Origin of the sequence: Pandoraea sp. (assembly GCF_004297875.1) — a bacterium.
Lineage (GTDB): Bacteria > Pseudomonadota > Gammaproteobacteria > Burkholderiales > Burkholderiaceae > Pandoraea.
The window spans coordinates 56,316-167,687 of sequence record NZ_SCSK01000038.1; the positions used below are offsets into that span (position 1 = coordinate 56,316).

Sequence of the window (111,372 nt, forward strand, 5' to 3'; positions counted from 1 at the left end):
TTTTTGACCTGCGCGATTTTTCGCGCAAAATCAGCAGTCCGCCACCGGATTGCCCCCCGCAAACGCGCCATGACGAATTTTCGTTTTGCCAACCCGAGCCAGGACACAGCCGCCGTGCTGTCGCTGCCGGCTCGCGCGCGCGCATCGGGCAGTACCCTCTCGCTATCCCTCCTACTAGACCTACCGATCGGCTGCCGGGCCTAGTGTCGCGTGGCAGTCCGCCAGCCGGTCGCCACACACACATTTCCTGAGTCTAGTCGTCGGAGGTTTCCATGTTGCAAGACCCTTCAACCAAGTATCGCCCCTTCATTCCGTTCGCCCGTGATTTCGCCGAGCGCACCTGGCCGAGCCGCCGCATCGAGGCGCCGCCGATCTGGATGAGCACTGATTTGCGCGACGGTAATCAGTCGCTGATCGAACCGATGAACGCCGAGCGCAAGCTGCGGTTTTTCGAGCAACTGGTGGCGGTCGGCCTCAAGGAAATCGAGGTTGCGTTTCCGTCGGCCTCGCAAACCGACTTCGATTTCGTACGCAAACTGATCACGGAAAACCGGATTCCCGAGGACGTTACGATCGAGGTGCTCACGCAGTCGCGCGAGGAACTGATTCGCCGCACCGTCGACTCGCTGGCGGGCGCGCGGCGCGCCATCGTGCATCTGTATAACGCGATTTCGCCGGCCTGGCGCGAAGTCGTGTTCGGCATGACGCGCGCCGAGGTGATCGAGATTGCGGTAACGGGCACGCGACTGGTCAAGGAGCTGACCGACGCGCGGCCGGAAACCGAATGGGTGTTTCAGTACTCGCCGGAAACCTTCAGCACCGCCGAGCTCGATTTCGCGCTGGAGATCTGCAATGCCGTCTCGGACGTGTGGGGTCCGACGCCCGAGCGCAAAATGATCTTCAATCTGCCGAGCACCGTCGAGTGCAGCACGCCGAATGTCTATGCCGACCAGATCGAATGGATGCACCGCCGTCTGGCGCGACGCGACGCGGTGATTCTCAGCGTGCACCCGCATAACGATCGCGGCACCGGCGTGGCCGCGGCCGAGCTGGCCGTGATGGCCGGCGCCGATCGTGTCGAAGGCTGCCTGTTCGGCAATGGCGAGCGCACCGGCAACGTCGATCTGGTGACGCTGGCGCTCAATCTCTACACGCAGGGCATCTCGCCCGGCCTGGATTTCTCCGACATCGACGAAGTGCGTCGCTGTGTCGAGTATTGCAATCAATTGCCGGTCCACCCGCGCCATCCATACGGCGGCGACCTGGTCTTCACGGCTTTTTCCGGTTCGCACCAGGACGCTATCAAAAAGGGTTTCGCGGCGCAACGGCCCGATGCGATCTGGGCCGTGCCCTACCTGCCGATCGACCCGGCCGACCTGGGGCGCAGCTATGACGCGGTGATCCGCGTCAACAGCCAGTCGGGCAAGGGCGGCGTCGCCTATCTGCTCGAACAGGAACACGGCCTGGTGCTGCCGCGACGTTTGCAGATCGAATTCAGCCGCACCGTGCAGCGCGTGACCGACGAGACCGGCGAGGAAGTCACGGCCGCCGACGTCTATCGCCTGTTCTCCGACGAGTATCTGGAACAGCAGTCGCCATGGCACTTGCGCCGGCACCGCACTGGCCACGCGCCGGGCTCCGAGCGCACGCAGGTCGAGGCGGAACTGTCGTATCAAGGGCAGCCGCACCAATGCGCCGGACACGCCGACGGCACGCTGGCCGCGTTTGTCGCCGCGCTGCAATTGCCGATCCGCGTGATGGACTATCACGAGCATGCAATCGGCAGCGGCGCGGACTCGGCCGCCGCGTGTTATGTCGAACTGCGGCTGGGCGACTCGGCCACGGGCTTTGGCGTCGGCGTCGATCGCGATATCGTCACTGCCTCATTCAAGGCGGTACTCAGCGCGGTCAATCGTCACATCCGGGCCGGTCACGCGGACACGCCGCATCCGGCGGCGGCCCAGCAAGAGGGCGTCGCGCAGCACTGACCTCACGCGGGGTCGCGCTGATTTCCTGACGCGCTGGTAACATGGCAACGCCTTCATGCGCGGCGCCCCGGTTTTCCTTGACCTCTTGGGACCGGGGGCTGGCGCATGGGGTGATATGCCGCGCCAACCGGTACTTGCAGGCGTCGGAAAAAGAGCTTGCCCAACGTGTCGCCCTTGATGGACAGGACCATGCAGGACCTCAAACTATGCGAACTGATCGGCGCGCTGAGTCATGCGCTGGACATGACCGAAGGCCAGCCCAAGGGCCATTGCGTGCGCTGCACCTGGATCGGCATGGCGGTGGCGCGGGATCTGGGGCTCGATGCCGAGCAGCAATGGGAGCTCTATTACACGGCGATGCTCAAGGACCTGGGTTGTAGCAGCAATGCGGCACGCATCTGCGAGCTGTATCTCACTGATGACCTGAGCTTCAAGCGCGATTTCAAGCTCGTGGGCAATTCCCTGCCGCAAGTGGTGCGGTTCGTGCTGACCCACACGGGCCTGAGGGCCGGTTTGGCGGAGCGGTTTCGCGCCACGCTCGAGATCTTCCAGCATGGCGGGGAAATCGCCCGCGAACTGATTCAAACCCGCTGCCAGCGCGGCGCCGATATTGCCCGCAAGCTTCGCTTCGGCGAGGCCGTAGCGCAAGGCGTGCACGCGCTGGATGAACACTGGGACGGCAGCGGCAAACCCGACGGCCTCAAGGGCGAGGCCATTCCGCTCTACGCGCGCATCGCGCTGCTGGCACAAGTCGTCGATGTGTTTCATGCGGACGGCGGGCCGCAAGCAGCTTTGACCGAACTCCGGCGGCACAGCGGGCAGTGGTTCGACCCGGCACTGGTGGCGTCTTTCGAACGGGTTGCCGCGCGCGAGGAGTTCTGGACGCAATTGCGCGCCGACGATCTGGCCGAGGCGGTGTATGCGCTCGAGCCGGCGAGCCACGTCGTGCCGCTGGACGACGATTACCTCGACGAAATCGCCGCGGCGTTCGGCCAGATCATCGACGCGAAAAGTCCTTACACGGCCGGGCATAGTGCCCGCGTCGCACTTTATACCGATCTGCTCGCCGAACAATTAGGCCTGTCGCAGGCGCGCCGGCGCTGGCTGCGGCGTGGCGCGTTGCTGCACGATATGGGCAAGCTGGGCGTGAGCAATACGGTGCTCGACAAGCCCGGCAAGCTCGACGCGGCCGAGTGGGACGCGGTGCGGCAGCACGCCGCTTACACGGAGGCGATCCTGGGCGGCATCGCGCCGTTCGCCGAACTGGCGCGCGTGGCCGGCGCTCATCACGAAAAGCTCGACGGCACCGGCTATCCGCGCGGCCTGACGGCGCCCGATATCGCGCTGGAGACGCGCATCATCACCACCGCCGACATCTTCGACGCGATCTCCGCTGATCGGCCGTACCGCGCCGCGGTGCCGGTGCCGCAAACGCTAAAGATCATGGAGGATATCGTCGGCAGCGCGCTCGATCGCCGTTGCATGGATGCCTTGCGCGTGGCGGTCGAGCGAGTCGAGACCGGGCTCGACCCGGCCGAGGAGACGGCGCAGGCAGTACTGGCCTGACCCGGCAAGGCCGCCGCGCGAGTGTCCGGCAAGATCTGGCTGGTGGCGCGTCGACGATTGCAGGGCCGTTGCGCCGCGCATGCATTAAGGATACCGAATGAGCTATTTGCCCGATAACCGGCCGCATGCGCGGTTCGATCCAGCCGGCATTCGCCTGTTGGAAGAGTGCGCGTTCAACGCGTGGCCGGCCCGACAGACGATATTCTGCGACGGCTGGCTGCTGCGGTTTAACGCCGGTTACACCAGGCGAGCCAATTCGGCGAACGCGTGGTGCCCGACCGGCTCGATGGCCGGCATCATCGGCGCGGCCGAGGCGTTCTACGCGCGGCATGCGCTGCCGACGGTTTTCCGTCTATCGCCGCTGGCCGGCGACGAGGCCGACGCGGCGCTGGCCGCTGCCGGCTATCGGCAGATCGACCCGACGCTGGTGATGACGATGCCGCTGGCGCACGAAACCCGATCCGATGACGCGGTGACGCTCCAACTCGCGCCTGAGGCAGCCTGGTGTGCGGGTTTTGCGCGGGCCAATGCGATAGCGCCCGCCGTGCGGGCCACGCATGACGATATGCTGGCGGCCATTGCCATGCCAAAAGTATTCGCCGCGCTTTGGCAGGATGGCGCACCGATCGCCTATGGGCTGGCGGTGGCCGAGCGCGGCTGGGTGGGGCTGTTCGACATTCTGGTCGTGCCCGAAGCGCGCGGCCGCGGAGCGGGGCGCCGGATCACCGCCGCCTTGCTGGATTGGGGCCGGCGCCAAGGCGCCACGCACGCCTATCTGCAGGTAATCGCCGCCAACACGCCGGCCGTAGCGCTCTATCAGCGGCTTGGGTTTCATCGGGCATACGGTTATCACTATCGCGTAAAGGCGACCTAAGGGGCTTGATTTAGTTGCTCAAGGCAAATAAAATTTTGCCTTGAGCAACTTAAGGAGACGCCCATGTCTGTGCCGTTCGACGATCGACTCAAGGAGCGGGCCGAAATCGTCCGCCGTTTCAACCGTTTCTATACGCGCCAGATCGGTGTACTCCACGAGCATTTGCTCGAGAGCGAGTTTTCGCTCACCGAAGTGCGCATTCTGTACGAACTGGCGCATCGGCCAGGGCTGACCAGCACCGACCTGTGCCGCGAACTCGGGCTGAACGCCGGCTATGTGAGCCGGGTCATCAGCGGCTTCGAAAAGCGCGGTCTGCTCGAGAAAACACGTTCGGTGGCCGACGCTCGCGTGGCGCAATTGCAGCTCACCGATGCAGGGCGGACCACCTTCGAGCCGCTGAATCTGGCCTCGCGCCGGGAGGTGATGGCCATGCTCGAGCGCCTTTCGCTGCCGGAGCAACAGCAATTGATCGAGGCGATGCGGCAAATCGAGACGTTGCTCGGCGCGCGCGCGCCCGGCTACATACTGCGCGACCCGCGTCCCGGCGACATGGGCTGGATCGTCCATCGGCACGGCGCGCTGTACGCGCAGGAGTATGGCTGGAATGCGGAGTTCGAGGCGCTGGTGGCGGAGATCGTCGCCCAATTCGTGCGCGAGTTCGATGCGCGCGCCGAGCACTGCTGGGTCGCCGAGAAAGACGGGCAGGTGGTCGGTTCAGTGTTCGTGGTCCGGCAGGACGAGCATACTGCCAAGCTGCGTCTGCTCTACGTCGAACCGAGCGCGCGCGGGCTGGGCATCGGCAAGCGACTGGTGGAAGAATGCCTGCATTTTGCCAGGCTTGCCGGTTATCGAAAAATGGTGCTGTGGACCAACAGCGTGCTCAGTGAAGCGCGCCATATCTACGAAAAAGCCGGGTTCTCCATGGTCGAAGCGCAGCCGCATCATAGCTTCGGCAAGGACCTGGTAGGCGAGATCTGGGCGCGCGAGCTGTGAACGACACCTCCGCGGCCACGGCGGCGGCTGCCCTTACCGGGATACTGGTCGGCGCGGCGATGGTCGCCACGCGCGCCGTGGCGCACGACGTGGCGCCGGTCACGCTGGCGTTCCTGCGTTATCTGATCGGGTTGGGTGTGCTGGCGCTGCCGGTATTGCAGGCCAGCCGATCGCGCCGCGGTGCCCGGTTCGCGCCAAAAGACATAGGGGCGATTGCCGGACTCGGCGTGCTGCAGTTCGCCCTGCTGATCGTGCTGCTCAACTACGCGCTGCAGACCTTGCCCGCGGCCACGTGCGCGTTGATCTTCTCGACCATGCCGCTCGTGACGATGTGTTTGGCGATCGCGCTCGGCCGTGAGGTCTTCAGCCTTGGGCGGGCGATCGGCCTGCTGCTGGCCGTGTCGGGCGTGGCGCTGCTGCTCGGTTTTCCGGCGCCGCATTTCGGCGCCGATGGCCCAGACGGCGCAAGCCACTGGGCCGCACTCGCCGCCCTGGTGGGCGCCACCGTGACCGGCGCGGCCTGCAGCCTGCTTTACCGGCCCTACTTGCAACGCTATGCGGCCCTGCCGACCAGCGCGCTGGCGATGTTTGCCTCGGTCGTGTTTCTGGCCGGCTTGTGCGCGGCCACGGGGCAATCCATGTTTCCCATGCTGACGACTTTTCAATGGAGCAATGTCGGCTTTATCGGCCTGTCGAGCGGCATCGGCTATTTTTGCTGGCTGTGGGCGCTGGGCAAGCTCGATGCCAGCCGCGTGGTGGCGTTCCAGGCGCTGGGGCCTGTGACCGCCGCCGCGATCCAGCTCGTGCTGGCCCGCCAGTGGCCGTCGTGGTCGCTGTGCCTGTCGATCGCGCTGGTCGCGACCGGCCTGAATATCGCCCTGCGCGAGCGGCGCGCGCGCCGCGCGGCGCCTGGCCTGGGGTAGGCACCGCGCGTTGGCCAGGCGCTCATGATGAAGCCTGGCCGGGTATGCCGATCCCGGTTGCTACAGGCAATGCAGGGATTTGAGCGTGCTGGAGACGGCGTCGTCCCAGCCGGTATGCGGCTCTTCGCCCAGCATTTGCACGAGCGCCGCATTGTCCATGCGCAACGGCTGCTGCCACAGGTAACGCATCTCGCGGATTTCGCGCAACAGCGTCGAGAATGGCGCCAGCAGCGGCAGCAACCGCCAGGGGAAGCCGCGTACCGGAAGGTCGGCCCGGCCGGATGCGCGGCGCACCGCGCCGATCATGGCGGTGCCGTCGGCGTCCCAGTGGCCACGCATGTGATAGACCGCGAAATCGGGCAGGCGCTCGCTCTGCCCGATGAGCCGAAGCATGGTTTCGGCTACGTCCGGCACATACGCCCATTGATGGCCGATGCCCGCTTGGCCCGGATAGGTCATGGCGCGCAGCGGCTTGCCGGGTTTGACCAGGCCGCCGGCAAACCAGTTGCTGGCCGCGCCCGGACCAAAAAAGTCGCCTGCCCGCACGACCAGGGTGCGCACGCCGTCGGCTGCGGCGATTCGCAGGCGCCGCTCGAGTTCGGCGCGGATCTGGCCCTTGCGGGTGCGGGGGCGTTGCGGTGAACTCTCCGACAGGATGGGAAAGGCGTCCGGGCCGAAGTTATAGACCGTGCCCGGCAGCACGATGCGCGCGCTGCTGACGCGGGCCGCGGCAATGCTGCTGTCGATCATCGGCAGGACCAGCTTGTCCCAGTCGCGGTAGCCGGGCGGATTGACCGCATGCACGATCAGCGCCGCGCCCTCGGCGGCGGCCGTGACGTCGGCACGCCGCATGGCGTCGCCTGGCCGCCACTCGAAGCGCGCGTCACGTTGCGCCAGCGTGTCGGGGCGGCGATGCAGGGCGCGCACTTGCCAGCCCCGCGTCGCCAAACGGCGAGCCACCTCGCCGCCAATACCGCCGGTGGCGCCCAATACCAATGCGATGCGTTGCTGCGTCATGATGATTTCCTGAAGTTCCATGGCAAGCATTCTTGCGTAAAATCCGGTTAAATGAAATTGTCTATTCTGATAGATAAGCTATACATATTTGTATGAATGCAAATGAACCGAACTGGACGTTGTACCGCACGCTGCTTGGCGTTTTTCGTGCCGGCTCGCTCTCCGGCGCGGCCCGCTCGCTGGGTTTGACGCAGCCTACCGTCGGGCGCCATTTGGACGCGCTGGAGCAGGCGCTGGGCTTTGCGCTGTTCGTGCGTACCCAGCAGGGCTTGAGTCCGACCGAGGCAGCGCTCGCGCTAAGGCCTTATGCCGAGGCGCTCGAATCGACCAGTGCCGCGCTGTTGCGCGTGGCTTCCAGCCAGGGCGAGGGTGGCGGCGTGCGCGGCACGGTGCGCATTACCGCCAGCGAGGTGATCAGTGCCGAGGTGTTGCCCCCGATCCTGGCTGAGCTGCACGCGCAGTATCCCGATCTGTCGATCGAGCTGGCGCCGTCGAATCGTCTTGAGGACCTGCTGCGACGCGAGGCCGATATCGCCGTGCGGATGCAGCGGCCGAGCCAGGAGGCGCTGATAGCTCGGCACATCGGGCCGATCGAGCTGGGCTTGTATGGGCATCGCCGCTATCTGGCGCGGCGCGGCACGCCTGCCAGCGTCACGGCGCTGGGCGCGCACGCAATCATCGGCTACGACAAGCAGACGCCCTTTCTGCGTGGGATGAGAGCCCGCCTGCCCGCGCTCAAGCATGTTCGCTTCGCGCTGCGTACCGACAGCGACCTGAGCGCACTGGCGGCGTTGCGCGCCGGCTTTGGACTTGGTTTTTGTCAGGTTGGACTGGCGCGCGACAACGCCGACCTGATCCGCCTGTTCCCTAAACAGATCGCGCCGCGGCTCGACACGTGGCTGGCCATGCACGAGGATCTGCGCGACAGTCCGGGCTGCCGCGCCACGTTCGCGGCACTCGCCGACGGCTTGCTGCGCTATGTGACAAGCGGACGCGGCTGAGCCGGGCGCGGCCTGCACGCTTGGGCATCCGACGGTATCATGGCGGCGGGCCATGAATCCTCTCTTGCTGTTACCCCCTCGCTCAAGGAACCGATCATGCAATATCGTAAATTCGGCGGCACTGGTCTGACCGTGTCGCGCCTGTGCCTCGGCACGATGACATTCGGATTGCAAACCGAAGAAGCGGCTTCGCACGCGATTCTCGACAAGGCCGCCGATGCCGGCGTCAATTTTATCGACACCGCCGACGTCTATCCGCTTGGCGGCACCGAGCAGCTCGCCGGGCGCACCGAGGAAATCGTCGGCAATTGGCTCAAGGGCAAGCGCGAGCGTTTCATTCTCGCGACCAAGGCGGTCGGCAAGGTCGGCCCCTCGTCGTGGGACCAGGGCGCCTCGCGCAAGCATCTGCTCGACGCGATCGATGCGTCGCTGCGCCGGCTCGGCACCGATTATGTCGATTTGTATCAACTGCATTCGGATGATACGCAAACGCCGCTCGATGAGACGCTTGAAGCGCTCGATACGATCGTGCGGCAGGGCAAGGCGCGCTATATCGGGGTGTCGAATTTTCTTGCCTATCGGCTGGCACGCGCGCTGGGCCGCGCCGATGTGCTGCGCGTGGCGCGTTTTGTGTCGGTGCAGCCGCGCTACAACCTGCTGTTTCGCCAGATCGAGCGCGAACTGCTGCCGCTCGCGCAGGAGGAGCAGCTTGCCGTGATTCCGTACAACCCGCTCGCGGGCGGTCTTCTCACCGGCAAGCATCGGCACGACGTGGCGCCCACCGAAGGACGCTTTACGGCGACGGTCGGCAAGGCCGGCGAAATGTACACGCAGCGCTACTGGCACGAACGCGAGTTTCACACCATCGAGAAGCTCAAGGAAATTGCCGCGCAAGCGGGCAAGCCGCTGACTCAGACCGCGCTGGCCTGGGTCCTGGCCAACCCGGCGGTCACCTCGGCGATCATCGGCGCGAGCCGCGCCGAGCAATTGACCGACACGTTGGCCGCGGCAGACCTGACGCTCGACGCCGATCTGAAGGCGAAGCTCGATGAGGTGTCGATGGAATATCGCTGGGGCGACGCGGCGCGCTAGTCGGCTATTTTCCCGCGCAGCGCCTTGACCTGGCCGCGCTGGCGCTTGCCTTCGAGCCGGCGGATTTTCGAGCCAAGCGTCGGGCGAGTAGGCCGGCGCCGGCGCGGTGGCGTCGCCACTTCCTGCACCAACTCGTGCAGGCGGCGCACCGCGTCCTGGCGGTTCAATTCCTGGCTGCGATGTTGTTGCGCCTTGATGATCACCACGCCATCGCGAGTGATGCGCTGGTCAGGCAGACGCAGCAGCCGGTCCTTGATCGGCTCGGGCAGGGACGAGGCGCGAATATCGAAGCGCAGATGCACGGCGCTCGAAACCTTGTTCACATTTTGGCCGCCCGCGCCTTGCGCGCGGATTGCCGTGATCTCGATTTCGTGGGCAGGAATGGTAATGGGCTCAAGCATGGCCCTAGCATAACAATTTTGGCGGGCGCCGTTGGGATTGCCGCGCCCTTGCGTGCAGTGTCGTACCGTCTGGTGCCGTCTCGCCTGCCTCGCCCCGCGCCGGGGACGACGGCCCCGGCTGCGGTCGCGGGCTCAGGCGGCCAGCGCCTGGGGCGCCGCGTCCTGTTGCTCGCCACCGAGCACGTCGAGCAGCTCGGCCAACAGGCGATCGAGTTCGCCCGTCATGAGCGCGACGTCGGCATCGAAGCGCTCGTCGTCGTTCTGCGCGGTCGGGTCCTCGGCTTCCTTGATCACGTCGAGCGGCGCGACGCGTTTGATGGTCAGCGACGGCGTCAGCACGAACGAGATGCGGTCGGCCCAGGTCAGCGCCAGCCGCACGCATTGCTTGCCTGCCTCGATATGGCGCCGCACTTCAGCATCGTCGAGCGTCTGACCGACGTAGCGCACCGTCGCGTTGCCGTCGCCGCTGGCGCGCAGCTCGGCGTCCTGGTCGATGGTGAAATTGCCCGGTACCTCGCCAGCGATCAGCCAGCCGGTCATGGCCGCGACCGGCGAGTGGGCCACGCTCACATTGGCCAGCGGCAACTGGTCGACGGATTTGATCAACAGACTGCGCACGTCGTCGGCGACTGCTTGCGAGGCGGCGTCGATGACCAGCCAGCCATTGGCCACGTCGATCCACACGCGCGTATCGCGCCGGATGCTGAAGGCGCGCGGCAGCAACTCGTCCGTGACTTGTTCCTTGAGTTCACGCATTTGCTTGCGCCCGGGCTTGAAGCCCTGCTGCTCCTCGAGCTCCTGCGCGCGCGCCTTGGTCACCTGATTGATGACGGAGGCCGGCAGCAGTTTCTTTTCGGCACGAAACGTCAGCAGCATTTGCCGGTTGCGCGCATAAACGAGCGCGCCATTATCACGCGGTGAGGCCCAGCCTTGACTTTGCATCACGATGCTGCTGCCGGGCTCGAACGCATGCGGCGCCAGCCATTGTTCCAACTGCTCGGGCGTGACGTTCCACGGGGCTGGCAAACGATGAATCTGGAGATTTTTGAACCACATAGGAAAGAGATATGGGCGAGGGCAAAGCAACCCATTCTATACGATGGATTGTTGCGCGGGTCGGACATTCGCCGCGGGCATTTTTGCCGCCCGGCGATATTTGGGCGAACCGATGACTGACGGGCGTGTCTGCTCGGAGGTAAGATTGGCGACACGAGGCAGTCGATAGATCCGACAGCGCGTTTGCCGTAGCGCGACGCGATCATCCCCCCCGGAGAGTGACAATGCATACAGACGCTGCACGACCTTGGCTCGAATCACGCTTGATGCGCCGCCGCGCCGCGAGAGGGCGGCGATGATCCGCCCGCCGCGTCATACCCGTATCGGCCTGGCCCTGGGCGGCGGCGCCGCCCGAGGCTGGGCCCATATTGGCGCGATCCGCGCCTTGCACGACGCGGGCGTGAAGCCCGATGTGGTGTGCGGCACGTCGATCGGCGCGCTGATCGGCGCGGTGTATGCCAATGGCGAACTCGACTGGCTCGAGCAGTGGGCGTCGCGCCTGACATGGCAGACCGTGGTGCGGCTGCTCGACTTGCGTATTTCCGGCGGGTTTCTCGGCGGCAAGAAAGTCATCCGTCTGTTCGAGGATCAATTCGAAGGCCGAACCATCGATCAGTTGAACATGCCATACGCGGCCGTGGCCACCGAGCTCGACTCGGGCCGCGAGATCTGGTTGCAGGAGGGCAGCATCGTCGATGCGGTGCGCGCATCGATCGCGATTCCGGGCATTTTCACGCCGGTCTGGCACGACGGTATCTGGCTGGTCGACGGTAGCCTGTCGAACCCGGTGCCGGTCTCGACAGCCCGTGCGATGCGCGCGGATTGCATCATTGCCGTCGACCTGAACAACGACATCCTCAACGGTCGGGACTTCGGCGGCGCGGTGCCCGACAGCCTCAACCCCGATGGCGCGTCTCAGTCGGGAGCGCGCGTGCCGGCCTTGGCAACGAGCCTGCGCCGCAACGGCAAGCCATGGCCGAGCTGGCTGGCGCCGGATCGCAGCCGCGTGAGCGACGACGTGCATACCCCGCCGGCGCCGAGCGCGCGCATGCCGTCGATGTTCAGTTCGATCGCGCAAAGCATCGATATCATGCAGGTGCGCATCACGCGTAGCCGCCTGGCGGGCGAGCCGGCCGATATCCTGATCCAGCCTCGCCTGGGCGGCCTGGGGATCTTCGATTTTCATCGTGCCGAACCGACCATCGCCGAAGGTTATGCGGCGGTCGAGCGCATGATGCCGGCCATTCGCGCCCGCCTGGGCTTGACCTGAGTACGCTGGACGTCGGGCGGGTCACAGGACATTTCGCATCGATGCCACGAGTGGATATGACTGCAGCGGCGCTGTCTTTCGTCACGTCGCGAATGAGGGTCTCATGGATGCAAACACTGCACTGACGTCGCTTTGGTCAATGGCCGGCGGCGAGCCCGATGCGCTCGACATGCTGTGTCTTGCCGATCTGGCAAGATCGTTGCCGTCGGTGTTCCGGGTGGATGTGATCGCCGCGGCGAGCATCGGGTTGCAGGCGTTGGCCGCCGCGCAGATCTGGCGACAGCGCACCGGCCGCCCCCAGCGGGTCGAAGTGAGTGGCCGGCGCGCGCTGGCAATGTTCCGCAGCGAGCGCTACTTGACAGTTGACGGCCGGCCGCCTCCGGAACTGCGCTCGCCGATCACCGGATACTTCGAGGCGGTCGATGGTCGCTGGATTCAGCTGCACGCCAATTTTCCGCACCATCTCGCCGGCATTTTGCGCGTGCTGCAGTGTGACGGCGACCGCGCGTCGGTCGCTCGCGCGATCGCGCGCTGGCAGGCCGCCGAGCTCGACCAGCGCCTGGCCGACGCAGGACTGTGCGCGGCGCTGGTTCGCACGCCCGACGAGTGGCAGGCACACCCTCAGGCCGCGGCGATTGCTTCATTGCCGCTGTTTGAAATCATCCGCATCGGCGACGCGCTACCGGAATCGATCGGGCGAGGCGTGGCCGCGCGGCGACCCCTGAGCGGCGTGCGCATGCTCGACCTGTCGCGTGTCATTGCCGCGCCGGTGGCAGGGCGTACTTTTGCCCAGCACGGCGCGCAGGTGCTGGCGATTGGCGCCGCGCATCTGCCGAATCTGCTGCCGCTGGTGATCGATAACGGGCGGGGCAAGCGCAGCGCGCATCTCGACTTGCGGACGCCGCGCGAACGTGAGGTCTTGCTGAATTTGGTAAAGGAGGCCGATGTTTTTCTGCAGGCCTACCGGCCAAGTGCGCTGGCCGCGTTTGGCCTGTCGCCGGAGGCGCTATGTGCGCTTCGCCCCGGACTGGTGCAGGTGACGCTATCGGCCTATGGTCATCTCGGGCCGTGGGCGCAACGGCGCGGCTTCGACAGTCTGGTGCAGTCGGCCACCGGTATCGCATGGCAGGAGGGGCAGGCAGCCGGACTGGCGGGGCCCGGCAGATTGCCGTGCCAGGCGCTTGATCATGCGACGGGATTTCTGGCGGCGTTCGGCGCCATGATGGCCCTGCGGCGGCGCGAGCAGGAGGGCGGCAGCTGGTTGGTGCGCGTGTCGCTCGCGCAGACCGGGCGCTGGCTGCAGTCGCTCGGCTTATTGGCGAACGGACTTGCCGCTTCAGAGCTTGGCGAAGATGAGGTAACGCCGTGGCTGCAGACGATCGACTCGCCGTTTGGCCGCGTGTGCGCGGTGGCGCCGGTCGAGCAGATGTCGCTGACGCCGCCCCATTTCGACATGCCGCCGGTGCCACTGGGCACGCACCCGCCCGCGTGGCTCGATGCCAGCGAGCCTTGAATGATTGCCCGCTAGCGGCGTGCTTCGGTCATGATGCGGATGGCCAGGCCAGCCAGCACCGTGCCCATCAGCCAGCGCTGTGCAACGAGCCAGAGCGGGCGCCCGGCCAGGAACACGGCGATCGAGCCGGCCATCATCGATGCGATGGCATTGACCGTGACGCTGCACAGGATCTGCGTGAAGCCCAGTGCCAGCGACTGCACCAGTACGCTACCGTGGCTGGGGTCAATGAATTGCGGCAGCAACGACAGATACAGGATCGCGATTTTCGGGTTGAACAGGCTGGTGACGAAGCCCATCATGAAAAGCTTGCGCGGGCGGTCCTGCGGCAGGTCGCGCACCTGGAAAGGCGATTTGCCGCCGGGCTTGAGCGCCTGCCAGGCGAGGTACAGCAAATAGAGCGCACCGCCGTAGCGCAGGGCGTCGTAAGCGAAGGGGACGGCCATGAGCAGCGCGGTGATGCCGAATGCCGCGCACAGCAGGTAGATCACGAAGCCGAGCGCGACGCCGGCCAGCGACACCAGGCCTGCCTTCGGCCCCTGGCAGATCGAGCGCGAGATGAGATAGATCATGTTGGGCCCGGGCGTCAACGCCATGCCCAGGGCCACGAGCCCGAAAGCGATCAGGTGGGACAGTGTCGGCATCGCATATCTCCAGGGAGGGTAGGTCTCGGGAAGCCTTCAGGCGCATGATTCAATGGCCGTCGTATTCTCGGCGGCGGGATACGCTTCGCCGAGTTGCGCCAATCACGCGAAGTCTCGATTATTCCATGGCGTACCCGAAGGCTCCCGGAACAGTTGCGAACAAACCGCCGGGCCAGTTTCCGCACGACTACCATGCCAGTTGCCGCCGGGCCAACAATCGCGAGTGGGTACCGAGTCGTTGGCGAGGCTTGGTTTTGCTTTGGGGCCGATCTACACTGCGGAAATTGCGTCCGATGCGGGCGATCCAAGATTCCGACGATGGGGCTCAAGCCGCCCCAATTCCGCTGCGCGTCGGATTCGCTCCTGCGGTGCGTCAGGAAAGCGGGCAGGCTACCGCCGATTCATCCACTGATCGATCTGTGCAATGCCGTCTCGATCGCCTTTGCCGCGCCGATCGCTGTATTCGATGCGAGTCGCGTCGACGGCGACCTCGAGGCGCGGCACGCCCAGGGCAATGAAGCTTACGCCGCATCCTCTGGAGAGCCGGAATATCCCGATCCCGGTGAAGTGATTTTCGCGGATTGCGCCGGCCGTGCGCACGCGCGCCGCTGGACACACCGGCAAAGTGCTCGATCGGCCGTGCGCCACGACACCGTGGCGGTGCTGATCGTCGCCGAAGGTGTGCTCGCCAGCGCGGGGAGCGACGTGCTGCAAGTTATTGCCGCCGCGCGCGAAGGATCGGACGAACCCGGCTGGCAGACACGCAAAAACGCGATCCTGAGCCAGGCGTGGCCGACATTCGAATTTTGAAGAAACGGGGCCGCCGAGGGCAGGGGCCGCGATGGCGGCACCCCGCGAGGCGTTATTGCGCGATGCCGAGCTTGAGGCGCGCCATCGTATTGACTGGCTCGCTGTCGGCGAGGACGAAACCCTTGTCGACCAGCATGCGCGTCATGTATTGCTTGTTGTAGAGAAACGCCATGACCACCTGCCAGATCAGGAACGTGAAAATCGTAAAGAAAAAATGAATGGCCGCAATGCCGACTTCGCCGCGAAACAGCGGCACCCACCAGCCGAAGAACAGATATGTCCAACTGAAACCAAAATATCCCTTTTTCACCATCCCCGATTGCGGATGCCTGATAATCACCGCGGTTGCCATTTATTCTCCCAAGCGTGCGTTATTGGTCGGTAAAACTGCCCGATGCACTATAAGCATGCGCGCTCTCTGCGTCAATGGATCAGGCGATGAGCTGAGCGCTCGCCAGGGCACGGCTATTCGAACAGCATGATGAATACGTTAGCGGACCTTGGCCGGTTGCGGCTGTTCGTGGCCGGTCAAATTCTCCACCGCCAGCACGATCCCTGCCGCCACGCCGCACAATGCGACTGCGATCGCCAACCGCTTGAGCCAGGATTTGCGCCTCCTGCGCCGGGCTCGGTCATGCGAATCGTGAAACTCGCCGAGGCCACCGGCACGCAATTTGTCCCAATCCATCATTCTCTTGCTTCCCGGAAATACTCCATGATCGAAATAGTAGCGGCAATGGATGTAAGAAGAAAGCATGCTTTCAATGGGCATGATTTCTTACGCAGCGGGTCGGGACGGTTTGCCGCGGCGGATGGCCGATTCGGTGATATTGCGCGATAACACCGCACCGACGAATTCGGATCGGCACCCAACGTGGCGCCGGCCGTCTCCAGTAGCCAAAGAAAGCGTCCGTGCGAAGCAGGCCGGCGCTACCTGCCCGGACATGGCGCTCGTGGAGTGGCCTTCGTCAAAGCATTGAATGGTGTTCCGCGAGGCCGGCAGGCCACTTGATGAACGTCAGCAGCCAAAGTCCGACCAAGTTCAGAAGCAGAATCAGCGCCACAACCGACCGCAACGGCGACAGGCAGATGCGCGTCAGAATCCTGCCGATCGGGTAGAGCGGCATCAGCACCATGATTCGGCTAAAGAATCCGTTGGCGGCTGCCGATAAAGAAGTAGTCGTGAAATTCGCAAGCCGGAACCGCGACGACATACCTCGAGCCTTCGGTGACGATCATCATCGATCGTCTGCGCGACTCATTTTTCCTTTAAACCATGGGGTGCGCGTTAGCCGGTTCCGGATAGCGCGCCTTGTCCTATCCCCACCTTTGTGAGCAACGAAATGAATGCGCCATTAGAAATCGTAGCGTTTGGTAAAAACGACATTGAAAACACGCTCGGCAGAATGAGCGATGCCCAACTCAATGATTTGTCGTTCGGTGCAGTCGAGGTTGACGCAACCGGCAAAATACTCAAGTACAACGCGACCGAAGGCGCTATCACCGGCCGCGATCCCAAAGCCATGATTGGCAAGAATTTTTTTCGCGATGTCGCACCATGCACCAACCGGGCCGCATTCAAGGGACTGTTCGACGCCGGTGTCCGGGACGGGAATCTAAATACCTTGTTTGAGTACGTGTTTGACCACCAGATGAAGCCGACCAAGGTCAAGGTTCATATGAAGAAGGCAATTTCCACGGACTCATACTGGATTTTTGTCAAGCGAGTCTGACTGTGTCGGGTGACGTACGCTGCGCCGATGCGGTGGGTGATTGGTTCGCGGTGCCCGGCTTGCTTGCGCGCTTCGTCGAGGATCTGGTTCATGACGAATTGCAGCAACTCAGGCCGGCTGGCGGCACGGTGGCATTGCGCCCGTGGGCTACCGATTTGCGCGTCGATGAAGGTGGGCTGGAGCTTGACTCTCTGGAGCGGCTTGCTATTGCAGGCGCGCTCGCGCAAGCGCTGCACTTACACGAGAGCGGTATCGAGGATTTGCTGCTGGCGCGCCGCCATTTTGGCGAGTGGATCGACGTCTGCCGGCTGGGTCTGGCGCACTTCAGCGCCCGGCTGACTTTTAGGACATCGGGCAGCGCGGGAACGCCGAAGCCATGCACTCATGCGCTCATCGACCTGCATGAGGAAGTCGCGCATCTGGGCACGCTGCTTGCCGATACGCGCCGCGTGGTCTGCGCGGTTCCGGCGCATCATATTTACGGGTTCCTGTTTACCGTCCTGTTGCCTGCGCGTCTGGGCGTATCCGTCGTCGACGCGCGACTCGTCGCTCCACAGGCGCTGCCGCGCTTGCTGGCGCCCGGTGACGTTTTGATCAGCCATCCCGCCCATTGGAGCATGGTCGCGCGCTATGCGAGTGCGCTGCCAGCCGAGGTCACGGGTGTCACGTCGACTGCGCCATGCCCGCCCACACTGGCTGGAATGCTGACCAGTGGCAAGGGCGGCCTGCGGCGATTGCTGCAAATTTACGGCAGTTCCGAGACCGCCGGCATCGGGTGGCGGGAGGGGCCGACGGAGGCCTATCAATTGATGCCTCACTGGGCGCGTCATGGCGCCGACGAAGCCACGCTCACCCGCACGGGAAGTGACGGGGTAGCGCGTATCATCAGGCTTCAGGATCGGCTTGGCTGGCAGAGCAACCGGCGCTTCGCGGTGCTCGGCCGGATCGATGGCGCAGTTCAGGTCAACGGCATCAACGTGTTTCCCGAGCACGTTCGTGATGTACTTCTGCAGCACCCGGGAGTCGCCGACGCAGCGGTGCGTCTCATGGCCCCCCACGAGACAGAGGGGCTCAAAGCCTATGTCGTCGCGCGCGCCGGGGTTGACGTGCCTGCTTTGCTTGGTGATCTGAAGAGCTGGATGCAGGCGCGCTTGCCTGCGCCCGCGCGACCCAAATCATATCGTTTCGGTGATGCGCTGCCCGTCAACGCACTTGGAAAACCATGCGACTGGCCGCTCGAGTCGGTGCCGGTTTGGCGCGGATGAGGTCAGGGAGCCGGGTGGCGCGGCCCTGTTTTCATTAGTCGGGTTGGCTGGCGGCCACGTATCGCCGTAGGCTTTCTAAACATTTCGCGCAGGCACTCGGCGCCAGCCGATCTGCTCAATCGGCCGGTTCGGCACATCACGGCAGATATGGGTCAGAACGTTTGGCGATTACTCATTTGTTTCGCTCACAGCCGGCGACGGCTGTGCGGTTGCGGCATCGCCTGGGACGGACGCAGGGGCACGCCGGCCTTGGCGCCGTGCACTGGGCGCGCCCCTGGCCTGATTGCGAGCGAAGGCCGCATCACGCGCGCTGACCTGGCCTGCCGGTGCGCCGGTCAGATCCACGCGCGCCGCGCCGTCGGTCAGGCAGGCCCAGTAGCGGCTGCCGCGGCACCACGTGCCAAGCGCTTCGCGCAGCTCGGCTTCGCCCAGCGCGAGTTCTTCGGCATGGGCGAGGAGGTCTGTGAGGATGCCAATTTTCAGCGGCACCTTGGGCGCGGGATTTTTCGGGAATGCTACGGGGAAGCGCTTCTGCAGCTTGCCGATCACACGCACGACCGGATCGACCGGCTCGCTCTTGGCCGCCGCTTGGCCGCTCGCCTTCGATTGGGCAGGACGGGAGGGGCGGGCCGGGTGGACAGGGCGAGCGGGCTTGCCAGCCGGATTGGCGGCTTGCCGTGATTTTTCCTTCGCTTCCCTTGCTTCCTTCGCCAGCTGTTTCTTCAGTTCTGCCAGTTGCTCGAATCCCATGACGCTTCCTGTGAGGGTCCATCCAAAAGTCGAATAGTAGCAGCCCAATGCCCGCCGTGTGGGCGATTGGCACAGCTTGGCATGCCGTGGCCATCGGGTGCGGCCGTATCGGCGATCGGCCGGCCGACGATGGCGCACTTCATGCCACCCTTCTGCGCAGTGTGAGCAAGGGGCTTTGCCCTTCAGGTCGAGGTGTCTCTAGGGGGGCGGTATGCCGCCGTCGAGCACTCTGGCAAATGCCGCCGAGTCGATATTCGCACCTGTGAGAATCACCCCGACGGTCCGGCCGATATTGCGCGCTTTCTCCTGCATGGCGGCAGCCAGCGAGGCCGCGCCGGCACCTTCGACGACATTGTGCGTGCCCTGGTACAGAAGCCGCATCGCCAAGGCGATCTCGCCATCGCTGACGGCAACGATGCGGGCGGCGCCCCGCGCGTAGATATCGAAAGCCTCGGCAACCGGCACCCGCACGGCAAGGCCGTCGGCAAAGGTTCGGGCCGTTTGGGTCTCTATCGCTCGCCCGGCCTCGAAGGAGAGTTTTGCCGCCGGCGCTTCGGTCGAGACCACGCCGACGATCTCCGTACCCAGGCCCAGCGCCCGGCGTGCCGCGATCATCCCGGATATGCCGGAGCCAGAACCGATCGGCACGTAGACGGTGTCGAGCGTCGGTGCCGCCTTGAACAATTCCAGGCCATAACTGGCAACGCCCAGCATCACCTCGCGACTGAAAGGCGGAACCAGAAACCCCCCTTGATCCCGTGCGATCCGCATCGCTTCGGCGCGCGCCGAGTCGAAGTCTTCGCCATGCTCTACCAGGTCGGCGCCGAACGATCGTATGGCGGCGTTCTTTTCGCGGGAGTTTCCATAAGGAACCACAATGGTGCTGCGCAGGCCCGCGAGCGTCGCGGCTCGTGCCTGACTCTGCCCGTGGTTGCCGCGCGTGGCCGTGACAATGGCGCGATACTGCGGCTGATTGCGTGTCAGCCAGTCGATGAACGTGATGCCGCCACGTACCTTGAACGCCCCGGTCGGGGTATGGTTCTCATGCTTTAGCCACACGGTCGCACCGAGATGTTGCGAAATCTGCGGCCACACATATTGGGGAGTCGGCTGCATTTGCCGGTAAACCAGGGATGCGGCGGCCTCCAGTTCATCGAGGTCGGGTAGCTTCATGGGTGTCCTCCATCGTTTTGGAGATACTGGCACAATCGTGATTGCCATTCTTTCAGGATCCTGACCTTTCATCCCGGGACAGCGAGCGACCATGACCCTGCAAAAAGCGGAAGCCGTCCGGCAGCGAAATGCCGGCCGATGGACATTGGAGCTACTGCCAAGGCAGCCTTATCTTGCTCGCTACACGTGCGCCGGCCCGTTGGTGGGATTTGCCTTTGACAGTCAGTCGGGCTTTCATGCATTCGCCAGCGACAGGGTGGTGCCGTTCCGGGCGTACCCCAACGGGCTGGCGTTCGTCCCGTCGGGTTGCGATGTGTATTCCAGCTCCGACCATGGCGGGGAGTATTTGACGGTGCGCGGGGCCATCGACGACGCCCGCACGGCACCCTTCAGCGATCACGTCGATCGCCAGGCCGTTGCCTTGGCTGGCTGGATCCGTCGACACATGCTCAACCCGAGTCCGGGCGACGCCCTGATGCTGGAGGAATGGTCCGCCGCTTTGGTCGAACGCGCCACGGCGGCCTGGTCGACGTGCGCGGAGCGCCAGACGAAAAGGCTGACCGGCTACCGACTCAAACGCATCGACGATTTCATTGAAGCCCACCTCGACCGCAACCTCACCGTCGCCATGATGGCCGCCGAGATCGAGATGTCGGAAGGGGCGTTTTCGCGTTGTTTCCGCGCATCCGCAGGCAAATCTCCCTATGCGCATGTTCTTGATCGAAGGATTGCACGCGCGCGCGATCTGCTCGTCGGTACCTCGCTCGATCTGGCGCAGATCGCCCTGGCTGCCGGGTTTTCATCCCACGCACACATGACCGGTATCTTCCGGCAACGTCTCGGTTGCGTCCCATCGGATTTCAGAACGCGTCCGTGATTCGGTGTTTGTGGCGCACCGATTGGATGGGCGTGTGCCGAGACGTCGCACAAAGCAGATCAATCACGGATTGGCGGTAGACGCCCTTTCGCGGCCGCCAAGGGCTGGTCAATCGGTTCGAGTCCGGAGAGTTTCCGCGAGCTGAGGCCCAAGCCCAGGCGAGCCTTGTGAGCGGGGCGCCGGCGGGCTGCCATTTCATGCATGAAGTGATGCAAAGCGTGCAATTCTCCTCGAAGCCATCTGCCGACATAATGAATCCGCTCGAGCACCCAGGGTGGGGTGCGGCTGCATGACCCACTCGCGAATCAGGGCGAGCCAATCAAAAACGACGAGGAGACACATGTCTAGTTCTAGCATCAGCGAGCGGATGGATCGGTTGCCGATCACGCGACCCCACAGGATTGCCGTCTTTGCGCTGGCATTCGCATACTTCTTCGAGTTCGCAGACCTCAATACTTTCGCCTTCGCGGCTCCCGGGGTCATGAAAGCCTGGCACATTGCCGTTGGTGCGGTGGCATTCATCACCTCCGCGAGTTTCGGCGGCATGTTCATCGGTGCGGTTTGCGCGGGCTGGCTGGCCGACGCGATCGGCCGAAAGCGCGCGCTCGTCCTGACCATCCTGTGTTACGCGACGTTCTCGTTGCTCAACGCCGTTTCCTGGAACGTGCTTTCGCTCGCGGCGTTCCGATTTCTCACGGGGGTCGGCCTGTCGGGCATGACGGTCACGGCCAACACCTATGTCAGCGAGTTCTTTCCCGCGAAGGTGCGCGGAAAATATATGGGGCGCATCATGACGGTCGGCCTCGTGGGTATTCCCGCCACGGCCTGGTTCGCCAGGACATTCGTACCCATGGCCTCGTGGGGATGGCGAGCCGTGTTCGTCTGGGGAAGCCTGGGCCTGATCGCGCTGCTGTTCGTCGCGCGCATGAAGGAGTCGCCGCGCTGGTTGCTTCGCCGCAACCGTGAAGCGCAAGCGCTCGAAATCGTGGAGGAACTCGAGGCACTGGCGGCGTCCAGACCGGCCCCGGCGAGCGACGCCGCGCCCCATGTTCATCGCGAGCCGATCGATTATGGCCGCCGGGTGCCGCTGGGGCGGCTTTTCGAGCCCGCCGAGCGCAAGCGCACTGTCATCCTGTTGCTGGTGTGGATATTTCAGACCCTTGGTTTCTATGGCTTTGTCGCCTGGGTGCCCACGTTGCTGGTCAAGCACGGATTCTCGGTCGTTCACTCGCTGACCTATGCCAGCCTGATCGCGGTGTGCAACCCGCTTGGCGCGATCCTGGCTTCTTACCTCGTGGAGCGTTTCGAGCGGCGCTGGTTCATCACTGTCGACGGGATTCTGATCGCGATCTTCGGGCTGGGATTCGGGCTGTCCTTCCAGCCGCAGGCGATCCTGGTGTTCGGCGCGCTGGTGATGCTCAGCATCCAGGCGATGGCCGTCGCCCTGTACACCTACACCCCGGAGATGTTCCCGACCGATGTACGGTCCACCGGGATGGGCCTGACCTACGGCGTGGGGCGCCTGGCCAACGTGGTGGGCCCGTTCGTTGTCAGTGCGCTGTTCGCCACCTACGGATATGGCAGCGTGTTCGTCTACATCGCCGTGTGCTGGCTGGCGGTATCCGCGGTGGTCAGCGTGTTCGGTACGTCGACCACAGGACGATCGCTCGAGGCGCTTCATTGACCCCGCTTCGAACAACAGGGAGAGTTTTATGACGGATTGGACACAGTGGATCGGGCGCGTCGAAACGCGTGATGACCTCGTCACGGCAGCTCCCGTACGCGGCCTGATGGCGACGCTCGATCGGGAGGCCGCCGAGGTCGTCCCGGGCAGGGCGCTGCCGCCCCTGTGGCACTGGCTTTATTTCCTGCCAAGCGAGCGGCAGAGCGACATCGGCGCCGATGGCCACGCCAGGCGCGGCAACTTCCTGCCGCCGGTGCCGCTGCCACGCCGCATGTGGGCTGGAAGCGAGTTCGAATTTCGCGCGCCGGTGCGCGTGGGCGATGCCGTGCGCCGCACGAGCACGATCGTTGACGTAACCCACAAGCAAGGCCGCACGGGGCCTCTGGCCTTCGTCAGGGTGCGGCACGAGATTCGCTGCAACGACGATGTCGATCCCGCCATCGTCGAGTTCCACGACATTGTCTACCGCCCGGCGCGGCAACCTGGCGATGTGGACCCGGCTCCGGTGGCGGCGCCGTCAGCCACGTGGCAGCGGGTGATTGTGCCTGACGACGTCTTGCTATTTCGCTACTCGGCACTGACCTTCAACGGGCACCGTATCCACTACGACCGCAAGTATGTGACCGAGGTCGAGGGCTACCCGGGTCTGATCGTGCATGGCCCGCTGATCGCCACACTGCTCCTGGATCTGCTGCGCCGCCACCGGCCCGAGGCCGATGTCGCCGCGTTCAGTTTCCGCGCGCGTCGCCCGACCTTCGATCTGCATCCTTTTTCCGTGTGCGCCGCACCGGATACGGACTCTGGCAAGGTTCGGCTTTGGGGCGCCGACCACGAAGGCTGGTTGACGATGGACGCCGTCGCGACGCTGCGATGAATCCGCAACAAGGATCACACTTCTCATGCAACCACTTCAGGGACTCACAGTCGTCACACTCGAGCATGCGATCGCCGCGCCGCTCGCGACGCGCCATCTCGCCGATCTCGGCGCGCGGGTCATCAAGATCGAGCGTCCGGGCGTAGGCGACTTCGCGCGGGGCTATGACGATCGCGTGCGCGGCATGGCTTCGCACTTCGTCTGGGCCAATCGCAGCAAGGAGAGCTTGACGCTGGACGTCAAACATCCAGAGGCGCGGCAGATTCTGCAGCGTCTGGTGCTGGAGAAGGCCGATATCGTGGTACAGAATCTCGCTCCCGGGGCCGGTGGGCGGCTGGGTCTCGATCACGCGTCGCTGGCCAGGCACAAGCCGTCGATCATCGTATGCGATATCTCCGGATATGGCGCGGATGGCCCCTATCGGGACAGAAAGGCCTACGACCTGCTGATCCAGAGCGAAGCGGGATTCGTCTCGGTCACGGGTACGCCCGAGGAGCCCTGTAAGGCGGGGCCATCGATCGCGGACATCTCCGCGGGGATGTATGCCTATTCAAGCATTCTGGCGGCGCTGCTCGAGCGCTCCCGCAGCGGCGTTGGCCGCCGCCTGGATATTTCGATGCTCGAATCACTGACCGAGTGGACGTCATATCCGTTGTACTACGCCTTCGATGGCGCGACTCCGCCGCCGCGCACGGGAGCGGCGCACGCCACCATCTATCCGTACGGGCCTTTTCCGACCGGCGCAGACGGAGCGAGCGTGATGCTTGGGTTGCAGAACGAGCGGGAATGGGCGAGCTTTTGCGAAAAGGTCCTGCTGCAACCCGCACTCGCATCGGATTTGCGTTTTGCCGGCAATGCGCGGCGGGTGGCCGCGCGCGATGCGCTGCGCCAGATCATTGTCGAGGCGTTCCGCGAACTGAGTGCGCCGCAAGTCGTGGCGCGCCTGCAGGACGCGCAGATCGCGAACGCACGGGTGAACACCATGCACGAAGTCTGGGAGCATCCGCAGCTCCATGCGCGCGGGCGCTGGCGCGAGATCGGCTCGCCCGTGGGGCACTTGCCCGCGCTGCTTCCGCCCGGCAATTGGGACGACGGTGATCCCCGCATGGATCCGGTCCCGGCCCTGGGCGAGCATACCGAGGCGATCCTTGCCGAGCTGGGCCTGGACGCCGAAGCGATTGCGGCGCTGCGCGCCGCGAGTGCGATATGAAACCCAACGCACGTAGCTACCTGTTTGTGCCTGGCAACCGGCCTGAGCGCTTCGACAAGGCGGTGGCCAGCGCGGCTGACGTCGTCGTGATCGATCTGGAGGATGCGGTCGCCGCTTCGGCGAAAGGCGAGGCTCGAGACCGGGTAATGCATTGGTCGGCACAGCTCGACGCACCGACGCTCGATCGTATCGCGCTGCGTATCAACGACCCGCAGTCGGAGCCTTTCCTCGAGGATCTGCGGTTGGTTCGCGAATCGCGGGTTCTCCAGGTCATGCTTCCCAAGGCAGAGCACGCCGAACACGTCGACGCCCTGGTGAGCGCGGTTCCGGGCGTGAGCGTGCTGCCGCTGCTGGAGACGGCGCGAGGGCTTGCTCACTGCCGGGCCATTGCCGGTGCGAGCGGCGTGGTTCGGCTGGTCTTCGGCACCCTGGACTTCGCTCTCGATCTGGAGCTGGATATCGCCGACGATCTGCAGCCGCTGGCCGAAGCAGCCGCGTCGATCACTCTGGCTTCGCGCCTTGCCCAACTGGCCGCGCCGGTCGCCGGCGTGACGCCGCAAATCGACGATGAGGCGCGCCTGCTGGCGGATTGGTCATGGTTTTGGCGCCGGGGTTTCGGGGCCAAGTTGTGCATACATCCGTGCCAGATCGCGCCGCTGCATGTGGCAATGGCGCCGGATGCGGCCTCGCTGGCGTGGGCTCGCCGCGTCGTGGCGGCCGATGCCGCCGGCACGGGGGCGGCCAGCGTCGACGGGCAAATGGTCGACCGACCCGTGGTGCTCCGGGCTTTGCGCATGTTGCGCCGGGCCGGGCTTTGATTTCTCTCTTGCTTGCTAACTTGACACTATGACAGCTTCCATCATTGATTCCATCATCTTCCAGGGCATTTTCAGTACCGACGAGATGCGCCAGGTGTGGTCGGACGAAAATCGCACGCAGAAGTACCTCGATATCGAGCGCGCACTTGCCATCGTGCAGGCTCGCCTGGGGCTGATTCCCCAGGAGGCCGCCGACGAGATCGTGCGTCACTGCGCCATCGAGCAGATCGACATGGGCAAGCTGCGCGAGCAGACCGAGCGCATCGGGTATCCGGTGCTGGGCGTGGTCTCGCAGCTCAACGCACTATGCCGCGACAAGCTCGGCGAATACTGCCACTGGGGCGCCACCACACAGGACATCACGGATACCGCGACCGTGCTGCAGATTCGCGAGGCCCTGGCGATCGTCGAGCGCGAGCTTGGCGGCATCTCCGCGGCGATGGCCCGGCTGGCAAAGCAATACCGGGATACGCCGATGATCGGGCGCAGCAATCTGCAGCAGGCCATTCCGGTCACCTTTGGCTACAAGATGGCGGGGTTGCTGTCGGCAATCGAGCGTCATCGGGAGCGGCTGGGTCAGCTCAAAGAGCGCGTACTGGTGGGGGAATTCGCCGGCGCCGCCGGAACGCTTGCATCGCTCGAGAGCGGCGCCATGGAAACCCAGGCGGGCTTGTGCGCGGAGCTCGGGCTCAAGCAACCGCTGATCGCCTGGCACACGATCCGCGACAACATCGCCGAAGTCGGTACGTTCCTCGGCCTGGTGGGCGGCACGCTCGGCAAGCTCAGCATGGACGTCAAGCTGATGATGCAAACGGAGGTCGGCGAGGTCTATGAGCCCTATCATCATGGACGCGGATCTTCGTCCACCATGCCGCAAAAGCGCAATCCCATTGCGAGCTGCTACATCCATGCCGCGATCAGCGTGGTGAGGCAGCACGCAGCGTCCTTGATGGACGCGATGGTAGCGGATCACGAGCGCTCGACCGGGCCTTGGGAAATCGAGTGGATCGTGCTGCCGGAGGCCTTTTGCCTGATGGCTGGCGCCTTGCGACAAAGCCGGCAGGTGCTGGAAGGCTTGCAGGTGGATCCGGTGGCCATGCGGCGCAACCTCGATTTGACCGATGGCCTGGTCATGAGCGAGGCCGTGATGATGGGCCTTGGAAAGTACATCGGCCGGGAATACGCGCATGATCTGGTCTACGATTTGTGCCGGCAGTCGATCGCCGAGCGCAAGCCGCTCATCGAGCTGCTTTGCGCGCACCCGGAGATTGCCGCGCATGTCGATCGCGCGGCCCTGGAAGGCATGCTCGACCCGGCGAATTATCTGGGCCAGTCGGCGCTGATGGTGGACCGGGTGCTTGCGACGCTTCGCTGAGCAGGCGTCGCGGTCGCCGCGCGCAGTGCCGGGAGACGGCCAGCGCGCCAGCCAGCGGGAGAACGAGGGCGCTCAGGCGGGCGTCTTCCTGGTCTGCCGGGCCGGTCGCCTGGCGGCGACGAATTCATAGAGTTGCTGGGCTTCGGGAGACAGCTGGCGTCCTTTGCGCTTGATCAGGCCGATTCTCCGTGTGACCTCGGGTTCTCCCAGTGGAATGCTCATGAGTAGCGGGTGTTCATACGGCGGCATGGCCAGCGACGGCACCGCGGCAACCCCGAGGCCCGCCTCGACGAGGCCGAGCAAGGTGGTGACATGCTGCGCCTCATAGACCGGGGACAGTCGGGTATGCGTGCGCGCCAGGGCCTGATCGAGCAGCAGACGGTTACCGGACGATTTGGCGGTGAGGATGAAGTCGTGGCCTTCCAGATCGCGCCACGTGGCCTTGCGTAACTTGGCCAGCGGATGATCGCGGCGGCAGGCGATGACGAAATGTTCGGTCAGCAGCGGGCGATAGTCGATCTCCGGTTCGGAGCCGCCGAGAAAATTGATACCGAAATCGGCTTCGCCACTGGAGACGGCCGCCAGCACTTCGTTGGCGCTGGCATCGAACACCTTGACCCTGAGCTTGGGGTACTGGGCCCGGTAGCGCTGAATGACATTGGACAGAAAGTAATAGACCGTCGAAGGTACGCAGGCGATGTACACTTCGCCCATGCGTGCGGTTCCGACCCCGCGCACGCTCAGCAACGTTTCGTCGAGGCCATCGAGAAGCGTGCTGATGCTTCTCGCGAACTCTCGCCCGACGGCGGTCAGCTTGACCTCGTGCGTGGTTCGTTCGAGCAGGCGGATGCCCAGGGCCTGCTCGAGCTTGTCGATGCGCCGGCTGAAAGCGGACTGGGAGATGTGAACCGCCTCGGCTGCCTTGCGGAAATTGCCCAGTTCAGCAACCGCGCGAAATGCGATCAAATCGTGGAGTTCGAAGTTGACGGCCATGGCGTTTTTAGGAGGATGAGCTCGTGCTTTTGGGGGCGCGGGCGCGGCATTGTCTCTGATGAGCGGCCGGTTCAGGGGCGACTTCGCGCTGCGAGTCGCGCATGGCGCCCGAGCGTAGCAGCGGCGCGACAGGAAAGCAAGCCGGCCCGAGGACGTGACGGTCAAAGAGGTGGCCGCTCGAAACGCACATCGATACAAAGCAGCTTGACGGCCACCGGTCAGGCGGTGCGTGCCGGGTGCACCTCGACCGTGACATGCGACAGCCCCTTCAAGCGCTTGAGGGCCGAGTGATAGAAACCCGGGGTGCGCTGCGCTTGACCGGTGAACACCGATACGATGGCGCTCATATGCCCCGGGCCAACGCGCCAAACATGGAGGTCGAGCACCGTGTCGCCGTTGTCCTCGATGACCTGGCGGACGCTATCGGCCATGCGCGTGTCCAGATTCATGTCGAGCAGGATGCGGCCGGTATCGCGCATCAGGCCCCACGACCAATTGGCAATTACCAGTGCGCCGATGATGCCTGCAAGCGGATCCATCCAGACCCAGCCAAAGGCGCGCGCGAGCAGCAGACCGATGATGGCCAGCACGGAAACCGCCGCGTCGGCAATGACGTGAATGTATGCGGAGCGGATGTTGTGATCCCGATGGGTGCTCGCGTGCACATCGCCGTGACGGTGCTCGTGCTCCTCGAATTCGAGCTCGTGCTCGCCGTCGGGCAGGCGGACAATGGCCCTGAAGGCGTGCGGCTCAGGAATGTCGTCCGTCGATTCCAGGTAGCCGCCGCGATCGACAAATGCAAAGGTTTGGTGGGCGCCGTCTGGGCGGATTGTCGTCACTGAAACATCACGTGCGCCCAGCTTCGAGGATGTCGCTTCGGACCTGATCCGGAAGACGGGCGGTACACCGTCTTCAAAGACCGACAAGGCGAATACGCCCGCGCTGCCGACAATGCGATACACCTCTTCTTCGTGATGGTGTTCCTCCTGATGACCATGACCATGACCGTGACCGTGACCATGGTCATGGCTGTGACCATGGTGGTTGCCGCTTAGCAGCCAGACGCTCGCGAGATTGACCAGCAGGCCGAGCACGGCAATCGGAATGGCCTGATCGAAGTGAATGGGCACCGGCGAGAGAAAGCGCGAAACGGCTTCGTATCCGATCAGCAGCGCGATCATGGCCAGCACGATGGCACTGGTAAAACCGGCGAGGTCCCCCAGCTTGCCTGTGCCGAATACAAAACGGTTGTCGGCCGCATGCCGGCGCGCGTAGGTGTATGCCAAAGCGGCGATGAGCATCGCGCCGGCGTGTGTCGACATGTGCAGGCCATCGGCAATGAGCGCCAGCGAGCCAAAAAAACTGCCGCCGACGATTTCAATCAACATCATCGCGCTGCACAGCGCAATCACCATCCAGGTCCGGCGCTCGTTGTCTTCATGGGCGGCACCCAGAAAGATGTGGTCATGCCCCGCACCGAAAGCGGCATCTTCAAAGTTGGTCATGGCTTCTGCTTTCTTATTTGAAGTAGCTGTGGACGACCTCGATCAACTGCTCGGTGCCGCTACCGTGCTCGTCGTGCGGCTCGGCATCGACAAGATGGGTGCGGATATGGTCCTCGAGAACCACGGCAAGCAGCCCGTTCATCGCGCCGCGGCTGCTGGTGACGAGTTGCAGCACTTCCATGCACCCCCGCTCTTCTTGCAGCGCGCGTTCGATGGCTTCGACCTGCCCCTTGATGCGGCGCACCCGATTGAGCAGTTTCTGTTTTTCGCGAATCGTATGGCTCATTGCAAGCTCGAAAATAGGATAGGGGGGTATGCTAACACCTTTGTGTCGAAAAAGGTGCGCCTGGGCTACGCGCAGTCGCCAGACTGATCGATTTCCATGATTTGGGGACTCTGCGGCGTCTGCCGTCAAAGCGGGTAGGGAGTTGCCGATGCGCCGTCGGCCAGCAACGGCAGTGCTTTTTCCGGCGAGAGCGGAAGTGGCGCGCTGGCGCGGTTGATCGATAAAGCCCACATCATCCGCGGCATCAGGCTGAAAACCGCATTCCGGCGCGGACGGATGGAGCGGCCGTTCTTTGATCTCGCGCAAGATAGCACCAAAAGATATGACGTTAGATGCTCGTACGGGGAATGAGCCGGTATGCCGTTCCCGTCGATCATCTTTCAGGAGTTCATGATGAAGACATCAATGGTCTTAGATCAATCATGGCGGCCGCGTTTGCCGCAACTGTGGCCTCGGCCTTCGCCGCAGGCGGCGCAGGGGGTGGCGGTGGCGGCGGAGGAATGGGCGCTGGCGGCGCTGGCGCGATGGGGCGCGGCGATCAAACCCAGACCCGGGACCAGCTCAAGGATCCCGATCGCCTCAAGGATCAGGACCAGCTCAAGGATCAGGACCAGCTCAAGGATAAGGACCAGCTCAAGGATCCGGACCAGCTCAAGGATCAGGATCAGACCAAGGATCAGGATCAATTGAACAAATAGGGATCTTGCTTCGAGCACGGAACGATAGGTGTTGATGGCATTCCCGCGCGGCACCACTCTGGAGAGACTGATGAAACCGACGTTCGTCCGGATCGCCCAGGCCGGTCTGCTCTGGGCGATCGCAGCAGGGCTCGCGCAAGCGGCCGGGCCGACCTACGTCCAGGGGCGCGACATCTTTATCGAAACGGGGGTCGAGGCGCCTGATCGCTCGCCCACATGGTACGCACCGATGGTCGGCAAGCCATACGCGCCGACTTTCGAGATGCTCGCGACACGCGGGACGCAGGGCCGCTACTACGCCTATACCTACCCGGTGACCCTCAAGGACATGATCCGATTCCATGGTCACGACTGCGAGGGCACGACGCACGTCGCCAACGCGGCCTGGGTTGCGTTCAAGATTCTGTTTCCCGATGGCATCATCGATCGAAGCGTGCTGTCGGGCATCAGCGGCAATTCGCCTTGCTGGTCCGATGGCGTGGCTTTCCTGACCGGAGCGCGTGTTCAGTACGGAAACCTCGGCTTCTTTCGCGACAAGCGATACAGTCACGCTATCCTCCTGTACCGCGAGGACACTCAGGTTGCCGTGCTCGCTACCTGGAAGGAGGGCATCAACAATATTCCCGGCGAGCCGGTGATGCTGCCCGGAACGATCACTTGGCAGCCGAAAATCACCATGAAGGATGTCGAAGCGCTCAAGGCCGTTGTCAAAAGCGCCGGCGGAAAGCCCACCCCTTATCAGGTTGACCTGATGCGTTACCAGCAATGGGTGCACATCAACGACATTCTCGAGCATCCACTCACGGACAGCTATAGCGCCCAAATCATTCCGAACTTCAAATGGACCGATTGGGTGGATCCGGACAAGTCGATCAGCCATCCGGTCGAGCGCAGCGACACACGAATCAAGAATTACCCCTATCGGCAGCGACCCATCGATCCCGGGCCCTAGCCCGCTGGCCGGGCGTTGCTTTCCCCTGTTTGCCACGAGTCGTGCTCGCCAGGACGCGCGCCATTGCATGACGCCCGCTGCGCGAGTGGGGCAGCGGCGAATCCTCGACATCGCCGGTGCGCGACATAAACTTGTTGCAATCGGAATTCGCGGCGTCTATAGTTAGCCAAATGGATAACTATGAAATCGGCTTGGATGTCGTGTTTCACGCGCTTGCCGACCCGACGCGCCGCGCTGTTATTCAACGGCTCGGCAGGGGGCCGGCAACGGTGAGTGAACTGGCCGAGCCGTTCGATATGGCGCTGCCGTCGTTCATGAAACACGTGCGGGTGCTCGAAGGCACCGGGCTCATCCGATCCACGAAGATCGGCCGGATCCGGACCTGCACGCTCGAGCGCGAGAAATTGGCCGCCGCGGAGCGCTGGTTTGCGCAGCAGCGCGCGCTCTGGGCCAGTCGGTACGACAATTTGGACAATCTTTTAGAAAAGCTCCAGGGAGAAAGCTATGAAAGCTGAGCTTCAATTCGATTTTATCGTCGACAAAGAGAAGAGCCGCATCATCGTAAAAAGGGAGTTCGCGGCGAAGCGCCAGCTGGTGTGGGATTGCCACACCAGGCGCGAATTGCTCGACCAATGGTTCGCGCCAAAGCCTCTGACGACCAGGACCAAGCATATGGAATTCAAGGAGGGTGGTTATTGGCACTACGCGATGATCATGCCCGACGGGCAAGCCTTCTGGAGCCGCCTGGATTATCAGGCGATACATCCGATCGATGACTACGCGGCGCTTGACGGCTTTTGCGACGAAGCCGGCGTGGTGAACCCCGAGATGCCCAGAGCGCGCTGGGAAGTGACGTTTACCGACGCGAACGGGCATACGCTGGTGACGACGGTGGTGATGTATCGGTCACCCGATGACGTGCAAAAGGTCATCGAAATGGGTATGGAAGAGGGCATGGCCTCCACGCTCGAACGCCTCGACGAACTGTTGCTCGCCATGGACAAATGAATCGCGTGTGCGCGGCGCCGGCAGGGGCCTTGCGGGCCGGTCGCGCACGCGAGCGGTTCGCGGCAAACGATTTTTGTTGACTGTTCTGCCGTCACGATGGTCGGCTAAACAATCCAATGCGCAAATGGGCGATGGCGCCTGGCGATGTGATTCGCCGGGCGCCATCCCAATGGGGCCGTATCCAACGGATTCCGGCTACCCTTGACCGTCATTGAAATCAGGTGCCATCGGCAACCGACTTGACCGTCTTGACGGTGGAAACCGGCGCAACAGCGGCGGTCTTCTGGCCGCGATTAAGCAGCTTGGAGATGAAGTCCCACGCCATGAGCAACGCCCCGAGCGCGAATACGATATCGCCGGGCATGCGCATCCATTGCCAGAAGATCGTCGTGTTGTAGAACTGCAAGCTGCGCGCATAGGCATAGCCGTGGGTATAGACGGCCACCAGCTGGGGCCAGCCGATCGGATAGAAATTCATGACGATCCACATCACCAGGCCGATGTTGTAGAGCCAGAACGCCCAGATGCCGCGGCGGTCGCTCCACGGACGATTGCCGTTGAGGTAGCGCAGCACCATATACAGCAGGCCGATCGCGAGCAGGCCGAAGGCGCCGAACATCGACGTATGCGCGTGGTTAAGGGTCAGGAAGGTACCGTGCTCGTAGTAGTTGACCAGCGGCGCGTTGAGCGTGCCGCCGCCGAACACACCGGCACCGACGAAGTTCCAGAAGGCCGAGCCGAGAATGTAGAGATACGCGAGCCGGTACGGGAAGTCGCCTTGCGCCTTGATATGCTGCTGTTGTTCGATGGCCTCGAGCACCAGCAGGAACAGCGGCAACACCTCGATGAACGAGAACATGCTGCCAACCCCGACCCACAGCCCGGGCTCGCCCGCCCAGTACATGTGGTGGCCGGTGCCGAGCACGCCGCCGATCATGATCAGGATCCACTCGAACAGGACGGCCCGTTCGACCATCTGGCGCGACAGCAGCCCCAGGGCCATCAGGAAATAGCCAGTGACCGATGCGGTGAACAATTCGAAGGCCAGTTCCACCCAAAGGTGGACCACCCACCAACGCCAGAAGTCGGTGATCGAAAACGACGGATTCGGCGAGGCCAGCGGAATCATGCCGAATACATAAAGCACCGTGACGCTCAGCGTGCTGAACCAAAGCAGGTGCTCGATCCGGAACAGCGCATAAAGGGATCCGCCGCTTTGCCTGAAAAGCGTGGCGAGCGTCGGCCAGAAGGCACGCAGCAAGACCAGGCACCAGACGGCCAACCCGATGAAGAACAGGATTTGCCAAAAGCGTCCGAGTTCCAGGTAGGACAGCCCCTGGTTACCGAACCAGAACCAGTTCTTGTCGATGACCCCGACGATACCGAGATAGTCGCCGATCAGTGCGCCGGCCACGATAACTACCAGCACCCAGAAAATCAGGTTGACCAGCATCCGCTGTCCGGCGGGTTCGCGCTTGCCGATCAGCGGCGCGAGGAACAATCCGGCGCCGATCCAGCTGACGCCGATCCAGACGATGGGGGCTTGCAGGTGCACGCTGCGCAGGAAAGCGAACGGCAGCCATTTGCCGACGTCGATGCCGTAGAAGCTGACGCGATCGGTGTAATAGTGCGCCATGATCGAGCCCGCGAGAATCTGCACCAGCAGGACACCCGCGACGACCAGGAAATACTTCCACAAGGCCTTTTGACTAGGGGTAACCTGGCCAAAGCCCTGCAGCGTCGGCTCGAAGGTTTCGTCGGCGCCCCTGGGCTCGATCCACATGCGGAAAATCACCAGTGCCGCGCCGATGGCAAAGAACACCATCGTGAAGGACGCCCAGGTCCACTCGAAGGTGGCTGCGGTCGGTGAATTGCCGACGAGCGGCTCGGCCGGCCAATTGGTCGTCCAGGAATAGTTCTTGCCCGGCCGGCGTGCGACCGTCGTCAGCGACGAATAAAGCAGGAAGCCCGCGGTTTGACTGGCGCTGGTGGCGTCGAGCGAGTGCGCTCCGGTATAGCCCTTGACGAAGTCGTCGCGCAGCAACGAGATGCCGATGCGCTCGCGCAGCGTCACGATGGCCTTGGCCAGCGCATCCGGCAGCACGACCTGCGATTGGCTCAGGTCGACGCTTTGCAATTGCGCTCGCATGGCGCGTGTGATGCCCGATTGCTGATCGGCGCTGATGGCAGAGAACGGCTTGCCGTATTGCGCCAGCGCCAGGTTGTTTTGGACTTCCCTGGCCAACTGAACCAGATACTCGGCGGTGAAGTCTTCGCCGAAGTAGGAGCCCATGCCGTACAGGCTGCCGTAGTCCATCAAATCGGCTTTCTGGAACCCTGCCTTGCCGGCGACGATGTCGTCACGAGTCAGCACGACTGCGCCGTCCAGCGTCAACATTTGCTGCGGAAGGGGCGCTGCTTGCTGGTAGGTGGTGCGTGTTGCGACAACCATGCCCAGCCAGCAGAACGCTGTCGCAATCAAAAGAATCCAGATAAGCACTCGGCTGACGCGATCTTGCGCGCCAGTGCGACGAGTGGAAAGCGTGACCGTTTCCATCGTTGCTCTCCTGTTAAAAAAGTAGTTGCAAGCCATGCCCGTTCGGCGGAACGGCGCGCGCGCCGGAAGTGAAATCCCGGTCACGTTGAGAGGCGTTGAAGTAACGCCAGGCGGGAAGCGGCGCGCGCATCTTGCTGACGTCGGCGAATGTTTTTGACGTACGGGACATGTCGGATTCCTTGCATAGTGCTTAGGCATGGCTGCGTTCCGGCGGATACGGCCGGATTTTTCGGATGCCTGAAAAAGGGGGCGGCACACAATGCATGTCGGAGGCAGCGCTCCGGCGGTGTCGGCGATAGAAATTTATGCCACTAAATATGCATTGTCAATGCATATTAAAAGGTGCGGCGATTTGACGCGGCCCGGCTTCCTGAACGTGCCGGCGCACGCCTCTGAGGCGTGTGCGTTATCGCTTTGGCTGCGCACAAACACCGAGGGGCTTTGATGCCTGGGCAACGAGCTCGGGCAATTGTCGAGATCTGTCGGGAGATGGCGCAACGGAAATAGTCATGAACGCATTATTTGTGTATATATAATGCATAAATAACCGGCGCATTATTCAAGCTGATCGTTTGCTGCCTCGCCAGACATGACGAGGGAATGGCTCCCGAGGCGAGAAGCGCCATGCGCCGGCATGTTTTTGCCTGACTCGAACTGGCGGATTTTATGAAGCTGACTGACTTTACCGATTATGGCCTGCGCGTGCTGATCTATGCGGCGCTGCGTCCAAATGAGCTGGTGACCGTGCAGGAAATCGCGCAGGGTTTCGATATTCAGCGCAATCATCTCGTCAAGGTTGTCGTGGCCTTGAGCCGAGCCGGTTTTCTCACCACGGTCAGGGGCCGTTCGGGAGGAATGCAGCTTGCCCGGGCTCCGGAGAAAATTCGCATCGGCGATGTCATTCGTACGATGGAGCCGGATTTCCGCGTCGTCGAATGTTTCGACATCGAAAGCAATCAATGCGCGATCACGGCCTCGTGCGGATTGCGCGGCATTCTGAGCGGTGCGCTCAAGGCCTATTTCGAATATCTCGACCGCTTCTCGCTGGCCGATCTGGTGGTCAAGCGCGAGTCGCTGCTCAAGGTGCTCGATACCGGCGTGCCGGTGCGTATCGTGCGGCCGCAAAAGTCGCAAAAGCCGGTGCGCGCCGCGCGTGCCGGCGAGAACTGACAGTCACTCGCTGTTTTGCGGGCGAAGGGCGCATCCGGCCGATGCTACCAGTTCAGGCGCCGCGCCAGACGGTGCAGCAGGCTGTTGAAACGTTGCGCCTGATGTTCGTCATCGCGCCTGAGCACGGCGTAGGCCTGCCCGGCGATCCGGCAAGCCATCTCCACCTGATCCGCAGCGGCAAGCGCGGTGAGACTCTGCAGCAGCAACGTGCCCAATGCGGCGGCGCGATCCTCGGGCGAGGCCTCGGTGGCCGCCGCTCGCGCGTCTTGCTCGCTCATTGATCCGCTTCCGTGGCGATACCCAGATGCCTTTTGGCGGCAAGACTTGCCATGGCCGGCTGCCAGGGCGGATCGTAGGTGAGATCGACCTCGACGTCGTCCACGCCCGGCACGGTGCCGGCGCTGCGATAAGCGCCTTCCACCAGATATTGCGTTGCCGGACAGCCGCGCGTCGTGGTGGTCATTGCGATGCGGGCCTGATTGCCTGCTTCGATGCGCACGTCGTAGACCAATCCCAGGTCGACAATGTTGTAACCCAGCTCGGGATCGATCACCGTGCGCAGCGCCTGCCTGACCTGGTCGGTCAACCGATCGATATGCTCGGAGAGGCTCATACCGATGCTCCCGGGGCCGTGCCCACGCGCACGATCAGCTTGTAAGTGGTGTTGTCGGGCTCGAACGCGCCGTGCCAGTCGTGCCCGCGCTTGGATAATTCGGGCAACAGAAAGAGCGGCTCCCGATTCAGCAGGGCGGCCAGTACTTCTCCTTCATTCATCAGTTCGAGTACCGCCAGAATGTTGATCATGGGTTCGGGGGGCTCCCAGTCGCGGGCGTCCATTTGTTGGAGGGGTTCGGGCCACGATGCGCCGGCAGCCGACGCTGTGGCGACCTCGGGTGCGACTTGCGTTGACGATACGCCGGGGCTGAATTCGACCTCCCAATCGCCGTTGTCGAGCGCTTTCTCGGTGTGGGAATAGCCCCGGGAGCCGAGCACGTGAAATAGCGGAATCGGCTTGAAGGTCGCCCAAAGTCGCAAGCCCTGTCCGGGGGCGAGGGTCGTCACCGCTTCCATGATTTTCTCGAAAGGCTCGCCGCCGGCTCGCAAAATGGGTCGTACGTCGAGTTCGATAAAGTTGGTCGTGTTCATGATCGATTTCCGCTCAATGATCGTGTGAAAAGGAATGCAGCATGCCGGGCTTGTGTGCGCCGTCGGGCAGGCGCCGTGCCGGCGCTACGTCGAGCAGGCGTCGGGCTCGCAGCAGGTGCGCGGCAATGCCCGCCGTCGCGACCAGCATCAACAATGCCGAGAGGCGGAACATGGGCGTGAGCTCGATGATCAGCGCTGCCGCGCCAAGCCAAACGGCCGCGAAGTAGAGCACGAACCATTTGATCGCCTTGTGCTCGACCACCAGGTCCTGAACCCGGGGTGTGGGGGTTTTGCCCAGTACCGGGCCGTAGCATTCGAGCCAGGTCATGAACGGCACGATTTTGTAGAGCTTGGCCAGCGCCAATCCCGACAACCAGCCGAACGCCGTCAAGTAGGCGATGCCGGGCACTTGGCTTGTCAATCGGCCCCGAATCAGCGCCAGCCCCAGCCAGGCGATGGCCGCCAGCAGCGACAGCAGGGCGAGGGCAGCCATTTTGCTGTTCAGTTCGATCACGCGGCGCTTCCGGGTGCGATACAGGTGCTGCATGTCGCGGCCGTAATGGACGAGAGCGACCAGCGCGAGCGCGGCGGCGAGCAACAGCACAAGACCGATACCCGCACCCAGCGCGATTGCCGCAATGCCGCCCAGAATGGCGGTTGCCAGGGCGCCGCTGCCGAGCAACAGCACGCGGCGCGTGCTGGACCTGTCCTGTTCCGGGGCCAGCATGAACATGCCGAGCAATCGATAACTCACGCCCATCGCGGTGAACGTTAGCCAGCCGCCCAATCCGGCGATCACGTGGATGGCCAGGCCAGAGGAGAGCAATCGCAGCGCAAACGCGGACGAGAAGACGCCGGCGAAGGTCAGGGCGAACGTGATGCCCAGGGTCGCTACGGCCAGCAGGCTCGCCAATCCCGCCACGATAAACCGGGCTGGCAACGGCAGCGGGCGCGCCGCCCACAGCGTGCGGCCAAGGTTCCACAGCACGAGGCCAAAGCCCGTGCCGAGCAGGACGGCGGCGACCGTGAAACCCGGCAGGTGCTGCGGGACCGCGCCCATCAATTGCAGAAAGCCGCAGACCAGCGAGACGGTGCCGGCGACCAGGCAAACCAGGGTCGGCAGCGGCAGCGAATTGCTGTGCAGGCGATGCGCGGTGATGACCGGCACGAACTGGAACAACGCGCCGCACATGACCAGGCTGAGCCATCCCAGCGCGATGATATGCACCAGTGCGAGCGTGGCCGGCGCGGCAAGGGGCTCGCTCGGAAAGCCCCACCCCAGCGCCATCAATAATTGCGCCAGCATAAAGTCGCTCAGCGCCACGACGAAGTAAGCGACCGTCCAACGCGAGAGGGTAACGCTCGACATTTTGACTTTCCTTGCGTGAGTCTGTGTTCAAGCCGGTCGGATTGGCGTGCCGGCAGGGCGGCTGTCGGCGACGGTCAGGCGGATGTTGTGGCGGCGTCCTGACGGGCTTCCGCCGGCTTGCCGATTTCCACGCGCCAGACGGCGGGGCCGCGCTCCAGGTACGTCCAGGAAAACTGCCTGGGATGTTCCGCCTCGAGCTGGTAATACAGCGGCTTGGGATCGTGGTCATTCACGAGAATGAAGGAAGCCCCGGCTTTCAGGTCCTCGACGAGCTGAAAGATCTTGGCGTGGCGCTGCGCCGGAATCAAGGTGCGCACGTCGATGACGATGGCGGGGTTCTCTGTAGTGCTGGACATGTCGGATTCCTTGCTAAGAACATAGGCATGACTGCGCGGCGACCGAATGGGTCTCGATAGCCGGATGCCCGGGTTTTGAGGCGGCACATGTTGCATGCCGGGGCAGCACCCAGCAGTGTCGGCGATTGAAATTTATGCCATTAAATATGCATTGTCAATGCATATTTAATCACGGTCGACCGCTCGACTGCTCGGCCGGTCGAGCGCCGGACCAAGACATCGCATGGCGTGGCGATCTTCGCTGCCGGTCGGAGTCGATGCGGGGCGGTTATATTTTTACGATGAGCCGAACCAAGCGGCGGCCGTGTGCTCTAATCGGCAAATTTTGGACTCCCTGCGCCGCAGCCGAGATGCTACGATTGCGGGGTTTCTGCTTTTATCCCCAATGTCTCCGAGTTGCCGAATGTCCTTCCCCCGAATTGCTGCGGCTTGCTCCGCTGGTTTGCTTATTCTCGCCATGCCGGCATTTGCCACGGCTGCGACCCCCACCACCCCGAAGGCGGCGCCTGCCGCGCCCGCCGCGGCGTCTGCGGTCGCCGCCGTGCCGACCACGCCCTTGCAGGCTGCCTTGCTGCAGGCCGTGCCGCCGCCACAGCTCGACGCCCGCTCCTGGCTGGTGACCGACTTGACCAGCGGCCAGATCCTTGCCGAGTCCAATGCGCACGAGCAGATCGCGCCCGCTTCGCTGACCAAGCTGATGACCGCCTACATCACTTTCAAGGCGCTCAAGGACGGCACGATCAAGCGCGACCAGATGGTCAGCGAGCCGCTGGAGGCCTACCATACCGGCGGCTCCCGCATGTTCGTCGATCCGAAGGTGCCGGTGTCCATCGACGATCTGCTGATGGGCATGATCGTTCAATCGGGCAATGACGCCGCGATGACCCTGGCCTATGCGGTCGGCGGTTCGACCAGCACCTTCGTCGGCATGATGAACCAGCAGGCGCAGCAGTGGCACCTCAAGGGAACCCACTTCGTGGATCCGACTGGCCTGCCCGACCCGAATCACCACACCACCGCGTATGACCTGTCGGTCATCGCCGCGCACATCATCGACGACTTCCCCGAAGACTATGCGCGCTACTTCAAGGTGAAAAAATTCACCTACAACAAGATCACCCAGCCCAACCGTGTGAGCCTGCTGTTCACCGATCCCACGGTCGACGGCATGAAGACCGGCTATACGCAGGAAGCCGGGTATTGCATGATCACCTCGGCGCAGCGCAATACGCCCAGCGGACCACGGCGCATCCTCTCGGTCGTGATTGGCACGCCCAGCGAGCATGCCCGCGTGGCGGACAGCCAGGCGCTGCTGACCTGGGCCTACCAGAATTCCGAGGACGTCGTGCTTGCCCAGGCCAACAAGCCCATGGCCAATGTGCGCGTGTGGAAGGGCACCGCATCGACGGTCGGCCTCGGCGAGAGCCGGCCCATCGTGATTACGGTGCCGCGCGGCAGCGCCAAGAACCTGCAAACCAAGGTGGTGCCGCCCAAGGCGCTGGTCGCGCCGGTTCAGGCGGGCCAGGCTATTGGCACCCTGCAGGTGGACGTGAGCGGCAAGCAGATCGGCAGCTATCCGCTCCACGCGCTGTCTGCGGTGCCGCAGGCCGGTTTCGTCGGACGCACTTGGGACAGCCTGCGCATGATGTTCGCCAAGTAACCCCGGCACTCGGTCAGATCGCGCCGCCGTGACGTTTTGCCGTCACGGCGGCGTTTTGTTTTGCAGCGCCCGTGTTGCGGCGCGCGATGGTGTCATTGGAGCGAGTGCGCTGGTCGTGCGCGGCGGCGGTAGTCGGGCCGCGCGATATGAAACCCTCGGCCGATGACGAGCGCTTACCGGATCAAGCAAGAAAATAGAGGAGGCTTTGGTGCCCAGGGCCGGAATCGAACCGGCACGCCTTGCGGCGGGGGATTTTGAGTCCCCTGCGTCTACCAATTTCACCACCTGGGCAGGTCGTCGAAGCGTTCGGGAAAGGTGGCTATCCCGCCGCTGACAATGGGCGCGCCAGAAAAGCGCGCCAGGCGAAGGCGAGATTATGACGTAAAACAGCCGACCCTTCAAGCGCTTCGGCGCGCCGGATTTTAATTATTTTGCTGGCGTTCGACCACCCGCAACAGCGATGACGTGTCGTCGTGGCCCCAGCCCTGTTCGACCAGCTCGGCCAACTGGCGCTTGACCAGTTCGATGGCCGGCAGTTTCAGGCCTTGCGCGCGCGCGGCCTCGACGATCATCTCGAAGTCTTTGTCGTGCAGCCGGGCTTCGATGCCGGCGGTGAATTCGCGGTGGGCCATTTTGGGACCCATCGTGTCGAGCATGCGGCTGCCGGCCAGGCCGGCGGAGATCGCGGCCAGGACCTTGTCGAGATCGGCGCCATTGCGCTGCGCATACAGCATCGCCTCGGCAATGCCCTCGATATTGACGACCTGCACGATCTGGTTGCACGCCTTGGCGACTTGGCCGGCGCCGACCCCGCCGATGTGGGTGATGCTGGTACCGAGTTTTTCGAGCAGCGGCATGGCCCGCGCGACGATCTCGGGCTGGCCGCCGATCATGATCGACAGGCTGGCGTCGGCCGCGCGGTTGGAGCCGCCCGAGACCGGCGCGTCCAGCATTTCGATACCGTGCTCGGCCAGGCGCGCGGCGATACGGCGAGTCGCGTCGGCGGCGATGGTGCTGTGGTCGATGCAGATGGTGCCCGGCTGGGCACCGTGGATGACACCGCGCTCGCCGAGCAAAACCGCCTCGACGTCACTCGTGCGGGTGACATTGGTGAAGACGAACTGCGCACCACGCGCGGCCTCGGCCGGCGAATCGAAAAGCTGGGCCCCGGCCGCGACGAACGGCGCGGCTGCCTCGGGACGGCGGGCATACAAATGCAGGGTATGCCCAGCGGCCATCAAATGGCGGACCATGGCGCCACCCATGGCGCCCAGCCCGATAAATGCAATCGTGTAAGTCATGAGTGGCGCTGCGCCTCGACGCTAGTTGCTGATGTAGACGAACCGCCCGTGCTTGATCTCGCCCATCACGCCAGCCCGCTGATCCAGGCCGACGTGGTCGCTGACGCTGGTGTTGACGATGCCGTTCGGGATGGGCAGGTTATGGATGTTCTCCAGCGCGTCGCGCAAGGCGCTACGAAACGCTTCGGTGCCTGGCCGGCCGTGCCTGAGTGCGCGAGGAACGGCGTTATTGAGCAGATCAAACACGCCGTAGGCGTCGGCGGCGAATTGCGTGACCGTGTTCGGGCCGTATTTCGCCTCATACAGCTTGGTGAAGGCCAGTGCCGCGGGCCGCGCCGGATGGTCGTGCGGCAGGGTTTTGGCGACCACCGCCGGCTGGGTCGGGAACAGCGTGCCTTCGACGTCCTTGCCGCCGACGCGAATGAACGCATAGGTGGCGATGCCATGGGTCTGGTAAATCGCGCCACGGTAGCCGCGCTCGATCAGGGTGCGCTGCGGCAGCACCGCCGGCGTGCCCGAGGCGGCCACCAGCACCGCGTCGGGCTTGTCGGCCATCAGCTTGAGCACCTGGCCGAGCACGGTGGTGTCGGTGCGGTTGTAGCTCTCGCGGCCGACGATGCGAATCTTGCGCAGCTCGGCGAAGCGGGAAAACGATTGCCACCAGCTTTGGCCATAGGCGTCGGCAAAACCGATGAAGCCGACTGTCTTGATGCCGTGGTTCGACATATAGCGCGTCATCACGTCGGCCATTGCCGAATCATTGGCGGCCATCTTGAAGACCCAGCGCTTTTTCGCATTCTGCGGATCGACCACCACGGAAGAGCCCACCAGCGTGATCATCGGCGTTTGCGCCCGGGCCACGTCGTCGGTCACCGCCAGCGCGCTGGGGGTGATGTTGGGCCCGACCACCACGTCCACCTTGTCCTCGCTGAGCAGCTTGCGGATATTCTTGACCGCCGTGCCCGGGTCGGTGCCGTCATCGAGAATGATGTAGTGCGCCTTTTGCCCGCCGATCTCCTTGGGCCACAGCGCGATGGCGTTTTTGCTGGCGATGCCGATGGCCGCGGCCGGGCCGGTGCTGGAAAGATCGATGCCGACGGTGATATCGGCGCGGGCGGCGCTGGCCGCGCCGAACAGCGCGCAGGCCAGTAACGGCAGGAGGGTGCGGCGGGTCTTTTTCATCGGGGGTTTCCTTGTTTTTGTGAGCCGGAACTCCGCAAGGATACCTCACCTCTCCCGCCGATTCAGCGTCTGCCGGGTTTATCCCGCCTCATTCGGCATCACGCTGAGCACGTTGCCCCGGGCAAGCGCCAGGGCCTGCTCGATCACCGCCATGTCGCCGATATGATTGGCCAGCAAGAGCACCAGTTGGGCGTTCATCGACTGGCTCTGCGCGTCGGACAGGTCGCGGTGCGCATCGATCAGCGTTTGGTAGAAGTCGTCGGGCTGTTCGAAATTTTTTTCCAGATTGAGCGGCATCGCTTAAGCCTCCAGGCAGAGCGCGCGGCGCAGCGCTTGGCGGACCTGCGCCGCATCGAATTGGCGCCAGCGGGCGCACACGTGCTGGTCGGGACGCACCAGATAGAACGTGCCCGGACGGGCATCGTAGCGCTGCGCGAAGACACCCTGCACGTCGCACAGGGTGGCCAGCGGCTGCTTGCCGGCTGGCGCTTGCGCGCCGATCACCCGCACCTCGACCGGCACCGGATCGGCCCCGGGCGCGGCCAATGCGGCCAGCGCCTGAGTCACGGCCGCATCCGGCGGCGTATCGCCGGCGTAGTAGAGGCCGACGAATCGGTTGCCCGTGTGGTCGATCAGCCAGCCGGGGCGGCCGTCGGCGTCGGTCACCGGCGCATCGTCGAGCGGCGCGCCGGGCGCCATGCGCGGCGGGAATGGCGAGGCGTCGGGGGTATTCAGCGGAGAGTCATGCAGCAGCGTGGCCACCGAGAGCCGGCCGCTATTGACCAGGCTGCGCGCGAATGGCGCGCTTTTGGCCAGCAGCAGTGTGGCGTCGCGAAACAGTCGGCTGACCGCGCTCTTGGGCGTGATGAAGTCGGTCGAGCGGGTCGAGTGCCGCAAGTTTTCGTCGGCGGCCATGCCGCGCTCGTGACAATACGAATCGAGCAACCGCTCGGGGGCGCGGCCGTCGAGCACCAGCTTGAGTTTCCAGGCCAGATTGTCGGCATCCTGAATGCCGGAGTTGGCGCCGCGGGCGCCGAACGGTGAGACCTGGTGGGCCGAGTCGCCGGCGAACAGCACGCGGCCGTGACGGAAATTCGGCATGCGTCGGCACTGGAACGTGTAGACGCTGACCCACTCCAGCTCGAACGGCACGTCGGGGCCGAGCATCGCGCGAATGCGCGGGATCACGTTTTCGGGTTTTTTCTCTTCCTCGGGATCGGCGTCCCAGCCGAGCTGGAAGTCAATGCGCCAGACGTTGTCCGCTTCGCGATGCAACAGCACCGACTGGCCGCTATGGAACGGCGGGGTGAACCAGAACCAGCGCTCTGCCGGGAAGTCGGCGTTCATCACCACGTCGGCGATCAGAAAGCGGTCCTTGAAGATCTTGCCTTCGATATCCAGGCCGAGCATCCGGCGCACCGGGCTGCGTGCCCCATCGCAGGCAATCACCCAATCGGCCTCCAGCGCATAGCTGCCTTCGGCGGTTTCGATCTGCAGTGTTACCTGGTCATCCCGGCTTTCGATGCCGGTGACCTTGCTTTGCCAGCGCAAGTCGAGGTTGGTCAGTTGCTGCGCGCGCTCGACAAGATATTGCTCCAGATAGTATTGCTGGAGATTCACCATGGCTGGGCGCTTATAGTGCGGCTCGGGCAGCAGCTCGAAGTTATAGACTTCGCTGCTGCCAAAAAACACGCGGCCGACGTGCCAACTGACGCCCTTTTTCACCACCGGCTCGCCGCAACCCAGGCGGTCGAGAATTTCCAGCGTGCGCTTGGCGTAACACAGGCCGCGCGAGCCGACGCTGACGGTTTCGTCGTCATCCACCACGATCACGGGCACGCCTTGCTGGGCGAGGTCGATGGCGGTGGCCAGGCCGATCGGTCCGGCGCCGATCACTACCACGGGATGCCGTTGCGGCGGCGCGTTCTGCAACTCGGGTGGGGTGCGATAAGCGAAGCGGGGGTACGTGTAGGTGCTCAACACGGTATGGCGTCTCCTGCATTGGCGCGGCGCCACGAATCGATTGGGCGCCTTGAATTACGAATTGTGATATCGATTAACTATATCGTAATTATTTGCGCTTGACTAGCCTGGCGAAGCGGCGGCGTACCCTCCGGTCCGCCCATGCTGTGCCCGGTCTGGCCGGCCTGGGCCGCAGAGTCGCTTGCTTATTTATAGCTCGTACATTTCGTGCTCGCCACGCAATGCCTGTTCGATCAGCTTGCGGGTGAGAATCGGCGAGAGCAGCTCGACCATGGTGTAGACATAGCTGCGCAGGTAAGCGCCCTGCTTGAGCGCGACGCGCGTGACGTTGTTGCCGAACAGATGGCCGACCGGCACCGCGCGCAGGTTGCGGTCGCGCTCCGGGTCGAATGCCACGCTGGCCAGCAGGCCCACGCCCAGGCCGAGTTCGACGTACGTCTTGATCACGTCGGCATCGATCGCTTCGAGCACGACGTCGGGCTGGATGTGGCGCAGGGCAAAGGCCTGGTCGATCTTGGCGCGCCCGGCAAAGGCGGCGTCGTAGGTGATCAGCGGATACTGCGCCAAATCGTCGAGCGACACGCTGGATGACTGCAGCAGCGGGTGATCGGGCGGCACCACGGCAATGTGCTGCCATTGGTAGCACGGCAGCGAAACTAGGTCCTTGTATTCGGCGATGGCCTCGGTGGCGATCGCCAGGTCCGCCTGTTCATGGCGGACCATCTCGGCGACCTGGGTCGGATTGCCCTGCAGGATCGACAACCGTACTTTCGGATACCGCTTCTTGAATTCGGCGACCGCCAATGGCAGCGAATAGCGCGCCTGCGTGTGCGTGGTGGCGATGGTCAGATTGCCCTGGTCCTGGGCCGCGTAATCCTTGCCGATCCGCTTCAGGCTGTCGACTTCGAGCAGGATGCGCTCGATCGATTCGAAGATGATGCGGCCCGGCTCGGTCAGGTTGCGCACCCGCTTGCCATGGCGGGCAAAGATGTCCACCCCAAGCTCTTCCTCGAGTTCGATGATGGCTTTCGAGACCCCCGGCTGAGAGGTGAACAGCGCCTTGGCGGCCTCGGTCAGGTTGAATTTCTGACGCACGGCCTCGCGCACGAAACGGAATTGATGGAGGTTCATTTGTATAACTTCCGAGAATATGCAAACAATTTTTTAATCGTTTTCAATATAAAGCGAGTTTATTACGATTTGTCCCATTCTTTCAAATTACGTTAATCCGAGCGCGAAATTGGCTGCTCGGGGCACCCCCGACCGACCATGACGTTTTGGCTTGAATCCCTCTCCGGCCTGGTAGTAGGACTCCTGGTGGGCCTGACCGGCGTCGGCGGCGGTTCGTTGATGACGCCGCTGCTGACCCTGGTGCTGGGATATGCGGCGCCGGTGGCAGTCGGCACCGACCTGGCGTTCGCCGCGCTCACCAAGAGCTTCGGCACGCTGGCCCACCGGCGACATGGCCACGTGCGCTGGGACATCGTGCGCCGGCTCACGCTGGGCAGCCTGCCGGCGGCGCTGGTGGCGATTCTGTTGCTCAAGGCGCACGGCGGGCTGGGCGCCGGCGGGCTGCATTTCATCAAACTGGCGATTGCCGGGTCGGTGGTGCTGACGGTTTTGTCGCTGTTGTTTCGCGCCACGTGGCTGGCTGCGCTGCGCGCCAACCCGGGTTGGCGATTGCATGGCCGGGCGCTGGCAGGCAGCACGGTAGCGGTGGGTGCGTTGCTCGGCGCGCTGGTGAGCGTCTCGTCGATCGGCGCGGGTGCGGTTGGCGCGACGCTGATTTTGCTGCTCTATCCAGAGCTCAAGCCCGCCGAGGTGGCCGGCACCGATATCGCCTATGCCATGCCGCTTACCGCGGTCGCCGCGCTCGGACATGTCTGGCTGGGGACCGTGCACTGGTCGCTGTTGGGCGCGCTGCTGGTGGGGTCACTGCCCGGCATCTGGCTTGGCGCGAACCTGGCGCGTCATTTGCCGGAGCGCATGGTGCGCGGCGCGCTGGCGGCCACGCTGATGCTAGCGGCCGTCAGGCTGGTGTCATAACTGAACTGAATCAAGACAGGAGTTCGTGCGATGCGAGAGAGTCATCACAAGGAATCGGATAGCGGCGCAGCCGAGCTCGACAGGATCGAGGCGGTGCTGATCGAACGTTTGCGGCAGATCGTCGCACGCCATCGGCAATTGAAGTTCGCCAGCAGTCTGGCCGCCGAGGACATGCTGCTCACGCATGCGATTCTGTCGAATCATCTGCCGGTCGAGATCTTCACACTCAACACCGGTCGCCTGCACGCCGAGACGGTCGGCATGATTCACCAGGTCAAGGTGCATTACGGGTACGACATTGCACAGTACCAGCCGCAGCCGGAAGCGGTCGACGGCTACGTCAGGCAACACGGCCTGAATGCTTTCTACGAGAGCGTCGAGTTGCGCAAGGCGTGCTGCCATATCCGCAAGGTCGAACCGCTGAACCGCGCGCTGTCCGGCGCAGACGCCTGGCTGACCGGCCAGCGCCGCGAACAGTCGGTCACGCGCGGCGAGCTGGCGCTGGCCGAGCAGGACGACGCGCGCGGCATCGCGAAGTACAACCCGCTGTTCGACTGGAGCGAGGCCCAGGTGTGGGCCTATCTGAGCGCGCGCGACGTGCCGGTCAATCCGCTGCACGCGCGTGGCTATCCGAGCATTGGCTGCGAGCCCTGCACGCGCGCGGTGAAGGCGGGCGAGGATAGCCGGGCCGGGCGCTGGTGGTGGGAACACCAGGACAGCAAGGAGTGCGGCCTGCATGCCGGCAATCTGCGCGGCGTGCCGGTCGTCTCGGCGCTATAGCTGGCCGCCAGGTTTCGAATTCCACATTTCATCAGTCAGGAATAATCATCATGGGTGTAATGCACGAAGTGGCGCAAGCGCAACGGCAGCCGAATCCGGTCCGCATGGACCATCTGGATTGGCTCGAGGCCGAGTCGATTTACATCCTGCGCGAGGTGGTGGCCGAGTGCCGCAAGCCCGCGCTGCTGTTCTCGGGCGGCAAGGATTCGGTGGTCGTGCTGCATCTCGCGCTCAAGGCGTTCGGCCTGGGCGCGCACCGCAAGACGCATCTGCCGTTCCCGCTGGTGCACATCGATACCGGCCACAATTATCCGGAGGTGATCGAATTTCGCGACCGCCATGTGGCGTCGCTCGGCGCGGAGCTGGTGGTGGGGCACGTGGAAGACTCGATCAAGCGTGGCACTGTGCGGCTGCGCAAGGAAACCGATTCGCGTAACGCGGCGCAGGCCGTCACGCTGCTCGAGACGATCGCCGAGCACGGTTTCGACGCCTTGATCGGCGGCGCCCGCCGCGACGAGGAAAAGGCTCGCGCGAAGGAGCGCATCTTCTCGTTTCGCGACGAGTTCGGCCAGTGGGACCCGAAAGCGCAGCGCCCTGAGCTGTGGCATCTGTTCAATGCGCGCATGCATGCTGGCGAGCAAATGCGCGTGTTTCCGATTTCGAACTGGACCGAGCTCGACGTATGGCAATACATCGCGCGCGAGGAACTGGCGCTGCCGCCGATCTATTACGCTCACGAGCGCGAAATCGTGCGCCGGCGCGGACTGCTGGTGCCCGTCACGCCACTCACGCCCAAGCTCGATGGCGAGACCAGTGAACGCGTATCGGTGCGTTTTCGCACGGTGGGCGACATCAGTTGCACGTGCCCGGTGGCGAGCACAGCCGATACGGCCGAGCGCATCATCGCCGAGACCATGGTGACCGAGATCACCGAGCGAGGCGCCACCCGCATGGACGACCAGACGTCCGAGGCGGCTATGGAACTGCGCAAGAAGCAGGGGTACTTCTGAGCAGAGCGCCACCGATACGTCACGATTATTTGCGAGTTTCACTATGACCTTGATTCATCCCGCCGAAGACCTCGGCGTTCTACGCTTCATCACGGCCGGCAGTGTCGACGATGGAAAGAGCACACTGATCGGGCGCCTGTTGTACGACAGCAAGGCCGTGCTGTCGGACCAGCTCAGTGCGCTGGCGCGCGCCAAGCACAAGCGCACTGCGGGCGAGGACATCGATCTGGCGCTGCTGACCGACGGGCTCGAAGCCGAGCGCGAGCAGGGCATCACGATCGACGTCGCCTACCGTTATTTCGCCACCGCCAAGCGCAAGTTCATCATTGCCGATACGCCTGGTCACGAGCAGTACACGCGCAACATGGTGACCGGCGCCTCGACCGCGCACGCGGCGATCATTCTGATCGACGCGACCCGCGTGAGCGAGGTCGACGGGCGCACCGAATTGCTGGCGCAAACCAAGCGCCACAGCGCGATCGTCAAGTTGCTGGCGCTGCCGCACGTCATCGTGGCGATCAACAAGATGGACTTGGTCGACTACAGCGAGGCGCGCTTCAATGCGATTCGCGCCGCCTATCTGGCGCTGGCGCAACGGCTGGGGCTGCAAAGCGTGCGGTTCGTGCCGGTCTCGGCGCTCAAGGGCGACAACATCGTGGTGGCCAGCGAACGCATGCCGTGGTATCAGGGCGAGCCGCTGCTTGACGTGCTCGAGTCGCTGCCGGTCGATCAGTTGAGTGGCGGCGGCGACGAGCTGCGCTTCCCGGTGCAGTTGGTAGCGCGTCAGGACGGCAGTCATGCCGACGACTTCCGCGGCTATATGGGGCGTGTCGAAGCCGGCACGATCTCGGTGGGGCAGGCGCTGCGCGTGCTGCCGGCCGGTCATCGCGCGACGGTGGCTGAAATCATCGGGCCGCGCGGCGAACTCGCCCACGCGCACGCCGGGCAGTGCGTGACGGTGCGTCTGGCCGAGGACGTCGATATTTCGCGAGGCGACATCCTGGTGGCGGCCGGGGCGACGATCGAGGCGGCCCGCAAATTGAGCGCCGACCTGTGCTGGTTCGATCACGAACCGCTGTCGTCGCAGCGCAAATATATTCTCAAGCAGACCACCGCCAATGTGTTCGCGCGGGTCGGCAGCGTCGATTCGGTGCTTGATGTCGGCACGCTCTCGCATGGCCAGCACAAGGGCACGCTCGAGATGAACGACATCGGCGCGGTGCAGATCAGCCTGCAAAAGGCGCTCGTGTGCGACACCTATGAGCAGCATCCGTCGACCGGCGCATTCGTGCTGATCGACGAAGCGACCCATCATACGGTCGCCGCAGGCATGATTCGTGCGTTCACTGCATGACGTCAACTTTTAGTCACGTGCGGCGGGCAAGAGATCATGGGTAAAGTCTATTTGGTGGGTGCGGGGCCAGGTGCGGCAGACCTCATTACGGTGCGCGGTGCACGGATTTTGGGCATGGCGGACGTGGTACTGCACGACGCGCTGATCGAGCCGGAGCTGCTGGCCCTGTGCGGGCGGGCTCGTCTGGTGGCGGTGGGCAAGCGGTGCGGCCGGCACGCGACCGCGCAGCACTTCATCAATAAGCAGTTGGTCGATTGCGCCCGCCGGCATCCGGTCGTGGTGCGCCTCAAGGGCGGGGATCCAATGCTGTTCGGCCGCGCCGACGAGGAAATGCGCGCACTGGAGGCCGCCGGCATCGAATACGACGTGGTGCCGGGAATTACCGCGGCAATTGCCAGCGCGGCGCTGCTGCGCCGCTCGCTGACTTTGCGCGGGGTGGCGCGCAGCGTGGCCTTCGCAACGCGTAGCCGCGCTCCCGAGAGCGAGGAGATTCGCGCCCAGGTCGAGGCCGATTCGCTGGTGTATTACATGGGACGGGATTCGGCCGACGTGATTGCCGCCGAGCTGATCTCGCACGGCAAGCCGGCGCATACGCCGGTGGCGATCGTCGAGGCCTGCAGCACGCCGCGTGAGCGCCACACGTGCATGACACTGGGCCAGATGGCCGCCGGCGCGGCGCTTGCCTGGTTCGACCCCTCGCAACCGAGTTTGCTGCTGATCGGCGAGGCGTTTCGCGCGCTGCTCGAGGCCGATCTGAGCCCGGAAGTTCGGCAGGCGCTGCAGGCTGGCCGGCTGGCCGCCTGAGCTGCCGTTACCCGGCCGGCACCTGCTGCAGGCAATAGGCGGCCAGCGCCGCCAGCACGCCGGAATCTTCGCCCACTGGCGTGACGCAGCGCAGTGCAAGTTCGGGATGAGCGGCGCGGCAGGCATCGATCAAATTCGGCAAGTCTCTGCGCACATGTCCGCCCTGACCGAGAAACATCGGTACCACGGTGATTTCCCGACAGCCGGTCGACACTGCCGCAGCGATGGCGTCGGGTAGCGACGGACTCATCAACTCCAAAAATGCCAGCGCGACGTGCAATTCGGGCCGCGCCGCCGCCAGCATCTGCCGCAGGCGCTCGAAAGGCTCGGCCCAGCGCGCATCGCGCGCGCCGTGACCGAACAAAATCAAGGCTTGCGAGCCGCCCGTCAGTGTCGGTCCACCCATTTGAGCGCTCCAATCGCCAGGATGGCGTAGACGGTGGCAGGCAGGGCGGCCGTGATCGCCGGCGGCCAGGTGTTGAGCAGCCCGAGGTGGGAAAACAGGCTGTTGAGTAGCTGGAAGCTCATGCCGAGCATGATGCCGCCAAACACCTTCAGGCCAATCGCGCCCGCGCGCGCATGCAGATAGGCGAACGGCAGCGCCAGCGCCATCATCACCAGGATCGCGAACGGGTAGAGGATCTTTTGCCAAAGGGCAATCTGGTAGCGCTGCGCGTCCTGCTGATTTTCCTGCAGGTGCTTGATATACGAAAACAGGTTGTAGATCGCCATGTTGTCGGGCGACACCAGCAGCACGGAGAGAATTTGCGGCGTCAATTCGGAGCGCATCTCGGTGTTCGGGATATACACCTGCGTCGTTCGGTAGACCGGCTGGAGTGCGTCCGCGGCCGCCGGCGCCTTGGCGGTTGCCGCTGGCGCGCTGGTGAGATCGAAGCGCGTCTCCGACACGCCGCTCAGATCCCAGTAATCGGGCGCCTTGAAAACACCGCGCGTGGCAAAGCGCACGCTCACGAGATGGAAATCCGTGTCGAATTCATAGACCCGGACATTGGTGATCGTATTGTCGGGCAACAGCGCGCCGACGTTGATGAAACGCAGCACGCGCTTGCCGGTGGCCTGACTGGTCACGGTGTCCTTGACCCACACGCCCGAGCGGAAATCCGACGACACCGCGCTGCCCATGGCCTCCAGGCGGATGCGTTGCGCCAGTTGCTCGGCTTTCGGGATCACGCCCTCGCCGAGCGCGAACGTGAAAATCACCAGCGGCAGGCCGATCTTGAGCAACGAGCCGAGCGCCTGCATCGTGCCCAGTCCGGAGACGCGAAAGATCGTGAACTCCGAATTGCCGGCGAGCTGCGAACACACATAAATTGCCGCGATCAGGGCCGCCACCGGCGTGATTTCATAGCAGTGCGCCGGAGCGAACAGCAGTACGTACATCAAGGCCTGGTGAAACTTGTATCCGCCTTGCCCGACATGACCGAGTTCGTTGATCAGATCGAAGAAGACGAACAGGCCGACAAAGGCCAGCAAAATGAAGCTGAAGGCCAGGTAGATCTGACGCGCGAGGTAGCGTTCATAGATCTTCATTCGCGCTCCTTGCGGGCAAACGGCCGGAAAAACGCCGCTTGCAGCGCGGGCGAGATCAGCGGCTTGAAGCGCAGCCGGCGCCAGTACATCGACAGGATCGCGCCCATCGCCACCGCATGCAGCAGCCACACGCCGAGCGCCAGCGGCAGCGTGCGTTGCGCTACCCAGGCTTGTGACAGGCTCAGCAGGTTGGTGTACGACAGATACACCAGCACGGCGATGATGAGGTTGATGGCGCGCCCGTGCCGTGGATTCTGGTACGCCAGCGGAATCGCCAGCAGCACCAGGTTCAGGGCCAGTAGCGGCAACCCGATGCGCCAGACCAGTTCGCCCTGATATTGCGGCGTGAAAACGCGCAGCAGGGTCAGGGTCGACACGCCCTTGGCCGGCGCGTTGTCGGTTTGCATCGGGGCTGCGTTGTTTTCGATTTTGACCGCGTAGCGCTCGAATTCCATGATGCGGTATCCGGGTTGGCCCGGTACGCCATCGTAGCGCCGGCCTTTCTCCAGCACGATGAAGCGGTCGCCGTTAGGCTTGGTCTCGATCTGGCCGTCCTTGGACACGACCACGCTGACCTTGCCGCTCTCGGTGCTGCTGACGAACACGTTGTGCACCTTGGTCGCGTTGGCGTTGACGCTTTCGACAAAGAATACGCGCTGGTTGGCGGTCGACTCGCGGAACTGGCCGGCGGCGATCATCGAGACGTCACTGCGCTGCTCGAAGCGCTGCTGCAGCAGGTTGCTCTGCTCGTTGGCCCATGGCCAGCCAAACAGCGCGCACAGGGCGATCACGCCGATGAAGGGTAGCGCAAAGCGCAGCACCGGCTTGACGAAATCGGTGATGCTCAGGCCCGCGGCAAACCACACCACCATCTCCGAATCCTTGTACCAACGGGTCAGCACGAACAGGATGGAGACAAACAGCGTGACGATCAGAATAACCGCGAGGTAACCGATCACGGCCAGGCCGATCAGCACCAGCACGTCGCGCGGGTCGGTGCGACCGGACGCAGCGAAACCGAGGATGCGGATCATCATGGTCGTCAACATGACTGTCATGAGCACCAGAAAGATGGCGCCGGCGGTGTAATTCAGCTCGCGTTGCAGGGAGCGCTGAAAGATCATTTAGCGGTATTACGGAAAAGGGGGGCGGTTCGTTTGCGGGCGCGGTTGAGGCGTCCGCGGAAAAAAGCGGATAATTGCGGCTCAAGTGAATTTTATCCGAGGAAAGCGCGATGGACTTTAGCATAAAAGCCTGTGACTGGAGCAAGGCCGCGGACAAGGCGTTGATCAGCGGTAAAACCGACTGCATCGTCGTTGGCGTATTCGACGGGCAGGCCCTGTCGGGCGCCGCATTGCGGGTCGATCGTGCCAGCAAGGGCGTGCTGAGCCGTCTCGTGAAAACCGGTGAGCTCGAAGGCAAGCCGGGGAGCACCGTGACGTTGCGCGAAGTGCCGGGCATCGGCGCGGCGCGCGTGCTGGTGGTGGGGCTCGGGCGCCACGACGAGTTCAGTCCGAAGGCCTACAGCGAGGCCACGCGTGCCGCGCTGCGCGCGCTGCAGGCCACACGCGCGGCCGACGCGCTCTGGACGCTGGCGCAGGCCGCCCCGGTACCGGGCCGGGATGGCGCCTGGGCGGTGCGCACAGCCGTGCAGTTGGCGTGCGACGCCGCTTACCGTTTCACGCAAATGAAGAGCAAGCCCGAGCCGGTGCGCGGCGCGCTGCGCAAGCTGGTGTTGAGTGTGGCCGGCGACGACCTGCAGGCAGCCCGCGTGGCGCTCAAGCGAGGGCTGGCAATCGGACGGGGCATGGATCTGGCGCGTGACCTGGCTAATTTGCCGGGCAATGTGTGCACGCCGACCCACCTCGCCAATACCGCGCGCAAGCTGGCACGGGAGTTCAAGCTCAAGGCCGAGATTCTGGGCGAGAAGCAGATTGCCGCGCTGAAAATGGGGTCGTTCCTGTCGGTGGCCAAGGGATCGACCGAACCGCCGCAGTTCATCGTGCTGAAGTATGACGGCGGGCCGGCCAAGGCCGCGCCGATCGTGCTGGTCGGCAAGGGCATCACGTTCGACTCCGGGGGCATCTCCCTGAAGCCGGGCGAGGCGATGGATGAAATGAAGTACGACATGTGCGGCGCTGCCTCGGTGCTCGGCACGATGCGCGCGGTCGCCGAGATGGGCCTCAAGCTGAATGTGATCGGCGTGGTGCCGACCTGCGAAAACATGCCGTCGGGCAATGCCAACAAGCCGGGCGACATCGTCACCAGCATGTCGGGCCAGACCATCGAGATCCTCAATACCGATGCCGAAGGGCGTCTGATCCTGTGCGATGCATTGACCTATGTCGAGCGCTTCAAGCCGGCGGCGGTCGTGGACGTGGCCACGCTCACCGGCGCCTGCATCATTGCGCTCGGGCATGTCAACAGCGGGTTGTTCACCAAGAGCGACGCGCTGGCCGACCAACTGCTCGAAGCCGGTCGTAACGCGGGCGACACCGCCTGGCGCCTGCCGGTCGAGGACGAATACCAGGAGCAATTGAAGTCCAACTTCGCCGACGTGGCGAATATCGGCGGGCGCCCGGCCGGCAGCGTCACCGCGGCCTGTTTCCTGGCACGCTTTGCCGGCAAGTACGAGTGGGCCCACCTCGACATCGCCGGCACTGCCTGGAAGAGCGGTGCGGCCAAGGGCGCGACCGGTCGACCGGTGCCGTTGCTCACGCAGTTCCTGATGGACCGCGAAGGCCGTTGATGCCGTGACGCGCATCGACTTTCACATTCATGTGGCTGACTGGCTGGGCTATGCCTGCCGGCTCACCCGCAAGGTGGTGACGGCCGGGCAGCGCCTGGTGGTGGTGGGCGAGCCGGCGCATCTGCGCGAGTTCGATCAGCAGTTGTGGACGTTCTCGGCGCTCGAGTTTGTGCCTCACTGCGCGCTGGATGACGCGCTGGCGCCCCATACGCCGGTGCTGTTGGCCAGCACCCTGGGTGATGCCGACACCGCGCCTCATTATCAGGTGCTGCTCAATCTGAGCAATGCGGTGCCGTCGCAGTTCGCCCGCTTCGAGCGTGTGCTTGAGGTGGTTGGCCGCGACCCCCAGGCGCTTGCCGACGCGCGCGAGCGCTACCGCTTCTATCGCGATCGCGGTTATACCCTCAACAACTACGATCAACGCTCATGAATCCACCCGAATCGAAACTGCCGGCCGACCCAAGCATTCCCGTGCTGACCGAAGTACTCAAGCCCGGCGAAGTGCCAGCCACGCCGTCGCCGGCAATGGCGCCGGCCGAGCCGCTTGCGTTGCCGCATGACATCGCCGTGTTGGCCGAGCGCCTGAGCCTGCGGCTGTCGACGCAATTGAGCGAGGAAGTGACCGCGCTGGTGGAGAAACGCTGCCACGACGCGCTGATCGACCACACTGCGTGGCTCGTGCAAACCATTGCGCGACATGTGTCGGACGATTTGCAGCGGCAACTGCGCGAGCACGTGCGCCGCGTGGTACTCGAGGAGCTCGCGCGCCGCAACTGAGGTACGCCTGGCCGGACGCCGACAGGTTCAGCCGGTGACCGCACCTTTGTGAGCGGGTTGCGCCAGCGCCGCGAACTTGGCCAGCACGCCGCGCGTGTAGCGCGGTGCCGGCTGCCGCCAAGCGGCTTTGCGGCGCGCGAACTCGTCGTCGGAAATGTTCAATTGCAGCAGCAGCCTGTGTGCGTCGATGGTGATCGAGTCGCCCTCCTGCACCAGGGCGATGCCGCCGCCGACGAACGCCTCGGGTGCGACGTGCCCGACCACCATCCCCCAGGTGCCGCCCGAGAAACGGCCGTCGGTGATCAGGCCGACCGATTCGCCCAGGCCCTTGCCGATGATCGCCGAAGTCGGCGCGAGCATCTCCGGCATGCCGGGCCCGCCCTTGGGCCCCAGGTAGCGCAGCACCATCACGTCCCCCGGTTTGATTTTGTCGGCGAGAATCGCCGCGAGCGCGCTTTGTTCGTCGTCGAATACGCGCGCCGGGCCGGTGATCACCGGATTCTTCAGGCCGGTGATCTTTGCCACGGCGCCGTCGGTGGCCAGGTTGCCCTTCAGGATTGCCAGATGGCCTTGTTCGTACAGCGCCTTTTCGATCGGGAAGATGACCTGCTGGTCGGCGCGCGGCGCGTTGGGCACGTCAGCCAGCTCCTCGGCCAGCGTACGCCCGGTAATGGTCAGGCAATCGCCGTGCAGCAGGCCGGCATTGAGCAGTATCTTCAATACTTGTGGAATGCCGCCGGCCGCGTGCAGGTCGGTGGCGACATACTGACCCGACGGCTTGAGGTTGCAGATGACCGGCACGCGCTGGCGCACGCGCTCGAAGTCGTCGATGCTCCATTCGACTTCGGCGGCGTGGGCGATGGCCAGGTAATGCAGTACCGCATTGGTCGAGCCGCCCGTGGCCATGATCAGCGCCACGGCGTTTTCGATCGATTTGCGCGTGATGATGTCGCGCGGCTTGATGTCTTTCTTGACGGCCTCGATCAGCACGCGCGCCGACTCGGCGGCTGAATCGACCTTCTCCTGGTCGGGATTGGCCATGGTCGACGAGTACATCAGCGACATGCCCAGCGCCTCGAACGATGAGCTCATGGTGTTGGCCGTATACATGCCGCCACACGAGCCGGTGGTCGGGCAGGCATTGCGCTCGATACCGTCGAAATCTTCCTGGCTCATGCGTCCGGCGGTGAATTCGCCGACCGCCTCGAAGGCCGACACGATGGTCAGGTCCTTGCCCTTCCATTTGCCCGGCTTGATGGTGCCGCCATAAACGAAAATGCCCGGCACGTTCATGCGCGCGAGCGAGATCATCGCACCCGGCATGTTCTTGTCGCAACCGCCGATGACCACCACGCCATCCATCCACTGACCCTGCACGGCGGTCTCGATGCAGTCGGCAATCACTTCACGCGAGACCAGCGAATATTTCATGCCCTCGGTGCCCATCGCCATGCCGTCGGAAATAGTCGGCGTGCCGAAAGTCTGCGGGTTGGCCCGGTTGGCCTTGATCGCCTCGACGGCCGCGTCGGCCAGGCGCTGCAGGCCTGCGTTGCAGGGCGTGATGGTCGAATGGCCGTTGGCCACGCCGATCATTGGATTGTCGAAGTCTTCCTTCTCGTAGCCGATGGCGTAGTACATCGAGCGGTTTGGCGAACGCGCAACGCCTTGCGTGACGTTTTTCGAGCGGCGGTTGTAGGGCATGGATGTCTCCTTGGGAACTGGGACCGGCTTCTGCTGCGCATGCCCGCGGCGGGGCAATCCGAAAAGAATGGGCTTTCCTTTTTTTAATGTCAAATATATTATTCGACTCAAATTAGGTCGGAAAAAGTATTATGGATTTGCGTCAACTCCGTTATTTCGTGGCGGTGGCCGAGGAGCGTCATTTTGGCCGCGCGGCGCAGCGCCTGGCGATGACCCAGCCGCCGCTGTCTCAGCAGATCCGTGCGCTGGAAGACAACTTGGGGGCGCCGCTGTTCGTGCGTACCAAGCGCTCGGTGGAGTTGACGGCGGTCGGGCGCCAACTGCTGCCGGAGGTACGGCGCGTGCTGGCCGACGCCGATGGTTTGCGCGGCCTGGCCCAGGGGCTGGCGCACGGCGAGGTCGGCACGCTCTCGCTGGGTTTTGTGTCGAGCGCCGACTACGGCATCCTGCCGCCGCTGTTGCGGCGTTTTGGCGAGCGGTTTCCGCGGGTGCGCCTGACGCTCACCGAGGCGACCAGCGATGTGCAGATTGAACAGTTGATGGCCGGCCGGCTCGACGCCGGACTGTTCATCCCGCCGGTGCCGCCGCGTTTTGCCCGCGAACTGGCTTATTTGCCGATCGTGCGCGAGCCGCTGATGCTGGCCATGCCGGCCGACATGCCGGCACGCTACCAGCCGGATGGCGGGGTTGACGAAAACTGCCCGGTCAGTCTGCGCGCGGTGATGCGCGAACCGCTGATCATTTTCCCGCGCCGGGTTGCACCGGCGTTTTACGACATCATCATGGGCTGTTATAGTTCGTGCGGCCTGACGCCGCACGTCGGTCAGGAAGCGATCCAGATGCAGACCATCGTCAGCCTGGTGTCGGCTGGCATGGGTGTGGCGCTGGTGCCGCAGTCGCTTTGCCACCTCCGGCGCACCGGGGTGGTCTACCGGCCGCTGCAGGAAGGCGGTGCATCCATCGAGACCGGGCTACTGTGGCGCACGGCGGAAGTCACGCCGGTATTGAGCGGTTTTTTGGAGACGGTGCGCGATCTGGCGCAACCATCCGCGCCGGAAGCGGTCCGTATCCGGGTACCCCGTCGGCCCGCCGCATGAGCGGGCGGTGGCTCCATTAATTAACTGACCCCCTAAAACCCATGCTGATTCATCCGAACATCGATCCAGTTGCCATTCACCTCGGGCCGCTGTCCATTCGCTGGTATGGCCTGATGTACCTGACCGGTTTCATCCTGTTTCTGGTGGTGGGCCGCATCCGCACGCGTCAGCCGCACATCGCCGCGCAGGGGTGGAAGGCGCAGGATCTCGACGACATGCTGTTCTACGGCGTATTGGGCGTGATTCTCGGCGGCCGGCTCGGATATGTGTTGTTCTACAAGCCTGATTTCTACTTTGCCCATCCGTTGGAAATCTTCAAGGTCTGGGAAGGCGGCATGTCGTTCCACGGCGGCTTTCTCGGCGTTCTGGTGGCCATGTTCGTCTACACGCGCCGCGCCGGACAGACGCTGATGCGCGGTACCGACCTGATCGCGCCGATGGTGCCGCTCGGACTCGGCGCCGGCCGGCTCGGCAATTTCATCAATGGCGAGTTGTGGGGCCGCGTGACCAGTCCCGATGCGCCGTGGGCGATGATTTTCCCCGGCGCCGCCGGCGAAGACCGCGCCTGGCTGCTTGCGCATCCGCAATTGGCCCTCACGCAGGGGTTTCAGGCGATCTACGAGAAGTACCACGGCCTGCCCAGGCATCCATCCGAGCTCTATGAATTCGCGCTCGAGGGCGTGGCGCTGTTCGTGATTCTGTGGCTCTTTTCGCGCAAGCCGCGGCCGGTCGGCGCGGTCTCGGCGATGTTTCTGATCGGTTATGGCGTGTTCCGCTTCCTGGTGGAGTTTACGCGGCAACCCGACAATTTCCTCGGTTTGCTCGCCCTGGGCTTCTCGATGGGACAGTGGCTGTCGCTGCCGATGATCGTGATCGGCGTGTTGATGCTTGTGTACGTTTATCGCAAGCAGGCGGCAAAGCGCTCCGTGGCGTGAAGCGCGTCACGTAAGCGCCGGCGCCGCCCCGACTGCGCGTCGGTTGCCAGCATCGACGGCCCGAGGCGTCTGGTCTGGCGCCGTCGGCCTATCCCCTTGCTTTCCTCGATCTGCCCACCGCGACGCGGTGGGCACGCTTCGGCCTATTGACACCCGGGTGGGTTGGACGATAATTCGGCAAACTATGCTGACAGAGGAGACTATGAAACCCATCACGGCGGGCGGCTGTGTGACGATCGAGCGAGCTGCCGCCCATGCTGGCGAGGGCATCGCCACAGTCGTGTTGAGTCATCCGGGCAAACTCAATGCGCTGTCGGTCAGGATGTGGCGCGAGTTGCACGCGTGTGTCACCGAACTGGCTGCCGACGATGGGGTGCGCGCGATCGTCGTGCGTGGCGCGGACGGTCATTTCGCGGCGGGCGCCGATATCGAGGAGTTTCCTGTCGAGCGGGGTACCGAGGCCGCGCTGCGGCGCTACCACAATGACATTATCGCGCCGGCACTCGATGCGCTGGCGGGTTGCCGTCACCCGACGGTGGCCTTGATCGAAGGGGTATGCGTGGGCGGCGGGCTGGAGATCGCCGCGCATTGCGACTTGCGGATTGCCGGCGAAGCCAGCCGTTTCGGCATTCCGATCAATCAATTGGGTTTTTCGATGGCGCCCGGCGAGTTGCGCGGCGTGCTTGGCCTGGTGGGGCGTGCGGTTGCCCTGGAGTTACTGCTGGAGGGGCGGATTTTCGGTGCGCACGAAGCCAGGGAGAAGGGCCTGCTGACACGCGTCACGCGCGAGCGCGACGTCGCCGCCGAGGCTTACGCCGCGGCTCGGCGCATCGCGGCGGGTGCACCGCTGGCGGCCCGCATCAATAAAATGCTGATCCGGCGCATGACGCCGCAAGTCGAGCCGTTGACCGAAGATGAGTGGGCCGCCGCATTCGCCTATTGGGATTCGCATGACCATCGCGAGGGGGTGGCCGCTTTTCTCGAAAAGCGCGTGCCGAACTTTCGCGGGCACTGATGCCGACTGCGGAGCGACCGCCCTGCCAGGATTTTTCACTGTTGAATACATGATGACGACGCCAAACGCCAATCTTTACGCGCTGCTGAGCAGCCGCTTTCCGGCCGATCGCAGCGCTTGCTGCATCGAAACCCAGGATGGGCTGTATTACAGCTGGGACGACCTGGAGCGCGCCACCGCGCGGATCGCCAACCTGCTGATCAGCCTTGATCTGCCGGCGGGCTCGCGAGTGGCGGTGCAGGTGGAAAAGTCGCCGGAGGCGTTATTCCTTTACCTGGCGACGCTGCGGGCCGGCTTGGTGTATTTGCCTTTGAACACGGCGTACCGCGCTGCGGAGATCGAATATTTCGTCGGCAATGCGGAACCTGCTGTCGTGGTTTGCACGGCGCAGAATTTTGGCTGGGTTTCGAAGATCGCTTTCAAAAGCGGCGCTCACAGCGTATTCACGCTCAACGACGATCGCAGCGGCACGTTACTGGAGCGTGCCGCCGCGCACGGCGATGCCTGCGAGATCGTGCCGCGCGCCGCCGCCGATCTGGCGGCGATCCTGTATACGTCGGGCACCACTGGGCGCAGCAAGGGGGCGATGCTCACGCATGGCAACCTGGCCTCCAACGCAGAAGTGCTGCACGACTACTGGGGCTGGAGCAGGCGCCCGCCGGGCAGCGATGTGCTACTGCACGCATTGCCGATTTTCCATGTGCATGGCTTGTTTGTCGCCAGTCATGGCGCGCTGCTGTCGGGCAGCAAAATGATCTGGTTGTCGAAGTTCGATGCGCGCGAGGTGCTCCGGCAGCTGCCGCGGGCCACCGTCTTCATGGGCGTGCCGACTTACTATGTGCGCCTGTTGGCCGAGGACGGCCTCACGCGGGAAACCTGCCGGGCGATGCGGCTGTTCATTTCCGGCTCGGCGCCCCTGTTGAAGGAAACTTTCGAGTCGTTTCGTCAACGCACCGGTCATACGATTCTGGAGCGTTACGGCATGTCGGAGACGGTCATGCTGACGTCGAATCCGTATGATGGCGATGCCGTTTCGGCGCGGCGCGGTGGCACCGTGGGGTTGCCGCTGCCGGGGGTGACGCTGCGCGTTGTCGACGATGCGGGTCGCCTATGCGGGCCAGACGAGATTGGTCATTTGCAGGTCAAGGGGCCGAATGTGTTCGCAGGCTACTGGCGCATGCCGGAAAAGACCCGCGAGGAATTCACCGATGACGGCTTCTTCAAGACCGGCGATGTCGGCAAGGCCGACCACAGCGGTTACGTGAGTATCGTTGGCCGCTCCAAGGATTTGATCATTTCGGGCGGTTTCAATGTGTACCCGAAGGAAATCGAAGGAGTGATCGACGAGTTGCCCGGCGTGTCGGAATCGGCGGTGGTCGGCGTGCCGCACCCCGACTTCGGCGAAGCCGTGGTGGCGGTGGTGGTGCCTCGGGACGGCGCTTCGCTCGACGCGGGCAGCGTGATCAGCACGCTCAAGGGGCGCATCGCCAATTTCAAGGTGCCCAAGCAGGTGCATTTCGTCGCGGAGCTGCCGCGCAATACGATGGGCAAGGTGCAGAAGAACGTGTTGCGCGAGCGCTTTTCGGCGGCACCCGCCTGACACTGCCGCCGTCACCCCTGCCATCGCATGGATGACGGCGCCGGCCGCCGCTCAGTGCACCATCTGCACCGAGCCTGAGACATTCACCGTCACTTGCGCCTTGCCGCCTTCGAGCGGCACGCTGGGCGCGGCCGCCTTGTCAGCGGCCATCGCACTCATCATGAACGGATGCGGCATGATCGGCGTGCTATAGCCGACACGCACTTCACGAATCGTATAGCCAGAATAGCCGAAAGCATGGCTGTTGGCCTGAGCCTGTTCCTTGAATGCCGCGATCGCCTGGGCCGTCAGCTTGCCCTCGGCGGCGCGCTGTGCCTCGCGCGACAGCGAAAACGACACGCCGCCCACCTGCATGGTGTCGCTCAGTTGTCCCGCCAGCCGCGAGGCTGCCGCGAAGTCGCGCGACTTGAGCAGTAGCTCGGTGCGCCCGCGCCACGACGAAATCCGTCCGTTGCGGTCGCTGGTCGGGTACAGAGAAACATTGCCTGTCTGCACGCTGATATCACTCTGGGCCGTGGCGCGCTTGAGCGCCTGGGCCGCCTTCTGGTTCAGCGCGGCCGAGACGGCGGCCGGGTCGCTGCCTTGCTGCTCGGCGAACAGGGTGATTTGAACTGTATCTTGCGGCACTTCGGTGCTGGCTTGGGCATTCAGTGAAAGCACTCCCGCGGGGGCGGCTTCGGCCGCCAGAGCGTGAGCCGGCAGATTGCCCAGGGCCAGCAGGAGAACGGCGGCGGTTGCATATGGTTTCATGGATTGACTCCTGGAGAGAGGGAGGACTTGCGGCAAATGCCAATGGTGCCCGTGCTGCCTGCCGTGGTCGAGCCGGCACGGCAAAAAGCCGGCCCGCCATAAGAGGACGCCGGCGCGCATAAGTTCTTCCCGATCATGATCGAGATCAAGCCGGTAGCAGACGGGTCGTGATGAACTCCCAGTGTTGCGGTGCGACGGGAGTAATCGACAGACGGTTACCTTTGGTAAGTATTTGTAACGACGCTAATTCAGGAATGCTACGCAGTTCGCTCAGTGGCAGAAGAGGCGTCTTGCGCACCAGCTTGACGTCGACGAGCATCCAGCGCGGCGCTTCCCGGGAGGCTTTCGGATCGTGGTAAGGGCTGGCCGGATCGAATTGCGTCGGATCGGGATAGGCGCTCGAGGCAACTTCCGCGATGCCGGCAATGCCGGGCACCGCGCAGCTCGAATGATAGAACAGCACGCCGTCGCCGATCTGCATGCCATCGCGCATGAAATTGCGCGCCTGGTAGTTGCGCACGCCGGTCCAGGCCAGCGTTTGGCGGGGGGCGTTGGCCAGATCGTCGATGCTGGCCTCGTCGGGTTCGGATTTCATCAGCCAATATTTCATGCGTCAGGACTCCTTGGCGTGTGGCATACCACATTGTAGGGGAGCGAGGGCTTTGCCGCTTTGGAGGCCCGGTTCGATTTTTTCGCTGAACCTCTGCCCTGCACAAAACTCGAAGTCCTATTATGCTTAGTGCACAGGGAGTAAAGCCGTCGAAGAAAGGCTTGAGTTTTTTGACTATCCTATAAATGAGGTTGTCGCGAAACGATTTTGGCGATGCTGCACGGTGTAATTCCACCGGTCGATCGTCCCACGGCATCGGTGTTTTACATCGTCGCCTGGCAGCACCGGCCCCGCACGAGCATACATGTGATAACCAATCCTGGGAGAATTCCATGTCAGCAGAGCCGACCGTAAGATCCGATGCATTCACTTTCTATGCCCTGGCAACGTTGTCGTTCGTCGAGAGCAGCGTTCCGGAGTTTGTCTCGACCTTGAATGTCATGTACGCGGATGATCCTGAAATGCGGGATTGGCTGCGCGAAACGTGGCTGCGAGAGGAGATCGAGCATGGCCGACTGGCACGAACCTATATTGCCAAGACGTGGCCAGAGTTTGACTGGCAACCGGCTTACGATGCGTTCCTGGTGCGCTACAAGCCGCTTTGCGACGTCGAATACATGCGCCCGTCGCTGGCCCTGGAGGCGCTCTCGCGCTGCGTCATCGAAACCGAAACGGCGATGATCTACCGGTGCCTCGAAGCCGAGATGAGCGATCCGGAACTCAAGGCGATGATGCGCAAGCTCAGCAGCGAGGAGGTTGGGCACTATCGCTATTTCCGCAAAACGTTCGACCGTTACAACGCGGCAGAGCGCCACGGCGTGATTCGCCGGTTGCATACGATAGTCAAGCGCAGCGAAATGGTGCGCGACGAAGATATCGCCATCGCTTTCGAGCCCCTGAGTGACGCTGCGTTCTGGCGCGGACCGAAGCCTTTCGAGGAAATGACGTGGCAGGAATTCCTGGAGGTGTCCGGCGACATGATGAAGCGGCGCCTGCCGGTCGAGGCTGCCACGCGAATGATGTTCAAGCCGCTGGAAACGGGTGTCTGGTGGCGTGACAAACCGACACGTGCGCTGTTGTCGTTCATGGTCAAGCGGCAGTATCCGCAGCTCGCCGGCGGCGAGGCCTAGCCTGCTGGCGGCATGAAAAAAACCGGCTTGCGTAGATTCGCAAGCCGGTTTTTCTTGTGTGATGCAGGCGTCGCTATTCGCAACCACGCCGCAATGGAAAACGGCACTGCAATCGGGTGATTGCAGTGCCGTTGGAGTAGGTCCCCACCTTAGCCGCCAGGCCGGCATCCTGAACCGTAAGGTTCAAGGTGGTCGCGGTTAGTAGCACATTGGGTTCATCAGACAGAGTGACGCTCACGCTTGTGCCACAAACTTCCGCAACCTGCATCCGATCATTGGTTCAAGGAATTTACGACCTTCGCGAACCAGGCAGGGAGAAACAATCATGCCACGCAAGAAGCAGCTTTGCAACCTCGCCGCACCTGCATTCTTCAAGTTTGATACTGGTCGATGACCTGATCCAGCCGCTCGTTCATGTGTTGAATTGTACGCTGAATTTCTTCAGCCGGAAACGCTTGTCCGGCGTTCACGCTCTTTTGCAGATTAAGCAATTCCGATGCCAGGCTCAGCGCCGCCATCACGGCGATACGGTCAGTGCCGCGCACGCTGCTTTGCGCGCGCAATTTGCTCATTTCCTCGTCGACCCTTGCCACGGCAGCGCGCAGGTCGTTCTCGAGTTCCGGCTGGCAGGCAAGCCGATAGGACTGGCCTGCGATGGCCACTTCGATTTGTTTGGCGCTCATGCGTTCTCACCTCCCTGCAGCAGGTCGAGTTGACCTTCGGCGGGGCTATTGTGCGGGAGTTTTTCCAGGATGGCGTTGAGCCGCACCTGGGCTTCATCGATCTTGGCGGCGAGCTGATCGCGCTGCAGGCGCAACTGATCGCGTTCATGCCGCAATTGTTCCGTATTGGCCAGTACCTGCTCATGCTCACGGCGTACACGCTCAAGCTCACTTTGCAGCGCCTGGTTGTGTTGATGAAAGCGGTGGCTGATCGACACCAATTGTTCAATTCTCTCGGTCAGTCGTTCGAGTTCGGTAAGCATAGGGGCTGCATCCTCGTGAATGGCCTACATTCTAACGGAATCATAGGGCTTTCCAGTAAGAAGCTGTAACAAAACTTCACTTACCCGCCGATCGCGATTCGTCCCTGGTTGCGCCCGAATTGACGCGAACGGCAAGCGCGCCTAAACTTGCAGCGCTTTGGTGCTCGTGCAGGCTTCCGGCCTGCGCAGTTAAACGGGAAACAGGGAGCCGCGTCCACTCGGATCGAGCCAACCTGTGCTGCCCCCGCAACGGTAAGCAACTTTCCCTGGCATGCGCCAGGGATCAGCCACTCAAGCGCCACTGCGATCGCGGGAAGGCGAGTGTGCTGCGGTTGCCAGCCCGGATACCGGCCGAAGCGAGTCGGGGAATGGCGCGAGCGGAGGGCTTCGCACCAGTCGGGTGACCGTGCCGCCATGCGCCGGTGCCTGCGGCTGCGCGACCAGCGCGGCGCGCGTGACATTCCCTGTTTGCCACCGGCTTGCGGGGGAGCAGGCCGGAGGTATTCGCTCTGTCACGGAAAATCATTACTACAATGCGTCTTCACGCCTATACGGCCGCGCTCCTCGCGCTGGCCGGTTTGCCGGCACTGCTTGCCGGTGTTGCCAATGCCCAGACCACCGAGCCGGTTGCAGCGCTTGATCCCACCGTCGTGACGGCCTCTCGCACCACGCAAAAATTGAGCGACACGCTGGCCAGCACGACGGTCATTTCGCAGCGACAGATTCAAAACAGCCAGGCGGCCGATCTGCCCGCGCTATTGCGCAGCGTGGCCGGCATCGAGATGGTCCAGACCGGTGGGCCCGGTTCACAGGCGAGCATTTTCATGCGCGGGGCCAACTCGAATCAGGTGCTGATTCTGATCGACGGCGTTCCGGTGAGTTCGGCCACGACCGGTTTGACCGAGATCGACCAGATTCCCGCCAGTCAGATCGACCATATCGAAATCGTGCGCGGCAATGTCTCGGCACTGTATGGCTCGCAGGCGATCGGCGGTGTGATCCAGATTTTTACCAAACACGGCGGCTATCACCCGCCGCGCGCGAGCGCCGAGCTGAGTTACGGCTCCTACGATACGCGCCGCGCCCAGATCGGCTTGAGCGGCGCACTGGACAAGGCGGGCAAGACGCAATTCAGCCTGAACGCGTCAACTTACAAGACTCGTGGCTTTTCGGCGATCGATCCCGCGCAGGGCGCGATTGTCAATCCGACGCCCGGGCAGGGTGCGAATCCGAACGACAATGGGTATGAAAACCGCAGTTTCTCGGCGCAATTGTCGCATCGCCTGAACGCTGACTGGGAAGTCGGTGCCAACTGGTTCCAGACCGACGGCACGGTCAGTTTCGATAATGCCTACGGCTTGCCGACCGACATCAATGAGACCGACACGCGCGTGCGCCTGCTGTCGGCCTTTGCGAAGGGGCATCTGACCAAATGGTGGAGCACCCGGATGACCGTCTCGCAAGGCAACGACGACAACGCCTCCTATTTGAACGGGCAGGCCAACGGCGACTTCCACACCCGCACGCGGCAATTCGACTGGCAGAACGATTTCGCGCTGAGCGCCAACCAGTCGCTGCAAGCCGGCTACGAGCATCAGAACCAGGACGTGACCGCCTCCACCACGTATGCATCGACCACGCGACGCGTTGATTCGGTGTTCGCGGGCTACCAGGGGAAATTCGGCAGGAATCAACTCCAGTTGAACGTGCGGCGTGACATGTATTCGGACTTCGGCGGCGCCAATTCCTATTATGCCGGCTATGGTTTTGCCCTGACACCGCAATGGAAGCTGCTGGCCAGCGTGAGCGATGCGTTTCGCGCGCCGACCTTCAACGAGCTGTATTACCCGGGCTACGGCAACGCGAATTTGCTGCCGGAGCGCGCGCACTCGCTGGAATTCGGCGTGCAGCACAGTTCGGCGCTCGGTATCCTGCGTGTCAACGTGTTCCGCACGCGCTACAGCGACCTGATCAATGCCGATGCCCAGATCGGCTATCTCGCGGGGAATATCGACAGTGCCGAGGTCAGGGGCGTCGAGGCCATCTACACCGGCAACGTGGCCGGCGTGGACGTGAATTTGAACGCCACGCTGCAGCGACCAGTGGATAATGCCAACGATACGCTGCTGCCGCGCCGCGCCCGGCGCTTTGCGCGACTGTCGCTGGCGCGGAAAATCGACGGCGTGCGCTGGGGCGCCGAATGGCTGGTCAGCGCCCGGCGACTCGATGGCGCCACGCCGTACACGCTGGGCGGCTACGGCATCGTCAACCTGAGTGCGCGATACGACATCAACAAATCCTGGTATGTCGCGGCGCGTCTGGACAATATTTTCAACAAGGCTTACGAGCTTGCATACAGTTACAACACGCCTGGGCGGGCCGCCTATGTCACGCTCGGCTGGCATCCGCGCTAGGCGCCGGCCGAGCGCCGCTGTGTCATGACGCCGCGCCGCGCTCTGACCATCTGGTGCGTGCTGGCGCTGGCCGCAGCGTTGGCCCTGGCCGCTTCGCTCACGCTCGGCAGCGTCAGGGTGCCCGCCGGCGCGCTGCTGGACTTGCTGCGCGGGCGTGTTGACGGACTGGCTGGCAGCGTGGTCCTCGACTTGCGCCTGCCGCGCGCCTTGTCGGCTTTCGCCTGCGGCGGGTTGCTGGCGCTGGCAGGCGCGCTGATGCAGGTGCTGCTGCGCAATCCACTGGCCGATCCCTATGTGCTCGGCGTCTCGGGCGGCGCCGGCGTGTTTGCACTGTTGGCGCTGCTGCTGGCGTTGCCGATGATCTGGGTACAGGCCAGCGCGTTCCTTGGCGCGCTATTGGCGATCTCCCTGGTGATGGGGCTGGCGCGGCAGGACTTCCTGCGAACTGATTCCATCGACGGCAGCCCGCGCCTGTTGCTCACCGGCGTGGTGCTGGCGACCGGATGGGGCGCGGCTGCCGCATTGATTCTGACGCTGGCGCCCGACGCCGGATTGCGCGGCATGTTGTTCTGGCTCACCGGTGACCTGAACGGTGCGAGCCAGGGATGGCCGGCATTGGCCGCATTGGCGCTGCTGATGCTGGCGAGCTACCCGTCGGCGCATCGCCTCAACGCGCTGCTGCGCGGCGAGATGGTGGCGCAATCGGTTGGCGTGGCAGTGGCGCCGCTGCGCTTGCGCATTTACCTGGTGGCGTCACTGGCGACCGCCGTGGCCGTGACTACGGCCGGAGCGATCGGGTTTGTCGGTCTGGTGATTCCGCATATGCTGCGACTCGCGTTCGGCAACGATCAGCGCATGCTGCTGCCGGCGGCCGCGCTCGGCGGCGGCACGCTGCTGATGTTGGCCGATCTGGCCGCTCGCACGGTGATCGCGCCGGCGCAATTGCCGGTTGGCATCATCACCGCGCTGGTGGGCGTGCCGGCGTTCCTGTGGTTGCTGCTACACAGGCGGGCATGATGACGGCGCTTGATCCGATGCCGGCGACCGATAGTCCGCTGATCGCGCGCGCTGTGTGCCTGCGGGCCGGCGAAAGAGGCCTTATACGTGATCTCGACTGGACATGCGAGGCCGGCCAGATCTGGTGCGTGGCCGGTCCCAACGGCGCCGGCAAAACCACATTGCTCCATACTTTGGCGGGCTTGCGTCGCCGCCTGGCGGGTGAGTCGGGCGAGGTGCTGTTGGATGGCCGGCCGTTATTGCAGTGGCGGCCCGACGCGCTGGCCCGGCAGCGCGCCTTCATGCCGCAGCAGACGCATGACGCATTCGGCGCCACGGTGCTGGAGACCGTGCTTGCAGGCCGCCATCCGTACCTCGTGCAGGGGCGCTGGGGCACCTGGGAAAGCGCTGCCGACGTGGCGCACGCGCAGGCTGCTTTGCGTGCGCTGGCGCTAGAGTCGTTGGCCGGGCGCGACGTCACCACGCTCTCGGGTGGCGAGCGCCAACGCGTCAGACTGGCCGCGCTGCTGGCGCAGCAGGCGCCGCTGATGATGCTCGATGAGCCAGTGACGCATCTCGATCTGCATCACCAGATCGATTGTCTGCAAATGCTGGCACGGCACGTTGCCCAGTCGGGCGGCCCGGTGCTGTTTTCCTGCCACGATCTGAATCTCGGACGACGGTTTGCCACGCATGCGTTGCTGCTCGACGGTCGCGGCGGCTGGCGCGCTGGCCCGGCCCGTGAGATTCTGTCGCCAGCGTACTGCAGCGAGGCATTCGGTTACCCGTTGATATTGCTGCGCGACGGTCCCCACGAGGTACTGATTCCCGCAATAAGCGACCAACAAACACGTGTCAGGCAGGATATCCGCGCACAACCCGGCACTGAACCCTGAGGCCCTCATGACGACTCCCGCTATGTCCTTCGAATTTGCCATTCCGGCCATCGACCCACTTGACCGTGCGCTGCAGCCGGAATTGCAACTGGCCATCGACCGCAAAACCAAGCCGCCGGGCAGCCTGGGGCAATTGGAGCGAGTCGCGCTGCAACTTGGCCTGATTCAGCAAAGCGCCAACCCGGTAGTGCGGCGGCCCGCGATGATCGTGTTCGCGGGCGATCACGGCGTGGCCCAGGCCGGCGTGAGCCCCTATCCGCAGGCGGTGACAGCTCAGATGGTGCTCAACTTCCTGGCCGGCGGTGCGGCCATCAATGCGTTCTGCCGCCTCAACGACATGACACTGGAAGTTGTCAATGCCGGCGTCGCCTCGGATCTGCCGAGTCACCGCCAGTTGATTGACATGGCGATCGCGCGTGGCACGCGTAATTTCGTGGAAGGGCCGGCGATGAGCGGTGCTCAGCTGACACGGGCACTGGCGGCCGGCATGGCCCGCGTCGAGCACCACGCGCGACATGGCACCAATGTGATGGGCTTCGGCGAGATGGGTATTGCCAATACCTCGTCGGCGGCATGCCTGATGCAGCGCCTGTGTGGGTTACCGCTGGAAGTGTGCGTCGGTCGTGGTACCGGGCTCGACGACGCGGGCCTGGCGCGCAAGCGCGAGATTCTGGCGCGCGCTCTGGTTCGCCACCCGATGACGGCAGACCCGCTTGAGACGCTGGCGGTGTTCGGCGGTTTCGAGATTGCCATGATGACCGGCGCCTATCTGGCGGCGGCGCGCTCGCGCATGTTGATTCTGGTGGACGGCTTTATTGCTACCGCGGCGTTGCTGGTGGCGCACGCGGTCGCGCCGGCGGTGCTCGACTATTGCGTGTTCTCGCACGTCTCGAGCGAAACCGGGCACCGTGCGATGCTCGAGCGCCTGCACGCCGAGCCCCTGCTGGCGCTCGATCTGCGGCTGGGCGAGGGCACTGGCGCCGCGCTTGCGCTGCCGCTGGTGCGCGCGGCGGCGGCGTTTCTGGGCGAAATGGCGACGTTCGACGCCGCCGGCGTAAGCGATCGGGCGTAGCGCGTCAACCATGCGAGCGTTGGCCTGGATGCGCGAGGAACTCCGCTATCTGCTCACGGCGTTGGGTTATTTCACGCGCGTTCCGATCCCGGCGTGGGTCGGCTACGCGCCACAGCAACTGAACGCGGCGGCGCGCTATTTCCCGCTGATCGGTTTGCTGGTGGGCGCCGCAGGCGCCGCCGTCTACGCCGCCGCCGTACTCGCCTGGCCGCCGCGCGTTGCCATTTTGCTGAGCATGGCAGCGACACTATGGCTCACCGGCGGGTTTCACGAGGACGGTCTGGCTGATTGCTGCGATGCCTTTGGTGGTGGCATGACGCGCGAGAAAACGCTCGAGATCATGCACGATTCGCGCATCGGCGCGTTCGGCGCGCTGGGGCTGATGATCGCGCTGCTGCTGAAGTGGGAGACGCTGGCCCAACTGCAATTGCGCCTGGGGTCGACCGGCTTGTTATGGGCACTGATGGCTGGCCACGCCGCCAGTCGCAGCGTGGCGATCAGCTATCTGCGCACGCTCGATTATGTGCGCGCCGAAGGCAAGGCCAAGCCGGTGGCGCAACGGCTTGGCGACGGCGCGCTGGGCTGGGCCCTGCTATGGGGTCTGCCGTGGCTGCTTTGGCCGCGCTGGGAGGCGGGACTCGCCGCGCTGGTGGTGCTGGCGATACTTCGTTGGTGGCTTGGCCGTTGGTTCGCACGGCGGCTGGGCGGCTATACGGGCGACTGCCTTGGTTTCGCGCAGCAGATTTTCGAGCTGGCAATCTATTTGGTGCTGTGCGCATGGAGTTGATTTTGCTGCGCCACCCACCACCCGACGTGCCGGCCGGCGTGTGCTACGGCCGGAGCGACATCGGCCCGGACCCGGCCCGATTCGAGGCGACCGTCGCAGACATGAACAAGCGGATCGAGCGGGCATTCGCGCGAGCCGGCACGGTCGCATATGCCGTGCGACGCATGGTGAGCAGCCCGCTCAAGCGTTGCGCACTGGCGGCCGAACGCCTGGCCGATCGCCACGGGCTACCGCTCGCTTACGACGAGCGGCTTGCGGAAATGCATTTCGGCGCTTGGGAAATGCAACCCTGGCATACGATTGCGCGCGAGGACATCGATGCCTGGGCGGCTGAGCCGACGCATTACGCGTCGCCGGGCGGCGAATCCGCGCGCGACGTGGCGCGGCGCGTGCACGCCTGGCGCACGCAAGTCGACGGCGATGTCCTGGTGGTTGTCACGCACCTGGGGCCTATACGGCTGTTGGCCGCGCAATGCCTGGGCTTGCCACTGCTGGCGTGCCAGCAGTGGCCATTGGCCTTCGGCGGTGTATGCCAGCTGCGTTGTCATGATCATCATGCCGAACTGATTTGCTGGGGCGGGTGAGAGTCATATGCCGGCACGTGTTATCGATTAGCCGCGAGTCGCTGTCTGGCCTGATCGAGGTCGCGGCACATGATTTGCGCGCCTTGCAGGACGCGCGGGCCAGGCCGGTCGATCAAATCACCGTCGATGGAGAACAAATTATGGTATGCGACGGCGCTCAACTGCGGCCAGCGCCGCCACATCACGAGATTGGCTAACGGCCTGTCGGCGGGCGTGGCGCCCGCCGTCGCGGTAAACATCGCTTGCGGATTGGCTGCAAGCACTGCCTCGGTGGACACCGTTGGCACCAGCGGTTCAAGATCGGCGAAAACATTGCGCCCGCCGCACAGGCGGATGACGTCGCTGACCATCTGCGAGCCGTTGATCGTCATCAGCGGGTTCTGCCAGACCTGAAAGAACACGCTGACCGGCACCCGGCCGGCATACGTCCTTTGCAGCGCGTCGTAGCGGCTGCGAAACCGGACTGCGGCGCGTGTGGCAACGGCCGAGGTCCCGAGCAAATGGCCAAGCCGCTCGATTTCACCGGGGATATCCGTCAAGCGCCTGGGCTCACTGTAAAACATTGGAATACCGAGCTGCCTGAGCTTATCGATCTGGCGTTGCGCATTGCCATGCAGCCACACCACCAGCAGGTCAGGCTTGAGGGCCGCGATGCGCTCGAGATCGAGCGCTCCGCTGTCACCCACCCGAGGGATTTGCCGGGCTTGCGGCGGGTAGTCGCTATAGGTTACCGCGCCGACGATGCGCGCACCGCCGCCCGCCGCATACAGCAGTTCGGTCGCATGAGGCGCCAGGCTCACAATGCGCTGCGCCGGATGCGCCAGAGTCACGCGTGCGCCGCTGTCATCGATGACGGAGACGGCCGCATGCGCGGTCTGCAAGCTCAGCATGCCGGTCATGCAGGCAAGCAGGGCAAGCATTCGCAGCAGGCGATTGGCGATAGGTGGCATGGAATGGCGGGTCTGGCGCAAGAGCCCGTTATTGTGCGATAAACGTCTCGGGTTGTCAGGTGCCTGGCGCGTCAAAGCGAACCGGTGCGGGGCCGGTGGGGTCGAATGGGTTAATGCGCGACGAGGAGAATTCGGATGTATCGACTAATCGGTATTTGGTTGGCGAGCGGATTGTTGGCCTGCCAGTTGAGCGCTTGCGCAAGCAATGGCGCGGGAGGCGCGAGCGGATCCAGTGTTTCCGCGTATGGCGTGATCGACGGCGGTATGACGTTTCACAGCAAATAGGCCGGACGGTGCGCGAAACACAACGCCCCGCGCGCTGCGACGCACGCGAGGCGTTGTGTGTTGGCCGGCCGGATTACTGCGATGCGCCGCCCGGTGCGGCAGGCGCCGCGCTCGGGGCGCTGGCCGCAGCGCCGCTCGCGTCGTTCATGCTGCCACTGGGTGCGGCGGCCGGAGCCGCTTGCTGCGTGGTGGTGTCGGAAGACGCCGGCGCAGTGCTTTCTTCAGACTTCTTCTGGCAACCAGCGATAACGACAACGGTGGTCAATAGCGTAGCGATCAACAACGTCAGTTTCTTCATTTGTTCACCTTTCTCCTAGTTTGCGCACTAAAGCGTTTTTAGTTTAACGCCGCGCCGCGCCTTAGGTGTGTGTTTTTGTTGTAAAAATGATTCAATTTGTAACGACGCAGCGCAGTACACCGCCGCAAGCGTGCGTCGGCAGGTGACTTGGCCTCCTGTTGGCGCGTACCGGGGGGGCTGTCGTGCCGGCCGCGCGAGGTACGTGGAGAATGCGGGTCGGTGGTGACTGTCAACCAACGCATAAAGGCCTCGTGGCGAAGCGTAAGGCTTAACCCTTGAGCGGCATGGCGATGCCCGCGACCATCAGGCAGACCCGCGAGCAGCGCGCTGCGAGCCGCTGATTGAGGCGGCCGAGTTCGTCGACGAACTGTCGCGTCATCGCGCCCATCGGAATCACGCCCATGCCGATTTCATTGCTGACCAGAATGATCTTGCCGGGCGTGTCGTGCAGCACATCGTCGAGCGCCTTCACAGCGTTGGCCCAGGCTGCTGGCGAGGCTGCTGGAGCGTCGGGCGGACAGAGCCAGGCGGCGGTCCACAGCGTGAGGCAATCGACCAGCACGCAGTGCCCGGGCCGCGCCGCCTCGGCGAGCGCACCAGGCAGATCGCGACCGACTTCGCGCAGTTGCCAGTGCGCCGGGCGCCGCGCCCGATGCACTGCGATGCGCTCGGCCATTTCGGTGTCCGCGATATGTGCGGTCGCGAGGTAAGTGACCGGCAGGCCGCTATCGTGCGCAAGCTGTTCGGCGTAGGTGCTTTTGCCGGAGCGGGCGCCGCCGAGCACGAGCAGTGAATCCGGTACGGGATTGGCCATACGGTTCGGCCGTCGCGCGACTGAGGACGGCGGACTTATTCGGAGAAGACAGGCGATGCTTCCCAGGCCTGCAGCGGCACGTGGTCCCGATCGCCCTTGATGCGATTGCGTTCGTCGACAAACACCAGTTGCGGCTTGAATCCGGCCTGCACGTCCTTTTCGTCGACACCGGCATAGGCGACGATGATCACCACGTCGCCCAACTGCGCACGGCGCGCGGCGGCGCCGTTGAGTGAGATCATGCCGCTGCCGCGTTCGCCGCGAATCGCATAGGTGGTGAAGCGTTCGCCGTTATTGACGTTGAAAATGTCGATCTGCTCGTTTTCGACCAGGCCGGACGCTTCGAGCAGGTTTTCGTCGATCGCGCAGGAGCCTTCGTAATGCAGTTCGCAGTGCGTCACCGTGGCGCGGTGAATTTTTGATTTGAGCATGGTGCGGATCATCGCAGCCTCCAGGCAAAAAAATTGGGTTCAGATTTCCAGATTGTCGATCAGTCGGGTCTGACCGAGTCGCGCGGCAGCCAGCACCACCAGCGAGTCGGCTGGCGCCGGGCCGGCCTCGGGGCGCTGCAGATTGGCACGCCGGCGGATTGCCACGTAGTCGGGTCGCCAGCCTCGCTGGATCAACGACGTCATGGCTTGCTCCTCGAGCGCGGCGTAATCGGTCCGTCCCTCGCGTACTGCATCGCTGACGTGATGCAGGGTCTGGTACAGCATCGGGGCCTCGGTGCGCTCGTCGGCACTCAGGTACACGTTGCGCGATGAGAGCGCCAGACCGTCGGCGTCGCGCACGGTTTCGGCAGCGACGATATCGACCGGCAGCGCGAATTGCTGGCACATGCGTCGCACGATCATCAATTGCTGGTAGTCCTTCTTGCCGAAGACCGCAACGCGCGGCTGCACGCACGACAGCAGTTTCATGACGACGGTGCAAACGCCCTTGAAGAAACCCGGGCGGAATTCTCCTTCGAGGATGTCGCCCAGATCATGCGGCGGATCCACCCGATATTCCTGAGGCTCCGGATACATGACCTTTTCGTCCGGTGCGAACAGCACATAGACGTTCTCGCGCTGCAATTTCTCCGCGTCCTCGCTCAGGGTACGCGGATATTTGTCGAAGTCCTCATTCGGCCCGAACTGCAGACGGTTGACGAAGATGCTGGCGACCACCGGATCGCCATGCTGGCGCGCCAGGCGCATCAGCGACAGATGTCCTTCGTGCAGAAATCCCATGGTCGGGACAAAGGCGGCGCGATTCTGGCCACGCATTTGATCGCGCAGTTCCTGTATCGAATGGATAACTTTCATGGAGAATCCGTGCAGTAAGGGCGGCGAGCCGCCCAGGGTGAGCGGCTTCGGCGAGCCACTCGCGAATCATGCGGGACAGGGCGTGCAACGCCGGTGACCCGCGCGATTGTAGTGGAAAATCCACCTGCCGTGCAGCGAGCCGGGGTTGCCGCCTCGGAGAACGCGTCAGTTCGGCGAGTACGCCAGGCGCACGTAGATGGGTGCGTAGGGCTCCGCCTGGGTGATTTCCACCAGGGATTCGCGCGACAGCTCGAGCATGGCGATGAAATTGACCACGACTACCGGCACGCCGCGCGAGACATCGAACAACTCCGTGAACTCCATGAACCGGGCATCCTGCAGCCGGCGCAGGATCTGGCTCATGTGTTCGCGAACAGAGAGCTCCTCGCGGGAAATTTTGTGGTGTTGCACCAGCTTGGCCCGCTTGATGACGTCGGCCCAGGCGGCGCGCAAATCGCTCGTATCGACTTCCGGCCAACGCGGCGCCAGACTTTGCTCGATATATACATTGGCCCGCAGGAAGTCCCGGCCCAGCACCGGCAAGGCATCGAGTTGCTGGGCGGCCAGTTTCATCTGTTCGTATTCGAGCAGGCGTCGCACCAGTTCCGCGCGTGGGTCTTCGGCTTCTTCGCCGGTATCGGCTTTCTTGACTGGCAGCAGCATACGCGACTTGATTTCGATCAGCATGGCCGCCATCAGCAGGTATTCGGATGCCAACTCGAGATTGGTCGCGCGAATCTGCTCGACGTACAGCAGGTACTGGTTGGTCACCTGCGCCATCGGAATGTCGAGCACGTTGAAATTCTGCTTGCGAATCAGGTAGAGCAGAAGATCCAGCGGGCCTTCGAAGGCTTCGAGGAAAATCTCCAGCGCGTCGGGCGGGATGTACAGATCCTGCGGCAGCGCGAACAGAGGCTCGCCATACAGGCGCGCGAACGCGACGCCGTCGACGACATTGGGCGTGCTGTCCTGGCCGGGTGTCGGATCCTGTAATTTCTGGGCATCGGCCAGGGCCGCCTCGGGCGGGCCGACGGTGTGCGGCGGCTCGGCGGTGCTCATGACGAAATTATTCCGACTGATAGACGTACGGTTGCTGCGGCACGCGAGAAGCCTTCTGGCGCGCGCGTTCTTCGAGGTCGATCGGCTGCTTGTCCCAAAGCAGGGCGCGGCCCTTGCGTTGCTCTTCTTCCAGGGTGGGTTTGGCTTGCTTCAATTCTTTGATAAAGCGGGTGATATCGGACTCATACATGATCGGGCAGTGTGGGAAAGAGATGCTGTCAATTCTACCGCAAACGGTGCGTCGTCCGGCGGTTTGGCCGACGCTCGGCGGGTCCGCGGTGGTTTGGCGCGCCCAGCCGCGACTGGATATGGTCAAATACTCGTTTTGTACGGAACCAGGGCAGAGGACAGATTTTTGACGGTACCAACGCAAACCGGGATGACGGGTCGAATCGACGCCAGCGTGCCGTGGCGCGCCCTGATCCGGGCGGTGGTGCTGGCATTCGCGCTGTGCGCGATGATGCCGGCCGTTGCCGCGGCCAACGTCGCTTACCGGGTCGAAATCGATGCGCCGGCACCCCTTGCGGGCTTGCTCAAGGCCCATTTGGATCTGGTCCGGTTCGAGCAGCGGAACGACCTGGGCAAAGAGCAATTCGACTACTTGCTGGCGACCGTCGGCGAGCAAGTCTCGCAGCTGGCTGCCACCGAAGGTTATTTCTCGCCGGTCACGCGCGCCCGCGTGGAGAAGGTCGGCGCGCTCCTGGTTGTACACATCGAGGTGCGCCCGGGCGAGCGTACGCGGGTGAGCGACGTGCTGTTGCGCTTTACCGGGCCGATCGCCACGCAGGAGCCGGGCCGCGTGGCGACGCTGCAGAGCAAGTGGGGCATGCCGGTCGGTCAGCCGTTTCGGCAAGATGACTGGAGCAAGGCCAAGGACGATATGCTGTATGCACTGCAGCGCTATCGTTATCACGCGGCGAGGCTGACTTTTTCCCAGGCGCGCATCGAGCCCGACGGGCATCGTGCCGAGCTCGACGCCGAGTACGACAGCGGTCCGCCTTTCACGCTGGGCAAATTGCATGTGACCGGTACCCGGCGCTATCCGGCCAGCATCATTGAGCATGTCAATCCGCTTCACGAGGGCGAAACTTACAGCGTCGATCGCCTGCTCGAGTTGCAGCGGCAAATCCAGAACACGCCGTATTTCTCCAATGTGATTATCGACGTGCCGAGCGATCCGGCGCAGGCCAGACTGGCGCCGGTGAATGTCAAGGTCACGGAATTTCCCACGCAGCGCGTCCAGGCTGGGGTGGGTTACGCCTCGGATACCGGCGCGCATGTGCTGGGGCGCTATGGCTACAACAATGTCTTTGGCCGAGCCTGGGTGTTCAGCAGCCAGGCCAACCTCGAGCAGCAGCGCCAATACGGTCTGGTGAGCCTGGCGATGCCGCCGGACGCAAAGGCCTACGTCAACAGCGTCTCCACGTCGTTCAACCGGACCACGGTCGAAGGGGTCGACCAGCGCAGCCTGCAAGTCGGGCTCAAGCGCGCCCGCACGCTCGACAAATACGACTGGGCCTACACGCTCGACTTTTATCGCGACGAACTGCGGCCCGACACTGGCCCACGCTTCCTGAACCACGCGCTGGTACCGGGTTTTGCCTGGACCCGGCGCAACGTCGACGATCCAATTTTTCCGCGCCGCGGCAATATCATCTCGACGCAGATCGGCTTTGGCATCAAAGGGATGCTCAGCGATCAGAGTTTCGGGCGGGTGTATGGACGCGTTCGCCAGTACGTGCCGATCGGCCAGCGCGATCTGATGATTTTCCGCACTGAGTTTGGCGCCGTGCTCACGCATGGCAGCAACGACCGCATCCCGGCGTCGCTGCTGTTTCGTGCGGGCGGCAACGATTCGATCCGCGGGTACAGCTACCAGAGCATCGGTTTGAACCAGGCCGGCTCGGTGCTGCCGGCCAAATACCTGGCGACCGGCAGCATCGAGTATCAGCATTGGCTCAGCCACCAATGGGGCGGTGCGATCTTCTGGGATCTCGGCACCGCCAGCGACACGCTGCATGGCGCGAAAATTTATAACGGCGTGGGCTTCGGCGTTCGTTGGCGCAGCCCGGTGGGGCCGGTCAATCTGGATCTGGGGTATGGTATCCAGCGCCACCAGTTCCGGCCCAATATTTCTCTTGGCGTGGCGTTCTGACGCATGACGGATCAACATACCCAACCGGCCATCGCGACCGCGCCAGCGCCGTCGCCACCACCCCCGCGCCGCCGGCGCTGGCCGCGGGTGCTCGCGTGGCTGGTCGTCGTGCCGCTGGTGCTGGTGGCTGGACTGGCCGGCGCAGGCCTCCTGGCGGTGCATACCGAGCGCGGCTCCCGCTGGCTCTGGCAGGCCGCCGTCGTAGTTCTCAATGGCAAGCTGGCCGGGCAATGGGAGGGCGGCACGCTGGCCAGCGGGGCACATCTGCGCAAGGTCGCATATACCGACGGCGCAACCCGCGTAACCCTCGACCGGCTCGATGGCCGCTGGGCACTGCAGAGCGCGCCGTGGCGCCTGACGATCGATTTTCTGCAGTTGGGCACGCTCGACGTGAAACTGGCGCCGCCGGCGCCCTCGCAGGCGCCGGCGGCGTTGCCCCAACGCCTGACGCTGCCGTTGGCGATTCGCGTCGACGCGGTGTCGCTGCATCGCCTGATTCTGCATGCGCCGGCGCTGGAGTTGACTGACATCGCGCTGCACGGCGAAACCGACGGCCAGCACCATACCCTGGTGCTGGATAACCTGACGACACCTTATGGCCGGGCGAATGCGTCGGTGCGGCTCGACGGTGCGCGGCCGTTCGCGCTGAGTGGCGATGCGGCCGTGGCGGGGCGCTATGACACGCATCCCTATCAATTGACGTTGCATCTGAGTGGCTCCCTCGAGGCGCTGCAGGCCGATCTGAGCGCCAGCGGCGACCGGCTCGCCGGACACGCCACTGTGAGCGCCGCGCCATTTGACACGGTGCCGCTCAAGCGTGCACAGGTTGCGATCGATCACGTCGATCCCCGGCTGTTCAGTGCCTCCGCGGCCCGTGCCGATTTGTCGCTGCGTGCCGATCTGGCGCCGGTCGACGGCGCACCGACATTGCAGGTGGCCGGACCGATCAGCATGAGCAATGCCGAGCCCGGTTCGCTCGACCGGCAGCGTCTGCCACTCGTGAGCGCGGCCGCCCGCGTCATGCTCGATGCCACGCATCAGGCGCTGACTGACGTGCAGGTGCGCCTGGCCGGGGGGGCAGCGCTGAGCGGCGGCGGCACGCTCACGCGCCATGCGCAGACTGGCCGAGCCACCGGACAGTTCGCGCTTGCGGCGCGCGAGATCAACTTGCGCGCGTTCCATGGCAAACTGCCCGCCACCCGACTGGACGGGCCACTGATCGTCACACTCGATGGCGGCCGCCAGCAGGTCGCGCTGGACTGGCGCGATCCGACTCGTCGCATCCAACTGGACGCGGCGCTCGATGACGGCGGGGTGACCTTGCGCAGCGCCCGCCTGAGCGCCGGAGCCGGCCAGATCGACCTGCGCGGCTCGCTGCGCACCGATCCGGCCGGCAGCTATGAGGCGAATGCGGTCATGACGCAATTCGATCCTGCCGCGTGGTTCGACACCGGCGTGGTTTCGTCGACACGCGCGGGCCCGCCGGCCACTCGCATCAACGGACAGCTTCAGGCGCGAGGGGCATTGCACCCGGCGCTCGATGTGGAGGCCAAATTCGCACTGCGCGACAGTCAGTACGCTGGATTGCCAATGGGCGGTGAAGGCACCGTGCGTCTGGCCGGCAGCCGGCTCCTGCCGAGCAGCGCGCAGTTGCTGGTGGCGGGCAATCGAGCCCGGTTCGACGGCAGTTTCGGTGCTGTAGGAGATCGCCTGCGGGTCGACGTCGACGCCCCCTATTTGAACCGGCTGGGATTTGGTCTGGCCGGTTTGCTGCAACTGCATGGGCAACTCAGTGGCACGCTCGCCCGGCCCGCGCTGCAAGCCGATTTTCGCGCCGAGCAACTGGCATTCGGCAGCCAGCGGCTGGCCCATTTGACTGGACGAGCCAATATCGAGGGCGGCCTGCATGCGGCGGCCACGAGCCGCCTCGAACTGACGCTGGCAGGCCGGGATTACCGTGCCTCCCAGGTGGCGCTGAGCCGGTTGGACATCGACCTCGCCGGCACGCGCGGGAGCCACCGGATCCGGGCCGAATTCGCCGGCACCTTGCGGGGCCAGCCTCTGGCACTTGCCCTGGCCGCCCAGGGCGGCGTGACTGACCAGCAAGGCCGCCTTGGCTGGGACGGTACGATCCAGAAACTGAGCAACGACGGCCTGCCGCGCTTTGCCTTGACGCGAGCGTGGCGCGTCAAGGCCGCGGCGCAGACGGTGCAACTTGGCGCGGCACACTTCACGCTGGCCGGGGCGTCAGTCGATTTGGGGCAGCTCGATTATCGCCAGGGCCAGCTTCGCTCGAGCGGGTCGATCAGTGCGCTGGATGTCGGCAATGTGCTGACGCTGGTCAAAGAGTTCACCGGTACCGCGCCGCCGCTGCAAAGCAATCTGGTACTCGACGGCAGCTGGAATCTCGTGCTGGCGAAGCAGGCCGACGGCTTCGTGCAGATCGCGCGACGCAGCGGCGACCTGATGCTGACCGACGGCCGGCGCGAGACGCTGGGGGTAGCACCGGGCCTGCGTGCGCTGGGGCTCTCGGCGCTGCGGGTGCGCGCGGATTTGCGCGCCGACCAGGTCAACCTGAGCGCGCATGTGGTGGCAAGCAGCATCGGCCAGCTCGATGCAAAAGTGGGTACCGCTCTGCAAATGCATGACGGTCATCCGAGCCTGACTGAACAGGCGCCGCTCAATGGCAGTGCCGCGCTCGATGTGCCGAATCTCAATGCGGTAGGGGCGCTGGCCGGACCGCAACTGCTGCTCAAAGGCCGGGCGGCGGCGCACCTCACGCTCGGCGGCACGGTGGGCAAACCCCTGCTGTCAGGGCACGTGACGGGCGATGATTTATCGATGACGCTGTTCGACCTTGGTATTCAACTGACCGACGGCACGGTGCGCCTGGCAATGGACCGCAACGCGATCAATTTGAATCAGGTCGAATTCCATGGCGGCGCTGGGACCCTGAAGGCGACCGGTCGCATCGGCCTCGAGCAGGCCGATCCGGCGATGAACGCTACCATCGTGGCTGACAAGCTGCAGCTGTTTGCCGCGCCCGACCGGCAACTGATTCTGTCGGGGCAGGCCAAGGCAAGCGGCAATGCCGAGCATCTGGCGATCGCCGGCAAGTTCGTGGTCGATCGCGCGCGCTTCGATTTGCCGCCGAGCGGCAGGCCGAGCCTGGGCGACGATGTGGTCATCGTGCGCGACAGCGGTCAGACCCAAGCGGCGAAGGCGAATGCGGCAGCGCGCGCGGCGCGCATCAGCGAGAAGCCGGCCAGCCGGTTCGCCCCGCATGTCGATGTCGATCTCGATCTGGGCCGGGATTTCCGTTTCAAAGGCGCCGGCGCGGACCTGCTGCTGCGTGGTGCGATGCATGTGCGCAGCGAGCCGCTCGCGCCCGTGAGGGCGAGCGGCACGATCCAGATCGCCGAGGGCACATATGAGGCGTTCGGCCGCCGCCTGTCGATCGAGCGCGGACACATCAATTTCACGGGCCCGCTCGATAATCCCGGTTTGTTCATCATCGCGATGCGAACCAATCAGGCGGTCGAGGCGGGCGTGCAGGTCACCGGTACGGTACGGCAGCCGCGCGTGACGCTGGTGTCGGACCCGAACGTGCCGGATGAGGCTAAACTTTCCTGGCTGATGTTCGGCCATGGGCCCGAAAGCGCCGGACTGGGGCAGCAGCAGGCGGTAGCGGGCGCTGCGCTGGCCATGCTGGGCACGGCCGGCGGCAAGCGCATCGTGCAAAATTTCGGCATCGACCAGTTTTCGATTGGCAGCAGCGATTCCGGCTTGCCGGATCAGCAGGTCGTCAACATCGGCAAGGCGATTTCGGAAAACCTGTCGATCGGCTTCGAGCAAAGCCTGACCAGCGCGGCCAGCATCGCCAAGCTGACCTGGCAACTGTCGCGGCGCTGGTCGCTGGTGGCGCGTACCGGTTCGATCTATGGCCTGGACATCCTGTTCAACCGTCGTTTCGATTGAGTCGTTGGAATTGGGGGCATATCAGTCAAGGGATATCATTGCAAAATGATCTTGCGCCGCATTCAATCGGGAGTTGCCATGGGCTTGTTCGCCAGCATGCTGGCACTGTTTGGCTGCGATCAGCAGCAAATTGACAAGGTGCGGCAAAAAGCGCGCGACGTTGCGGCGGCGGTCAAGCCGGACAATCTTCTGCTGCGTGGCTTGCAGCCGGGAGTGTCCACCGAGGCCCAGGTACGCGCTCAGATGGGCCGGCCGGAGATGGTGTGGCAAAACCCGGATGGTTCGAAGCGCCTCGAATACCCGCGTGGCCCGGCCGGTGTCAGGACTTACATGGTCGATATCGGTGCCGACGGCAAGCTGTTGGCGATCAGCCAGGCGCTGAGCGCGGAAAATTTCGCGAAAGTGCATCCTGGCATGAGCGAGGACGAGGTGCGGCGCCTGTTGGGCAAGCCCACCGGAACCGCTGCCTACCGACTGAAGAACGAGAGCGTATGGAGCTGGCGTTGGCTCGAGGATGGCGTGAACCAGCCGGCGCAGTTCAACGTGTATTTCGGGCCGGACGGCAAGGTCGCGACGACCTCGCGCTCGAATGATCCGGCCACTGAACACCCCTGAATCGCCGGGCGCCAGCGCGCCCGCGTGTGAAGATTACTTGACCCGCATGCCCGGCTTGGCGCCGCTGTGAGGTTCGAGAATGTAGATTCCGGGCTCGGCCTTTTCGTTGGCGGCCGAGGCCGCCAGCACCATGCCCTCGGACAGGCCGAATTTCATCTTGCGCGGCGCGAGATTGGCGACCATGACCGTCAGTTTGCCAATCAGGTCTTCCGGCCGATAGGCCGACTTGATGCCGGAGAACACGTTGCGCGGCTTTGCCTCGCCGATGTCGAGCGTCAATTGCAGCAGCTTGTCGGAGCCTTCGACAGCCCGGCAGTCGATGATCTTTGCAATGCGAAGATCGATTTTGGCGAAATCGTCGATGTTGATGGTCTCGCCCGCGGCGTCCGGCGCCGCCTGTGCCGGGGCCTTGCTCGCCGGCGCGGCGGCGACGGCGGGTGTGGCCTGCAACGAGTCCCGATTGGCTTCGAGCAGCATCTCGATTTGTTTGTGTTCGACGCGCGTCATCAGGTGCTTGTAAGGCCTGACCGGTGTGGCCGAGGTCAACGGCGTGCCGACATCGCGCCAGGTCAACGGTGCAATGTCGAGGAATTGCTCGATGGCCGCGGCGGTGCGCGGGAGCACCGGCTTCAGATAGATGGTCAGGAGGCGGAACGCTTCCAGGCAAACGCTGCACGCTTCGTGCAGTGCGCCCGCCTGTGCAGGGTCTTTGGCCAGGTCCCACGGCTTGACGTTGTCGACATAGGCGTTGACGGTGTCAGCCAGCTCCATCACCTGGCGCAGCGCCTTGCCGTAGTCGCGCGCTTCGTAGTGCTGCGCGATGGCAGGCGCGGCTTCTCGCAACACGCGCAGCAGCGGGTGTTGCATCGCCGCATCGTCGACCTTGCCGTTAAAACGCTTGAGCAGAAAGCCGGCGGCGCGGCTGGCAATATTGACGAATTTGCCGACCAGATCGCTGTTGACGCGCGCCACGAAATCATCGAGGTTCAGATCGATGTCTTCCATCGTCCCGTTGAGCTTGGCGGCGAAGTAATAGCGCAACCACTCGGGATTGAGTCCGGTATCGATATAGCTTTGCGCGGTGATGAAGGTGCCGCGCGATTTGGACATCTTGAGCCCGTCCACGGTCAGGAAGCCATGCGCGAAAACGTTGGTCGGCGTACGGTGGCCGGAGAATTTCAGCGTTGCCGGCCAGAACAGGGTGTGGAAATAGAGAATATCCTTGCCGATGAAATGGTATTGCTCGGTGCTCGAGTCGGGTGCAACCCATTCGTCGAAATTCAGCCCGTTTTTGTCGCACAGATTCTTGAAGCTGCCGTAGTAGCCGATGGGGGCGTCGAGCCACACATAGAAATACTTGCCAGGTGCGCCAGGGATCTCGAAGCCGAAATAAGGCGCGTCGCGGGAGATATCCCAATCCGCCAGCTTGCCGTCGCCGGCGTCGCCCAGCCACTCGCGCATTTTGTTGGTTGCCTCGGGCTGCGCCAGACCTGCCACCCATTCGCGCAGGAACGATTCGCAGCGCGGATCCGACAGTTTGAAGAAGTAATGTGTCGAGGTCTTGCGCACCGGCGTTGCACCAGACACCACCGAATACGGGTTCTTCAGGTCGGTCGGCGCGTAGGTCGAGCCGCAGACTTCGCAGGAGTCGCCGTATTGATCCTTGGCGCCACACTTGGGGCACTCGCCCTTGATGAAGCGGTCGGGCAGGAACATTTCCTTGACTGGATCGAAGGCTTGTTCGATGTCGCGGGCCTCGATCAGGTCCTGCGCCTGCAACGCGAGATAAATTTTCTCCGACAGTTGCCGGGTTTCGGGCGAATCCGTCGTGTAGTAATTATCGAACGAGATGCCGAAATTATCGAAATCGCGCTTGTGCTCGTGCCAGACACGCTCTATCAGTTGCCGGGGCGTGAGGCCCTCCTTCTCCGCGCGCAACATGACCGGCGTGCCGTGGGTGTCGTCGGCGCCGACGTAATAGGTTTCATGGCCCTGCATGCGCATGAAGCGCACCCAGATGTCGGTCTGGATATATTCGACCAAGTGGCCGATATGAATCTGGCCGTTGGCATAGGGCAGGGCGGAGGTGACGAGCAGGCGGCGGGACATGGCTGGATGGGGGTGTCAGGCAAAAGAAAGGATTCTAACAGGCGGGCCGCGCGGGCCGCAGCGCCATCGGTAACCCGCAGATGCGTGGCGCAAAAAAAGAGCCGGAGCGGTTCGCTCCGGCACGTCGAAATGACTTTAACGTCAAAAAGAGGAGAAGTGGAAGCCGGTACGGGCGCTTCCAGTTTTTCTGAGTGCCGGCCCGCCGATTAGTTCAGTCGAATTGTCGGCGTCGTCAGATCGAGCGCTCGGCGGGGATTACTGCGGGCGCGGTTGCGCCGTCGCACGCAGGAAAATTTCCACGCGACGGTTCTGGGCCCGGCCGGCTTCAGTGCTGTTGTCGGCAATCGGCTGCGTGTCGCCGCGCCCTTCGGCGCTCAGGCGCCCGCGTGCGACACCCCGATCGGCCAGATAGTTGACGACGCTCTGGGCGCGATGGCGCGACAGTGTCATGTTATAGCTCGGGTTGCCGGTACTGTCGGTATGACCGACCACGGTGCCGACAATTTGCGGGTTCTGGTTCAAGGTCTGGGCGACCTGGTCGAGCACGCTGCGGAAGCTCGGCTTGATCACGGCGCTGTTGGTGTCGAACGAGATCGAGCTCGGGATGTTGACTTTCAGCGAGCCGTCGGGCTGCTCCGAGATCTGCGTGCCGGTGCCCTGCGTGGCGCCAGTCAGTTTTTCCTTGATGCTTGTCCAGTTGTAGCCGACCGCGCCACCTGCGGCCGCGCCCACCGCGGCGCCCACCAGCGTGCCGGTGGTGTTGCCGCCGATCAGGTTGCCCAGTCCCGCCCCGATGGCCGCGCCGACGCCCGTGCCGACCGCGGTTTGGTTTTGCTGCTGCGTGGCGCAGCCGGCCAACAGCGCTGCGCCCAAGGTTGCGGCCAGCGCCGCCTTACCGATTGTTCTTTTCATGGATGGCTCCAATTGGAAAATGCCCGGAAGATCGCGCGCTCGACAGGGCTATTATCTGAACAGGCGCTGCGAACCCCTACAATAATGGCAGAGCCGGCCGGCGGCACGCAACAATGCGCCGTCCGGCAAGCCGCCGCCTGTGCGCATGCTAGTGCAACCACGGGGGCAGAAGTGTTACAAGTTGTTAACTACGCGCCACCGGGTGTGGCCGCGCGGCCAGCCGCGCGTTAATCGAGGACAGGCATGGATCTGAACAGTATCAACCAGGCGCTGCAAGGTGTGATCGATCCGGACACCGGCACCGATCTGGTCAGCGGAAAATACATCAAGCAAATCAAGGCCGACGGCGGCAAGGTCATGCTGAATATCGAGTTCGGTTACCCGGCGCGCAGCCAGTTCGAGGCGATGCGCGAGCGGGTGGTCCAGGCCGTGGGCGCCGTGCCCGGCGTCAGCGAGGTCAGCGTGCAGATCGAACAACGCATCGTCGCCCATGCAGTGCAGCGCGGCGTCAAGCTGTTGCCGAATGTCAAAAACATCATTGCGGTCGCCTCCGGCAAGGGCGGCGTGGGCAAGAGCACGACGGCAGTCAATCTGGCGCTCGCGCTGGCGGCCGAGGGTGCGCGCGTCGGCATACTGGATGCCGATATCTACGGCCCGTCGCTACCGACCATGCTGGGCGTGCACAGCAAGCCTCAGTCACAGGACGGCAAGACGCTGGAGCCGCTCGAAGGGCACGGGCTGCAGGCCAGTTCGATCGGCTTTCTGATCGAACCGGATAACCCGATGGTATGGCGTGGCCCGATGGTAACGCAGGCGCTCGAGCAACTGCTGAACCAGACCAACTGGCGCGACCTCGATTACCTGGTGGTCGACATGCCGCCGGGCACCGGCGACATTCAGCTTACGCTGGCACAGAAAGTGCCGGTGACCGGCGCGGTGATCGTCACCACGCCGCAGGATATCGCCTTGCTCGATGCGCGCAAGGGGCTGAAGATGTTCGAGAAGGTCGGCGTGCCGATCCTGGGTATCGTCGAGAACATGAGCATGCACATCTGTTCCAATTGCGGACACCAGGAGCCGATTTTCGGTGCCGGCGGCGGCGAGCGCATGTGTGCGGAGTATGGCGTCGACTTGCTGGGCAGCCTGCCGCTGGACATCCATATCCGCGAGCAGGCCGACGCCGGCCAGCCGACGGTGGTGGCCGATCCGAATGGCCCGATTGCCGCTGTGTACCGTCAGGTGGCGCGGCGCGTTGCGGTAAAAATTGCCGAAAAAGCCAAGGATATGACCAGCAAATTCCCTAATATCGTGGTGCAAAACACCTGAGGGGAGAGCATCGGCGCGGCACCCGCGGCAGCACGCAGAAAGCTCCATCAGGACGGCGGCGAGCCGGGACATCCCGGACGCCGCCGCTGTCCTGCGAATCGCGTAAAATGTCGCCTTCTTTGACCCTTCACGGGATTCCCGCGCCCTATGTCTATCAAGTCCGACAAGTGGATTCGCCGCATGGCGCAAGAGCACGGCATGATCGAGCCGTTCGAGCCGGGCCAGATCAGGCACTCCGCCGACGGCCACAAGATCGTCAGCTACGGCACATCCAGCTACGGCTACGATATCCGCTGCGCGGCGGAATTCAAGATTTTCACGAACATCAACTCGACGATCGTCGATCCAAAGAATTTCGACGAAAAATCCTTCGTCGATTTTTCGGGCGATGTCTGCATCATTCCGCCGAATTCGTTTGCGCTGGCGCGCACGGTCGAGTATTTCCGTATCCCGCGCAACGTCCTGACGGTTTGCCTTGGCAAGTCGACCTATGCGCGTTGCGGCATCATCGTCAACGTGACGCCGTTCGAGCCCGAGTGGGAGGGTTACGTGACGCTGGAGTTCTCCAATACGACACCCCTGCCGGCGAAAATTTACGCCAATGAGGGCGTCGCCCAGGTACTGTTCTTCGAGTCAGACGAAGTTTGCGACGTGTCCTATAAGGACCGTGGCGGAAAATATCAGGGGCAGCGCGGTGTCACGCTGCCGAAAACCTAGTGCGCTGCGTTCGCGCAAGACCGTTTGTCACGGCAAGTCAGCCATGAGAGCCAGGGCCGCAGCGGCCGCTGGCTCGTTTTTTTCAAGGAAAGGCCATGAAATTCCGTTTTCCGGTCGTCATCATCGACGAGGATTTTCGTTCAGAGAACATTTCAGGCTCGGGAATTCGCGCGCTTGCCGAGGCGATCGAGGGCGAGGGGATGGAAGTGCTGGGGCTGACCAGTTACGGTGATCTGACTTCGTTTGCGCAGCAGGCCAGCCGCGCCTCGAGCTTCATTCTCTCGATCGACGACGATGAGTTCGGCACGTTCGGCAGCGATGGTGCGGGAGAGGGCGAACTGGCCCTGGCGGTGATCAATCTGCGCGCCTTCGTGCAGGAGGTGCGGCGCCGCAACGCCGACATTCCTATTTTCCTCTACGGCGAGACGCGCACCTCGCGCCATATCCCGAACGACATCCTGCGCGAGCTGCATGGTTTCATTCATATGTTCGAGGACACGCCCGAGTTCGTTGCGCGGCATATCATCCGCGAAGCAAAAGCGTATCTGGATGCATTGCCGCCGCCGTTTTTCCGCGCGCTTACCCATTACGCCGCAGACGGCTCGTACTCCTGGCATTGCCCGGGGCACTCGGGGGGCGTGGCGTTCCTCAAGAGCCCGGTGGGCCAGATGTTCCATCAGTTCTTCGGCGAAAACATGCTGCGCGCTGACGTGTGCAACGCAGTCGACGAGCTCGGGCAATTGCTCGATCACATGGGACCGGTGGCAGCCTCCGAGCGCAACGCGGCGCGCATTTTCAACGCCGATCATTTGTTTTTCGTGACCAACGGCACGTCGACCTCCAACAAGATCGTCTGGCATGCGACCGTCGCGCCGGGCGACATCGTGCTGGTTGACCGCAACTGCCACAAGTCGATTCTGCATGCGATCACGATGACCGGCGCGGTGCCGGTGTTCCTCACGCCCACGCGCAATCACTTCGGCATCATCGGGCCGATTCCGAAATCGGAATTCGAACCCGAGAACATCCGCAAGAAGATCGCCGCGAACCCCCTGGCCGCCGAGGCGCTGGCGCGCGACCCGAACGTCCGGCCGCGCATCCTGACGATCACGCAAAGCACTTACGATGGCGTGATCTACAACGTCGAGACGATCAAGGAACTGCTTGGCGACATGACGGACACGCTGCATTTCGACGAAGCGTGGCTGCCACACGCATCGTTTCATGAGTTTTACCGTAACATGCACGCGATCGGCGAGGGCCGGCCGCGCTCGTCGAAGGCGGTGGTCTATGCCACGCACTCGACGCACAAGCTGTTGGCGGGTATTTCGCAAGCCTCGCAGATCGTCGTGCAGGACGCCGAGGCGCGCTACTTCGATCAGCATCGCTTCAACGAGGCTTATCTGATGCATACGTCGACCTCGCCGCAGTACGCGATCATCGCCTCGTGCGACGTCGCCGCGGCGATGATGGAGCCGCCCGGCGGCACCGCCCTGGTCGAGGAATCGATCATGGAGGCGATCGATTTTCGCCGCGCGATGCGCAAGGTCGGCGACGAATATGGCGATAACTGGTGGTTTTCCGTTTGGGGTCCCGAATACCTGGCCGAAGAGGGCATCGGCGAGCGCGACGATTGGGTGCTCAAGGCCAATGAACGCTGGCATGGTTTCGGCGCCCTGGCCGAAGGCTTCAACATGCTCGACCCGATCAAGGCGACGATCATCACGCCGGGGCTGGATGTCGACGGCGAGTTCGGCGAAACCGGCATTCCGGCGGCGATCGTCACCAAATACCTGGCCGAGCACGGCATCATTGTCGAAAAGACCGGCCTGTATTCATTCTTCATCATGTTCACCATCGGCATTACCAAAGGCCGCTGGAACAGCATGGTGACCGAACTCCAGCAATTCAAGGACGATTACGATCACAACCGGCCATTGTGGCGGGTGCTGCCGGAGTTCGTCGCAAAGTACCCACGCTATGAGCGCATCGGCCTGCGTGACCTGTGCGAACAGATTCACAGCGTGTACAAGGCCAACGACGTGGCGCGCGTGACCACCGAGATGTACCTGTCGGACATGCAGCCAGCGATGAAGCCGACCGATGCGTTTGCCAAACTCGTCCACCGCGATATCGATCGGGTGCCGATCGACGAACTCGAAGGACGTGTCACCAGCATGCTGGTCACGCCGTATCCGCCGGGCATTCCGCTGCTGATTCCGGGCGAGCGTTTCAATGCCGGTATCGTCAAGTATCTGCAGTTCGCGCGTGATTTCAACGAGCGTTTTCCGGGCTTCTATACCGACATCCACGGTCTGGTGATCGAGGAGATCGACGGCCGCATGGAGTATTTCGTCGACTGCGTCAAAGTCTGAAGCCGGCCTGCCTGGCCGGTCTCGCCGCGCACCGGGCGACGCCGCGATGGTCGTCCCGATGCGCGGCAATTCCCCAACTTGACTGCATCAAGTTCAAGTACCCAGCCGCTCGCGAAAGTTGCGAAATTTCTCATGTCTGAGCGGGATATTTCTAGAAATGCATAGAGACTGAGCCGTTTGCTGATTTTCGGCTGACTTCTGTCCGGAGAGCGCCGCTACACTACGCAGCGTTTTCATACAAGGATAGGCGAATGTTGCATTTCGGCACTGACGGCACACTCGTGTGTGCCTCCCTGGTCTTGCTGCTCGGACGCAAGCTGGTCGCGTGGACCCCGCCATTGCGCGCGTATAGTATCCCGGAGCCGGTGGCCGGCGGATTGCTGGTGGCCCTGCTGCTGCTGATCGCGCGCAGCGTGGCCGATGTCCAGGTGAGTTTCGATACCTCGCTGCAGACGCCGCTGATGCTGGCGTTCTTTGCCACCATCGGGCTCAATGCCAACCTGGCCAGCCTCAAGGCGGGTGGGCGCACGATGGCGATTTTCCTGGTGGTGGTGCTGGGGTTGCTGGTCCTGCAGAACGCGATCGGCATCGGCCTGGCCAGCGCCCTGGGACTTTCGCCCGCGCTCGGGCTGCTCAGCGGTTCGATCACGCTGTCGGGCGGGCATGGCACCGGGGCGGCGTGGGGCGACGTGTTCAGCAACAAGTTCGGCCTGACCTCGTCCACCGAAGTGGCCATGGCCTGTGCGACCTTCGGGCTGGTGCTGGGCGGCTTGATCGGCGGACCGGTCGCGCGGGTGCTTATCAAGCGGGTTCGCGTGCCCGGCAATGGCGGCGAGGCGTCGCCGACCACGGGCGGCAACGACGACGATCCGGTTGGCTTCGAGCAACCCAAGGCGGTGCGACTGATCACCGCGTCGTCGGTGATCGAGACGCTCGCGCTGATCGCCGTCAGCCTGTCGGCCGGCAGCGTGCTTGCCGACCTGCTCAAGGGCACGGCGCTGGAGCTGCCCACCTTCGTCTGCGTGCTGTTTGCCGCTGTCATCCTGCGCAATGGCCTGGCGTTGCTCGGCTGGTACCAGATATTCGAGCGCGCGGTGTCGGTGCTCGGTAACGTCAGTCTGTCGCTGTTCCTGGCGATGGCGCTGATGAGCCTGCGATTGTGGGATCTGGCCGCGCTGGCTCTGCCGGTGTTGCTGATCCTCGGCGTGCAGACGCTGGCGATGGGCGCCTATGCGATTTTCGTGACGTTCCGCGTGATGGGCCGCGACTATGACGCGGCGGTGCTGGCTGCTGGGCATTGCGGTTTCGGGCTGGGGGCGACGCCGACCGCGATCGCCAATATGCAGGCGGTAACCGACCGTTTTGGCGTCTCGCACATTGCATTTCTGGTGGTGCCGATGGTCGGGGCATTCTTTATCGACATCGCCAACGCGATCGTCATCAAGCTGTTCCTGGCGCTGCCGATCTACGCCTGAGTCCGTCGCCGCGGGCCATTGGTCGCGGCTCGAGCATCGATTGAATGCCGCGCGTGGCGATGCGGCCTCCGGCGGATCGAAGCCCGAGGCCGCTTTTGTATTTTATTGCTTCAGTTTCGCGCGGGCCGCGGCAATCGCTTGCTTGACCTGATCCGGCGCAGTGCCGCCGATATGACTGCGGCTGGCCACCGACCCCTCGAGCGTCAGATAGTCGAACACATCGGCGGCGACCAACGGCGAAAACGCCTGCAACTCGGCCACCGTCAGATCCGCGAGATCAATGCCGCGATCCGCGCAGACCCGTACCGCGTGAGCCACGGCTTCGTGTGCATCGCGAAACGGCAGGCCTTTCTTGACCAGGTAGTCGGCCAGATCGGTGGCGGTCGAGAATCCCTGCAGCGCGGCGTTGCGCATCGCCTCAGGTTTGACGGTGATGCCAGCGACCATTTCGGCGAAGATGCGCAGCGTGTCGGCGACCGTGTCGACCGTGTCGAACAGCGGTTCCTTGTCTTCCTGGTTGTCCTTGTTGTAGGCCAGGGGTTGGCCTTTCATCAAGGTCAGCAGGGCCATCAGGTGACCGTTGACACGCCCGGTCTTGCCGCGCGCGAGTTCAGGCACGTCGGGATTTTTCTTTTGCGGCATGATCGAACTGCCGGTGCAGAAACGGTCGGCGATGTCGATAAAACCGACGCGCGGGCTCATCCACAGCACCAGCTCTTCGGAAAAGCGCGAAACGTGCGTCATGATCAGCGCCGCCGCGGCACAGAACTCGATCGCGAAATCGCGATCGGACACGGCATCGAGTGAGTTGCGGCAGACTTCATCGAAACCAAGGGTTTTTGCCACCCGCTCGCGGTCGATCGGGTAGCTGGTGCCGGCCAGTGCCGCGGCGCCCAGGGGCAGGCGATTAGTGCGCTTGCGGCAATCGGCCATGCGCTCGCTGTCGCGGCTGAACATTTCGACGTAAGCGAGCAGGTGATGGCCGAAAGTCACCGGTTGGGCCACCTGCAGGTGCGTGAAGCCGGGCAAAATCGTGGCAGCATTGCGTTCGGCCAGATCCAGCAGAGAACTGCGCAACTCGGCCAGCAGTGCGCCGATGCGATCGATTTCGCTGCGCAGCCACAAGCGGATGTCGGTGGCCACCTGATCGTTGCGCGAGCGCCCAGTATGCAGCCGTTTGCCGGCGTCGCCGATCAGTTGCGTGAGCCGTGCCTCGATATTCAGGTGCACATCCTCGAGATCGAGCGACCACTCGAATTCGCCACGCTCGATTTCGCCCCGGATCTGCGTCAGCCCGCGCTGGATGTCGGCCAGGTCCTGAGCGCTGATGATGCCCTGGGCGGCCAGCATGTCGGCGTGCGCCAGCGAACCCTCGATATCGAACAGTCCGAGCCGCTTGTCGAAAAATACCGAGGCGGTATACCGCTTGACCAGTTCGGACATGGGTTCGGAAAAGCGGGCCGACCAGGCCTCGCCCTTTTTGGAGAGTTGGGATGTCATCGTCGTCAGGCGTCAAGAAATGGGGAGCCGACCTGCCGGCAAGTCCGGCTGAGCGAGCGGCAGGCGAATCGGGGGATTATAGCAACCGCGGCCTGCCGGCGGGCGCCCTTTGAGAGCGCCTGCGGCGTGCGGGCGCGTTAGCGGCCGGCACAGACGCCGTGCAGCGCCTCTTCCAGCGCTGCGCGATGCAGCTTGTCGAGGTGTGCCTGGTGGGCTTGCTCTCGGGCAGCGCGAATCAGGCGCGCGGCGCACGCAGGGCGTGGCAGCGCAATGATGGGCTCCGCTTGGGCAAGTCCGTCAAGCAGATTCACCGTCAGACGATCCAGGCGCGGGCGCAGGTCTTTAACCAGGTCGGGCGCCGGGCCCGGGGGTGGGCCGCCGCGGCGCCAGCGATCGAGCAGCACCGACTGAATCAATTTGCTCGCGGCAATCTGGTTTTCAAAAAACTTGCGGGCCTGTGCGGGCTTCACGCCGTGCGCGGGCGCAAGACGTTCGACTTCCGCCAGCAGAGTCTGCTCGCGCGCGGTGTCTTCGACCGGCTTGTGCGACTGCCATTTGGCGCGGGCGACTTCGTCGCCGACGCGCAGACGTTCGATAACCGCATGCAGCAGGGGATCCAGCGCCGGGTCGACGGGTGTGCCGGCCCAGGCCCGTGCGGTGCCGAGCAAAACGAGCAGTGACAGTGCGCCGCGCAGGGCAATACGTGAATAGTGAGACATGGCAACAGGTGCGTTAGGTGGCGGGGAGCACCGCGCCATGATAAATCACCGGGCCAGTCGGGCCATTCGGATCGGGCGACCCGCCCAGCGGCTCGACGCTGATGGCCAACGCCGGGAATTGCGGCGCCTGCGCCAGGCGCAGCACCAGCGGGCCCTGCTCGGGCAGGACGCCAAGCGAATGCGGCCGACCACCACTCGGCAGGCCCCACAACTGCAGGCTTTGATTCGGCTTGAGCGGATAATTGGCCAGCCGCTCGAGCACCAGCGTGCGCTGGGTTGGATTCCAGCTCACCAGCATGCCGGCATGTGCCTGATTGTCGTTGAGCACGGCGACGTATCGGGGAGCTGGCATGGGAGACAGACCGGGCAGCAAAGTGCGCACGGCAAACACCACGGCGACCACGGTCGCAAACGAGGCGGCAAGCGCCCATTTGCGCCAGAAATCGAGGCGCGACCAGAGCGGCACGGTGGTCGCTGTGTGTGCCTTGGGCTCGCCCGTGCCCGGCAGCGCGCCCTCCAGGGCGAGTTGCTTGCGCACGCCGTGCCAGACGTGGGCGCCCGGTGCATGCGCGGGTATCAGTTCGGGCAAGGCCGCGAGGCGATCCTGCCAGTCCAGCAATGCGCGCCGCACAGTTTGGTCGCGCTGCGCCAGCGTCTCGAGCCGCCGCCGCGCGCCCCCGCGCAGTGTGCCCAGCGCGTATTCGGCGGCCAGGCGATCGAGCAGATCCGGATAGTGGGCAGGATTCATCTCAGCCCTCCAGACAGGTTTTGAGTTTGGCCAGACCGCGCCGGATCCACGATTTGACAGTACCCAGCGGCGTTTGCATGATCTGCGCCACATCCTGGTGCGGCAGCTCGCGCAGATAGGCCAGCGCGATCGCCTGGCGCTGCGCGACTTCCAGTCCGTCGAGGCAGTGGCCCAGCCGCACCGCACCCTGGCTCAGCAGCGCACGTTCGGCGGGATCGGGCTCGAAGCTCGGCAGAAGATTGTCCAAAGTGTCATTCCATTCCGTTTCATGGTCACCGACGCGACGCAAATAATCGAGCGCGCGATGGCGTACGATCGTGCTCATCCACGTCATCGGAGCCGACAGGCCGGGGCGGTAATCCTTCGCAAAGCGCCATATGTTGATATAGCTCTCTTGCAGCACTTCCTCGGCCCACTCGCGCTTGATCAATATACGCAGCGCAAGCCCAAATAGTTTCGCGGCGGTCAAATCGTAGAGAGCGTGTAGCGCGTCGGCGTCCTGCCGGGCCACTTGCTCGATGAGCTTCAGCAGGCGGCTGCTGTCGGCCTCGGACGTGTCGGTTGTCGTAGGAATTGGCACGCATGTCACCCGAAATAGATGCCGCTATCTTAGCGGAATTTGTCGAGCGAGGGCACGGCTTGCATCCACTCGGCGAGTCCTTGCGTATATGAGGCAGGGAGGTGCTCCCTTATCGGTGCTAACAAACCCCGGGCCGAGGTCCGGCCGCTCGCGGCCAAGTCAGCCTGACCGGGTTTTATTGGCGCGTCTCAACGCAATGGAGGTTGCCATGCAAGACAAAAAACTGGAAAAAGAAGGCCGGCGCGGTTTCATGCGGACTCAGGGGCTGATCACATTGGGCACGATGGCGGCGGTGACGCTCGGCCGCAGTGGCGGTGCCTGGGGGGCGACAATGTCCAAGAGCCCAGAAAACGATGTTTCGATCCTGAATACCGCGCTGGCGCTCGAATACCAGGCAATAGCCGCCTATCAGGTGGGCGCGCAAAGCGGCTTGCTCCAAAAGCCGGTGCTGGACGTGGCGGTCAAATTCCAGGGGCAGCATAAGGCGCATGCGCAGGCGCTCGCCGGGTTGATCCACAAGATGGGCGGGTCACCGGTGGAAGCCATGAAAGTTGCCGACTATCATTTCCCAGTGGAAAAACTCAAGACGCAGGCCGATGTGCTGCAGTTCGCCGCGGGCCTGGAGAAGGGCGCCGCCAGCGCGTATTTGGGCGCCGTTCCGGTTTTCCACGACAAGGACTTGTCCAAGGCGGCCGCCAGCATTCTGGGCGACGAAACCATGCATTGGGCGATCCTGCTTAATGCGTTGGGCCAGGATCCGGTGCCGGCCGCCTTCATCGGCTGAGTCGGTTATCTGGCGAGGACGGACCGGGCGTGCGCCGGCAGATCGGTGCGCACGCCCGGCTGCCATGCGTTTTAACCTGTGTTGCGCAGGCCGGCGGCAATGCCGTTGATGGTCAGGTGGATGCCGCGTCGCACGCGCTCGTCGCTGGTGCCCGAGCGATGCCTCCGCAGCAGTTCGACCTGCAGGTGATTGAGCGGGTCCAGGTACGGGAAACGATTCTTGATCGAGCGTGCCAGCAGCGGATTGTCGGCCAGCCGTTGCGCCTGTCCGGTAATCAGCGACAGCGCGTGCGCAGTGCTTTCCCATTCGTGCACGATCCGGCTGAAAACCATGGTGCGCAATTCGGTATCCGGTACGAGCTCGGCGTAACGGGAGGCGACCGCCAGGTCAGTCTTGGCCAGCACCATGTCCATATTGGACAACAGGTTGGCGAAGAACGGCCAGCGCTTGTACATCTGCTGCAATACGGACAGGCGCCTGGCGCGTTCGGATTCATCCTTGCCGGCATCCAGGTAAGCTTGCACGGCGCTGCCGAAGCCAAACCAGCCGGTCAGCAGCAAGCGGCACTGGCCCCACGAGAAACCCCACGGAATCGCACGCAGGTCTTCGATGCGACGATGGTTCGGATCGTTGAATTTGCGCGAGGCCGGGCGTGAGCCGATATTGAGCTCGGCAATCTCGGCGATCGGCGTAGCAGCGAAAAAATAATCCTTGAAGCCGGGTGTTTCGTAGACCAGCGCGCGGTAAGCCGCGAATGCCTCGTCGGACAAGGTCTGCATGACTTTTTCGAAGGTGGCCAGTCGCGCCGGCTGATTTCGGTTGGGCAGCAGCGTGGCTTCGAGCGTGGCCGCGACGATGGTCTCGAGATTGCGCCGGCCGATTTCCGGGTTGGCGAACTTGCTGGCGATGACCTCGCCTTGCTCGGTCAGCCGGATGTGGCCGTTGACGGTACCCGGCGGCTGGGCCAGGATGGCTTGATAGGTCGGGCCGCCGCCGCGTCCGACCGTGCCGCCGCGGCCATGGAACAGCCGCAGGCGAATGTGCTTCTCGCGGAACAGGTTCACGAGCGCCAGCTCGGCCTTGTAGAGCTCCCAATTCGACGTCAGGAAGCCGCCGTCCTTGTTGCTGTCGGAGTAACCGAGCATCACCTCCTGTTCGCCGCCCTGGTGCGCGACGATGGCCGAAAAGCCCGGCAACTCGAGCAAGGCGCGCATGATGTCGGCGGCATTGCGCAAGTCGGCGATGGTCTCGAACAGCGGGATCACCATCAGATCCATCGCAGCCGGATGCGTGGTGCTGCCGAGTTGTCCATGCCACAGCCCGGTTTCCTTTTGCAGCAGCATGACTTCCATCAAATCGCTGACTGTCTCGGTATGCGAAATGATGTAATTGCGCACGGCCCGCCCGCCAAACCGGGTGCGAATCTCTCGTGCGGCCTCGAATACCGCCAGCTCGCCACGCGTCCGCTGCGAATATTCGATATACGGAGAGAAGAGCGGGCGCGGTTGTTCGAGCTCGCGCAGCAGCAGGGCAAGTTTATCGGCCTCGGACAGGTTGGCGTAATCTTTCTCTACGCCGGCCTTGGCCAGTAACTCGGCAATGACGGCCTCATGCACGTCGGAACTCTGGCGCAGATCTATGCTTGCCAGGTGAAAGCCGAACACCTCGACCGCCCGTACCAACGGCCCCAGGCGCGGCGCGATGAGCGCGGTGCCATGCTGACTGGTCAAGGACGCCACGATGGTCTGCAAATCGCTGGCGAATTCTCGCGCGTCGGCATAGGCCGGCGCCGGGCCGACTGCCACGCGCGGCGTCTGGTAGCCGAGCAGCTCGTGGGCCGTCGCGGCCAGGCGTGCGTAGATGCCGATGAGCGCACGCCGATATGGCTCGTCGGCGCGATGCGGCGAATCGTCCGGCGAGCGCTCGGCCAGCATTTTGAGCGCATCGCTGGCGCCGGCCAGCAAATTCGATACCGACAGTTCGGCGCCCAGCGCGTGAACCTGGTCCAGGTAGTAATTGAAAATTTCAGTGGCCTGCCGCGTGATCGCCAATTGCAGGGTCGGAGCGGTCACGTTCGGGTTGCCATCCCGGTCTCCACCGATCCAGCTGCCCATTTGCAGGAACGGCGCCAGGGTGGAGGCCGGGATATCGGGGGCCGACTGCTTGAGCAGTTCCTCGACATCGCCGTACAGCGCCGGGATTTCGCTCAGGAAAGTCGTGCGGTAGTAAGAGAGCGCGTTTTCGATTTCGTCGGCCACGGTCAGGCGCGCGCCGCGCAGCATGCGGGTTTGCCACAGCGAGGTGACCTTGGCGCGCATCAGGCTGAGATGGTGAGAGCGTTCGCGCGTGGTGAGTGGCTGATCGAGCTCCGCCAGCAGCCGTGCGATATCGCGCTCCGCATCGAGAATGCTCTTGCGCTGCACCTCGGTCGGGTGCGCGGTCAGGACCGGGACGATCAGGGCGCTGGCAAAAAACGCCTGCAGCGCCTGATTGCCGCCGGGCTGGCTGGCACTCCAGGTGGCCAGCGCGTGCGCGAGGCTGCCGGCTTGCGGACGAGAACCCGCAAGTGCGTGGACGCGGCGGCGCCGGTTGTGATGGCGGTCCTCGGCAATGTTGGCCAGGTGCGAAAAATAGCTGAAGGCACGCACCACCGCCATGGTTTGCTCGGGCGTCAGGCCATTGAGAATCGCGTCGAGCGCCTCGGCGGCCGCTCGGTCGTCCTCGCGATGAAAGCGCACGGCCTTCTGGCGGATTCTCTCGACCAGCTCGAAGATCGCGTCGCCCTGTTGTTCGCGCAGCACATCGCCTAGCAGGCGTCCCAATAAGCGAATGTCTTCCTTGAGCGGGGCGTCCTTGTCTTCGCGTGTGCGCCGCGTCGCGCGCTGTTTCGTGTCTCCTGCCGGTGCGCTGCTGTCCATGCTGTTTCCTTGGTGATGCGTGATACCATTTTCTCTTATAAGAAATTGCAGAACGATTTTGACCGTTCGGCGCCGCGCCCCCAAATTGCCGGCGCCCAAGGCGCCCGGCCCGTCACGAGTGCGGCCCGATCGAGCAACAACTTCCTGATACCCACGCGATGTCGATGAATTTTCCCGCTGCCCCTCAAACCCTTGTGATTGCCTCACGCGAAAGCCGCCTGGCGATGTGGCAAGCCGAGCACGTACGTTCCACGCTGCAAAAATTATATCCGGATTGTGAAATCACAATTCTCGGCATGACTACCCGTGGCGACCAGATCCTCGATCGAACGCTGGCCAAGGTCGGCGGCAAGGGGCTTTTCGTCAAGGAGCTCGAAGTCGCATTGCAGGACGGGCGGGCGGATCTGGCGGTGCATTCGCTCAAGGATGTGCCGATGCAGCTGCCTGAGGGGTTTTGCCTGGGCGCGATTCTTGCGCGCGAGGATCCGTACGATGCGCTGGTCTCGCCGCGCTATGCGGCGTTGGCCGAATTGCCGCCCGGCGCAGTGGTCGGCACCTCTAGCCTGCGCCGCGAGATGAGCCTGCGTGTGCGTTTCCCGCATTTGCAGGTCAAGCCCTTGCGCGGCAATCTGGATACTCGCCTGGGCAAGCTCGATCGCGGCGACTATGACGCCATCATTCTTGCCGCAGCCGGGCTCAAGCGGCTCGGACTGGCCGAGCGGATTCGCGCGATACTGCCACCGGAAGACAGCCTGCCGGCGGCCGGGCAGGGCGCGCTGGGCATCGAAATCCGCAGCGACCGGCTCGCGCTACAGCAGTGGCTTGCACCGTTGCACGACGAGCCAACCGCGCTGGCGGTCAGTGCCGAGCGGGCCGTGTCGCGCGCGCTCGGCGGCAGTTGCCAAATTCCGCTCGCGGCGTTTGCCTGCCGCGACAACGGGCAGTCGCTGCATTTGCGCGCTTTCGTGGCTGCCATCGATGGCAGCAGAACGCTGCAGGCTGAGGCCATTGCGCCCGTATTGGCTGTCGCGGATGCCGAAGCGCTCGGCCAGCGTGTCGCGCAGCGCCTGATCGACGATGGCGCGCTGGCGCTGGTGCAGCAAGCCGGCGGCGCGATGTGAGCACGGCGCCGATACGCCCGCCGCCCGGTGCGCACAGCCCCGTGGCGGTGCTCACGCGTCCGGCCGGGCAGTCGGCATGGCTGGCTGGGCAATTGGCTGAATACGGCATCGAGCCGCTCGAATTCCCGCTTCTCGAGATTCTGCCGGTGCCCGACGATATGCCGCTGCGCGCCGCGCTGGCCAATCTGCCGCATTACGCATTGGTTTGCTTCGTGTCGCCCAATGCAGTGCGGCACGCCCTCGAGAAGCTGCCATGCCCGTGGCCGGGGCACGTGGCTGCGGCCGTCGTCGGCCCGGGAAGCGCTGGTGCATTGGCCGATTTCGGTATCGCCGCGCCCGATGTAGAGGTGTTCCAGCCGCCAGCGGGGCCGAACGCGCGGTTCGATTCGGACACGCTGCTCACGGTTTTGCCGCTCGCGCGATTCGCTGGACGGCGCGTGTTGCTGGTGCGCGGCGACGGCGGTCGCGATTTGCTGCTCGACCGGCTGCGTGAGGCGGGAGCCCTGGTCGACGTCGTCAGTGCCTATGTCAGGCGATGCCCAACGCCGCCCGGCACCCTCTGGCGCGCGCTCGACACGCGGCTTGCCAGCGGCCGTCCAATCTCGCTTACGCTGACCAGCTCCGAGGCTGTGGGCAATCTGGACGCGTTGACCCGAGCGCATTTCGACGCAGCCGAACGGGTCCGACTGCATCGGGCCGATTGCTTCACGTCGCACGAGCGCATCGCAAAAACCGCACGGGCCGCCGGGTTTGGTAGGATTACGCTGTGCGGCGCCGGCGATCGCAATCTTCTGCAGGCGCTAAAATCGTGGGCGAACCCCTACCTTGCAAAGCATGCCGACCGATAATCAAGCTTCCAATCCGACCCAGGCCGCGCCTGCCGCCGCCCCTTCATCTCCGTCCTTCGACGCTCCGGCGCCCAGGCGGCGCGGCGCCGCCATGCTGCCATGGCTGCTGCTCGTGCTGGTCGCCGCGGGTGCGGCGCTCGGCGGATGGTCGCTCAATCAGAAGATCGGTCGGGTCGAACAGGCGATGTCCAAGCGCCAGCAAGTTGCCGATTCGGATATCTTGCAGGCCAAACTAAAAACGGAGCAGGCGCTCGACACGCTGCGCGACGTGCAGAGCCGGTTGACCGCGCTCGACACCCGGGTGGCCAATGACAGTGGCCAGCAGGCCGCGCTGCAGCAGCTCTACCAGGATCTGTCGCGCAATCGCGATGCGTGGGTGCTGGCCGAAACCGAGCAGATCGTCTCGAGCGCGAATCAGCAACTGCAGCTCACGGGCGATGTGCATGGCGCGTTGCTGGCGCTCGAGGGGGCCGATGCGCGCCTGGCCGGCACCGGCACCTCGCTGGCCACTGTGCGCGCGGCGCTCGAGAAAGACATCGCACGCCTGAAGACGGTCCCTGCGCAGGACATTCCCCAACTGGCCGGCAAGCTCGACCAGGCCATTGCGCAAATCGACAGCCTGCCGCTGCAGGCCGAATACGTCGCGCCGGCCGGCAACGCCGGGCCGGCTCAGGCGCCGGCCGCGACATTGAGCCAGTGGCGGCAATGGTGGCATCAACTGGTCGACCAATTGGGCGCCAGCCTCAAACAATTGATTCAAGTGCGTCGTCTCGACCAGCCCGACGAGATGCTGGTCTCGCCGTCGCAGGGCGCCTGGCTGCGCGCCAACCTCAAATTGCGCTTGCTCAATGCCCGCCTTGCATTGCTGGCGCGAGACCAGAAAGACTTGCATGCCAACTTGCGCGTGGCGCAAACTGCGCTGAGTAAATATTTCGATGTGAAGTCGCAGCGCACGCAAGCCGTGCAGGCCCTGCTTACGCAGGTCGATAGCGGGGCCAATGCGGTCGAATTGCCGACCTTGGCGGGCAGCCTGAGTGCCATCGCCCAAGTCAAAGTCAAGAACTGAGCGGGAGCGGCATGCGAGGACTGTTCTGGTTAATCATCTTATTTGCCGTCGCGGCGGGCGTCGCGATCCTGGCGACGTTCAATCACGGCCAGGTGGTGCTGCTGATGCCGCCGTACCGCGTCGATGTTTCGCTCAACCTGTTCGTGTTGGCGCTGGCGCTGCTTTTCCTGGCGCTATACGTGGTGATCCGTCTGCTGCGCAATCTTTGGAAAATGCCCGGCCGTGTAGCCGCGTATCGCGATCGCCAGCGCAGTCGCAAAGCCAATATCGCCTTGCGCAACGCGATGGCGTATCTTTTCGCCGGCCGTTTCACGCGAGCTGAAAAAGCCGCGCGCGAGGCTGCCGCGCAGCAGGATAATCGCGGCGTTGCTTCGCTCATCGGCGCTCGGGCAGCGCATCGGATGCGCGAATTCGAGCGCCGCGACACCTGGCTGGCCGATGCCCAGGGAGCTGATCTCGAAGAGGCGCGCCTGCTGTCGACCGCGGAATTGCGGGTCGATGCGCGCGATGCCGAGGGAGCTTTGCAAGCCCTGGCGGAAATGCGCTCGCAAGGCGCGCGGCGCATCCCGGCCCAACTGGTGGCGCTACGCGCGCATCAGCATCTCAAGCATTGGAAGGAAGTGCTCGCGCTGCTCAAGGTCCTCGACAAGCGCGAGGCCCTGCATCCGGCGCTGGCGGCCAAGCTGAAGCAGACCGCCAGCGAGGGATTGTTGCGCGATCATCGCCATGATGCCGACGCGTTGCTGGCCTGCTGGAAAGGATTGCCGGTCGAGGCCCGCCAGTCGTCTCGCACTGCCGACCTGGCCGCTGAACTGCTGATCGGGCTGGATCGTTCGCGCGAGGCGCGCGAGGTCGTCGAGGCGGCGCTGGCCGAGCATTGGGATGCGCGCCTGCTGCGGCGTTATGCCGATTGCGCGGGCAGCGATGCATTGCCGCTGATCCAGCAGGCCGAGCAGTGGCGGGATCGTCATCCGAACGACCCGGACCTGCTTTTTGCGCTGGGCAAACTGTGCCAGCACCAGCGCCTGTGGGGCAAGGCCCAGACATTTCTGGAAGCGGGCCTGCGCCACGCGCAAGACGACGCATTGCGTGCCAGATTACACCTGGCGTTGGCGCAGTTGTTCGAAGGACTCGAGCAGAACGAGGCAGCGGCTCGCCACTATCGGGCCGCCGCGCAGGCATAGCTCTGGAGGCGCAGGCGCGATCCGCGCCTTGCTGTACGCATCAAAGACAAAGACAAGAGGCCGGGCAATTCAGTTTGCCCGGCCTCTTCATTCAATCTTCGTGGGCGGCGGACCAAACTCGTGGCGCCGCCGCGCGCTCAACGCTTATTTGTCGACCAGACGCGCCGGCATTGAAAGAACCAGCAGGGCGCCCAACACCATGAACGCCGCCAGCACATAGATGCCGCTGTTGGTACTGTGCGTCGTATCCTTGAGGAAGCCGACCAGGTAGGGGCCGAAGAAGCCGGCCAGGTTGCCCAGCGAATTGATCATGGCGATCCCGGCGGCGGCTGCGGTGCCTCCCAGGATAGCCGTCGGCAGGCTCCAGAACAGCGGCAGCACGGCCATGATGCCCATCGTGGCGAAGGTCAGCGCGAGCATCGCCAGTTGGGTGTTGTGGCTCCAGACGGTGCTGAGGAACAGGCCGGCGGCAGCGATGAGCGCAGGGATCGCCACGTGCCAGCGACGCTCGCGCTTGACGTCCGAACGCCAGCCGATCACGAGCATGGCAATCACCGCGAATCCGAACGGAATCGCCGTCAGCAGGCCGATCGTCAGCGGATCCTTGACCCCGGTGCTCTTGATGATCGTCGGCAGCCAGAAACTGACGCCATACAGGCCGATCACGAATGAGAAATAGATCAGGCTCATGACCCAGAGGCGCGCGTTGCCGAACACTCGTGAGAGCGGCAGGTCGTGCTTGCCGATCGCATCGGTGTCGATGTTGCGCACCAGCAGCGCCTTTTCCTCATCGCTGAGCCACTTGGCCGACTGAATCCGGTCGTCCAGATAGAAGAACACCACCACGCCGATCACCACCGACGGTAGCGCCTCGAGCAGGAACAGCCATTGCCAGCCGGCCAATCCGTACAGGCCACTGACATCCTTCAGGATCCAGCCGGAGAGCGGGCCGCCGACGAAGCCTGACAACGCCACGGCGGTCATGAACCAGGCAGTCATGCGGCCGCGCCGGGCGGACGGATACCAGTAAGTCAGGTACAGGATGATGCCCGGAAAGAAGCCCGCCTCGGCCAAGCCGAGCAGAAAGCGCATCACGTAGAACGTCTCGGGGGTGGTCACGAACATCGTGGCGCCCGAGACGATCCCCCAGGTGACCATGATGCGAGCGATCCAGACGCGCGCGCCGACCTTGTGCAGAATAATGTTGCTGGGGACTTCGAACAGGAAATAGCCGAAAAAGAAAATGCCTGCGCCCAGGCCGTAGATCGTCTCGCTGAACTTCAGGTCGTTGACCATCTGCAGTTTCGCGAAACCGACGTTGACGCGATCCAGGTATGACACCACGTAACAAATCAGCAACAGCGGTATCAGCCGCCAGCCTACCTTGCGGTAGGTTGCCACTTCGAATGCCGAAGGTTTGCCGCTTGTGGCGGCGTCCGGCTGTGATGTGACGGATTCCATCTGACCTCCTCGTTGGATGAACGTTTGTCAAATACGCGCCGAGTTTTGTGATTTTGCGAGCCGGGGCGCGTGACCGGCGAAAAGGTGCGTCTTAAATGCAGCGGCCGCCGTCGACTTCCAGGCAAACACCGGTGATGAATTCCGCCTCGTCCGAGGCCAGGTACAGACAGGCGTTGGCGACGTCCTGCGGCTTCGAAAAACGGCCCAGCGGAATGCCGGCAAGGAACTTCTTGCGATTCTCGGGCGTGTCGGGCATGCCCATGAATTCGGTCATCAAACCGGTTTCGCCGATCACCGGGTTGACGCAGTTCACACGGATCTGGTCGGGTCCCAATTCCGCGGCCATCGCCTTGCTGGCGATGATGACCGCGCCCTTGCTGCCGTTGTACCAGACCAGGCCGGGGCGCGGCCGCACGCCGGCGGTGGAGGCGACATTGATGATGCAGCCCCCGCCCTGCTGGCGAAAGTACGGCACCATGTGCTGCGCGCTCCAGAAAATGCTTTTGACGTTGACCGCGTAGACGCGGTCGAACTCCGCTTCGGTGATCTCGAGCAGCGGCTTGTTGCGATGTGTGGTGCCGGCATTGTTGACGACGATGTCGAGCCGGCTGAAATGGCTTAGCGCGGCGTCGAGCAATCCCCGGGTGTCGGCGCTTTGCGAGACGTCGCCATGGACGAAGACCGCCTTGCCGCCGGCCGCGTTGATGGCGTCGGCCACGCGTTGCCCGCCTTCCCGGTTGAGGTCGTTGACGATTATGTTGGCGCCCTCGCGCGCGAAGGTCGCGGCGATACCCTCACCGAACCCGGATCCGGCGCCGGTGACGATGGCCGTCTTGCCTGCTAAACGCATAGTTGTCTCCTTGTTGTGATGGTTGGATGATGCGCTGCCAGCCGCTGCTCACGGCACGTCAATCATGGCGGATGGCAATCGTTTTGAGGGTGGTGAACCCGTAGAGCGCCTCGAAACCCTTCTCGCGGCCGTGCCCCGAGTGTTTGACGCCGCCGAATGGCAATTCGACGCCGCCGCCGGCGCCGTAATTATTGATGAACACCTGGCCCGAGCGCAGGCGCCGCGCCAGCCGCAGCTGACGCGCGCCGTCGCGCGTCCAGATACCGGCAACCAGCCCGAACGGCGTGCCATTGGCCAATTGCAGGGCGTCGGCTTCGTGCTCGAACGGCATCGCGGCGAGCACCGGGCCGAATACCTCCTCGCGCGCCAGGCGGTGGGAGGCGGGCACGTCGCGCAACAGCGTGGGCGCCTGATAGAAGCCAGCCTCGGGTGCCTCGGCCACGACCTGACCGTGCGCGAGCATGGCGATGCCATCGTGCTGGGCGTCCGAGAGAAAATCCCAGACGCGTTGCTGCTGCCTGGCGCTGATCAACGGCCCGCAATCGAGATCCAGCATCGCCGGGCCGACCCGCAGTGCCTCGAATGCCTGGCCCAGCCGGTCCAGCAGGGGCTCGTAGGCGCTGCGTTCGACCAGCAGCCGGCTGCCAGCCGAGCAGGTCTGGCCGGCGTTTTGCACGATCGCGTTGACGACTACCGGCAGTACCGCGTCCATGTCGGCGTCGGCAAACACGATCTGAGGCGATTTGCCGCCCAGCTCCAGCGTGACCGGGACATGGTTCTCCGCGGCCATTTGCGTGACCAGCTTGCCGGTTTGCGGCGAGCCGGTAAATGAAATGTGGTCGATGCCGGGGTGCCGGGCGAGCGCCGCGCCCGCTTCATGACCATAGCCGGTGACGATGTTCAGCGCCCCGTCGGGCAAACCGGCCTGCCGCGCCAGTTCGGCGAGCTTGAGCAGCGACAGGCAGGCGTCTTCGGCGGGTTTGACCACGCATGCGTTGCCGGCGGCAAGCGCCGCGCCGACGCTGCGTCCGAAGATCTGCAGCGGGTAATTCCAGGGAATGATGTGGCCGGTCACGCCGTGCGGCTCGCGCACGGTAAGCACCGTATAGCCGGTCTGATAGGGGATTGTCTGGCCGTGCAGCTTGTCGGCGGCGCCCGCGTAGAACTCGAAATAGCGCACCACTGCCGCGGCGTCTGCGCGTGCCTGCTTGAGCGGCTTGCCGGTGTCGCGCGCTTCAATGTGGGCCAGCGCTTCTTGCTGTTCGGCCAGCAACGCCGCGAGCCGGAACAGGACGCGGCCTCGTTCGGCCGCGCTGCTGTTTCCCCAGGCCGTCTCGCAGGCCGCCCGGGCGGCCTGCACTGCCGCATCGATGTCGGCGGCGCTACCGCGGGCCAGCACGGAAAAGGGCTGGCCGTCGGACGGGTCGAGTACCGGGATCGTCTGCTCCAGTGCCGGCGCGACCCACCGGTTGCCGATGAAATGATGAGCTTCCTGCATTGTCACCTCGCAGTGAAAATAGGTTCACATCTTCATTAACAGCAACAGTGTAGCCTGATGTGCGCGGCAATGGCGCATCGGCCGCAAGCGGCGGTCCGTGCGCCTGCCGCAACGGTCCGATAACGCAAAACCGCTATAATCTCCGGCTGAGAGGGCAGCGCGCCCCGACACTTCCCATCACTTCGCAAGAGAGTCGATCATGAGCTTCAACAACGTGCCGCCCGGCAAGGATATTCCGAACGATTTCAATGTCATCATCGAGATCGCAGCGCAAAGCGATCCGGTGAAATATGAGGCTGACAAGGAAACCGGCATGCTCGTGGTCGACCGTTTCATCGGCACCGGCATGCGCTATCCGGCCAATTACGGCTTCATCCCGCAAACGCTGTCCGGCGACGGCGATCCGGTCGACGCGCTGGTTATCACGCCATTCCCGCTGCTGGCCGGCGCGCTGGTGCGTTGCCGGGCCGTGGGCATGCTGAAAATGACCGATGAATCCGGCCAGGACGCCAAGCTGGTCGTGGTGCCGGTGGACAAGGTCTGCCCGATGACGGCGCACATCAAGTCGCTCGACGACGTGCCGCAAAACCTGAAAGACCAGATCAAGCATTTCTTCGAGCATTACAAGGCGCTGGAAAAGGGCAAATGGGTCAAGGTGGAGGGTTGGGCCGGCATTGACGAAGCCCACAAGGAAATCACCGACGGCGTGGCGAATTACAAAAAATAAGCGCACTCGCCCGAATGGCAACAAAAAACCTCCGGTTCACGGAGGTTTTTTTTCGCCCGGATATGCACGAGGCGCTACAGGCGTTGTGCGATGAGTTCGACCCAGTGCCGCACCGGCGTCGAAGTGCCGCTTTGCAGATGGCACAGGCACCCGATATTGGCCGAGACGATTTCCTCGGCCTGGGTCGCGTGAAGACTGGCGAGCTTCTGGTCGCGCAACTGCTTGGATAACGCTGGCTGCAAGATCGAATAGGTCCCTGCCGAGCCGCAGCACAGGTGACTGTCGGCCGGCAGCGCAACATCGATGCCGAGTCCGCGCAGCAGCGCCTCGACCTTGCCGCGTATTTGCTGGCCGTGCTGCAGCGTGCATGGAGAGTGAAACGCCACGCGTGGCGCGTCGGCGCGGCCGGCCAGGGTGATCAGCTGATCGGTGAAATCCGGCAGGATCTCTGCAAGATCGCGCGTCAGCGCGGAGATGCGTTGCGCCTTGCTCGCATAGGCCGGGTCGTTGCGCAGCAAGTGGCCATATTCCTTGACGGTGGCCCCGCACCCGGAGGCGTTCATGACGATGGCCTCGGCCCCGCTCTCGACGTGCGGCCACCAGGCGTCGATATTGCGGCGCACGTCGTCCAGACCGTCGGCCTCGAGACCCAGATGCAGGCGGATCGCGCCACAGCAACCGGCTTCGCCGGCCACCACGGTTTCGATGCCGAGCGCGTCGAGCACGCGCGCGGTAGCAGTGTTGACCGATGGCATCATGGCCGGCTGCACGCAGCCGGCGAGCATCAGCATCTTGCGCGCGTGCGTGCGAGTCGGCCAGGCGCCGACGTCGTGACGCGGCGGAATCTTATGACGCAAGGCGGCCGGCAGCGCCAGCCGCACGCGCCGCCCGACTTCGAACAAGGCGCCGAAGAGTCTGCGATTGGGCACGACATTGGCCAATACGTAGCGCATGGCGCGCTCGCCCAGCGGCCGCTGCACCTGGCGGTCGACGTAGCGGCGCCCGATGTCGACCAGTCGCCCGTACTGCACGCCCGACGGACACGTCGACTCGCAGTTGCGACAGGTCAGGCAACGGTCCAGGTGGGTTTGCGTCAGACGCGATACCGGAGCGCCTTCGGCCATTTGCTTGATCAGGTAAATACGTCCGCGCGGCCCATCGAGTTCGTCGCCCAGCAACTGATAGGTTGGGCAGGTGGCGGTACAAAAACCGCAATGCACGCATTTGCGCAGAATGGCGTCTGCCTCTTCGCCGTCGGGCGTGTCGCGCAGAAAATCAGCGAGGTTGGTCTGCATCTTGGACTCAGAAGTCGGGGTAAAGCCGACCCGGGTTGAAAATCCCAGCCGGATCGAAGGCCTCTTTGAGGCGCCGGTGAATGCCCATCAATGGCGCGGGCAGCGTCGTGAACACCGCTGGCGCATTGGGCTGGTCGCGCGGGCCGCGAAAGCAGGTCGCATGACCGCCCACTTGACGCGCGGCCGAGCGTATCGCTTCAGTCTCGCCGCCGATGTGCCAGCGCTGCGCACCGCTCCACTCGATCAACTGCGGGCCGGGCAGCGTCAGCGCGGGGGCGACGCTCGGCACGCTGAGTCGCCACAGCGGCCTGGCATCGGCACGCGCCGCGAAAAAGGGCGCGGTTTGCTCGCGCAGCGCCGCCCACCAGCGCTCGGCTTCGCCCGCTTCGAGCGGCGTGCCGCCCAGCGTTGCGCGGGCGGCTTCGACGGCTGCTTGCGCGCCGGACAGGCGCAGCGTCAGTTGTCCGTCTTGCCATGCGCTGGCGCTGACCGGCAGCGGGCGCGCGGCCCATTCGTTGAGTTGATGCAGGGCCGCTTGCTGATCCAATTCGAACTGCAGCGTGAGCTCACTGGTGGGGCGCGGCAGCACTTTGATCGACACCGTCAGCAACAAGCCGAGGGTGCCCAGCGCGCCGGCCATGAGTCGTGCGGCGTCATAGCCGGCCACATTCTTCATGACTTCGCCGCCAAACTGCAGCACCTCGCCGCGTCCGTTCATCAGCGCCACACCCAGCACGAAATCGCGGGGCGCGCCAGTATAGGGACGGCGCGGCCCGGCGAGTCCGGCGGCAATGCAGCCGCCGAAAGTCGCCTGCTCGCCGAAATGGGGCGGCTCGAATGGCAGCATTTGATTTTTTTCAGCCAGTGCCGCCTCGATCTCGCGCAGCGGCGTGCCGCAGCGCGCGGTGATGACGAGTTCGGCCGGATCGTAAGCGACGATGCCGCGATACCCGCTGACATCGAGCACCTCGCCGCGCGGCGT

General features: G+C 63.8%; 107 protein-coding genes, 1 tRNA gene, 1 other RNA gene and 1 riboswitch (1 of these 110 cut by a window edge). Of the genes, 57 read left to right on the forward strand and 52 right to left on the reverse strand.

Annotation, left to right across the window (positions count from 1 at the left end):
* The first annotated feature begins 272 nt into the window (after positions 1-272).
* The 5 genes from leuA to EPN80_RS11485 all read left to right on the forward strand — a co-directional run bounded on the left by leuA (position 273) and on the right by EPN80_RS11485 (position 6,344).
* A complete protein-coding gene (gene leuA, locus EPN80_RS11465; RefSeq protein WP_293026960.1) occupies positions 273-1,988 on the forward strand; it encodes a 2-isopropylmalate synthase in 1,716 nt (571 codons plus the stop codon).
* Between the two features lie 189 nt (positions 1,989-2,177).
* Positions 2,178-3,554 (forward strand): HD-GYP domain-containing protein, encoded by a 1,377-nt coding sequence (locus EPN80_RS11470; RefSeq protein ID WP_293026963.1) that lies wholly within the window; start codon positions 2,178-2,180, stop codon positions 3,552-3,554.
* A 97-nt stretch (positions 3,555-3,651) separates the two neighbouring features.
* Positions 3,652-4,428 (forward strand): GNAT family N-acetyltransferase, encoded by a 777-nt coding sequence (locus EPN80_RS11475; protein ID WP_293026966.1) that lies wholly within the window; start codon positions 3,652-3,654, stop codon positions 4,426-4,428.
* A gap of 63 nt (positions 4,429-4,491) precedes the next feature.
* Complete coding sequence (locus EPN80_RS11480; protein WP_293026969.1) at positions 4,492-5,421, forward strand: bifunctional helix-turn-helix transcriptional regulator/GNAT family N-acetyltransferase; 930 nt, start codon at positions 4,492-4,494, stop codon at positions 5,419-5,421.
* Complete coding sequence (locus EPN80_RS11485; protein ID WP_293026971.1) at positions 5,418-6,344, forward strand: DMT family transporter; 927 nt, start codon at positions 5,418-5,420, stop codon at positions 6,342-6,344. The genes EPN80_RS11480 and EPN80_RS11485 overlap by 4 nt, the downstream gene beginning before the upstream one ends.
* 60 nt (positions 6,345-6,404) lie before the next feature.
* Here EPN80_RS11485 and EPN80_RS11490 read toward each other — a convergent pair whose 3' ends face one another.
* Positions 6,405-7,361 carry an SDR family NAD(P)-dependent oxidoreductase gene (locus tag EPN80_RS11490; protein ID WP_293027294.1) on the reverse strand — a complete coding sequence of 319 codons (957 nt, stop codon included), beginning with the start codon at positions 7,359-7,361 and terminating at the stop codon, positions 6,405-6,407.
* Positions 7,362-7,453: 92 nt separating this feature from the next.
* On the opposite strand from EPN80_RS11490, the gene EPN80_RS11495 reads away from it, so the two are divergent.
* Together EPN80_RS11495 and EPN80_RS11500 are read left to right on the forward strand one after the other, a co-directional pair.
* Entirely contained in the window at positions 7,454-8,362 is a 909-nt protein-coding gene (locus EPN80_RS11495) for a LysR family transcriptional regulator (RefSeq protein ID WP_293026974.1), read from the forward strand.
* A 96-nt stretch (positions 8,363-8,458) separates the two neighbouring features.
* On the forward strand, positions 8,459-9,454 hold the full coding sequence (locus tag EPN80_RS11500) for an aldo/keto reductase (RefSeq protein ID WP_293026977.1): 996 nt from the start codon (positions 8,459-8,461) through the stop codon (positions 9,452-9,454).
* Here the strand turns inward: EPN80_RS11500 and arfB are convergent.
* Together arfB and EPN80_RS11510 are read right to left on the reverse strand one after the other, a co-directional pair.
* On the reverse strand, positions 9,451-9,855 hold the full coding sequence (arfB, locus tag EPN80_RS11505; protein WP_293026980.1) for an alternative ribosome rescue aminoacyl-tRNA hydrolase ArfB: 405 nt from the start codon (positions 9,853-9,855) through the stop codon (positions 9,451-9,453). The two genes, EPN80_RS11500 and arfB, sit on opposite strands and share 4 nt — an antisense overlap.
* A gap of 132 nt (positions 9,856-9,987) precedes the next feature.
* Positions 9,988-10,911: a recombination-associated protein RdgC gene (locus EPN80_RS11510; protein ID WP_293026983.1), complete on the reverse strand. Its 924-nt coding sequence runs from the start codon at positions 10,909-10,911 to the stop codon at positions 9,988-9,990.
* A gap of 295 nt (positions 10,912-11,206) precedes the next feature.
* Between EPN80_RS11510 and EPN80_RS11515 the strand changes: the two genes are divergently transcribed.
* Positions 11,207-12,181, forward strand: coding sequence for a patatin-like phospholipase family protein (locus EPN80_RS11515; protein WP_293026986.1), 975 nt, complete (start codon positions 11,207-11,209; stop codon positions 12,179-12,181).
* A 103-nt stretch (positions 12,182-12,284) separates the two neighbouring features.
* Complete coding sequence (locus EPN80_RS11520) at positions 12,285-13,694, forward strand: CoA transferase (protein WP_366468858.1); 1,410 nt, start codon at positions 12,285-12,287, stop codon at positions 13,692-13,694.
* Positions 13,695-13,705: 11 nt separating this feature from the next.
* Here EPN80_RS11520 and EPN80_RS11525 read toward each other — a convergent pair whose 3' ends face one another.
* On the reverse strand, positions 13,706-14,338 hold the full coding sequence (locus EPN80_RS11525) for a LysE family translocator (RefSeq protein WP_293026989.1): 633 nt from the start codon (positions 14,336-14,338) through the stop codon (positions 13,706-13,708).
* 318 nt (positions 14,339-14,656) lie between these two features.
* Between EPN80_RS11525 and EPN80_RS11530 the strand changes: the two genes are divergently transcribed.
* Positions 14,657-15,148 carry a phenylalanine--tRNA ligase beta subunit-related protein gene (locus EPN80_RS11530; RefSeq protein ID WP_293026992.1) on the forward strand — a complete coding sequence of 164 codons (492 nt, stop codon included), beginning with the start codon at positions 14,657-14,659 and terminating at the stop codon, positions 15,146-15,148.
* Positions 15,149-15,200: 52 nt separating this feature from the next.
* Here EPN80_RS11530 and EPN80_RS11535 read toward each other — a convergent pair whose 3' ends face one another.
* The 3 genes from EPN80_RS11535 to EPN80_RS11545 form a co-directional block, all read right to left on the reverse strand.
* On the reverse strand, positions 15,201-15,500 hold the full coding sequence (locus EPN80_RS11535; protein WP_293026995.1) for a hypothetical protein: 300 nt from the start codon (positions 15,498-15,500) through the stop codon (positions 15,201-15,203).
* A gap of 138 nt (positions 15,501-15,638) precedes the next feature.
* A complete protein-coding gene (locus EPN80_RS11540; RefSeq protein ID WP_293026998.1) occupies positions 15,639-15,905 on the reverse strand; it encodes a hypothetical protein in 267 nt (88 codons plus the stop codon).
* Positions 15,906-16,116: 211 nt separating this feature from the next.
* The gene (locus EPN80_RS11545; RefSeq protein WP_293027001.1) at positions 16,117-16,362 is read right to left on the reverse strand and encodes a hypothetical protein; all 246 of its coding nucleotides are present in this window, start codon (positions 16,360-16,362) and stop codon (positions 16,117-16,119) included.
* 129 nt (positions 16,363-16,491) lie between these two features.
* On the opposite strand from EPN80_RS11545, the gene pyp reads away from it, so the two are divergent.
* Positions 16,492-16,881: a photoactive yellow protein gene (gene pyp / locus EPN80_RS11550; RefSeq protein ID WP_293027004.1), complete on the forward strand. Its 390-nt coding sequence runs from the start codon at positions 16,492-16,494 to the stop codon at positions 16,879-16,881.
* A gap of 2 nt (positions 16,882-16,883) precedes the next feature.
* A complete protein-coding gene (gene pcl, locus EPN80_RS11555; RefSeq protein WP_293027006.1) occupies positions 16,884-18,146 on the forward strand; it encodes a 4-coumarate--CoA ligase in 1,263 nt (420 codons plus the stop codon).
* Positions 18,147-18,314: 168 nt separating this feature from the next.
* Here pcl and EPN80_RS11560 read toward each other — a convergent pair whose 3' ends face one another.
* A complete protein-coding gene (locus EPN80_RS11560) occupies positions 18,315-18,896 on the reverse strand; it encodes a ProQ/FINO family protein (protein ID WP_293027009.1) in 582 nt (193 codons plus the stop codon).
* Between the two features lie 198 nt (positions 18,897-19,094).
* A complete protein-coding gene (locus EPN80_RS11565) occupies positions 19,095-20,069 on the reverse strand; it encodes a threonine dehydratase (protein ID WP_293027012.1) in 975 nt (324 codons plus the stop codon).
* A gap of 91 nt (positions 20,070-20,160) precedes the next feature.
* Here EPN80_RS11565 and EPN80_RS11570 point away from each other — a divergent pair, with 91 nt between their 5' ends.
* From EPN80_RS11570 to EPN80_RS11595, 6 genes are all read left to right on the forward strand, one after another.
* The gene (locus tag EPN80_RS11570) at positions 20,161-20,946 is read left to right on the forward strand and encodes an AraC family transcriptional regulator (RefSeq protein WP_293027015.1); all 786 of its coding nucleotides are present in this window, start codon (positions 20,161-20,163) and stop codon (positions 20,944-20,946) included.
* A gap of 340 nt (positions 20,947-21,286) precedes the next feature.
* On the forward strand, positions 21,287-22,630 hold the full coding sequence (locus tag EPN80_RS11575) for an MFS transporter (protein ID WP_293027017.1): 1,344 nt from the start codon (positions 21,287-21,289) through the stop codon (positions 22,628-22,630).
* Positions 22,631-22,658: 28 nt separating this feature from the next.
* Complete coding sequence (locus tag EPN80_RS11580) at positions 22,659-23,504, forward strand: MaoC family dehydratase N-terminal domain-containing protein (protein ID WP_293027019.1); 846 nt, start codon at positions 22,659-22,661, stop codon at positions 23,502-23,504.
* 25 nt (positions 23,505-23,529) lie between these two features.
* The gene (locus EPN80_RS11585; RefSeq protein ID WP_293027021.1) at positions 23,530-24,714 is read left to right on the forward strand and encodes a CaiB/BaiF CoA-transferase family protein; all 1,185 of its coding nucleotides are present in this window, start codon (positions 23,530-23,532) and stop codon (positions 24,712-24,714) included.
* Positions 24,711-25,532, forward strand: a complete 822-nt coding sequence (locus EPN80_RS11590) for a CoA ester lyase (RefSeq protein ID WP_293027024.1) — start codon at positions 24,711-24,713, stop codon at positions 25,530-25,532. Before EPN80_RS11585 ends, EPN80_RS11590 begins: the two co-directional genes overlap by 4 nt.
* 28 nt (positions 25,533-25,560) lie before the next feature.
* On the forward strand, positions 25,561-26,907 hold the full coding sequence (locus EPN80_RS11595) for an adenylosuccinate lyase family protein (protein ID WP_293027027.1): 1,347 nt from the start codon (positions 25,561-25,563) through the stop codon (positions 26,905-26,907).
* Positions 26,908-26,979: 72 nt separating this feature from the next.
* Here the strand turns inward: EPN80_RS11595 and EPN80_RS11600 are convergent, their stop codons facing one another.
* From EPN80_RS11600 to EPN80_RS11610, 3 genes are all read right to left on the reverse strand, one after another.
* Positions 26,980-27,900, reverse strand: coding sequence for a LysR family transcriptional regulator (locus tag EPN80_RS11600; protein WP_293027030.1), 921 nt, complete (start codon positions 27,898-27,900; stop codon positions 26,980-26,982).
* A 218-nt stretch (positions 27,901-28,118) separates the two neighbouring features.
* Entirely contained in the window at positions 28,119-29,405 is a 1,287-nt protein-coding gene (gene dmeF / locus EPN80_RS11605) for a CDF family Co(II)/Ni(II) efflux transporter DmeF (RefSeq protein WP_293027033.1), read from the reverse strand.
* A gap of 13 nt (positions 29,406-29,418) precedes the next feature.
* Positions 29,419-29,691 carry a metal/formaldehyde-sensitive transcriptional repressor gene (locus tag EPN80_RS11610; protein WP_293027036.1) on the reverse strand — a complete coding sequence of 91 codons (273 nt, stop codon included), beginning with the start codon at positions 29,689-29,691 and terminating at the stop codon, positions 29,419-29,421.
* Positions 29,692-30,038: 347 nt separating this feature from the next.
* On the opposite strand from EPN80_RS11610, the gene EPN80_RS11615 reads away from it, so the two are divergent.
* The 4 genes from EPN80_RS11615 (at position 30,039) to EPN80_RS11630 (ending at position 32,349) form a co-directional block, all read left to right on the forward strand.
* Complete coding sequence (locus EPN80_RS11615) at positions 30,039-30,389, forward strand: hypothetical protein (protein ID WP_293027039.1); 351 nt, start codon at positions 30,039-30,041, stop codon at positions 30,387-30,389.
* A gap of 70 nt (positions 30,390-30,459) precedes the next feature.
* On the forward strand, positions 30,460-31,341 hold the full coding sequence (locus tag EPN80_RS11620) for an FmdE family protein (protein WP_293027042.1): 882 nt from the start codon (positions 30,460-30,462) through the stop codon (positions 31,339-31,341).
* A 170-nt stretch (positions 31,342-31,511) separates the two neighbouring features.
* Positions 31,512-31,856 carry a metalloregulator ArsR/SmtB family transcription factor gene (locus EPN80_RS11625; protein ID WP_293027045.1) on the forward strand — a complete coding sequence of 115 codons (345 nt, stop codon included), beginning with the start codon at positions 31,512-31,514 and terminating at the stop codon, positions 31,854-31,856.
* Positions 31,846-32,349, forward strand: a complete 504-nt coding sequence (locus tag EPN80_RS11630) for an SRPBCC domain-containing protein (protein ID WP_293027048.1) — start codon at positions 31,846-31,848, stop codon at positions 32,347-32,349. The genes EPN80_RS11625 and EPN80_RS11630 overlap by 11 nt, the downstream gene beginning before the upstream one ends.
* Before the next feature lie 217 nt (positions 32,350-32,566).
* On the opposite strand, the gene EPN80_RS11635 is transcribed toward EPN80_RS11630, so the two are convergent.
* Entirely contained in the window at positions 32,567-34,906 is a 2,340-nt protein-coding gene (locus tag EPN80_RS11635; RefSeq protein WP_293027051.1) for a cbb3-type cytochrome c oxidase subunit I, read from the reverse strand.
* Between the two features lie 13 nt (positions 34,907-34,919).
* Positions 34,920-35,075: a hypothetical protein gene (locus EPN80_RS11640; RefSeq protein ID WP_293027054.1), complete on the reverse strand. Its 156-nt coding sequence runs from the start codon at positions 35,073-35,075 to the stop codon at positions 34,920-34,922.
* A 497-nt stretch (positions 35,076-35,572) separates the two neighbouring features.
* Here EPN80_RS11640 and EPN80_RS11645 point away from each other — a divergent pair, with 497 nt between their 5' ends.
* The gene (locus EPN80_RS11645) at positions 35,573-36,076 is read left to right on the forward strand and encodes an Rrf2 family transcriptional regulator (protein WP_293027056.1); all 504 of its coding nucleotides are present in this window, start codon (positions 35,573-35,575) and stop codon (positions 36,074-36,076) included.
* Positions 36,077-36,120: 44 nt separating this feature from the next.
* On the opposite strand, the gene EPN80_RS11650 is transcribed toward EPN80_RS11645, so the two are convergent.
* From EPN80_RS11650 to EPN80_RS11670, 5 genes are all read right to left on the reverse strand, one after another.
* Positions 36,121-36,354, reverse strand: a complete 234-nt coding sequence (locus EPN80_RS11650; RefSeq protein WP_293027059.1) for a hypothetical protein — start codon at positions 36,352-36,354, stop codon at positions 36,121-36,123.
* The gene (locus EPN80_RS11655) at positions 36,351-36,689 is read right to left on the reverse strand and encodes a metal-sulfur cluster assembly factor (protein ID WP_293027062.1); all 339 of its coding nucleotides are present in this window, start codon (positions 36,687-36,689) and stop codon (positions 36,351-36,353) included. Before EPN80_RS11655 ends, EPN80_RS11650 begins: the two co-directional genes overlap by 4 nt.
* Complete coding sequence (locus EPN80_RS11660; protein ID WP_293027064.1) at positions 36,686-37,222, reverse strand: DUF2249 domain-containing protein; 537 nt, start codon at positions 37,220-37,222, stop codon at positions 36,686-36,688. The genes EPN80_RS11655 and EPN80_RS11660 overlap by 4 nt, the downstream gene beginning before the upstream one ends.
* Positions 37,223-37,235: 13 nt before the next feature.
* Positions 37,236-38,591 carry a hypothetical protein gene (locus EPN80_RS11665; protein ID WP_293027066.1) on the reverse strand — a complete coding sequence of 452 codons (1,356 nt, stop codon included), beginning with the start codon at positions 38,589-38,591 and terminating at the stop codon, positions 37,236-37,238.
* A gap of 74 nt (positions 38,592-38,665) precedes the next feature.
* Complete coding sequence (locus EPN80_RS11670; RefSeq protein WP_293027069.1) at positions 38,666-38,947, reverse strand: DUF2249 domain-containing protein; 282 nt, start codon at positions 38,945-38,947, stop codon at positions 38,666-38,668.
* A 403-nt stretch (positions 38,948-39,350) separates the two neighbouring features.
* On the opposite strand from EPN80_RS11670, the gene EPN80_RS11675 reads away from it, so the two are divergent.
* Positions 39,351-40,607, forward strand: a complete 1,257-nt coding sequence (locus tag EPN80_RS11675) for a D-alanyl-D-alanine carboxypeptidase family protein (RefSeq protein WP_293027071.1) — start codon at positions 39,351-39,353, stop codon at positions 40,605-40,607.
* Between the two features lie 206 nt (positions 40,608-40,813).
* Here EPN80_RS11675 and EPN80_RS11680 read toward each other — a convergent pair.
* From EPN80_RS11680 to EPN80_RS11705, 6 genes are all read right to left on the reverse strand, one after another.
* A tRNA-Leu gene (locus EPN80_RS11680) sits at positions 40,814-40,898 on the reverse strand.
* Positions 40,899-41,029: 131 nt separating this feature from the next.
* Positions 41,030-41,908, reverse strand: coding sequence for an NAD(P)-dependent oxidoreductase (locus EPN80_RS11685; protein WP_293027074.1), 879 nt, complete (start codon positions 41,906-41,908; stop codon positions 41,030-41,032).
* A gap of 21 nt (positions 41,909-41,929) precedes the next feature.
* Positions 41,930-43,090 (reverse strand): ABC transporter substrate-binding protein, encoded by a 1,161-nt coding sequence (locus tag EPN80_RS11690; RefSeq protein WP_293027077.1) that lies wholly within the window; start codon positions 43,088-43,090, stop codon positions 41,930-41,932.
* A 78-nt stretch (positions 43,091-43,168) separates the two neighbouring features.
* On the reverse strand, positions 43,169-43,387 hold the full coding sequence (locus EPN80_RS11695; protein WP_293027080.1) for a DUF2783 domain-containing protein: 219 nt from the start codon (positions 43,385-43,387) through the stop codon (positions 43,169-43,171).
* Positions 43,388-43,390: 3 nt separating this feature from the next.
* A complete protein-coding gene (locus tag EPN80_RS11700; RefSeq protein ID WP_293027083.1) occupies positions 43,391-45,073 on the reverse strand; it encodes an FAD-dependent oxidoreductase in 1,683 nt (560 codons plus the stop codon).
* 189 nt (positions 45,074-45,262) lie between these two features.
* A complete protein-coding gene (locus EPN80_RS11705; RefSeq protein WP_293027086.1) occupies positions 45,263-46,204 on the reverse strand; it encodes a CysB family HTH-type transcriptional regulator in 942 nt (313 codons plus the stop codon).
* Positions 46,205-46,342: 138 nt separating this feature from the next.
* On the opposite strand from EPN80_RS11705, the gene EPN80_RS11710 reads away from it, so the two are divergent.
* The 5 genes from EPN80_RS11710 to cobA are packed head-to-tail and all read left to right on the forward strand — an operon-like array spanning position 46,343 to position 51,067.
* Entirely contained in the window at positions 46,343-47,119 is a 777-nt protein-coding gene (locus EPN80_RS11710) for a sulfite exporter TauE/SafE family protein (RefSeq protein WP_293027089.1), read from the forward strand.
* 30 nt (positions 47,120-47,149) lie between these two features.
* Positions 47,150-47,899, forward strand: coding sequence for a phosphoadenylyl-sulfate reductase (locus EPN80_RS11715; RefSeq protein WP_293027092.1), 750 nt, complete (start codon positions 47,150-47,152; stop codon positions 47,897-47,899).
* A gap of 50 nt (positions 47,900-47,949) precedes the next feature.
* Entirely contained in the window at positions 47,950-48,909 is a 960-nt protein-coding gene (gene cysD, locus EPN80_RS11720; RefSeq protein ID WP_293027095.1) for a sulfate adenylyltransferase subunit CysD, read from the forward strand.
* A gap of 43 nt (positions 48,910-48,952) precedes the next feature.
* Positions 48,953-50,263 (forward strand): GTP-binding protein, encoded by a 1,311-nt coding sequence (locus EPN80_RS11725; protein ID WP_293027098.1) that lies wholly within the window; start codon positions 48,953-48,955, stop codon positions 50,261-50,263.
* A gap of 36 nt (positions 50,264-50,299) precedes the next feature.
* Entirely contained in the window at positions 50,300-51,067 is a 768-nt protein-coding gene (gene cobA / locus EPN80_RS11730) for a uroporphyrinogen-III C-methyltransferase (RefSeq protein WP_293027101.1), read from the forward strand.
* A gap of 7 nt (positions 51,068-51,074) precedes the next feature.
* Here the strand turns inward: cobA and EPN80_RS11735 are convergent, their stop codons facing one another.
* Genes EPN80_RS11735 through lptF form a run of 3 tightly spaced genes read right to left on the reverse strand, consistent with a single transcriptional unit; the run spans position 51,075 to position 53,742 of the window.
* Complete coding sequence (locus tag EPN80_RS11735) at positions 51,075-51,473, reverse strand: CbiX/SirB N-terminal domain-containing protein (protein ID WP_293027104.1); 399 nt, start codon at positions 51,471-51,473, stop codon at positions 51,075-51,077.
* The gene (gene lptG, locus EPN80_RS11740; RefSeq protein ID WP_293027107.1) at positions 51,455-52,618 is read right to left on the reverse strand and encodes an LPS export ABC transporter permease LptG; all 1,164 of its coding nucleotides are present in this window, start codon (positions 52,616-52,618) and stop codon (positions 51,455-51,457) included. The genes EPN80_RS11735 and lptG overlap by 19 nt, the downstream gene beginning before the upstream one ends.
* Positions 52,615-53,742 carry an LPS export ABC transporter permease LptF gene (gene lptF / locus EPN80_RS11745; RefSeq protein ID WP_293027110.1) on the reverse strand — a complete coding sequence of 376 codons (1,128 nt, stop codon included), beginning with the start codon at positions 53,740-53,742 and terminating at the stop codon, positions 52,615-52,617. Before lptF ends, lptG begins: the two co-directional genes overlap by 4 nt.
* 110 nt (positions 53,743-53,852) lie before the next feature.
* On the opposite strand from lptF, the gene EPN80_RS11750 reads away from it, so the two are divergent.
* From EPN80_RS11750 to EPN80_RS11760, 3 genes are read left to right on the forward strand one after another with little or no spacing between them, the layout of a single operon-like run.
* The gene (locus EPN80_RS11750) at positions 53,853-55,367 is read left to right on the forward strand and encodes a leucyl aminopeptidase (RefSeq protein WP_293027112.1); all 1,515 of its coding nucleotides are present in this window, start codon (positions 53,853-53,855) and stop codon (positions 55,365-55,367) included.
* A gap of 4 nt (positions 55,368-55,371) precedes the next feature.
* Positions 55,372-55,797, forward strand: a complete 426-nt coding sequence (locus EPN80_RS11755) for a DNA polymerase III subunit chi (protein ID WP_293027114.1) — start codon at positions 55,372-55,374, stop codon at positions 55,795-55,797.
* Positions 55,794-56,144 carry a DUF2486 family protein gene (locus EPN80_RS11760; RefSeq protein WP_293027116.1) on the forward strand — a complete coding sequence of 117 codons (351 nt, stop codon included), beginning with the start codon at positions 55,794-55,796 and terminating at the stop codon, positions 56,142-56,144. The genes EPN80_RS11755 and EPN80_RS11760 overlap by 4 nt, the downstream gene beginning before the upstream one ends.
* A gap of 27 nt (positions 56,145-56,171) precedes the next feature.
* Here EPN80_RS11760 and ilvD read toward each other — a convergent pair whose 3' ends face one another.
* Positions 56,172-57,845 carry a dihydroxy-acid dehydratase gene (gene ilvD / locus EPN80_RS11765; RefSeq protein ID WP_293027118.1) on the reverse strand — a complete coding sequence of 558 codons (1,674 nt, stop codon included), beginning with the start codon at positions 57,843-57,845 and terminating at the stop codon, positions 56,172-56,174.
* Positions 57,846-57,976: 131 nt separating this feature from the next.
* On the opposite strand from ilvD, the gene EPN80_RS11770 reads away from it, so the two are divergent.
* From EPN80_RS11770 to EPN80_RS11785, 4 genes are all read left to right on the forward strand, one after another.
* Positions 57,977-58,942, forward strand: coding sequence for a LysR substrate-binding domain-containing protein (locus tag EPN80_RS11770; protein ID WP_293027119.1), 966 nt, complete (start codon positions 57,977-57,979; stop codon positions 58,940-58,942).
* A gap of 41 nt (positions 58,943-58,983) precedes the next feature.
* Complete coding sequence (lgt, locus tag EPN80_RS11775) at positions 58,984-59,877, forward strand: prolipoprotein diacylglyceryl transferase (RefSeq protein WP_293027120.1); 894 nt, start codon at positions 58,984-58,986, stop codon at positions 59,875-59,877.
* Between the two features lie 202 nt (positions 59,878-60,079).
* Entirely contained in the window at positions 60,080-60,892 is an 813-nt protein-coding gene (locus EPN80_RS11780; protein ID WP_293027123.1) for an enoyl-CoA hydratase-related protein, read from the forward strand.
* A gap of 49 nt (positions 60,893-60,941) precedes the next feature.
* Positions 60,942-62,492: a malonyl-CoA synthase gene (locus EPN80_RS11785; protein WP_293027125.1), complete on the forward strand. Its 1,551-nt coding sequence runs from the start codon at positions 60,942-60,944 to the stop codon at positions 62,490-62,492.
* 51 nt (positions 62,493-62,543) lie between these two features.
* On the opposite strand, the gene EPN80_RS11790 is transcribed toward EPN80_RS11785, so the two are convergent.
* Positions 62,544-63,242, reverse strand: coding sequence for an SIMPL domain-containing protein (locus EPN80_RS11790; protein WP_293027128.1), 699 nt, complete (start codon positions 63,240-63,242; stop codon positions 62,544-62,546).
* 145 nt (positions 63,243-63,387) lie between these two features.
* The gene (locus tag EPN80_RS11795) at positions 63,388-63,852 is read right to left on the reverse strand and encodes an EVE domain-containing protein (protein WP_293027130.1); all 465 of its coding nucleotides are present in this window, start codon (positions 63,850-63,852) and stop codon (positions 63,388-63,390) included.
* Positions 63,853-64,184: 332 nt separating this feature from the next.
* Here EPN80_RS11795 and EPN80_RS11800 point away from each other — a divergent pair, with 332 nt between their 5' ends.
* A complete protein-coding gene (locus tag EPN80_RS11800; protein ID WP_293027132.1) occupies positions 64,185-64,982 on the forward strand; it encodes a ferritin-like domain-containing protein in 798 nt (265 codons plus the stop codon).
* A gap of 137 nt (positions 64,983-65,119) precedes the next feature.
* On the opposite strand, the gene ssrS is transcribed toward EPN80_RS11800, so the two are convergent.
* The 3 genes from ssrS to EPN80_RS11815 all read right to left on the reverse strand — a co-directional run bounded on the left by ssrS (position 65,120) and on the right by EPN80_RS11815 (position 65,967).
* Positions 65,120-65,301: non-coding RNA, 6S RNA (gene ssrS / locus EPN80_RS11805), on the reverse strand.
* 52 nt (positions 65,302-65,353) lie between these two features.
* Complete coding sequence (locus EPN80_RS11810) at positions 65,354-65,665, reverse strand: cell division protein ZapA (RefSeq protein WP_293027135.1); 312 nt, start codon at positions 65,663-65,665, stop codon at positions 65,354-65,356.
* Positions 65,662-65,967 (reverse strand): ATPase, encoded by a 306-nt coding sequence (locus tag EPN80_RS11815; RefSeq protein WP_293027138.1) that lies wholly within the window; start codon positions 65,965-65,967, stop codon positions 65,662-65,664. The genes EPN80_RS11810 and EPN80_RS11815 overlap by 4 nt, the downstream gene beginning before the upstream one ends.
* A 141-nt stretch (positions 65,968-66,108) precedes the next feature.
* Positions 66,109-66,338, forward strand: a riboswitch (cobalamin riboswitch).
* 162 nt (positions 66,339-66,500) lie between these two features.
* Between EPN80_RS11815 and EPN80_RS11820 the strand changes: the two genes are divergently transcribed.
* The 6 genes from EPN80_RS11820 to cobC are packed head-to-tail and all read left to right on the forward strand — an operon-like array spanning position 66,501 to position 72,716.
* Positions 66,501-68,381 carry a TonB-dependent receptor gene (locus EPN80_RS11820; RefSeq protein ID WP_293027140.1) on the forward strand — a complete coding sequence of 627 codons (1,881 nt, stop codon included), beginning with the start codon at positions 66,501-66,503 and terminating at the stop codon, positions 68,379-68,381.
* 24 nt (positions 68,382-68,405) lie between these two features.
* On the forward strand, positions 68,406-69,398 hold the full coding sequence (locus tag EPN80_RS11825; protein ID WP_293027143.1) for an iron ABC transporter permease: 993 nt from the start codon (positions 68,406-68,408) through the stop codon (positions 69,396-69,398).
* Positions 69,398-70,273: an ABC transporter ATP-binding protein gene (locus tag EPN80_RS11830; protein ID WP_293027300.1), complete on the forward strand. Its 876-nt coding sequence runs from the start codon at positions 69,398-69,400 to the stop codon at positions 70,271-70,273. The genes EPN80_RS11825 and EPN80_RS11830 overlap by 1 nt, the downstream gene beginning before the upstream one ends.
* A 7-nt stretch (positions 70,274-70,280) precedes the next feature.
* Entirely contained in the window at positions 70,281-71,345 is a 1,065-nt protein-coding gene (cobT, locus tag EPN80_RS11835) for a nicotinate-nucleotide--dimethylbenzimidazole phosphoribosyltransferase (RefSeq protein ID WP_293027145.1), read from the forward strand.
* Positions 71,346-71,355: 10 nt separating this feature from the next.
* Complete coding sequence (locus EPN80_RS11840) at positions 71,356-72,132, forward strand: adenosylcobinamide-GDP ribazoletransferase (protein WP_293027148.1); 777 nt, start codon at positions 71,356-71,358, stop codon at positions 72,130-72,132.
* Positions 72,123-72,716: an alpha-ribazole phosphatase family protein gene (cobC, locus tag EPN80_RS11845; protein WP_293027150.1), complete on the forward strand. Its 594-nt coding sequence runs from the start codon at positions 72,123-72,125 to the stop codon at positions 72,714-72,716. Before EPN80_RS11840 ends, cobC begins: the two co-directional genes overlap by 10 nt.
* Positions 72,717-72,736: 20 nt before the next feature.
* Here cobC and EPN80_RS11850 read toward each other — a convergent pair whose 3' ends face one another.
* The gene (locus tag EPN80_RS11850; RefSeq protein ID WP_293027153.1) at positions 72,737-73,666 is read right to left on the reverse strand and encodes a cobalamin-binding protein; all 930 of its coding nucleotides are present in this window, start codon (positions 73,664-73,666) and stop codon (positions 72,737-72,739) included.
* Positions 73,667-73,779: 113 nt separating this feature from the next.
* Here EPN80_RS11850 and EPN80_RS11855 point away from each other — a divergent pair, with 113 nt between their 5' ends.
* On the forward strand, positions 73,780-74,268 hold the full coding sequence (locus tag EPN80_RS11855) for a hypothetical protein (protein ID WP_293027155.1): 489 nt from the start codon (positions 73,780-73,782) through the stop codon (positions 74,266-74,268).
* A gap of 249 nt (positions 74,269-74,517) precedes the next feature.
* Here the strand turns inward: EPN80_RS11855 and cobU are convergent, their stop codons facing one another.
* The 5 genes from cobU to EPN80_RS11880 all read right to left on the reverse strand — a co-directional run bounded on the left by cobU (position 74,518) and on the right by EPN80_RS11880 (position 77,619).
* Complete coding sequence (gene cobU, locus EPN80_RS11860; protein WP_293027158.1) at positions 74,518-75,063, reverse strand: bifunctional adenosylcobinamide kinase/adenosylcobinamide-phosphate guanylyltransferase; 546 nt, start codon at positions 75,061-75,063, stop codon at positions 74,518-74,520.
* A gap of 35 nt (positions 75,064-75,098) precedes the next feature.
* Positions 75,099-75,506 carry an aspartate 1-decarboxylase gene (gene panD / locus EPN80_RS11865; protein WP_293027161.1) on the reverse strand — a complete coding sequence of 136 codons (408 nt, stop codon included), beginning with the start codon at positions 75,504-75,506 and terminating at the stop codon, positions 75,099-75,101.
* Positions 75,507-75,533: 27 nt separating this feature from the next.
* Complete coding sequence (panC, locus tag EPN80_RS11870; RefSeq protein ID WP_293027163.1) at positions 75,534-76,370, reverse strand: pantoate--beta-alanine ligase; 837 nt, start codon at positions 76,368-76,370, stop codon at positions 75,534-75,536.
* A gap of 165 nt (positions 76,371-76,535) precedes the next feature.
* Positions 76,536-77,381 (reverse strand): ScpA family protein, encoded by an 846-nt coding sequence (locus tag EPN80_RS11875; protein ID WP_366468896.1) that lies wholly within the window; start codon positions 77,379-77,381, stop codon positions 76,536-76,538.
* Between the two features lie 55 nt (positions 77,382-77,436).
* Positions 77,437-77,619 (reverse strand): DUF3460 family protein, encoded by a 183-nt coding sequence (locus tag EPN80_RS11880; protein WP_293027169.1) that lies wholly within the window; start codon positions 77,617-77,619, stop codon positions 77,437-77,439.
* A 189-nt stretch (positions 77,620-77,808) separates the two neighbouring features.
* On the opposite strand from EPN80_RS11880, the gene EPN80_RS11885 reads away from it, so the two are divergent.
* The 3 genes from EPN80_RS11885 (at position 77,809) to EPN80_RS11895 (ending at position 84,177) form a co-directional block, all read left to right on the forward strand.
* Positions 77,809-79,584: an autotransporter assembly complex family protein gene (locus EPN80_RS11885; protein WP_293027172.1), complete on the forward strand. Its 1,776-nt coding sequence runs from the start codon at positions 77,809-77,811 to the stop codon at positions 79,582-79,584.
* Positions 79,585-79,587: 3 nt separating this feature from the next.
* Positions 79,588-83,562, forward strand: coding sequence for a translocation/assembly module TamB domain-containing protein (locus EPN80_RS11890; protein ID WP_293027175.1), 3,975 nt, complete (start codon positions 79,588-79,590; stop codon positions 83,560-83,562).
* Between the two features lie 78 nt (positions 83,563-83,640).
* Positions 83,641-84,177 (forward strand): outer membrane protein assembly factor BamE, encoded by a 537-nt coding sequence (locus EPN80_RS11895; protein WP_293027178.1) that lies wholly within the window; start codon positions 83,641-83,643, stop codon positions 84,175-84,177.
* A 33-nt stretch (positions 84,178-84,210) separates the two neighbouring features.
* On the opposite strand, the gene metG is transcribed toward EPN80_RS11895, so the two are convergent.
* Together metG and EPN80_RS11905 are read right to left on the reverse strand one after the other, a co-directional pair.
* Positions 84,211-86,286, reverse strand: coding sequence for a methionine--tRNA ligase (metG, locus tag EPN80_RS11900; protein ID WP_293027181.1), 2,076 nt, complete (start codon positions 86,284-86,286; stop codon positions 84,211-84,213).
* 255 nt (positions 86,287-86,541) lie between these two features.
* On the reverse strand, positions 86,542-87,198 hold the full coding sequence (locus EPN80_RS11905) for an OmpA family protein (protein WP_293027184.1): 657 nt from the start codon (positions 87,196-87,198) through the stop codon (positions 86,542-86,544).
* Positions 87,199-87,441: 243 nt separating this feature from the next.
* On the opposite strand from EPN80_RS11905, the gene apbC reads away from it, so the two are divergent.
* From apbC to gltS, 4 genes are all read left to right on the forward strand, one after another.
* Positions 87,442-88,524 carry an iron-sulfur cluster carrier protein ApbC gene (gene apbC, locus EPN80_RS11910; protein ID WP_293027186.1) on the forward strand — a complete coding sequence of 361 codons (1,083 nt, stop codon included), beginning with the start codon at positions 87,442-87,444 and terminating at the stop codon, positions 88,522-88,524.
* A gap of 147 nt (positions 88,525-88,671) precedes the next feature.
* Positions 88,672-89,241, forward strand: coding sequence for a dCTP deaminase (gene dcd / locus EPN80_RS11915; protein ID WP_047212713.1), 570 nt, complete (start codon positions 88,672-88,674; stop codon positions 89,239-89,241).
* 95 nt (positions 89,242-89,336) lie between these two features.
* The gene (locus EPN80_RS11920; RefSeq protein WP_293027191.1) at positions 89,337-91,616 is read left to right on the forward strand and encodes an arginine/lysine/ornithine decarboxylase; all 2,280 of its coding nucleotides are present in this window, start codon (positions 89,337-89,339) and stop codon (positions 91,614-91,616) included.
* A 251-nt stretch (positions 91,617-91,867) separates the two neighbouring features.
* On the forward strand, positions 91,868-93,091 hold the full coding sequence (gene gltS / locus EPN80_RS11925) for a sodium/glutamate symporter (RefSeq protein ID WP_293027194.1): 1,224 nt from the start codon (positions 91,868-91,870) through the stop codon (positions 93,089-93,091).
* Positions 93,092-93,193: 102 nt separating this feature from the next.
* On the opposite strand, the gene argH is transcribed toward gltS, so the two are convergent.
* The 4 genes from argH to EPN80_RS11945 form a co-directional block, all read right to left on the reverse strand.
* The gene (gene argH / locus EPN80_RS11930) at positions 93,194-94,591 is read right to left on the reverse strand and encodes an argininosuccinate lyase (RefSeq protein ID WP_293027197.1); all 1,398 of its coding nucleotides are present in this window, start codon (positions 94,589-94,591) and stop codon (positions 93,194-93,196) included.
* 137 nt (positions 94,592-94,728) lie between these two features.
* Positions 94,729-95,310, reverse strand: coding sequence for a chorismate mutase (locus tag EPN80_RS11935; RefSeq protein WP_293027200.1), 582 nt, complete (start codon positions 95,308-95,310; stop codon positions 94,729-94,731).
* A 13-nt stretch (positions 95,311-95,323) separates the two neighbouring features.
* Complete coding sequence (locus EPN80_RS11940) at positions 95,324-96,058, reverse strand: anti-sigma factor (protein WP_293027202.1); 735 nt, start codon at positions 96,056-96,058, stop codon at positions 95,324-95,326.
* A 1-nt stretch (position 96,059) separates the two neighbouring features.
* Complete coding sequence (locus EPN80_RS11945) at positions 96,060-96,638, reverse strand: sigma-70 family RNA polymerase sigma factor (RefSeq protein WP_293027205.1); 579 nt, start codon at positions 96,636-96,638, stop codon at positions 96,060-96,062.
* Positions 96,639-96,846: 208 nt separating this feature from the next.
* Here EPN80_RS11945 and EPN80_RS11950 point away from each other — a divergent pair, with 208 nt between their 5' ends.
* Positions 96,847-97,422, forward strand: a complete 576-nt coding sequence (locus EPN80_RS11950; protein WP_293027208.1) for a ferritin-like domain-containing protein — start codon at positions 96,847-96,849, stop codon at positions 97,420-97,422.
* Between the two features lie 71 nt (positions 97,423-97,493).
* Here EPN80_RS11950 and ppc read toward each other — a convergent pair whose 3' ends face one another.
* Positions 97,494-100,340 (reverse strand): phosphoenolpyruvate carboxylase, encoded by a 2,847-nt coding sequence (gene ppc, locus EPN80_RS11955; protein WP_293027211.1) that lies wholly within the window; start codon positions 100,338-100,340, stop codon positions 97,494-97,496.
* A gap of 164 nt (positions 100,341-100,504) precedes the next feature.
* Here ppc and hemC point away from each other — a divergent pair, with 164 nt between their 5' ends.
* The 4 genes from hemC to EPN80_RS11975 are packed head-to-tail and all read left to right on the forward strand — an operon-like array spanning position 100,505 to position 104,559.
* Positions 100,505-101,461, forward strand: coding sequence for a hydroxymethylbilane synthase (gene hemC, locus EPN80_RS11960; RefSeq protein WP_293027214.1), 957 nt, complete (start codon positions 100,505-100,507; stop codon positions 101,459-101,461).
* On the forward strand, positions 101,458-102,309 hold the full coding sequence (locus EPN80_RS11965; RefSeq protein ID WP_293027216.1) for a uroporphyrinogen-III synthase: 852 nt from the start codon (positions 101,458-101,460) through the stop codon (positions 102,307-102,309). Before hemC ends, EPN80_RS11965 begins: the two co-directional genes overlap by 4 nt.
* On the forward strand, positions 102,296-103,375 hold the full coding sequence (locus EPN80_RS11970) for a uroporphyrinogen-III C-methyltransferase (protein ID WP_293027218.1): 1,080 nt from the start codon (positions 102,296-102,298) through the stop codon (positions 103,373-103,375). The genes EPN80_RS11965 and EPN80_RS11970 overlap by 14 nt, the downstream gene beginning before the upstream one ends.
* A gap of 11 nt (positions 103,376-103,386) precedes the next feature.
* Complete coding sequence (locus tag EPN80_RS11975; protein WP_293027220.1) at positions 103,387-104,559, forward strand: heme biosynthesis HemY N-terminal domain-containing protein; 1,173 nt, start codon at positions 103,387-103,389, stop codon at positions 104,557-104,559.
* A 144-nt stretch (positions 104,560-104,703) separates the two neighbouring features.
* Here EPN80_RS11975 and EPN80_RS11980 read toward each other — a convergent pair whose 3' ends face one another.
* The 3 genes from EPN80_RS11980 to EPN80_RS11990 form a co-directional block, all read right to left on the reverse strand.
* A complete protein-coding gene (locus EPN80_RS11980) occupies positions 104,704-106,020 on the reverse strand; it encodes an MFS transporter (protein WP_293027223.1) in 1,317 nt (438 codons plus the stop codon).
* 91 nt (positions 106,021-106,111) lie between these two features.
* Entirely contained in the window at positions 106,112-106,870 is a 759-nt protein-coding gene (locus EPN80_RS11985; protein ID WP_293027226.1) for an SDR family oxidoreductase, read from the reverse strand.
* 58 nt (positions 106,871-106,928) lie between these two features.
* Complete coding sequence (locus EPN80_RS11990) at positions 106,929-108,368, reverse strand: aldehyde dehydrogenase family protein (RefSeq protein ID WP_293027228.1); 1,440 nt, start codon at positions 108,366-108,368, stop codon at positions 106,929-106,931.
* A gap of 199 nt (positions 108,369-108,567) precedes the next feature.
* Between EPN80_RS11990 and ppa the strand changes: the two genes are divergently transcribed.
* Positions 108,568-109,095, forward strand: coding sequence for an inorganic diphosphatase (gene ppa, locus EPN80_RS11995; protein WP_293027231.1), 528 nt, complete (start codon positions 108,568-108,570; stop codon positions 109,093-109,095).
* 74 nt (positions 109,096-109,169) lie between these two features.
* On the opposite strand, the gene glcF is transcribed toward ppa, so the two are convergent.
* Together glcF and glcE are read right to left on the reverse strand one after the other, a co-directional pair.
* Positions 109,170-110,390: a glycolate oxidase subunit GlcF gene (glcF, locus tag EPN80_RS12000; protein ID WP_293027234.1), complete on the reverse strand. Its 1,221-nt coding sequence runs from the start codon at positions 110,388-110,390 to the stop codon at positions 109,170-109,172.
* A gap of 7 nt (positions 110,391-110,397) precedes the next feature.
* Positions 110,398-111,372, reverse strand: the 3' portion of a protein-coding gene (glcE, locus tag EPN80_RS12005) for a glycolate oxidase subunit GlcE (RefSeq protein ID WP_293027237.1). 162 nt of this gene lie beyond the right edge of the window; the window shows 975 of its 1,137 coding nt (coding positions 163-1,137); its start codon lies off the right edge, out of view — the gene reads right to left on this strand; the stop codon is at positions 110,398-110,400.

Bases quoted from the DNA above. Each gene is read 5' to 3' on its own strand.
- glcF (WP_293027234.1), bottom strand. From the start codon at position 110,390: ATGCAGACCAACCTCGCTGATTTTCTGCGCGACACGCCCGACGGCGAA.
- panC (WP_293027163.1), bottom strand. From the start codon at position 76,370: ATGAAAGTTATCCATTCGATACAGGAACTGCGCGATCAAATGCGTGGC.
- EPN80_RS11780 (WP_293027123.1), top strand. From the start codon at position 60,080: ATGAAACCCATCACGGCGGGCGGCTGTGTGACGATCGAGCGAGCTGCC.
- EPN80_RS11790 (WP_293027128.1), bottom strand. From the start codon at position 63,242: ATGAAACCATATGCAACCGCCGCCGTTCTCCTGCTGGCCCTGGGCAAT.
- EPN80_RS11660 (WP_293027064.1), bottom strand. From the start codon at position 37,222: ATGAACACGACCAACTTTATCGAACTCGACGTACGACCCATTTTGCGA.
- EPN80_RS11615 (WP_293027039.1), top strand. From the start codon at position 30,039: ATGAGCCGGTATGCCGTTCCCGTCGATCATCTTTCAGGAGTTCATGAT.
- cobT (WP_293027145.1), top strand. From the start codon at position 70,281: ATGACGACTCCCGCTATGTCCTTCGAATTTGCCATTCCGGCCATCGAC.
- EPN80_RS11800 (WP_293027132.1), top strand. From the start codon at position 64,185: ATGTCAGCAGAGCCGACCGTAAGATCCGATGCATTCACTTTCTATGCC.
- EPN80_RS11510 (WP_293026983.1), bottom strand. From the start codon at position 10,911: ATGTGGTTCAAAAATCTCCAGATTCATCGTTTGCCAGCCCCGTGGAAC.
- cobA (WP_293027101.1), top strand. From the start codon at position 50,300: ATGGGTAAAGTCTATTTGGTGGGTGCGGGGCCAGGTGCGGCAGACCTC.
- cysD (WP_293027095.1), top strand. From the start codon at position 47,950: ATGGGTGTAATGCACGAAGTGGCGCAAGCGCAACGGCAGCCGAATCCG.
- cobU (WP_293027158.1), bottom strand. From the start codon at position 75,063: ATGGCCAATCCCGTACCGGATTCACTGCTCGTGCTCGGCGGCGCCCGC.
- EPN80_RS11530 (WP_293026992.1), top strand. From the start codon at position 14,657: ATGGGGCTCAAGCCGCCCCAATTCCGCTGCGCGTCGGATTCGCTCCTG.
- ppa (WP_293027231.1), top strand. From the start codon at position 108,568: ATGAGCTTCAACAACGTGCCGCCCGGCAAGGATATTCCGAACGATTTC.
- EPN80_RS11620 (WP_293027042.1), top strand. From the start codon at position 30,460: ATGAAACCGACGTTCGTCCGGATCGCCCAGGCCGGTCTGCTCTGGGCG.
- EPN80_RS11570 (WP_293027015.1), top strand. From the start codon at position 20,161: ATGACCCTGCAAAAAGCGGAAGCCGTCCGGCAGCGAAATGCCGGCCGA.
- EPN80_RS11560 (WP_293027009.1), bottom strand. From the start codon at position 18,896: ATGGGATTCGAGCAACTGGCAGAACTGAAGAAACAGCTGGCGAAGGAA.
- EPN80_RS11940 (WP_293027202.1), bottom strand. From the start codon at position 96,058: ATGAATCCTGCCCACTATCCGGATCTGCTCGATCGCCTGGCCGCCGAA.
- hemC (WP_293027214.1), top strand. From the start codon at position 100,505: ATGAATTTTCCCGCTGCCCCTCAAACCCTTGTGATTGCCTCACGCGAA.
- EPN80_RS11675 (WP_293027071.1), top strand. From the start codon at position 39,351: ATGTCCTTCCCCCGAATTGCTGCGGCTTGCTCCGCTGGTTTGCTTATT.
- EPN80_RS11770 (WP_293027119.1), top strand. From the start codon at position 57,977: ATGGATTTGCGTCAACTCCGTTATTTCGTGGCGGTGGCCGAGGAGCGT.
- EPN80_RS11630 (WP_293027048.1), top strand. From the start codon at position 31,846: ATGAAAGCTGAGCTTCAATTCGATTTTATCGTCGACAAAGAGAAGAGC.
- EPN80_RS11825 (WP_293027143.1), top strand. From the start codon at position 68,406: ATGACGCCGCGCCGCGCTCTGACCATCTGGTGCGTGCTGGCGCTGGCC.
- EPN80_RS11705 (WP_293027086.1), bottom strand. From the start codon at position 46,204: ATGAACCTCCATCAATTCCGTTTCGTGCGCGAGGCCGTGCGTCAGAAA.
- EPN80_RS11905 (WP_293027184.1), bottom strand. From the start codon at position 87,198: ATGAAAAGAACAATCGGTAAGGCGGCGCTGGCCGCAACCTTGGGCGCA.
- panD (WP_293027161.1), bottom strand. From the start codon at position 75,506: ATGATCCGCACCATGCTCAAATCAAAAATTCACCGCGCCACGGTGACG.
- EPN80_RS11920 (WP_293027191.1), top strand. From the start codon at position 89,337: ATGAAATTCCGTTTTCCGGTCGTCATCATCGACGAGGATTTTCGTTCA.
- EPN80_RS11880 (WP_293027169.1), bottom strand. From the start codon at position 77,619: ATGTATGAGTCCGATATCACCCGCTTTATCAAAGAATTGAAGCAAGCC.
- EPN80_RS11525 (WP_293026989.1), bottom strand. From the start codon at position 14,338: ATGCCGACACTGTCCCACCTGATCGCTTTCGGGCTCGTGGCCCTGGGC.
- EPN80_RS11935 (WP_293027200.1), bottom strand. From the start codon at position 95,310: ATGTCTCACTATTCACGTATTGCCCTGCGCGGCGCACTGTCACTGCTC.
- EPN80_RS11535 (WP_293026995.1), bottom strand. From the start codon at position 15,500: ATGGCAACCGCGGTGATTATCAGGCATCCGCAATCGGGGATGGTGAAA.
- EPN80_RS11815 (WP_293027138.1), bottom strand. From the start codon at position 65,967: ATGCTTACCGAACTCGAACGACTGACCGAGAGAATTGAACAATTGGTG.
- EPN80_RS11520 (WP_366468858.1), top strand. From the start codon at position 12,285: ATGGATGCAAACACTGCACTGACGTCGCTTTGGTCAATGGCCGGCGGC.
- EPN80_RS11750 (WP_293027112.1), top strand. From the start codon at position 53,853: ATGGACTTTAGCATAAAAGCCTGTGACTGGAGCAAGGCCGCGGACAAG.
- EPN80_RS11690 (WP_293027077.1), bottom strand. From the start codon at position 43,090: ATGAAAAAGACCCGCCGCACCCTCCTGCCGTTACTGGCCTGCGCGCTG.
- EPN80_RS11655 (WP_293027062.1), bottom strand. From the start codon at position 36,689: ATGAGCCTCTCCGAGCATATCGATCGGTTGACCGACCAGGTCAGGCAG.
- EPN80_RS11595 (WP_293027027.1), top strand. From the start codon at position 25,561: ATGACAGCTTCCATCATTGATTCCATCATCTTCCAGGGCATTTTCAGT.
- EPN80_RS11665 (WP_293027066.1), bottom strand. From the start codon at position 38,591: ATGTCGAGCGTTACCCTCTCGCGTTGGACGGTCGCTTACTTCGTCGTG.
- EPN80_RS11540 (WP_293026998.1), bottom strand. From the start codon at position 15,905: ATGCTTTCTTCTTACATCCATTGCCGCTACTATTTCGATCATGGAGTA.
- EPN80_RS11480 (WP_293026969.1), top strand. From the start codon at position 4,492: ATGTCTGTGCCGTTCGACGATCGACTCAAGGAGCGGGCCGAAATCGTC.
- EPN80_RS11600 (WP_293027030.1), bottom strand. From the start codon at position 27,900: ATGGCCGTCAACTTCGAACTCCACGATTTGATCGCATTTCGCGCGGTT.
- EPN80_RS11635 (WP_293027051.1), bottom strand. From the start codon at position 34,906: ATGGAAACGGTCACGCTTTCCACTCGTCGCACTGGCGCGCAAGATCGC.
- EPN80_RS11470 (WP_293026963.1), top strand. From the start codon at position 2,178: ATGCAGGACCTCAAACTATGCGAACTGATCGGCGCGCTGAGTCATGCG.
- EPN80_RS11475 (WP_293026966.1), top strand. From the start codon at position 3,652: ATGAGCTATTTGCCCGATAACCGGCCGCATGCGCGGTTCGATCCAGCC.
- EPN80_RS11985 (WP_293027226.1), bottom strand. From the start codon at position 106,870: ATGCGTTTAGCAGGCAAGACGGCCATCGTCACCGGCGCCGGATCCGGG.
- EPN80_RS11830 (WP_293027300.1), top strand. From the start codon at position 69,398: ATGACGGCGCTTGATCCGATGCCGGCGACCGATAGTCCGCTGATCGCG.
- argH (WP_293027197.1), bottom strand. From the start codon at position 94,591: ATGACATCCCAACTCTCCAAAAAGGGCGAGGCCTGGTCGGCCCGCTTT.
- EPN80_RS11885 (WP_293027172.1), top strand. From the start codon at position 77,809: ATGACGGGTCGAATCGACGCCAGCGTGCCGTGGCGCGCCCTGATCCGG.
- EPN80_RS11855 (WP_293027155.1), top strand. From the start codon at position 73,780: ATGCGCGACGAGGAGAATTCGGATGTATCGACTAATCGGTATTTGGTT.
- EPN80_RS11895 (WP_293027178.1), top strand. From the start codon at position 83,641: ATGGGCTTGTTCGCCAGCATGCTGGCACTGTTTGGCTGCGATCAGCAG.
- ilvD (WP_293027118.1), bottom strand. From the start codon at position 57,845: ATGCCCTACAACCGCCGCTCGAAAAACGTCACGCAAGGCGTTGCGCGT.
- EPN80_RS11685 (WP_293027074.1), bottom strand. From the start codon at position 41,908: ATGACTTACACGATTGCATTTATCGGGCTGGGCGCCATGGGTGGCGCC.
- EPN80_RS11625 (WP_293027045.1), top strand. From the start codon at position 31,512: ATGGATAACTATGAAATCGGCTTGGATGTCGTGTTTCACGCGCTTGCC.
- EPN80_RS11950 (WP_293027208.1), top strand. From the start codon at position 96,847: ATGCAAGACAAAAAACTGGAAAAAGAAGGCCGGCGCGGTTTCATGCGG.
- EPN80_RS11760 (WP_293027116.1), top strand. From the start codon at position 55,794: ATGAATCCACCCGAATCGAAACTGCCGGCCGACCCAAGCATTCCCGTG.
- arfB (WP_293026980.1), bottom strand. From the start codon at position 9,855: ATGCTTGAGCCCATTACCATTCCTGCCCACGAAATCGAGATCACGGCA.
- EPN80_RS11500 (WP_293026977.1), top strand. From the start codon at position 8,459: ATGCAATATCGTAAATTCGGCGGCACTGGTCTGACCGTGTCGCGCCTG.
- EPN80_RS11565 (WP_293027012.1), bottom strand. From the start codon at position 20,069: ATGAAGCTACCCGACCTCGATGAACTGGAGGCCGCCGCATCCCTGGTT.
- EPN80_RS11590 (WP_293027024.1), top strand. From the start codon at position 24,711: ATGAAACCCAACGCACGTAGCTACCTGTTTGTGCCTGGCAACCGGCCT.
- EPN80_RS11575 (WP_293027017.1), top strand. From the start codon at position 21,287: ATGTCTAGTTCTAGCATCAGCGAGCGGATGGATCGGTTGCCGATCACG.
- EPN80_RS11715 (WP_293027092.1), top strand. From the start codon at position 47,150: ATGCGAGAGAGTCATCACAAGGAATCGGATAGCGGCGCAGCCGAGCTC.
- ppc (WP_293027211.1), bottom strand. From the start codon at position 100,340: ATGGACAGCAGCGCACCGGCAGGAGACACGAAACAGCGCGCGACGCGG.
- lgt (WP_293027120.1), top strand. From the start codon at position 58,984: ATGCTGATTCATCCGAACATCGATCCAGTTGCCATTCACCTCGGGCCG.
- EPN80_RS11975 (WP_293027220.1), top strand. From the start codon at position 103,387: ATGCGAGGACTGTTCTGGTTAATCATCTTATTTGCCGTCGCGGCGGGC.
- EPN80_RS11990 (WP_293027228.1), bottom strand. From the start codon at position 108,368: ATGCAGGAAGCTCATCATTTCATCGGCAACCGGTGGGTCGCGCCGGCA.
- cobC (WP_293027150.1), top strand. From the start codon at position 72,123: ATGGAGTTGATTTTGCTGCGCCACCCACCACCCGACGTGCCGGCCGGC.
- EPN80_RS11545 (WP_293027001.1), bottom strand. From the start codon at position 16,362: ATGTCGTCGCGGTTCCGGCTTGCGAATTTCACGACTACTTCTTTATCG.
- EPN80_RS11645 (WP_293027056.1), top strand. From the start codon at position 35,573: ATGAAGCTGACTGACTTTACCGATTATGGCCTGCGCGTGCTGATCTAT.
- EPN80_RS11725 (WP_293027098.1), top strand. From the start codon at position 48,953: ATGACCTTGATTCATCCCGCCGAAGACCTCGGCGTTCTACGCTTCATC.
- EPN80_RS11785 (WP_293027125.1), top strand. From the start codon at position 60,942: ATGATGACGACGCCAAACGCCAATCTTTACGCGCTGCTGAGCAGCCGC.
- EPN80_RS11810 (WP_293027135.1), bottom strand. From the start codon at position 65,665: ATGAGCGCCAAACAAATCGAAGTGGCCATCGCAGGCCAGTCCTATCGG.
- leuA (WP_293026960.1), top strand. From the start codon at position 273: ATGTTGCAAGACCCTTCAACCAAGTATCGCCCCTTCATTCCGTTCGCC.
- EPN80_RS11495 (WP_293026974.1), top strand. From the start codon at position 7,454: ATGAATGCAAATGAACCGAACTGGACGTTGTACCGCACGCTGCTTGGC.
- EPN80_RS11970 (WP_293027218.1), top strand. From the start codon at position 102,296: ATGCCGACCGATAATCAAGCTTCCAATCCGACCCAGGCCGCGCCTGCC.
- EPN80_RS11890 (WP_293027175.1), top strand. From the start codon at position 79,588: ATGACGGATCAACATACCCAACCGGCCATCGCGACCGCGCCAGCGCCG.
- EPN80_RS11850 (WP_293027153.1), bottom strand. From the start codon at position 73,666: ATGCCACCTATCGCCAATCGCCTGCTGCGAATGCTTGCCCTGCTTGCC.
- metG (WP_293027181.1), bottom strand. From the start codon at position 86,286: ATGTCCCGCCGCCTGCTCGTCACCTCCGCCCTGCCCTATGCCAACGGC.
- pyp (WP_293027004.1), top strand. From the start codon at position 16,492: ATGAATGCGCCATTAGAAATCGTAGCGTTTGGTAAAAACGACATTGAA.
- gltS (WP_293027194.1), top strand. From the start codon at position 91,868: ATGTTGCATTTCGGCACTGACGGCACACTCGTGTGTGCCTCCCTGGTC.
- EPN80_RS11610 (WP_293027036.1), bottom strand. From the start codon at position 29,691: ATGAGCCATACGATTCGCGAAAAACAGAAACTGCTCAATCGGGTGCGC.
- EPN80_RS11515 (WP_293026986.1), top strand. From the start codon at position 11,207: ATGATCCGCCCGCCGCGTCATACCCGTATCGGCCTGGCCCTGGGCGGC.
- EPN80_RS11795 (WP_293027130.1), bottom strand. From the start codon at position 63,852: ATGAAATATTGGCTGATGAAATCCGAACCCGACGAGGCCAGCATCGAC.
- EPN80_RS11820 (WP_293027140.1), top strand. From the start codon at position 66,501: ATGCGTCTTCACGCCTATACGGCCGCGCTCCTCGCGCTGGCCGGTTTG.
- EPN80_RS11980 (WP_293027223.1), bottom strand. From the start codon at position 106,020: ATGGAATCCGTCACATCACAGCCGGACGCCGCCACAAGCGGCAAACCT.
- EPN80_RS11490 (WP_293027294.1), bottom strand. From the start codon at position 7,361: ATGACGCAGCAACGCATCGCATTGGTATTGGGCGCCACCGGCGGTATT.
- EPN80_RS11670 (WP_293027069.1), bottom strand. From the start codon at position 38,947: ATGTCCAGCACTACAGAGAACCCCGCCATCGTCATCGACGTGCGCACC.
- EPN80_RS11640 (WP_293027054.1), bottom strand. From the start codon at position 35,075: ATGTCCCGTACGTCAAAAACATTCGCCGACGTCAGCAAGATGCGCGCG.
- EPN80_RS11580 (WP_293027019.1), top strand. From the start codon at position 22,659: ATGACGGATTGGACACAGTGGATCGGGCGCGTCGAAACGCGTGATGAC.
- lptF (WP_293027110.1), bottom strand. From the start codon at position 53,742: ATGATCTTTCAGCGCTCCCTGCAACGCGAGCTGAATTACACCGCCGGC.
- EPN80_RS11840 (WP_293027148.1), top strand. From the start codon at position 71,356: ATGCGAGCGTTGGCCTGGATGCGCGAGGAACTCCGCTATCTGCTCACG.
- dcd (WP_047212713.1), top strand. From the start codon at position 88,672: ATGTCTATCAAGTCCGACAAGTGGATTCGCCGCATGGCGCAAGAGCAC.
- EPN80_RS11650 (WP_293027059.1), bottom strand. From the start codon at position 36,354: ATGAGCGAGCAAGACGCGCGAGCGGCGGCCACCGAGGCCTCGCCCGAG.
- apbC (WP_293027186.1), top strand. From the start codon at position 87,442: ATGGATCTGAACAGTATCAACCAGGCGCTGCAAGGTGTGATCGATCCG.
- EPN80_RS11735 (WP_293027104.1), bottom strand. From the start codon at position 51,473: ATGGGTGGACCGACACTGACGGGCGGCTCGCAAGCCTTGATTTTGTTC.
- dmeF (WP_293027033.1), bottom strand. From the start codon at position 29,405: ATGACCAACTTTGAAGATGCCGCTTTCGGTGCGGGGCATGACCACATC.
- lptG (WP_293027107.1), bottom strand. From the start codon at position 52,618: ATGAAGATCTATGAACGCTACCTCGCGCGTCAGATCTACCTGGCCTTC.
- EPN80_RS11585 (WP_293027021.1), top strand. From the start codon at position 23,530: ATGCAACCACTTCAGGGACTCACAGTCGTCACACTCGAGCATGCGATC.
- EPN80_RS11710 (WP_293027089.1), top strand. From the start codon at position 46,343: ATGACGTTTTGGCTTGAATCCCTCTCCGGCCTGGTAGTAGGACTCCTG.
- EPN80_RS11695 (WP_293027080.1), bottom strand. From the start codon at position 43,387: ATGCCGCTCAATCTGGAAAAAAATTTCGAACAGCCCGACGACTTCTAC.